Source organism: Bradyrhizobium shewense (assembly GCF_900094605.1).
Taxonomy (GTDB): Bacteria; Pseudomonadota; Alphaproteobacteria; order Rhizobiales; family Xanthobacteraceae; genus Bradyrhizobium; species Bradyrhizobium shewense.
The window spans coordinates 1-82,710 of sequence record NZ_FMAI01000031.1 but is presented as its reverse complement, the minus strand read 5'-3'; the positions used below and the strand labels follow the sequence as shown (position 1 = coordinate 82,710).

The 82,710-nt window shown below is 58.3% G+C and carries 61 protein-coding genes, 8 pseudogenes and 2 riboswitches; of the genes and pseudogenes, 36 read left to right on the top strand and 33 right to left on the bottom strand.

Translation table 11 applies throughout. The features are described from left to right. The 4 genes and pseudogenes from groEL to GA0061098_RS44285 form a co-directional block, all read right to left on the bottom strand. Positions 1 to 851 (bottom strand): chaperonin GroEL (gene groEL / locus GA0061098_RS36805; protein ID WP_129591038.1); only part of this gene is annotated, 851 nt, incomplete at its 3' end. Between the two features lie 84 nt (positions 852 to 935). Beyond that, entirely contained in the window at positions 936 to 1,250 is a 315-nt protein-coding gene (locus GA0061098_RS36800; protein ID WP_091966245.1) for a co-chaperone GroES, read from the bottom strand. Positions 1,251 to 1,351: 101 nt separating this feature from the next. Further along, positions 1,352 to 1,459, bottom strand: a pseudogene (locus tag GA0061098_RS46510) (co-chaperone GroES); the annotation flags it as partial. Between the two features lie 1,060 nt (positions 1,460 to 2,519). Further along, positions 2,520 to 2,941, bottom strand: a pseudogene (locus tag GA0061098_RS44285) (IS66 family transposase); the annotation flags it as partial. Positions 2,942 to 3,435: 494 nt separating this feature from the next. Between GA0061098_RS44285 and GA0061098_RS36785 the strand changes: the two are divergent. Continuing rightward, complete coding sequence (locus tag GA0061098_RS36785) at positions 3,436 to 4,083, top strand: FkbM family methyltransferase (protein WP_091966251.1); 648 nt, start codon at positions 3,436 to 3,438, stop codon at positions 4,081 to 4,083. Positions 4,084 to 4,783: 700 nt separating this feature from the next. On the opposite strand, the gene GA0061098_RS36775 is transcribed toward GA0061098_RS36785, so the two are convergent. Beyond that, complete coding sequence (locus tag GA0061098_RS36775; RefSeq protein WP_091966242.1) at positions 4,784 to 5,140, bottom strand: hypothetical protein; 357 nt, start codon at positions 5,138 to 5,140, stop codon at positions 4,784 to 4,786. Between the two features lie 751 nt (positions 5,141 to 5,891). Then, positions 5,892 to 6,101 carry a hypothetical protein gene (locus tag GA0061098_RS44280; RefSeq protein ID WP_129591035.1) on the bottom strand — a complete coding sequence of 70 codons (210 nt, stop codon included), beginning with the start codon at positions 6,099 to 6,101 and terminating at the stop codon, positions 5,892 to 5,894. Between the two features lie 438 nt (positions 6,102 to 6,539). On the opposite strand from GA0061098_RS44280, the gene GA0061098_RS36765 reads away from it, so the two are divergent. From GA0061098_RS36765 to GA0061098_RS45375, 4 genes are all read left to right on the top strand, one after another. Then, the gene (locus tag GA0061098_RS36765) at positions 6,540 to 6,797 is read left to right on the top strand and encodes a hypothetical protein (protein WP_091966241.1); all 258 of its coding nucleotides are present in this window, start codon (positions 6,540 to 6,542) and stop codon (positions 6,795 to 6,797) included. Positions 6,798 to 7,283: 486 nt separating this feature from the next. Beyond that, positions 7,284 to 8,108, top strand: a complete 825-nt coding sequence (locus GA0061098_RS46505; protein ID WP_347337554.1) for an outer membrane protein — start codon at positions 7,284 to 7,286, stop codon at positions 8,106 to 8,108. Positions 8,109 to 8,321: 213 nt separating this feature from the next. Continuing rightward, positions 8,322 to 8,993, top strand: coding sequence for a hypothetical protein (locus GA0061098_RS46500; protein ID WP_245323832.1), 672 nt, complete (start codon positions 8,322 to 8,324; stop codon positions 8,991 to 8,993). A gap of 1,093 nt (positions 8,994 to 10,086) precedes the next feature. After that, a complete protein-coding gene (locus GA0061098_RS45375) occupies positions 10,087 to 10,254 on the top strand; it encodes a hypothetical protein (RefSeq protein WP_165637835.1) in 168 nt (55 codons plus the stop codon). A gap of 654 nt (positions 10,255 to 10,908) precedes the next feature. On the opposite strand, the gene GA0061098_RS36755 is transcribed toward GA0061098_RS45375, so the two are convergent. Continuing rightward, a complete protein-coding gene (locus tag GA0061098_RS36755) occupies positions 10,909 to 12,231 on the bottom strand; it encodes an acyl-CoA dehydrogenase family protein (RefSeq protein ID WP_245323830.1) in 1,323 nt (440 codons plus the stop codon). A 616-nt stretch (positions 12,232 to 12,847) separates the two neighbouring features. On the opposite strand from GA0061098_RS36755, the pseudogene GA0061098_RS46495 reads away from it, so the two are divergent. Continuing rightward, a pseudogene (locus tag GA0061098_RS46495) lies at positions 12,848 to 13,024 on the top strand (8-amino-7-oxononanoate synthase); the annotation flags it as partial. A 265-nt stretch (positions 13,025 to 13,289) separates the two neighbouring features. Here the strand turns inward: GA0061098_RS46495 and GA0061098_RS36750 are convergent. The 3 genes from GA0061098_RS36750 to GA0061098_RS36735 form a co-directional block, all read right to left on the bottom strand. Continuing rightward, positions 13,290 to 14,024 (bottom strand): carbonic anhydrase, encoded by a 735-nt coding sequence (locus GA0061098_RS36750; protein ID WP_091966240.1) that lies wholly within the window; start codon positions 14,022 to 14,024, stop codon positions 13,290 to 13,292. Between the two features lie 10 nt (positions 14,025 to 14,034). Beyond that, positions 14,035 to 14,745 carry a thermonuclease family protein gene (locus GA0061098_RS36745; protein ID WP_245323829.1) on the bottom strand — a complete coding sequence of 237 codons (711 nt, stop codon included), beginning with the start codon at positions 14,743 to 14,745 and terminating at the stop codon, positions 14,035 to 14,037. A 1,832-nt stretch (positions 14,746 to 16,577) separates the two neighbouring features. Further along, entirely contained in the window at positions 16,578 to 17,384 is an 807-nt protein-coding gene (locus GA0061098_RS36735; protein WP_091966237.1) for a nodulate formation efficiency C protein, read from the bottom strand. A gap of 1,003 nt (positions 17,385 to 18,387) precedes the next feature. Next, positions 18,388 to 18,590, top strand: a riboswitch (cobalamin riboswitch). Between the two features lie 103 nt (positions 18,591 to 18,693). Here GA0061098_RS36735 and metE point away from each other — a divergent pair. After that, positions 18,694 to 21,039 carry a 5-methyltetrahydropteroyltriglutamate--homocysteine S-methyltransferase gene (gene metE / locus GA0061098_RS36730; RefSeq protein WP_091966236.1) on the top strand — a complete coding sequence of 782 codons (2,346 nt, stop codon included), beginning with the start codon at positions 18,694 to 18,696 and terminating at the stop codon, positions 21,037 to 21,039. A gap of 1,003 nt (positions 21,040 to 22,042) precedes the next feature. Here the strand turns inward: metE and GA0061098_RS36725 are convergent. The 5 genes and pseudogenes from GA0061098_RS36725 to GA0061098_RS46480 form a co-directional block, all read right to left on the bottom strand. Next, positions 22,043 to 22,642: a hemerythrin domain-containing protein gene (locus GA0061098_RS36725; RefSeq protein ID WP_091966235.1), complete on the bottom strand. Its 600-nt coding sequence runs from the start codon at positions 22,640 to 22,642 to the stop codon at positions 22,043 to 22,045. Positions 22,643 to 23,872: 1,230 nt separating this feature from the next. Continuing rightward, positions 23,873 to 24,478, bottom strand: coding sequence for a response regulator FixJ (gene fixJ / locus GA0061098_RS36720; protein WP_091966234.1), 606 nt, complete (start codon positions 24,476 to 24,478; stop codon positions 23,873 to 23,875). Beyond that, on the bottom strand, positions 24,444 to 24,830 hold the full coding sequence (locus tag GA0061098_RS47535) for an ATP-binding protein (RefSeq protein ID WP_430649289.1): 387 nt from the start codon (positions 24,828 to 24,830) through the stop codon (positions 24,444 to 24,446). The genes fixJ and GA0061098_RS47535 overlap by 35 nt, the downstream gene beginning before the upstream one ends. A gap of 29 nt (positions 24,831 to 24,859) precedes the next feature. Then, a complete protein-coding gene (locus GA0061098_RS46485; RefSeq protein WP_245323841.1) occupies positions 24,860 to 25,168 on the bottom strand; it encodes a sensor histidine kinase in 309 nt (102 codons plus the stop codon). A gap of 80 nt (positions 25,169 to 25,248) precedes the next feature. After that, positions 25,249 to 25,470: pseudogene (locus GA0061098_RS46480) on the bottom strand (PAS domain S-box protein); the annotation flags it as partial. 285 nt (positions 25,471 to 25,755) lie between these two features. Here GA0061098_RS46480 and GA0061098_RS45370 point away from each other — a divergent pair. Further along, positions 25,756 to 26,013 carry a hypothetical protein gene (locus GA0061098_RS45370; protein ID WP_165637834.1) on the top strand — a complete coding sequence of 86 codons (258 nt, stop codon included), beginning with the start codon at positions 25,756 to 25,758 and terminating at the stop codon, positions 26,011 to 26,013. Here the strand turns inward: GA0061098_RS45370 and GA0061098_RS36705 are convergent. Both GA0061098_RS36705 and GA0061098_RS36700 read right to left on the bottom strand, forming a co-directional pair. Continuing rightward, positions 25,998 to 26,318: a hypothetical protein gene (locus GA0061098_RS36705; protein ID WP_129591034.1), complete on the bottom strand. Its 321-nt coding sequence runs from the start codon at positions 26,316 to 26,318 to the stop codon at positions 25,998 to 26,000. The genes GA0061098_RS45370 and GA0061098_RS36705 overlap by 16 nt on opposite strands. Positions 26,319 to 26,471: 153 nt before the next feature. Beyond that, positions 26,472 to 26,972 carry a hypothetical protein gene (locus tag GA0061098_RS36700; RefSeq protein ID WP_129591033.1) on the bottom strand — a complete coding sequence of 167 codons (501 nt, stop codon included), beginning with the start codon at positions 26,970 to 26,972 and terminating at the stop codon, positions 26,472 to 26,474. A gap of 689 nt (positions 26,973 to 27,661) precedes the next feature. Between GA0061098_RS36700 and GA0061098_RS36695 the strand changes: the two genes are divergently transcribed. The 4 genes from GA0061098_RS36695 to GA0061098_RS36680 all read left to right on the top strand — a co-directional run bounded on the left by GA0061098_RS36695 (position 27,662) and on the right by GA0061098_RS36680 (position 31,449). Next, a complete protein-coding gene (locus GA0061098_RS36695; RefSeq protein WP_091966230.1) occupies positions 27,662 to 27,889 on the top strand; it encodes a hypothetical protein in 228 nt (75 codons plus the stop codon). 732 nt (positions 27,890 to 28,621) lie between these two features. After that, positions 28,622 to 29,077, top strand: a complete 456-nt coding sequence (locus GA0061098_RS44260; RefSeq protein ID WP_129591032.1) for a hypothetical protein — start codon at positions 28,622 to 28,624, stop codon at positions 29,075 to 29,077. A gap of 1,121 nt (positions 29,078 to 30,198) precedes the next feature. Then, positions 30,199 to 30,510, top strand: a complete 312-nt coding sequence (locus GA0061098_RS36685) for a hypothetical protein (protein ID WP_245323825.1) — start codon at positions 30,199 to 30,201, stop codon at positions 30,508 to 30,510. A 753-nt stretch (positions 30,511 to 31,263) separates the two neighbouring features. Continuing rightward, the gene (locus GA0061098_RS36680) at positions 31,264 to 31,449 is read left to right on the top strand and encodes a hypothetical protein (protein ID WP_091966228.1); all 186 of its coding nucleotides are present in this window, start codon (positions 31,264 to 31,266) and stop codon (positions 31,447 to 31,449) included. 749 nt (positions 31,450 to 32,198) lie between these two features. On the opposite strand, the gene GA0061098_RS36675 is transcribed toward GA0061098_RS36680, so the two are convergent. Then, entirely contained in the window at positions 32,199 to 32,546 is a 348-nt protein-coding gene (locus GA0061098_RS36675) for a hypothetical protein (RefSeq protein WP_091966227.1), read from the bottom strand. 864 nt (positions 32,547 to 33,410) lie between these two features. Here GA0061098_RS36675 and noeE point away from each other — a divergent pair. From noeE to GA0061098_RS36630, 9 genes are all read left to right on the top strand, one after another. Beyond that, positions 33,411 to 34,511: a nodulation protein NoeE gene (gene noeE / locus GA0061098_RS36670; RefSeq protein WP_091966226.1), complete on the top strand. Its 1,101-nt coding sequence runs from the start codon at positions 33,411 to 33,413 to the stop codon at positions 34,509 to 34,511. A gap of 219 nt (positions 34,512 to 34,730) precedes the next feature. After that, a complete protein-coding gene (cysD, locus tag GA0061098_RS36665; protein ID WP_283808028.1) occupies positions 34,731 to 35,687 on the top strand; it encodes a sulfate adenylyltransferase subunit CysD in 957 nt (318 codons plus the stop codon). Then, a complete protein-coding gene (gene cysN / locus GA0061098_RS36660; RefSeq protein ID WP_091966224.1) occupies positions 35,687 to 37,570 on the top strand; it encodes a sulfate adenylyltransferase subunit CysN in 1,884 nt (627 codons plus the stop codon). Before cysD ends, cysN begins: the two co-directional genes overlap by 1 nt. Before the next feature lie 2,139 nt (positions 37,571 to 39,709). Continuing rightward, positions 39,710 to 42,121: a 2-aminoethylphosphonate--pyruvate transaminase gene (locus GA0061098_RS36655; RefSeq protein ID WP_245323823.1), complete on the top strand. Its 2,412-nt coding sequence runs from the start codon at positions 39,710 to 39,712 to the stop codon at positions 42,119 to 42,121. A 31-nt stretch (positions 42,122 to 42,152) separates the two neighbouring features. Continuing rightward, positions 42,153 to 43,211: a dhydrorhizobitoxine desaturase gene (gene rtxC / locus GA0061098_RS36650; RefSeq protein ID WP_091966222.1), complete on the top strand. Its 1,059-nt coding sequence runs from the start codon at positions 42,153 to 42,155 to the stop codon at positions 43,209 to 43,211. A 26-nt stretch (positions 43,212 to 43,237) separates the two neighbouring features. Continuing rightward, positions 43,238 to 44,023, top strand: coding sequence for a gamma-glutamyl-gamma-aminobutyrate hydrolase family protein (locus tag GA0061098_RS36645; RefSeq protein ID WP_245323821.1), 786 nt, complete (start codon positions 43,238 to 43,240; stop codon positions 44,021 to 44,023). Positions 44,024 to 44,152: 129 nt separating this feature from the next. Beyond that, positions 44,153 to 45,055 carry a DMT family transporter gene (locus GA0061098_RS36640; RefSeq protein ID WP_091966249.1) on the top strand — a complete coding sequence of 301 codons (903 nt, stop codon included), beginning with the start codon at positions 44,153 to 44,155 and terminating at the stop codon, positions 45,053 to 45,055. Continuing rightward, positions 45,052 to 46,338 (top strand): ATP-grasp domain-containing protein, encoded by a 1,287-nt coding sequence (locus tag GA0061098_RS36635; RefSeq protein ID WP_091966220.1) that lies wholly within the window; start codon positions 45,052 to 45,054, stop codon positions 46,336 to 46,338. Before GA0061098_RS36640 ends, GA0061098_RS36635 begins: the two co-directional genes overlap by 4 nt. After that, positions 46,338 to 47,675, top strand: coding sequence for a glutamine synthetase (locus tag GA0061098_RS36630; RefSeq protein ID WP_091966219.1), 1,338 nt, complete (start codon positions 46,338 to 46,340; stop codon positions 47,673 to 47,675). The genes GA0061098_RS36635 and GA0061098_RS36630 overlap by 1 nt, the downstream gene beginning before the upstream one ends. Before the next feature lie 628 nt (positions 47,676 to 48,303). On the opposite strand, the gene GA0061098_RS47090 is transcribed toward GA0061098_RS36630, so the two are convergent. Both GA0061098_RS47090 and GA0061098_RS47085 read right to left on the bottom strand, forming a co-directional pair. Continuing rightward, positions 48,304 to 48,522: an IS1096 element passenger TnpR family protein gene (locus GA0061098_RS47090; protein ID WP_283808027.1), complete on the bottom strand. Its 219-nt coding sequence runs from the start codon at positions 48,520 to 48,522 to the stop codon at positions 48,304 to 48,306. 7 nt (positions 48,523 to 48,529) lie between these two features. Beyond that, a complete protein-coding gene (locus tag GA0061098_RS47085; RefSeq protein ID WP_283808025.1) occupies positions 48,530 to 48,748 on the bottom strand; it encodes a plasmid pRiA4b ORF-3 family protein in 219 nt (72 codons plus the stop codon). A 155-nt stretch (positions 48,749 to 48,903) separates the two neighbouring features. Between GA0061098_RS47085 and GA0061098_RS46470 the strand changes: the two genes are divergently transcribed. Together GA0061098_RS46470 and GA0061098_RS36615 are read left to right on the top strand one after the other, a co-directional pair. Continuing rightward, positions 48,904 to 49,434, top strand: a complete 531-nt coding sequence (locus GA0061098_RS46470) for a hypothetical protein (RefSeq protein ID WP_245323819.1) — start codon at positions 48,904 to 48,906, stop codon at positions 49,432 to 49,434. A gap of 288 nt (positions 49,435 to 49,722) precedes the next feature. Next, positions 49,723 to 51,972 (top strand): hypothetical protein, encoded by a 2,250-nt coding sequence (locus GA0061098_RS36615; protein ID WP_091966218.1) that lies wholly within the window; start codon positions 49,723 to 49,725, stop codon positions 51,970 to 51,972. A 128-nt stretch (positions 51,973 to 52,100) separates the two neighbouring features. Here GA0061098_RS36615 and GA0061098_RS36610 read toward each other — a convergent pair. From GA0061098_RS36610 to GA0061098_RS36580, 7 genes and pseudogenes are all read right to left on the bottom strand, one after another. Continuing rightward, positions 52,101 to 53,444, bottom strand: a pseudogene (locus tag GA0061098_RS36610) (IS5 family transposase). A gap of 397 nt (positions 53,445 to 53,841) precedes the next feature. Next, positions 53,842 to 54,584: pseudogene (locus GA0061098_RS36605) on the bottom strand (IS5 family transposase). Between the two features lie 195 nt (positions 54,585 to 54,779). Beyond that, on the bottom strand, positions 54,780 to 56,222 hold the full coding sequence (locus GA0061098_RS36600; protein WP_091966217.1) for a PepSY domain-containing protein: 1,443 nt from the start codon (positions 56,220 to 56,222) through the stop codon (positions 54,780 to 54,782). Between the two features lie 2 nt (positions 56,223 to 56,224). Continuing rightward, positions 56,225 to 58,495, bottom strand: coding sequence for a TonB-dependent receptor (locus GA0061098_RS36595; RefSeq protein ID WP_091966216.1), 2,271 nt, complete (start codon positions 58,493 to 58,495; stop codon positions 56,225 to 56,227). 108 nt (positions 58,496 to 58,603) lie between these two features. Further along, a riboswitch (cobalamin riboswitch) is annotated at positions 58,604 to 58,799 on the bottom strand. Between the two features lie 278 nt (positions 58,800 to 59,077). After that, positions 59,078 to 59,281: a DUF6894 family protein gene (locus GA0061098_RS47530; RefSeq protein WP_430649288.1), complete on the bottom strand. Its 204-nt coding sequence runs from the start codon at positions 59,279 to 59,281 to the stop codon at positions 59,078 to 59,080. A gap of 12 nt (positions 59,282 to 59,293) precedes the next feature. After that, complete coding sequence (locus tag GA0061098_RS36585) at positions 59,294 to 59,692, bottom strand: response regulator (protein ID WP_091966248.1); 399 nt, start codon at positions 59,690 to 59,692, stop codon at positions 59,294 to 59,296. 125 nt (positions 59,693 to 59,817) lie between these two features. Continuing rightward, entirely contained in the window at positions 59,818 to 60,117 is a 300-nt protein-coding gene (locus GA0061098_RS36580) for a hypothetical protein (protein ID WP_091966178.1), read from the bottom strand. 233 nt (positions 60,118 to 60,350) lie between these two features. On the opposite strand from GA0061098_RS36580, the pseudogene GA0061098_RS36575 reads away from it, so the two are divergent. Beyond that, positions 60,351 to 61,381: pseudogene (locus GA0061098_RS36575) on the top strand (IS110 family RNA-guided transposase). A gap of 2,786 nt (positions 61,382 to 64,167) precedes the next feature. Beyond that, on the top strand, positions 64,168 to 64,548 hold the full coding sequence (locus tag GA0061098_RS36565) for a hypothetical protein (protein ID WP_245323817.1): 381 nt from the start codon (positions 64,168 to 64,170) through the stop codon (positions 64,546 to 64,548). Positions 64,549 to 64,637: 89 nt separating this feature from the next. Here the strand turns inward: GA0061098_RS36565 and GA0061098_RS36560 are convergent, their stop codons facing one another. The 4 genes from GA0061098_RS36560 to GA0061098_RS36545 all read right to left on the bottom strand — a co-directional run bounded on the left by GA0061098_RS36560 (position 64,638) and on the right by GA0061098_RS36545 (position 67,868). Continuing rightward, positions 64,638 to 65,234: an anthranilate synthase component II gene (locus GA0061098_RS36560; RefSeq protein WP_165637831.1), complete on the bottom strand. Its 597-nt coding sequence runs from the start codon at positions 65,232 to 65,234 to the stop codon at positions 64,638 to 64,640. After that, complete coding sequence (gene pabB, locus GA0061098_RS36555) at positions 65,231 to 66,625, bottom strand: aminodeoxychorismate synthase component I (RefSeq protein WP_165637830.1); 1,395 nt, start codon at positions 66,623 to 66,625, stop codon at positions 65,231 to 65,233. Before pabB ends, GA0061098_RS36560 begins: the two co-directional genes overlap by 4 nt. 153 nt (positions 66,626 to 66,778) lie before the next feature. After that, positions 66,779 to 67,096, bottom strand: a complete 318-nt coding sequence (locus GA0061098_RS36550) for a Dabb family protein (protein ID WP_091966212.1) — start codon at positions 67,094 to 67,096, stop codon at positions 66,779 to 66,781. A gap of 136 nt (positions 67,097 to 67,232) precedes the next feature. Beyond that, positions 67,233 to 67,868 carry a GntR family transcriptional regulator gene (locus tag GA0061098_RS36545; RefSeq protein WP_091966211.1) on the bottom strand — a complete coding sequence of 212 codons (636 nt, stop codon included), beginning with the start codon at positions 67,866 to 67,868 and terminating at the stop codon, positions 67,233 to 67,235. 114 nt (positions 67,869 to 67,982) lie between these two features. Between GA0061098_RS36545 and bioB the strand changes: the two genes are divergently transcribed. The 7 genes and pseudogenes from bioB to panC all read left to right on the top strand — a co-directional run bounded on the left by bioB (position 67,983) and on the right by panC (position 75,520). Next, on the top strand, positions 67,983 to 68,978 hold the full coding sequence (bioB, locus tag GA0061098_RS36540) for a biotin synthase BioB (RefSeq protein ID WP_091966210.1): 996 nt from the start codon (positions 67,983 to 67,985) through the stop codon (positions 68,976 to 68,978). Positions 68,979 to 69,028: 50 nt separating this feature from the next. Then, the gene (gene panD / locus GA0061098_RS36535; RefSeq protein WP_091966209.1) at positions 69,029 to 69,382 is read left to right on the top strand and encodes an aspartate 1-decarboxylase; all 354 of its coding nucleotides are present in this window, start codon (positions 69,029 to 69,031) and stop codon (positions 69,380 to 69,382) included. A 64-nt stretch (positions 69,383 to 69,446) separates the two neighbouring features. Further along, complete coding sequence (locus GA0061098_RS36530) at positions 69,447 to 70,598, top strand: 8-amino-7-oxononanoate synthase (RefSeq protein ID WP_091966208.1); 1,152 nt, start codon at positions 69,447 to 69,449, stop codon at positions 70,596 to 70,598. After that, entirely contained in the window at positions 70,598 to 71,233 is a 636-nt protein-coding gene (gene bioD / locus GA0061098_RS36525) for a dethiobiotin synthase (protein WP_091966207.1), read from the top strand. The genes GA0061098_RS36530 and bioD overlap by 1 nt, the downstream gene beginning before the upstream one ends. Next, the gene (locus tag GA0061098_RS36520; RefSeq protein WP_091966206.1) at positions 71,230 to 72,495 is read left to right on the top strand and encodes an adenosylmethionine--8-amino-7-oxononanoate transaminase; all 1,266 of its coding nucleotides are present in this window, start codon (positions 71,230 to 71,232) and stop codon (positions 72,493 to 72,495) included. Before bioD ends, GA0061098_RS36520 begins: the two co-directional genes overlap by 4 nt. A 1,288-nt stretch (positions 72,496 to 73,783) precedes the next feature. Next, the gene (gene panB / locus GA0061098_RS36505; RefSeq protein ID WP_091966204.1) at positions 73,784 to 74,656 is read left to right on the top strand and encodes a 3-methyl-2-oxobutanoate hydroxymethyltransferase; all 873 of its coding nucleotides are present in this window, start codon (positions 73,784 to 73,786) and stop codon (positions 74,654 to 74,656) included. A gap of 13 nt (positions 74,657 to 74,669) precedes the next feature. Next, positions 74,670 to 75,520: pseudogene (gene panC / locus GA0061098_RS36500) on the top strand (pantoate--beta-alanine ligase). 240 nt (positions 75,521 to 75,760) lie between these two features. On the opposite strand, the gene GA0061098_RS36490 reads toward panC, so the two are convergent. Beyond that, positions 75,761 to 75,964, bottom strand: coding sequence for a hypothetical protein (locus GA0061098_RS36490; RefSeq protein WP_091966246.1), 204 nt, complete (start codon positions 75,962 to 75,964; stop codon positions 75,761 to 75,763). Between the two features lie 1,245 nt (positions 75,965 to 77,209). On the opposite strand from GA0061098_RS36490, the gene GA0061098_RS45365 reads away from it, so the two are divergent. Next, a complete protein-coding gene (locus GA0061098_RS45365; RefSeq protein WP_165637829.1) occupies positions 77,210 to 77,413 on the top strand; it encodes a hypothetical protein in 204 nt (67 codons plus the stop codon). Positions 77,414 to 77,817: 404 nt separating this feature from the next. Here the strand turns inward: GA0061098_RS45365 and GA0061098_RS36475 are convergent, their stop codons facing one another. Further along, positions 77,818 to 78,021 carry a hypothetical protein gene (locus tag GA0061098_RS36475; RefSeq protein ID WP_091966203.1) on the bottom strand — a complete coding sequence of 68 codons (204 nt, stop codon included), beginning with the start codon at positions 78,019 to 78,021 and terminating at the stop codon, positions 77,818 to 77,820. A 397-nt stretch (positions 78,022 to 78,418) separates the two neighbouring features. On the opposite strand from GA0061098_RS36475, the gene GA0061098_RS36470 reads away from it, so the two are divergent. The 3 genes from GA0061098_RS36470 to GA0061098_RS36455 all read left to right on the top strand — a co-directional run. After that, positions 78,419 to 78,628: a hypothetical protein gene (locus GA0061098_RS36470; RefSeq protein ID WP_091966202.1), complete on the top strand. Its 210-nt coding sequence runs from the start codon at positions 78,419 to 78,421 to the stop codon at positions 78,626 to 78,628. Between the two features lie 805 nt (positions 78,629 to 79,433). Continuing rightward, the gene (locus GA0061098_RS36465; RefSeq protein WP_091966201.1) at positions 79,434 to 79,820 is read left to right on the top strand and encodes an ectoine synthase; all 387 of its coding nucleotides are present in this window, start codon (positions 79,434 to 79,436) and stop codon (positions 79,818 to 79,820) included. Between the two features lie 590 nt (positions 79,821 to 80,410). Further along, a partial coding sequence (locus GA0061098_RS36455) for a non-ribosomal peptide synthetase (protein ID WP_245323815.1) occupies positions 80,411 to 82,710 on the top strand: 2,300 nt, incomplete at its 3' end.

Sequence of the window (82,710 nt, the reverse complement as noted above, 5' to 3'; positions counted from 1 at the left end):
CGATCGCCGAAGCCCGGAGCCTTGACGGCCGCGACCTTCAGGCCGCCGCGCAGGCGGTTCACGACCAGGGTCGCGAGGGCTTCGCCTTCGACGTCCTCGGCGACGATCACCAGCGGCTTGCCGGTCTGCACCACGGCCTCGAGCAGCGGCAGCAGCTCGTTCAGCGAGGAGAGCTTCTTCTCGTTGATGAGGATGTAGGCGTCGTCCATCTCGACGCGCATCTTGTCGGCGTTGGTGACGAAGTAGGGCGAGATGTAGCCGCGGTCGAACTGCATGCCCTCGACGACGTCGAGCTCGGTCTCGAGCGACTTGGCTTCCTCGACGGTGATGACACCCTCGTTGCCGACCTTCTTCACGGCGTCGGCGAGGAACTTGCCGATCTCCTGGTCGCCGTTCGCCGAAATGGTGCCGACCTGGGCGATCTCCTCATTCGAGGTGACCTTCTTGGAGTTCTTCTGGAGATCCGCAACCACGGCTTCCACCGCGAGGTCGATACCGCGCTTCAAGTCCATCGGGTTCATACCGGCGGCAACCGACTTGGCGCCTTCGCGGACAATCGCGGCGGCTAGGACGGTCGCAGTGGTGGTGCCGTCGCCGGCAGCATCCGCCGCCTTCGAAGCTACTTCGCGCACCATTTGGGCGCCCATGTTCTCGAACTTGTCGTCGAGCTCGATGTCCTTGGCGACGGCAACGCCGTCCTTGGTGATGCGAGGCGCGCCGAACGACTTGTCGAGCACGACGTTGCGACCCTTCGGACCGAGCGTGACCTGCACGGCATTGGCGAGGATGTCGACGCCGCGCAGCATGCGGTCCCGCGCGTCTACTCCGAATTTGACTTCTTTGGCTGACATAAAGAATTCCCTCAGTTCTTATTTTCTCATCCTTCAGCGCGCCCAAGCGGGCGCTCGTCAGGGTGGAGCTGTGCGAGCGCTGGGTTAGGCGGCTTTCTTGTTGGAAAACACATCGGTGAGAACGCCCATGATGTCGCTCTCCTTCATGATCAACAGCTCCTCGCTGTCGATTTTGACTTCGGTGCCCGACCATTTGCCGAACAGCACGCGGTCCCCGACCTCGATGTCGATCGGAATCAGCTTGCCGGTCTCATCGCGGCCGCCCGGGCCAATTGCAACGACTTCGCCCTGCGAGGGCTTTTCCTTGGCTGTGTCGGGAATGATAATGCCACCAGCGGTCTTCTCCTCGGCGTTGATGCGCTTGACCACGACGCGGTCGTGAAGCGGACGGAAATTCATACAAGACTCCTGAGCGTTTTGAACAAGTTGGAGGATAGTCACAATGTGACAAGCCCAATTATAGCAAGGGTCAGGCCAATAATGAGCTGAACGATCCATGCCTGCAGCTTTTGCTTGGCTGTGTCGGGAATGATAACGCCGCAAGCTGTCTTCTCATCAGCGTCGATGCACTTGACCACGACGCGGTCGTGAAGCGGACGAAAATTCATACAAGTCTCCTGAGCTCAAGTTGGAGATAGTCACATTGTGACAAGTCCAATTATAGCAAGAGTCAGGCCAAAAATGAGCTGAACGATCGATGCCTGCAGTTCTGCTGAATCGTTGCCTGACCTGCGCGTGACTTTGTCCGGAAGCAAACGCCCCTCAGGTACACAGCCCGCCAAGTTGTTGCGAAAATGACATTGCGTTTCGTCGAAACACCCGGTTGAGCCCAGGGTTCCTCAACATTAACGGCACTTGCACCTATCGAAGTGCCGCGTATTTCGACGGCGCTGGCCGGGCTGCACATGGTTGCTTCGTCTGACAGCAGAATCTAGGAGCCGGCGCCGGGAAAACGTGCGGCGCACAAGATTCATCGAAGAGCGGGCTCGAACAATATGAGGTCCTCGCACAATAACAAACTATGCCAACATCCGAGCGGGGGCGTTCAAGAATTGTTCTGCACCGACCTCGATCAGGCCATTGGACGCTGCGGTACGAACACAGCAGCGGCCGGCCATGAGCAAGGCGCAGGGAGTCACGTATCATCGGCACGGCAATCCGCCGCTGTCGCCGACCACGCGTTCGAGCGAGTCGCGCTTCTGCGCGCTCGGCGGGGACGACGGCCAATCCGCGTTCGTCGCGTCGTCTCGTCGAAGATCGTCGTCTTAGACGGGGGCCGGATCGTTGCGGAGGGCAGGCATACCGATCTGCTGGCTGAAATCGCTTATGCGCGCTTGTGGCAGACGCAAGCCGGCGGGAGCTAAAGTTGCAGATGATGGCTCATCGCAAAATTGGGCGGAATCGTTAGCTGAAGAGCTTGTCCTCTCAAACTGACCCTGCTGATCGACGTTCGTAAGTGTATACCACGGTCGGGTCCCATTTATATTGATGGAGCGAGATCGGCAGCTCAACAACGATCCACGCCCGATGACCGACCTGGCAAGCATCGGGAGAGCGTACGCGACCTCAACCTTATGGCATGTGAAATCTCGAGGTGAAGACATGCGGGCCCGTGTACGGCGGCACTCCATAGCGGGTTGGTAGTGCGCCAGCGCCAAACTGAGGCCGTCAGGCGGCGTGGTCGGTTGGCATAAGCGCGTCGATTTCGTTCCTCGGTGAGCCGTTGGCCATACGCGGAAGTATGTGAATTTAGGCGAATGGATCGACATTGTTCATTTCCGTTGTTTGCGGCAGGTTTCGGATGGCTGCCAAGGTTTGTCGCCGCCGTCGCTGCCCGCGAAGAGCCTTTTTTAAATTGTTGTAGCTGATGGCGCGTTCGACGATGGTGGAGTCGAGCTCAATGCGGCCACCGGTGGGAAGCGTTCGAAGATGGCGCGCCGAGAGACGGCATAGCGGATCGCCTCGGCCAGCTTTGATTTGCCAGAGATCCGACGCAAGGTCTGCTGCCAGAAGTCGAAGAGATCCCGCGACGACCGCTGTGCAGTGTTTTGCTTGCACGCAGTAACGCGTGTGTCGGTGCTTCGGCCTCGTACGTTCTTCCGAAGAGCAGGTGATTCCGAGGACCGAGTGGTTCACACATTGCGTCAGCGAATCTGGGATGGCAGCGGTCAGTCGGCAGAGCACATCTTGCCTGTCGCAACTGTGATCGAGGTGATGGCTATTGCTGCGCACGAGAGATCTGTCTGGCGCGCACGCTTTAGAGAGAATAGCCGACGACTGACATTCGCACGAAGCCGATCTTTCTGCCGCTCCGAAAGGCGGACCGGAGACGACGATCTAGCTCGCAGTTGGCGCGTCTCCCGAGACCGAGCGGCAATTTGCATTGTAGGGCAGTCGCTGCAGGCCCCGGTCCGACAGGCTTCCCTTTTGGTGTTGATGGCCTCCAAAGAACTGTAATGGATCAAGGGGCTGACGGGTATATGAATTTATACATTGATATACGTTGTGCCGGCGCGTCTAGCGTGTGATTGCGGCGTCAAAGACGGAATTCATCCGATCTCAGCGCCCAATGGAAAAAGCAACTGTGTCGTCTGCCGAAGTACACCAGCACATTATTTCACTTCTCCAGAAGCCGAATCCCGTCATCCTCGATATCGGCTGCAATGACGGGACCGATACGCAACAGTTTCTCAACCTCTGCCCGCAAGCTCAGCTCTACTGCTTTGAGCCGGACCCCAGAGCGATCGCGCGCTTCAAGAAGAAGTTGGGCCCATCCCTTTCTAGGGTGAAGCTGCTTGAAATCGCGATCAGTGATCGAAACGGGATGATCGACTTCCATCCAAGCAATGCAGATGGTGATGCGAAGGAATGGGACCTCTCCGGCTCAATACGCCGCCCGAAGAATCATCTTACTGAGTATGATTGGGTTCGGTTCGATCGCCCTGTCTCGGTTGAAACGCGGCGGCTGGACGACTGGTGCAGCGAAGCCAAGCTGAATACGATCGATTTCATCTGGATGGATGTCCAGGGAGCCGAAGCCGACGTTATCGCCGGCGGCATGCAGACCTTGAGCAACACGCGCTTCGTCTACACGGAATATAGTGACCGCGAGCTCTATGAAGGGCAGTTGTCCCTGCAAGCTATTCTTGACCTGTTGCCATCATTCGAAGTGGCGTCCCACTATCCCCGCGCGGTGGAGGGTGATGTATTGCTCAAAAATACGCGCTTCTAGTGGCGACGCATATCGACCGCCTCATTCATCGCTGGGAAAACCCGACCAACGCGCTTAGCCGCCCAAAGCTGCACAACGGGTGATCATTTGAGCAGATATCGGTGGCCGGACGGGCGCTCCGGTTTCCGAGTTGCCATTACAGACCCGGCGCACGACGCCCGCGTCCCGGGCGAGTGGTGGGTTTCTAACACTGTCAGCCGGCGCTCCAAGCATTGAATCGTCTGAACGGCTGCCGTATGGCCTGGTCGTCTAGGAAGCTGCTGCACTGCTTCGAACAAATGCCAAAGCCATTGCATCAGTTCTCGTGATTCCTTGAGAAGGGCGGATTTCAGCGCGCGCTTGGCGTCGCTATTGTTGTGTCAATGGGAAGCGAGCTGAAGTATGTGTTCGTTCCAGAACAAAATCGCCGCGAGGCGTCCAGCATAACTGCGGCAGCCGATTATCTCCGGCAGGGCATCCTGGGCGCGGCGTAGAAGGCGGCGGCAATCATCAGCGGCGCGCCGGATCGGATCAAGATCGTCATCGCAATCGCGGTTACTTGCCTGCTCATTTGCCGCAGGCGGAGTTGATCATCGAATCTCCGAGCACGCTCTCCCTGTGTGGCTGCAGCGCGCTGACGAAGATCGGGGAGGACGTCAGTAAACGCCGCGACGTAATCCCGGCGCAATGGCGCGAAGTTTCTCCTGGCCGCGCCGGCCGATCACCCGCAATTCCAGATCGGCCCGATCGGCGTCCGCGTCCAGCACGGCCCGAAGCTGCCTCCATTGTAGCGGCCGCCGCGGAAGCCGGGTTGGCCGAAATGATGCCACTCGCCGTCCCAAGCGTAATACTGAGGAACCGGGTCAATATACCAGTGGCGTCGGTCGGCGCGCGAGAGCCGGCGCATCAAGTCCTTCTGCTTGTAGAGCGGAATGCTGTTGCTCAGCGGCTGGCGATAGCCGGGCAGAAAGCCGTAGGCTTGCCTGGCCGGCGTGGGCCCCTTTTTAATTGGCGCAGCGTTCGCGATGACCGGCAGCGGCAGGATGATAGTAGCAGTTAAACACACAAGGCGAGACATGGATCGACAATAGTCGGTCGGTGGCGCCCAGGCCATTCAAATTTGGGTGCAAAGTGATACGTAATCTCGCGCAGAAGTGTTCTCTTAGCTGATCACGCCCTTCCTGATCAGAAAGCACGCATATCCCCTGCTGTCACCCACCTGCACGAGGCCGAAGTCCGAAGCCGCCGCGCGAGAAAATACGGACGCGAGATCTTGCCGGGACTGATGGCGCGGCCGACCGAGTGCTCGATTCTCGCCAGCACCGTGCGCTGCGTCCGGGCACGCGGTCGCAGATCGTCGACAGGTATCATCACGCGCACGGATCCACGAAATCGTCGAGAGGATAGAGCGTTAGGATGGCGCCGGGAACGGTCCTCTCCATGACTCATGCCCGGCCAGCTGGATCAGGCGCTCCAGAGTCGCCGCGGCGATGCGGGTGGCCGGATGGTGGCGTGGACGACCACGAGGTCGCCGCGACGCCCATGGGGCCGAGCAGCCAGAGCAGCTCGGGCGCTAGGATCGGATCGATCGATTTCAGCATGTGACAAACCATTCTCCCAATTGATCGCCTACGTCTGTCTCTGTCTCCCTAACCCTTCGCAATTCATCAGACACGGCGGGCCAGAACACTCCATACCGCCGGTCGTCGGTCGCAAAAAAAGCCCGGCCTCTTTTCGATGGCCGGGCCTAAGTCAGTCGCCGACAGAGGGAGAGCTGCCGACGGTCATTTGCGGGAAAACGTTCACCGCAAATTCTAATTGCGAAAGGATCAATGATCGAAGAAATCTGGCGTCGTGTCTTTTTTATCAGACGACATTGATGGAATGCGGCTCAAGACTGGCTCGCACAAAACACGAAGGCTGTATTCTCCTTTGTCCTGAGGATCGTCAAAGTCATGCAGATTAAATGAGAGGCGTCGAACAGAGGCGATCCGCGGCCGTTCGAACGGCGTCACCGTGCCGGCCGCAGAGCGCAGCAACCCAACATTCCCCGAGGCTGGGACGGAGTACGTTGCTGTTCGCATGCGAGCACTCGGAGCCGTTCGCGCGATCCCGCAGGCGGCGATTGGGGCACCTGCTCCGCCATCTGCTGTACACACCACCAACCGCATTGATATCATCGTCTCACCGACGGCAGCAGACAGCGGCCGATCCGAGTTGCCGGGCATCCCCGTCAGCTATTTCGAAATGTTACAATCTGACGCCACGTGCGATTCAAGCTCTTTGAGCTGAACCGCTTGAAATTCAAACCGCCGACCTCTCACAGGCAGCTGAGGGATCCGCCAGCGGTCGACGTGCGTGTCGCATTCTGTTTTTGAATAGGCTTCGTCTCGTCCAGAAGATCACGAAGATTCCAGTCTCGCCGGGCGTCGCGCCAGTGAAGCCAATTCGCCTGCGGCGAAGCGATCGGTGAAGATTTGGCGGATAGCGTCGCAGCAGAAGCGGCGAGCGATCACCAGAAGCTCTACATGCGACCCGAGGGGGAAGATCGATCGCGCGCCGTCAATGGGGAGGGCTATGAACGCGTCGGGAAACTGTTCCGCACGAAGGACATAGACGAGACTTCCGGGCGCTCGGGCCACAACAACAGCCTTATCCTCTTCGTAGTACGCAATCTCTACAACGAACCCACGCGCAACCAGTGGAGCGCTGGAGTGGCTGCTGCATGGCGCTAATTATTCCCCCATCAAAACGCCAGGCATTACCCAAACTGTATCAATGTAAGTCAGAGCCGATTCTGCAGACAGAATCACACACCGGCTTGCGCTCGCTTTGGCCGGCGGAGGAGTCTTCCTCGCTGCGGGGTGGCGGCGACGGCCCCCTCGAGGTCCACCGCTTTCCGCAAAGAGCACCTCCTGTTTCTTGACGAAGGGCATGTCGTTGCTTCCCGGCCACTAAGTGACAAACCTCAAACGATTCTCCGCGCGTCAGTACTTCGATACAATGTCAAGGCGATGCAACTATCGGCTTTGATGGGGAGGGATGCCGAAACCCACCTGTCTTGTCGCGAATAGGACAGTGCGATCGAAAAAGCGCAGGGAATGCGCCTTGCGGCCGCTGGCATTACTCCTGCACCCCACCGTGACGCGGCGCCAGCGAACTCGGATCATTCGCGTTTGCAAGATGGGTGCGACGTGAGGTGATATGCGATTCAAACTTCCTTGTTGTGTAGCCGGAACAGCCGCGCTCGTTGCAAGCGCCGCCGCTCATTCGGCCGATCTCGGAGTCACAGTAAAGGCGCCGGCAGCAATAGGAGCTGGACCGGCGGATACGTTCGGGGCCACTTCGGCGGGGGCTACGGCCGGACATCGTTCACTGACCCCTATGGCCCTTCGATCTATGGTGACGTGGTCGACACCCCGGTGTTCGTGGCCGGAGGTCAAATTGGCTACAATTGGCAGAGGGAGCGCTGGGTTTTTGGCTTCGAAGTAGATGGCAGTGGCGCAATCTCCAACGGTACAAACACCTGTCTTGCCGCCTCCGGCATGATCGTGAGCGCAAACTGCAAAGCAGGTCCGGATGTCTTTGCGACCGGCACGGGTCGGCTGGGTTACACCTTTGGCCCGCAGCACCGCACGCTAGCCTATCTCAAGTTAGGTGTCGCGTGGCAACACAATCGCGGCGATATCGTCAATAACCACGAACCTGACGAGGTGCCAAAGAATGCCACACGTTTCGCCGACGGTCGTCTCGGTGGCACAATCGGCGCAGGCATCGAGCAAGCGCTCACGCCGGAATGGTCCATCAAATTCGAGTACGACTATCTGAGGTTCGGCGGACCAAGTCTGGCGACCCCTCCAACCACACAACATCCGCTCCCCTCGGTGGTCCCAGCCAATGTCAGTAGCCTGTCCAGCGGCTATCACATCGGCAAGATTGGTCTGAACTACGATGCCGGCCCGGGGACGCCGGAATGGTCCGATCTAGCGCTCTACGCGACAAAGCCGAGCGTTAACGCCCCGCCGATTGCTCTAGCGCAAGATTGATCGGTGGAAAGCGGTACAAGGGTTTGGCTGAGCCGAGAAAGATTTCAATGGGATCATCCCTATGACCCCTATAACGATCCAAGCAGCCTTTTGTCGAGGCTCACCTATCACAAGCTGGACGGGATTTCTGGTGAGTTGTTTGAACGTATCGAGAACGCCTAGGGGATCTTCCTGAAAGGAAATATCGGATTCGGACTTTTCGGCCATGGAAGCATGAACGACGAAGATTGGGCGATTGACCCAGATGGAGTCCCCACAGCTTATTATCTGACTGGGTCTCGCGAGGCAAATGGGCGGTTCACATACTACACGGCCGATGCTGGATACGACTTTTTGCGCGGCAGCAGCTACAAGGCCGGCGCGTTTGTGGGCTGGACCTATTACGGCCAGAAATCTGACTCCATAGGCTGCATTCAGTTAGCATTGCCCTACTATCCATGCTTCGGAGGCAGCGAGAACGACAACAGGACCGTGCATAAAAGGACGGTGGGTAGCGAAGACGCCAATTGGAATGCGCTTCGTATCGGCCTCACCGCTGAGTCTGTGCTGCTCGATCGTTGGCGCCTAAGCGCGGAGGTTGCTTACCTCCCGTGGACGGATTTCCACGGGCGCGACAACCACCTTTACCGCGAGACGACGACGTTCCTTGATCAGCGCGGGAGCGGTGGTGGTGGTGTGCAGTTAGAAGGCGTCTTGTCCTATTTTATCACGGACACCTTCAGCGTCGGCGTGGGCGCCCGATATTGGGCGAGGTGGACTTCAAGAGGGAGCGAGGACTTCGGCAGCGGCCGCAATGGATTCGGTACCTTTCATTCAGCTAATGATGCGAGGTATAGCATGGAACGATGGGGCACGTTCCTGCAGGCCTCCTACAAGTTTGACTGAACGTGCTGAGCGTCCCGCCGAGAGGACTCTATATAGAGGGGCCTGCACTTCCTCGTCGGCATTGAGGATGATGGGGCCGACGCCGTCAGAGCCACATGAGGCGGGACGCGCAATTCGCGCGTGCCGCTTTCTGCCGGCCCCCTGATCCTAGCGCATACGGATTGGTTCGCAATCCGGCAAACGCTGTGAAATATACGCGCGACCGCCAGCGCACCGTAACATCTGCTTGATGCTAACGCGCTAGTTGGAGTGAGAAGAACAATTCTGATTAATCAAAATAAGCATTCAGTTTCACGCATTGGGTTAGCTCAGTCGACGATGTCGCACATTCCATCGAAATTCGTGAATGAGGCGGGGCCAGACTGGACTCACGACACCGGCAGCTCCGTTCGGACCGGCACCTGAATGGTGATGCGAACGTAAGGCGGAATCGCAGCTGTTCACGGACAAAGCATGTGCCTCCTGCCATAACGGAATCAATATTGGAGGACGGGAGCTTTTCCCCTCGGTGTGATCGAAAGGCCGATATTTGCTATCCTGCGGCCGACAAGGCGCGGTTCGCGGTTATCAAGGCCCCAGCGGACCATTACGTGTTCCGCGGTTGCCCCCTTACGCAACGTTGCCTTGCGCTCCTCATTCCATTCGGGTCAGATTGGACTCTCAAGGAAGCCGTAGGAATAAGCGCAAAGTTCAGCTCGGCGTACAACTCACCGAGAAGGAGAACAACGATATTGTTGCGTTTCTTAATTCTCTGAGCTGCAGCGGCTGCTGCGTTTTGCAACGGCCGTGAGCCCGATCGCTCAGGCTCATCGACGTGATTTCTGGGCATCGCGACGCTCTGTGTCGCGGCTGACAAAAGCACTGGTGAAGGCGCAGAAAAGGCAAGAGTCCGCGATTGATCGTGAGCTGTAACGGAGATCACATGACGACGGTCATCACAAATCGGCTCGCCCGAAAGCAGATGCTCATTAGGCAACTTGAGTCTACCGAGGACGTTGTGCAAGCGCGACAAGATCGAGCGTCAACTTGAGCAAATAAACATTGCGCTTGATCTTCTTGATCCACCTAAGCAGGCTCGCAAGTGAGGACGCCCATGTCAACGACCAAGCGTTTTGTTGTAGAGCTTCTGATCTTGCAGCAAAGACTTGCGCTGCATCGGGTTCGCCGCGCCTCAGTTGTCCCAATCAATTTTCCTAACCGGCGAATGCTGTTCGCCCTCCCTGAAAACTCAGCCATGTTCCCGCGAACCTCCTCCGAATGAGTGGACACCTCTAATAGGCTCGGAGGGCCTGGAGGTGTCGAATGCCAGCACGTCAGCGTCGATCGTCCGCAGAGGACCACAGGCGCCAGGCCGTTGGATTGCCGGTATCGAGCGGTCAATCGATCGGAACGGTGGCCAACTAACTCGGTCAGCGCGACTCGGCGCTGCGACGCTAGGTGGATAAGCTCCGGCAGGGGCCGGCATCGGCAGGGTGGCGCCCCACCACGCAGACGACGCTGATGTCGGCGGACCAGGCTTCGGCGATCGCCGCCTACGCCAGGAGAACGAACGGCTGCGCATGGAGCGCGACATTACAGAAAGTCGGGCTTGAAGCTTCGTGAGTTGAACTGCGAGCCGTTCCGCTGAAATGCAAGTGGATCGTGCTCGACACGACAATGATCGAGGCGGGGGCGTAGAGACCTATAAGAGCGCTCGTTATGTTTGTGACGGGGAAGGCTGATCCACGGATATGAAATGGTGTTTTTGAGAAGCGCTTGACTGCAAGGTCCTTTCTCTCTCTCTCTCTCTCTCCCTCTCTCTCTCTTGTCCGTTAAACAAGGCCGGCAGGCTGCTAGGTCCTGCAGTGCAGACAGCATCATATCGCAGGTCCGGCAATCCGTTGCTGCGAGGCGTGCGGAACGTGGATGAACCACTTCATGGAAATCCCGGCTGTGCTGCACTTCCGAGCAGGAGACGGCCGGCGCTCTGGAGCGTTCCCTCGTTTAAAGCTGCGTGCTGGGCAACCACGAAGCTGTCGCACATGGCGCGCGCCAGATTGCTGGTGGTATAGAGCGACGCACTTCCAGCGAGACCGCTCGCAATGTTGCAGACCTCAGCGCTCTGCCGCGCGGCGTTCGTCGCGGCGAGTCGCATCAGCGTCGCCGTGCTCGGGTTTACCGTATCCTTGAGCGCTTCCTTCCACAGCTCCTCGGTGGCCTCATAGAAGAAGGAACGGGCGGAACGCAGCATGGCTTCGGCTCTGGCCATCTCCAGTTGGACATAGCCGCGCTCTGCCATCACGGGCGCTCCTGTGATTGAGGCGCGGCTTCCGGCCATCGCGATCACCTCGTCTAGCGCGGAGCGCGCAATACCGATGCCGACAATCGCATGCGCCTGCGCGGCGAAAGTCACGGACGGATAGCGATAGACCGGCGCGTCGAGTGTCGGCGGACCGCCGCGGATCAAGGTCCATTCCTCCGGCACAATGACATCGTTGACAACGACGTCGTGGCTGCCGGTGCCTTGCAGGCCGACGACGTCCCAATTGGGGCGGATTGTCACCTTCTCGGCCGGCATCACGGCTACACGCGCAAGGCCACCGGTCGGATCGTCTTCCACAGTGATGCCAACGCCTATCAGATCCGCGCCCGGTGAGCCGCTGGCGAATGGCCACACGCCGTTCACAACAAATCCGTCGGTGCTTCGCCTGGCGGGCTGGAGCGGGAAAAGCGCACCTGCCAACACGACGTCAGGTCCGTTCGCGTATACCTTGCGAAGCGTGTCGTCCGGAAGAGCAGCGAGGTAGCGAGCCCCATCGCCGAAGCTGGCGACCCAACCAGCGGACCCGTCGGCTTCGGAAATGCGCTCGATCAGGCGACAAAAATCGGCCGGCGTTCGCTCGTCGCCGCCGAATCGCTTGGCGGCCAAAGCCCGATAGACGCCAACGCGCTTAAAGCCCTCGATGATCTCGTCTGGAATCTTCTGCGCGCGGGCGAACTCGTTTCGACGCGCGCGGATATCGACCAGTAGCGACGACAGATTATCCCAGGTCGCAGCCGTAGCGTCGGTTTCTGTAGTGATCTTCTCTGGTGGAGCGTTCATAACTGTCCTCGGTGTCTTGAACCGATCGACGCCGCGATTCATTGATTTGGATTGCGCGCGCATGGCGAAGCCGGCCGGATTGATACCCAGTCGGAAGGGATCGAAACTGTCGCAGTTGATATCGACTGTGATGCGATTACAGGCGGTTGCCCACATCCCGAACGGATTGACTCAAAGAAAAGGTGTTGAGGGCCGGGAAGGCTGACGGAGATATGGCTGTTGATGCTGCCATTGAGGCTGAACCGGCAAAGCAACCGATATGCGGCGGCGAGATCGATCCGCCTCTGCTGCACTTCGACGGCTGACGGCAGCGCTCGTTTTGTCATGTCTTCTCCAACGGACGATTTGTCACACTTGGGCCCGGCCGGCTCGAACCACGTTGTGAATTCCTGACTTGGCAACCGCGAGGTCTACGAAGCCTGCGGCTCTTTTCCATGTCCCCAGCAATCGACGTGCCATCAATCATGGTCGGCCGGCCGTGTCTGAATCGAGCGAGATCACGTGGCTCGTTCCGCGCCGGCAGGATGCTCGCGCCTCCCTTGTCTGATTCCAGGCACAAGACGTCATCAACCGAACACGGCGGAAGTAAAGCGACTGAAGTGGACCTCGACCGCGAACCAGTCGGGGGCGGCTTTCCTGCTGGAGCCTCCGATCTCCTGACATTACCAACAGCGCAATTTACCGTGCTCGTGACTGTGGGTGAGCTGTTGGTTAAAGGCGGACATCAGACGGCCGGTATTCAACAAACGTGACGGCGGCGTCCGGGGCTGCCGGTGATCTGCTCGTTCTCGGTTCGCTCGCGCACGCCAGGATTCCGGAAGGCGCGCGAGCGGGCCGAGCCGAGTGTCGAATAAGCGCCCATAATGATTTACAATCGGTTGAAGATACGATTAGCGAATGGCGCGCCAAGGGCGAAATGGGCCGCATTTGGATCGTGGTGGAAACCCTAGCGTATCAACGTGCAGGCATGAATAGTGTTGACCGCGGTAGGAGTGCTTCTTGGTGCTGGCCTCGGGTTGCCAATATGAGCACGTAGAATGCAAGGAGAATCAAGAGGCCGCGCATACCGAAGGTCTTCCCGAAGCTATGACAATTGTGGAGCGGATTGTATTCGGTGCATTTGATGCAGCCGATGCACGAGTGGATTGCGCGGAACTCGATCGAAGCCCTTATCTGGCGGCAAACGACTGGCCGGCCGCGCGAAGGTGCCAGCGTCAGCTCAGCAAATCGACTCTGCCGGAGTCGAGTCGATACAGGCCCCCGACAACCTTCAGTCTGTTCTGCTCAACTGCCGCGTTCAGAATCGGCCCCGTCGATTTGAGTTTGTTGACATTATCGATCACATTTTGTCGGGTGGCTTCGGCGAACGTGTCACCGGGTTTCTGTCGAAATACTTTTGCCGCAGGCGCAAGCGCGGCGACGATGGATGAAATGTGCCCCGGCGGAGGCTTATCGCCGTGGAGCGACTTGATCGTGGCGTCTATCGCACCGCAATGATCGTGGCCAAGTACCAGGATCACCGGCGTGTTCAGCACGGCGACCGCATATTCCATACTGGCGAGCGTGTCATCGTTGGCGAAGTTGCCGGCGAGGCGGCAGACAAACAGATCACCAAGTCCGCTGCCGAAGACAAGTTCAGGCGCCACGCGAGAATCGGCGCAGCTCAGAACAGCGGCATATGGATTTTGCCCATCCACCAAAACCGGGCGTTCGCGCTTGAAATCGTGGCCTGGTGACACACCCCGGACATAGCGATCGTTCCCTTCCATCAGCCGCTTCAGAGCGGCCTCCGGCGAGAGCAGGTTATCTGGCTTGGGCGTCGCTTTTGCTTCCTTCGCATCGACAATGTTGTTGCCAAGCCGCAGGCAAACCGCCGAAATAGCGAACAGCAACAGCGAGCGGCGCGAAGGCGCGATCTTGGTCAGATAGGGAGAATGGCCTGCCTGCATGCATCTCACCTCATCGCGCGGCTTTACGCCACCCGGTGGCTTCGGCTTCCGCTTCGCTGCAGAGCCAGCGTTCACCGGGCTTCTTCGACATGTCGATTTGTTCGTAACTGAGTTGCCCGGGCAGGTGATAAATGCGCTCGCCGTTGCGGTCCACGGTGCCTTTTATCAGACACTCGGACGAGGGTGGGTCCGATAGCAGCGCGGAGCCGAGTAGGAGTTCCTGAGCGTCGATCGGAACCGAGCTCGCGCCGATGATGATCGTCCCCTTGTTGCGGCGACGCCAGTCCCAGGGCGCGATGAACGCCCCCGACCACAGCCCCGCATAGGCTTTGCTTGCCACAACCTCATAGACAACGTAGGTATGAGTAGAAGGACCCGACGATAGTGCCCAGCCGGAGCGTACCATCCAAGCGTTCACGTCCTCGCCTTCTATAGAGCAACTGCCGCGTGACCTGCCGTATTCATCAACTCCTGTGGTATGACAATCCCACGTTCGTCCGTTCGAATGCTTGATCAGCTCGTCGCGAGCAGCCACGCCGCAAGCCCATTTCCGACCGTGGGCGTCGAGGCAAATCTGGTCGGTCTCAGGAGCTTCGATGCCTGAGAGCCGAAGCTTGGTTTGCTCGATCTCGATCGTATTGCCATCGAGGATGCCCGGAGGGCCGCTGAGCTTGGCCGCGCAGACCGGAGATGTGATGACAGCGAACAGTGCGACCATCATTACGCGGTGTTTCATCCCGACAATACCTCTCGTTCTTGATCCATGTTCACGCACGATCCGGCGCCGCCACATTCGACTGCTTAAACGCTATGTCCCTTATTCGGCCGGCATCTTTCGACGTTCGCTCTAAGAATGTGTGGCCGTCATTTCCAAGCTACGACCTGACGCTGCGTGAGGTTCAAGCGATTTCTTCCGGTGGAAGTGTTGCGGTATCCTCCGAGCCTCGCCGGTCTCTCTCACTGAGAGCGCACTGCACCCTCTCGACCTGAGGAGCAGATCCCCATCGCTCGGCCGCGAACTCGGTATGCGGGAGAAAGCCGAACCTCGGAACGCTGTTTCTCACGCGCTTGAAGAACAAAAGTCGCCCGTGAATCTTGACGATCGAGTGGAAGTCAGGCGGGGAGGAGCAACCTGGCTTATGCTTTGTGGCAACCACCATTGGCAAGGCTGCCGATGGTTCAGCGAGGGCGCTGACATTTCGCCGTAAATTCTTGTGAGGAAAAGACTGATGTTCGAAAGAAATCGGGTCTCGCTTTCTCTGAGATCTGGACAAAGGCGGCCACGGAGTTCAGCTCAACGCACGCTGCGTAGAATGAACCGGTGTCGTTTGCGCAAACCGCGCAAAACCCGAAGCCCTCTTGCGGAGAGTGAGCCGGGGTGGTCGTTGATGCCAATTGCATTGTGGCTTTTCGCACGTCTGCGCTGCACCATAATCGTTCGTGGTGCCGCCGCCGCGTTCGTCCAAGGACCGGATTGTCATGACCCAGGCGGCGCGACTGGCGGCCGCTCTCTCGTAGTACGCTTCACCGCGATCACATGGACAGTTACGCAGCAAGCCCGGCGTGAGGGCGTGCGTTTGCGCCAGGGAAATTTGGAGCGACAACATCCATGGCTTCGTCGTATACGCACCGGGCGAGGGGGTAAGGCGCCCGCGTGTTCCGAGGATCGCGAGTGCCATTCGGCGCGAGGACTCAATCCACAAGATGGTTGCCCCATCGCGGCACTCGGGCAGTAGGTCTGGTGCGGTTTGACCGACTCAAGCTACAATTCACTCTCAACGACCTCACTACACAATGGGAATGAAATGGTTGCAGCTCCCCGGGAATCGCCGGTCTCTTCTTACGCGCTTGAAGTGGATGGCCGACTCAGAGCCGAATTCGCAACCAGAGACGGCGCCAGGGCAGGCGGAGCAGAACTAAAGAAGCGTTTTCCCATGCTGCAAATCCGGATATATGACGCGCAGACGAATGCTCGCGAGGAAATCTAGCGCCGGCTCAGTTCGGTCCTCGATGCCTCGCGCACGGCTCCGGGGCTCCTCGCCGGGGGGCACTCGGCAAAAGGCCGGTGCTCAGGGGGGCGTGCCGGCCCACTAACACTGCCCCATTACCGTCTTAACGCGTTTCGTCGCAGCACTCGGTCCCGCGTGCCGCCTCGGCGTCGGGATGCTCACGCTCTTGCCAGTGCCAGTGCCAGTGCCAGTCACGGGATGCGCGGCGCGCACGCAGGATCGGGCTTGGGCCCGAGGCATCTACAGGCCCGGTCCCTTGAAGAGTGGCATGGCGAGCGGGTTCCCTCGCGGATTGGTGTCCTCCCACTGCGTCGGGGCGCCGGGGGCCAGATCTCGCCAGCTGGCACGCGCCGCTGACCTCGATCTCCTCGCAGAATGAGTCGGAGGTAATCGTGCTGCCCGATTTTTTCCTGACGCCTGAAGGGTGCGTCGCGACTGTTGCTAGAGCGTAAACACCGACATTTTAGAGCTGATATGTCTTGCAATTGCTCTGAGGCGTTCGGCGGTAAGGAGCTGCGGCGCGATCTTGCTCTGCGTGGCAATTTTAACGAGGGCTTTCGCTCCCCTCTAACTCTTCCCGTTCCCTCGGCTCCATGCGAGCGAACCAGGAGCCAGGAGGAAAGGCCGCGATACGCTTGGCAAAGGAGGATTGCGGCTCCCAATCTTGCCCTTCGCTCTTCTCGAAAGTGATGACCCCGTTGTGTGTAAAAAAACGGGGCCCTGGAATATTACAGTTCACTACAAGCAAAACGCGCCACAGATCACCTTTCTCGGTCGGCTTGTCATTCTGCTTCGGCAAGTAGTCCACTCCAACAGGTTCAAGGATAGTGCAGCGGCCCTGCCGCAGAAGATCGCCGAGCCGGCCTTGCGTGGTCGTCACAAAGTTGAAGTTGCTCGGATCATGCAGAAAGCGAAGATTTGCGTCCCTTTCGCCATCCTTGACTTCACTGGCGATCAACGAGAGCGCCAGGGCGCGCCAGCCCAATTCCATCGGCTTTGCATAGGTCGACGCAAGTTGAATCGTGCCGTCGAGCGCGATCTTCCAGGTGATAACGTACTGTTCGTCTGATGTATCATCCCGGTGCCTGGTCCACGAAAAGAAAACATAGTCATTTTGGTCAAGTTCAGCGACGCCCCACATTCGAGGGACGAACTGTGCCACCTTCGAGACGTTGGATATAATTTGTTCTATTGTCTCGCCGTCTTGCGCTCGCCACGTTGACTTGAATCGTTCGATAAGGGGGCTCTCGTTCGCGCGAACACTGTTGCTCGTCGCAGCCAGCCCGGCCAGGCAGATCAGGGATTGACCGAGACAAAACCACAACGCGCGTCTTCCGGACATTGTCCTCATAACTGTCGGCCTATCTGGTTTTCATCCACACGTCATTCCAAAGCGGGCAAGCTTGTTATGCGCCAGCGCAAGAAGTTAGCGGCGACGCGACGGGGAGACCGATGGTGTCCGTGCGAGCAGGCGCTCCCCTCAATGTCACGCGCCGCTAACTTCGCTGCCGGCGACAGCCTCAAGTTGCTGTGCTGGACATACCCAGCAGGAGGAGACTGGGCATGCCGAGGACTTGCATTCTTCGTGCCAGGTAATACACGGCAATTCGCACCGCTTTTGTGTCCTCTTTGTCGACTTTCCGACTGGCCCACGTCTGGATGTTTCCGTTCAGCACTATCAGCGCGGCTTATGCATCCTCGTCACGCACCGGATATTCGACGGCGCGGCGGAACGCCTCGGTGGCAAGTTCCTGATGAGAATTGGGAGCACGTCTGCCGCCATTGAACCGTTTGGTTCGGTATCGTTGCCAGAATGTGGCCTTCGATCTCTGCCATGCGTTTGGGCATTTGTGGCCAATGGGCCATGGTGCGTTTGGCGCTCCTTTCGACATGCGGCGCTCCGGAAGTTGAGAACAGCCTCAGTCAGGTGCGCTTTGCACTCGATGGCCAACGACGCGAAGCCGATCTCCACCGCCGAGCATTCGGAGTCTGGCTGGACCGCAAATCAACGTGCGGGCCGGGTATGTTTTCGCCAGCTTGGACCTATCAACACGGATCCTGTTGGCCGAGGAGGTGGCTGGATGGTGGACGTGCTCAAAGAACCGCTGGGAAGCCAGGACTCGCAACAGATGCGTTCTGCTCGAGGCAGCAGTCCGGACCGTGCAAGCTGCATGGTCCCTTCCACGGATCTGGCGTGCGGCCCGCGGGCAGCTGCGATGGTCATTCCCATATCGCTGATTGGAGAGCGCATCTACATCATCTCAACGATAGAGATGCACGGTCATTCGCATAGCAGATGTCGCAGCTTCAGCTTGAGACATAATCTAAGAGGTTGACGGAAGACTTCGCTTGCCGATAATCCAAGTCGTCGAGGTTCTCCGGTTTCCATTTGATCCGGAGCTAAGAGGGAAGCCGGTGACAATGCCGGCGCTGCCCCCGCAACTGTGAGCGGTAAGCCGCTGTCCAACGATGTCACTGAAGCCTGCGCGGCTTCGGGAAGGCCGGACAGAAGCGATGACCCGCGAGCCAGGAGACCTGCCCCGACAATATATTCGTCCACGGGCGGGGTGTCCCGGTGGTGCGCCGAGCAGCCGTCGCACCGCGCGACTTCCCCTGCCTGCGTCCGCCATGGCCCTTGCCCCCAACATGGGGTTAACGCTATGTCTCTTCTCTCCCTTCCGGTTGCCACGCTCGGAACGCCACGCATCGGTCCAAGGCGCGAGCTCAAACTCGCTCTAGAAAGCTACTGGGCCGGAAAAAGCAGCGAACAGCAGTTGCTCGAGGACGCAGCTGGTCTGCGTGCCGCGAACTGGGCTCGTCAGAAATCTATCGGCGTCACGGTCATTCCATCGAACGATTTCTCGCTGTATGACCAGGTGCTCGACACAAGTGTCATGGTTGGCGCCATCCCGGAGATCTACGCTCCGAAAGCCGAATCCGTTTCGCTCAAGACGTACTTCGCCATGGCCCGCGGATCACAATGCGACGATCAGGATGCGAGTTGCGGCCACGGACCGCGCGGATTTGGCGCACCCGCGCAGGAGATGACCAAGTGGTTCGACACCAACTACCACTACATGGTCCCCGAGTTTCACAAGGGACAGACTTTCAGGCTATGCTCTCGCAAGCCGATTGAGGAGTATGAGGAAGCCAAGGCCCTTGGCTTTCAGACCCGCCCTGTCCTGATCGGACCGGTCACATTCCTAAAGCTCGGCAAGAGCCCCGATCCTGCGTTCCAGCCACTCTCACTACTGGATGAACTGATACCGGCCTATATCGAGGTTCTGCAGGAATTGGCCAAACGTGGGGCAAATTGGGTTCAGTTCGACGAGCCCTGCCTGGTTCTTGATCTGGATGAGAGGGCGCGACAATCTTTGCGACATGCCTATGACCGGCTCGCCAAGGAGGGGCCGGCCATCAAGATCTTAGTCGCGAGCTATTTCGGCGATCTCGGGGACAATCTGGACACCGCCTTGAGGCTGCCAGTCGCCGGACTGCACCTCGATCTGGTTCGAGCGCCACAGTTGTTGGACCAGATCATCGCTGGCCGCCGAAGTGATCTCGTCATGTCGCTCGGTGTCGTCGACGGCCGGAATGTATGGCGGTCGAATTTGTCGTCGCTGTGCCAGCGGCTCGAACCCGCGATTGCGAAGCTCGGCAAGGATCGTGTACAGATTGCCCCATCCTGCTCGCTGCTTCATGTGCCGGTCGATGTTGAACTCGAAACCGGGCTCGCTTCCGACGTTAAGAGCTGGCTTGCTTTCGCGGTCCAGAAGATGCGGGAGCTTGCGGTCCTGGGGCGGGCACTCGCAGGCGACCGGAATGTTGCGCCAGCTCTTGCCGATTCGGAATGTGCCGCGACTGTCCGCCGGACTTCGCCGAAAATCCGTGATGCCAATGTCGCTGTCCGGATGAAAGCGATCGATCAGACCAAGCGTCGGCGCGCGAGCCCATTTGCCCGTCGTGCCGAGATCCAAAGCAATCGTTTCGGACTACCGGCTTTTCCTACCACGACGATCGGATCGTTTCCGCAGACCACAGAGGTCCGGAATGCCCGTGCGGCGCATGCGCGAGGCGCTATGAGCGACGAGCAATACGACAGGTTCCTCAAGGAGGAGACGGCGCGCGCCGTACGCTGGCAGGAGGACATCGGTCTCGACGTCCTCGTGCACGGCGAGTTTGAACGCAATGACATGGTGCAGTACTTCGGCGAGCAACTCGCCGGCTTCGCATTTACCAGGAATGGATGGGTGCAGTCCTACGGATCGCGCTGCGTCAGGCCGCCGATCCTATTTGGCGATGTAGTGCGGTCGAAGCCTATCACCGTGGACTGGTGGCGCTACGCGCAATCACTAACGAGGAAGCCGATGAAGGCGATGTTAACCGGACCGGTGACGATCTTGAACTGGTCCTTTGTTCGCGATGATATTCCCAGAAGCGAGGTCTGCCGCCAGATTGGGCTCGCGATCCGAGACGAAGTCCGCGATCTCGAGAATGCTGGTGCGACCATGATCCAGATCGACGAAGCTGCACTTCGCGAAGGATTGCCGTTGCGTCGATCGGATTGGACGGCCTATCTCGACTGGGCCGTGGATTGCTTCCGCATCTGCTCATCCGGCGTCGCTGATCAAACGCAAATTCATACACATATGTGCTACTCGCAGTTCAACGACATCATCGGTGCGATCGCTGCAATGGACGCAGATGTCATCTCGATCGAGACTTCGCGCTCGAAAATGGAACTACTCGACGCGTTCAGGAACTACGAATATCCAAATCAGATCGGGCCGGGCGTGTACGACATCCACTCTCCACGCGTTCCCGAGGCGGGCGAAATGAAGGAGCTGATGGCGTTAGCTCGGGCCCGGCTGCATGATTCGCAGCTCTGGGTCAATCCGGACTGCGGCCTAAAGACGCGCAAATGGGAGGAGGTTCGGCCGGCGCTAGCGAACATGGTCGCTGCCGCCCGCCAACTGCGCGCTGCATTCGATCCGCGAGGCCGTTGATCCGGGCTTGGGTCTCTTCTCGACAAAGCTGATCCTCTTGCGGTCACTTGCGCTCTCGATAATCGATGGAACCTTGGGAGCACAAAAAAAGCCCGGCCCCCGCTTAGCGGGCCGGGCGAAAGTCTGGGAGGAGCGACGCTGACGCATCGCGCGGACTTCCATCGGCGGAAGAGAGGACAACCGCCGGTTCGATCACGGCAAGGACATTCGCCGAAAATCTGAGCCTAGTTGAAGCACAAGCTCAGCGTAGCTCAATTATGCCGTGGTATGCGACCGTATAGCCTGAAGTGTATAAATATACACCAAGGTTTGTCGCTCAAGAGCGCGTCGGCTACGATTACGACAGCAACGAGGGGAGGCGGTGATGCCGGGCGGTGACCGCAGAGCACGAGCCGCAAACTCGGTGCGCTTTCCTGCCTAGAAACCTTATGCTCAATCAGGGCGACGATGGCACGGTGCCGATAGGTTGCTCCTCAGCCGTGAGCGTGGTCCTGCCCTCAACATAGGCCAGTTAAGTGATGGCGATCTCGGATCCGACACGACTCGGATCGGCGCAGAGTAAGAGCGGACGTCCAGCGCCTTGCCGTTCGTGCTGAACATACCCGGGCGAGCAGTGCCTCGCAGTTGGCGTGCAGTGGGTCGAACCGGCTGTGGTCGGATCATTCAGCTGGGAAGGAGTGGAAGTGCTTCGCCGCACCCGCGCGGCCGCAATCGTCCGTCCTACGGGTCGGCGGACATGAGAGGCATCCGCTTCGCGCGATGTCACTGCGCAACTGCCAAACCTGCGACGGTCACACTGTGGAACGTGCCGGAACCAGAGCTCAGGAAGGCTCGGCCATGGCGTTTGCACGGTGGTCGAGGAAGCGATCATAGTGCGCAGAAGCCATTTTGGCGGTACGGCAGCCTACGCGTCCGCGAATACCCCCATTTCGACAGGATGAGCATGAGGTCTAATTCCTGCTGTAAAACGGCAGCGATCAATACGGCCCCTCTCGGCGCCGTCTCAGGGATTGCCGGCCTTGATGGACGATAACGCGACCGAGCTCCGTTCGGCCTCAGCTTCTTGCTCCAATTTCAGAATATGCGCTCTTAGCGCATCGGAAGTGGCTGCCGCTGTCTCGCTGAACAGCGGATCTCCATGATCGGTGACGGCGGAAGCGATTTCGGTCCATTCCTGTCCCGAGAGAGCCTTCAGTGCGGCCGGAAAGAAATCTCGTTCTTCCCACATCATGTGGCGCCGCTCGCGTACTATAAAGTCGCGTATGATATTGCCAACGTCTTGCCGAGCGAGCTCACGATCCGTGAGGATGGCGTCAATAGCTCGCGCGAAGCGGTGCAAACGGTCGACGACTTCTTGGTGTTCAAGCGCGAGATCGCCGACGATTGCAGCTGTATCCGGATCGCAAGCCTTGAGCTTGGAAAAAATCAAGTCTTCCTGTGGATGATGGTACACCTCGGGGTAAACTTCGAAATAGCTGATAATCGCGCGAATGACCTCATAATCGGGACGGATCCCTTTCTCAAAAATCTCCAATTCGCGTTGGAGAGCGGCCAGAAGCAAATCAATGTTGCGATGCTCTCGAAGCAAAAGATCGATGATCATTGCGGTGGTCCTGGAGGCACAATTTAGGCCGGAAGCGTTTCTGCCACTTGCAAGATCGCCCAAGCCGAGTTCGGTGTCGTTTGCGCTGCAATTTTCCGCGCTGTTCGACGCAAAAGAGTAGCGCGCTTGAATTTGAGCTGGCGTAACTCAACTTAGCCGAAGTGTTGAGGTTGCCCACGCAAGACGCTCGTCGGATAGCAGCTGGTCTCGGTAACACTGGCGGCCTGGGCGTGCATGGCGGACCCTGTCTTGCGAACGTCGATGGGACGCAGATTGGCTGATCCTGACGAACTGGAAAATTTGGATGTTTTCCCTAGGTAGAAGTCCCTAAGTATTTACACGTAAGTGCCACGAGCGGGACGTCGTGAATGGGGGCGGCGCGGTCCCTTGTTTGCTCAAACATGTTCAAATCGGATTAGAAAGCTGCATGCTGGCTTCGGCGGCCGCGTCCAACAGTCGTAAGCGCACGGCCGCACCCGTAAAGAGCTCCAGCCAGCCGAAAAGTTGTCGTCCACCGCCACTTTCGGCTCGCCGCAGGAAGACGTGTTCGGGGACCTTGGCTCTGATCCCCATCAGCATCGGTCGGCCGCGGAGGTGACGAGGCGGATATTGACAGCATCCCGATCGATGTACGCTGGCCGACGTGGTCGACGCGCTTGATGATCATGCGATCCGCTGTCGTAGCCCCCTTAATGGTGTGTGACGATGGTTAGGGCGGCGCGCCTCGGCCGGAACCGCACTCAGCGCGCGCTGGTATGCCGGCGTTCCATGCCCGCAGTGCCGCTTCGGCTTGCTCCAACGCACGCGACCGTTTGATTTCGAAGACCGAAGTGACCGTCGCCCAGCCGGGCGCAATGAGCGAATGATGGTCCTCTCGTTAGCCGATTGCCACAGCGTCAAGATGCGCATTTGTGCTCAATGCGATGGAAGTCGAACCGTCACGGCAGCCCGCACAGGGAGCTCCGTTCGCGGATGGACCAGTTATTGCCGAACTATGCCGTTCTCCGGGGTGACAGACCTGCTTTCCATCGGAGCACAAATGTGGGCCCACGTAATTGATCTGCTTCATGTGCCATCGTGATTCAAGAAACCAGCAGCGTGTGTTGCATCGGTAGCCGTCACCGAAAACATGATCGGCTCGGCGCGGTACGCCTGAAAACCCTCCGTTTCGCCGTCTGGCCTGCGCAGCTTGGATGCATGAATAGGCCATTCGCGCCATTTGCGCTGGTGCTAGAGTCCCGCAGTAATGGCGATCCGCATCAACTCAGACATGCTGCGGGCATTGGTCTTGGCCATGAGGTTTGCACGGTAAACCTCGACTGTCCGGGGACTGATGCCGAGATCATGGGCGATAACCTTGTTAATCTTGCCGGCTAATAGTCCCTGCAGGACGTCACGCTCGCGCGACGAGAGGCCGGCGAGGCGGGCTTCCGCCTGCAGTTTCGCTGCGTCATCGGCTGGTTTCGTTGGCCGCGCTTCCAAAGCACTATTGATCGCACGCAATAGCACGTCCTCCACGAACGGCTTCTCGATGAAGTCGACTGCACCCGCTTTCATCGCTTCGACTGCGAGCGATACGTCGCCATGACCAGTTATCAAAACCACGGGGCAGTTGACGCGATTGGCCTTCACTTTACTGACTAGTTCGAGACCGCTCATACCAGGCATACGGATGTCTGACACAATGCAATCAACTGGACCGCTCGCGACGTCATTAAGAAACGCGGTCGCCGTCTCATAGGTTGCTACGTAGAAACCATTTACATCAAGAAGAAACGCGAGCGAATCCCGCATTGCGGCGTCATCGTCGATCACAAGAATGCGCCGCCCAATCATGTCTCTTCACTAAGCTCCGCAAATGGCGCGGTGAACTGAAGGATCGTGCTACCACCCGGATTCGCTTGCGCGACGATATGGCCGCCATGTGACTCGATGATCGTCCGGCAGATTGATAGCCCCACACACATGCCATGCCTTTTAATCGTGACAAAGGGCTGGAACAGTCGGTCGGCGATATCAGCGCTGATGCCGGGGCCCTTATCAGCAACGTAAACCTGTCAACGTTGGCAGCTTCGCGGCGCGGGCAGGAAGCCATGGCCTCGATTGCATTGCGTATCAGGTCCAGCGCGACCTTCTGGATCTGGATCTGGATCTTGTCGACGATCATGTCGCGGTCGCTGCGGGTCATCACGCGTACCCCTCGCTCCTTGGGGCCGACTAGGCCAGAGCCGCAGCTTGTTCAAGGAGCGTGAGCGGACTCTCCACAGTGTGCTCGCCCCTGGCAACGAATTCCCGCAGGCGCTTGATGATATCGTTGGCGCGTAGAGCCTCTTGGGCGGCGTGTTCGAGTGCATCACCGATGCAGTTGGCGTCCGGTTCGTCGGGTGCCAGCAGCGCCTTTGTTCGCGCACGTAGCTTGTAATTGCGGAGAGCGGCCGGTTGATCCTCATGGGAAATAGACGATGCCATCTCACCAATGGCGGTCGGCCGCGACACGTGCACGAGTTCAGATGGCAGATCTTGCAACCGCCGTTCCTGCGCCCGCTCTTAGTGAGGTTTCGAATGAAGCCGGTGAAGAGCCGTTCGGCGCGCGCTATGGCCTCACCGACGGAGGTCGAGCCGTCGCTCCGTTCGCCGACCACGATGCGGCCGATGCCGATGATGGGCCGCTCGCCGTTGGCCACATAACGTTCGATGTAGCGCTCGTGCTCGGCGCGGTAGAGCTGCGGCATCAACCTCGACACATTCAATCCGACCACGTCGTCCGGAGCACAACCAAATAAACGCACTGCCGGGCGAATGATGCCCTTCTCGTCAATCACGATCATGGCGCACGCGGGAGCGACGTTCGCCCGGCCGCGGCCGCGACGAAAGCGGCAAAACGAGGACTGGAAGGTAGATGTTCGTGAACGTGAGGTCCTGAAGATATGGATTTAGCGCCGTGCACAACACGAGAGCCAGCGCGGCGGCTGCCGCGGCAGTGCCATAGCCTTACCAGACGTGGTCCGACATGTTTCCTGGTAGACCCTCTCATTCGATCCACTCTACATTGTTTCCCACGAGAGGCCACCGGAGCAGAACGCGCCTCAACTCACACCAATCTATTGTGCAGGATGGCCGCCGCTATCTGGCCATATGCGCCAGTGCGTCGGCTGCACGGCTACGTGTTCTCCGTTCTTGGCCTTGATCCAGCCGCCGAAGGTCCGGCGGCAAGGAAAGACCACCCGGTGAATGGTATTACCCTCGATTACGGCAATCTCCAGATCCCGATCAAAGGGCGGCGCCGTTTCGAGCCGCTCCCAGGTCAGGTCGCCAGTAGATCTTGGACGGTGTTCATCGCTGCTGGCCGACAAATTCAGGCAACCTTCTGAACAACGGACCAGATGGCTTGGACCGCCGCGCGAGCAGGCTCAGCCCAATATTGCCCAGGCGGCGTGGCGGCCGGGGTTTTATCGGCCGTGGCGCCGTTGAACCTATCGTGCCGGGACATGATCGGCTCGCCAACCGAAATACTAGGATTGGCGCTGCGAAACAACTCCCGGGCTTCGGTCGAATCGACCTGGATCAGCTCAAGTCCTCGGCGGTTGGTATTAACCGCCGTTCTGCAGAAGTTGAACTGAACTGCCGCTCCCGCAATCTGGCCCGCGGCGGGACGAATGTCCCCGTGGTCTGTCATCTCGAACATCCTTCGTTGGTGGGAAATCTCCCAGTCCCACGGCGTCAGCGTGGGGCATTGGGTTGTGATGACGTCAGCCGCGCCCTTGTGAGCGGGGCGGCATCCCCGAGAACCGGAAGACGCCGTAACTCGCTTGGCTCCATTCGGACGGGTCTAGCTGCGCTCGGCGTCGATCATCGCGCCCGTCCGCGGATCGATGAAGTGGACGCCTTCGTAGGCGGCGCAGGTTATTGTGTGCAGGTCATCGGCACGCGGCTCGGGTACGTCCGGCAGCAGTCTTTGAACTCGGTCGCCGGTATCTGGACATGAAAAGATGATGGGGCGCCAAGTCTTTTTGTCTGCCATGTGTGTGACCTTGGACGGGAAGCTCACTTCTATCAGTAGGCAGCCGCCGTAGTATTTGATACAGGTCAAAAAGAGCTGATGCGCATCCAGAATGGCCGACCTCGAGCGGCTGCTGCTGCCGCACAGGCCCGCGTTGGCAGGCGACATGTCCCAAGTCGGGCGATCCGCCAGGACCTCGCGCTGGTCCGCCGCAACACGCCAGCGTGTAGCGGGGTTGATTTTGAGGCGCACCGCTCGCGAATGGGCCACGACAGCATTTGTCCTCAATGCTGCGATAGCCGGCAAGCAGATGGTCAATTGATCGCTCACCTCGCATTATCCGTGGCCTTGCCGGGCGGATCCCAGCCATAGGCATTGGCGCTGAAGTCCTGAACCCTGGGCTCATCGAAACGTTGGCTGCGACAAGCGTGATCATCGGCTTTGCTGTCGCGGCCGCAGGGCCGGTTCGCCTCATTGGCCCACGATCACGTACGCGTAGGTCTCGCAATCGATAGTCCCGCCCGCCGGCGCGCGTCAGAAATGGCTCTGCCCGGTGATTGGCGCAATGACTTGCGTTTGCGGCAATACCTCGTGAGACCATCAAGTATCGCGTGTAAAGTTCGCGGCCTCTCAAGTCTCCATATTGCCAGCGGTTGAGTATGGGATCGATAGAGATCGATAGCCGGCATCTCGGGCGTGACGGCGCACGCGGCTCTCAATCGTCTCTTCAGACATTCCTCGATTCGTCGGCGGCTCAATTTTGTCAGTCCAGGGCATGAGCAGACCAGAAGGCGTTATCCCTCGGCCCAAAACACAGAGTGCGATCCGCCAAGCTGGACAAATAGAGGTCGCGTGGTCTGCGGCACAACAGGAGCGCTCGAGCCGCGCTGCCAAAGTTTCAGCCTTATCTCGATGGAGGAGCGGACAACCTCTTGGGGATGCTGCTTGAGGCAGATCAAATACTCTTGTGGCGTGAATGGCAGAATGGTGGATAAGTAAGCCCACAAGAAGAGGATGCCATGCCTTCATTTAATGTTCGGTTCATTAAGACCGTTTGTGACGATACCGGACACGAACATCGTGCCTGTCAGGCAGCGTTCAAGGTCGATGCCGCCTCGCTGAGTGCTGCTGCACAGCAGGCGGAGAGCGATTTCTGCAAGCAAAAGAGTGTTCGCGATTGGACAGTCTTCGCCGATGTGATAGAGCTTCGAAGCCCGCCTGCATTGCCGCCGGCATGGGCTGGTTAGCTTGACTTTGGCGGGGGAAGTCTGCGAATTGAATTGTGGGTCAATCTGTAATCTAAGCGTGATCCCGGACAGGATCGCGTCGACCGTCGATTCGAGAACAACTGGTGATGCTGGCGTTAAATCGGCCAGCGCCCTGTTGTCTCACGACACCTAGCGGACCTCGCTGGAGAGTTTGCCGCCTGCCGCTCAACTGGCTCTGCAGCGCTCCGTCAAGCGTTGTACCGGCAGGGCTATCCGGAAGGATCCGCTCCCACAACTGGTCTTGTTTGATTCAGGTCAAGCACAAGTCTGCCTCTGGCAACCATGGCTGTTTCAAAGGGTATGCGTGGTTGGCCAATCTGCACAAATTAATGCCCTTCACGGTTAAGGCATCTGCTCAGCCGTTTGCGCGCAAGCCTGTCCCGGACGTCCGAACCGGGCTTACTTGAGCCCGCAGCACATCGATGCGATCGTACCTGACCTTAATCTGTGCGCATTTGTCCTTCAAACCAGCGCGCTGTCCTGAACATTTAAGCGAGCTCCTCGCACTTGCCGGTTTTTCCGAGAATGCGTTTGCTGCCGCTATGGAGACGTATTGCGCGATCTGCAGCGGGTGAGTGGCCCATGTCAGACCAAAGTCCGCTGCGCCGCCGACCTCGAGAGGCAAAACCATGCAAGTCCGCTCAAAGACTGCCCGAATGAACAGACCCTGCGCGCTCGGCCGTGAGATATCCTCCCGCTACGCTTTCGCGATTGATTGCGCTCAACAATTCCTCGCCGAAGATCTTGCTTCCTGAGCATGCCCGCATTCAAAGAGGGCCGACACAGGACAAGCCTCATTGCCGCCTCGAAATCCACGACATGGGTGAAGCAGTCCTTATGTCTGTACCGCTGTTTCTGCCTACGTTTTCTACTTTGCCGCAGCGACGGGAACACGATCCGGCGTTTACCTTCTGCGTATTGCTCGCTTTCGCCGCCAGCCTGGCCGCCGCCTCAACGGCCGGCGCGACTACCGCAGGCGGAGATGATAGGTCTGCCGAACTACAACTCGGTCCGATCAAATTCGCCTCGGTAACGGCGATGTGGCCGCTGGATAAAGTAAATGCAGTCTCAAAGGGCGCGGCGTATTGCATGAAGACGCGCGACACAAATGGTGGGTGCGCTCCACCTGCTCGGGCGCATATTCCTGACACGGGGCAATATTCCTAAAACGCGGATGGTCATTATCGTGTCGATCTGACGAAGGCTGATCCATATCGACCTCATGTCGGCCAATGGTCAGATGTCAAGGGCACAAGTTGGACCGAGGAGCGTAGCACTTTGTGACTGGCGAATCTCGCGTTCGCGCTATGAACGCCATGTCTGTATTCCGTGACCAGTGGGCGGTAAGTTGGGATGTGAACACGTTCACGTCCGGCGGCACCATCGTGCCCGCGACGTTCCTCACGTACATTGAAACAGCAGCACCCGAGTAGGATTTGATCGCGCGGACAGGAATAAACTCACAACAAAAGAAGATTGCCACGCCCAGACAATGCTCAATCAACTCCGTTCGAGCGGCAAAAGTCCGTCGCATTACAGATCAGGCCTCTGTCTACTGAAGGACAATTCAGTTCATCGGCTGGTTATCGGTCCCACGGTTGCCTGCAAGGCTTACTACCTTATCGAGAACGAGGCCCCGATAAGGGGATCTGTTCGCGACAATAAGGCGTGCGAAGGCTCCTGTATTCTCGGCAATGCGGAGCACGTGAAGGAGAAGCGGGATTGCGCCATGCCGCTCAAGTGCGGGCGAAATCCGGAGAAAGCTCGCGTAGAGTCTTAAAGCGCAACTGTTGCTTCGATGTCACCAAATGTATGAACAGGCGATCTACGCTCGTGTCAAACGAGGGACGACATGTTCGATATTTATTTGAACGGAAGACGCGATCTTTTGGTCGTTCCGCGAGGGTTTGCGATTCCTGCGGAGGTGGCCGGCAGTTGGAAGCGAAAGAAGCGTGCGGTGCGTTCAGTGAGCGATGTCATTCGCCTAGATGTGCAACAGCGCGGTTACCACCGACGTAATTTGATCTCAAATCGGTCGAAGACGGCAATCGAGACCTCGTCACACGCGTAGCCAACGCGGCTGTCTCCGCTGACCCATTCTTCAAAACACTCTGGGCAGGATGTCGCCGATGCCGTCGAGAACCTTGCTTACCGCATCGGCGGCAGGTGGGTATCCTGCTTCATTAGGCTTATGGCGCAAGGTTTCTTTTGAAAAGCGGCGCACGGCGCTGCGGCTTCCCTCAGGATAAGTATTATGGAGCTTTTCCTCGACTCGATGGCGTGGGCGCGTGAGTTTTCAGCTGTCCATACTGAAGATACTTGCCGGCCAGCCGCACGGACGGGCGAGCATCGAAGTCGTTAAACAGCATTTGGCTATCTATTACAGCAGCGGCCCAGAGTGGCCGGCGCGTATGAAGCGCATCGCGAGCCGCGCGCCCCAACTCGATATTTTTGGCCAAAGGCTGATCGAGCGAGAGGCCGGGTGCTGGATTATCACCGACGAGGGAAGGAAGACTCTTGAAGGGCTCGAACTGCTAGATCTGGGCGCTATGCAGGGTCAGGTTGGGCGGGAGATCGCGCGCGAACCCGAAGATGAGTAGCCGCCCCTGATGTCTTCGCAGCTACGAACGAGCACGCGCAGAAAGCGCTCCCCGGCAAGCGATTGAGCCCGCGCAAGGGCTATCGGCGTGACGGCTTGCCGCTCAAGCCGTTGCTGATGGCCACGCGTACCCCGATTAGATCGCCCAAGTTCAGTTTGGACATAATGCAGTGCCTATTGGTACTGTGAAGTGTTTCAACGCGACCAAGGGACGATGTGTCTTCATCCAACCTAAGGAATGGAGGAGCTGATGTCTTCGTGCACTCCGACGCGTTGAGCGGAGCCCGGACGACCGACACGAAGACGGGACCGATCTAGTATCGAGCAAGCCCCAAGCGGTCTCTGGCGTTTAGATAACGAGCGCGCTAATCGTCATAAGGTGACCATAGCAGAGACCGCCCGATGTCTCACCAATCGACGCCCTTCTATTCGAAGCTAAGCACGCAGACTAACATGGCTTTCGGAAGACAAGGCGTCTGGACTAGTGCAGCTGTGGAATTGTAAACTTCGTACAGACTCTGTGTTGAGAGGCTTCGTTATAATTGAATGACAGGGCCTCGATGTTTGGTCGCTCTAGCCTTAATACAAATCACGAACCTCCCCAAGATGCAGCTGTTCAGGTTCATCGCGATTGGCCATTCCAGAAGATGACCGAGCTAACACCCCGCGCGAGTTCCGATGACTGTCCTTTTTTTTTACTGTCGTCGCTGCGAAAAAACTATGTTAGAAGCGCTCTTCTCAAAGGAGCATCATCGTGAAAAAAGCAACCAAGAAACGCGTTAAGCGGCGCGAGTGGACGAAGGCAGATATCAAAGAGCTCAAAGTCCATTCGAAGGCTCGGACCCCGGTCATAAAGATAGCAAAAATGACTAAACGCAGCGCCGGCGCGCTACGCCAGAAGGCCTTAAATCTCGGAATCGGACTCGGACATCAGCGTTAATTTTGAGCAACGCTGCGTAATGGTGCGGTAGGGCGGCTCGCGGGCCGCCCTCTTTGGTCATAGAAATTTTGTCGCACATTAGCTTTGCCGATCCGCGCTGAAAGAGTTTTTCACGCATGTGCTGGATGCCTTCAACGTCGCGAAATGCGCTCCAGCGCCTCCTCATCTTTGATCAAGAGACTTGGAAGGGGGGCGACGGCCGCTTGCGATGTATGATCGCGAGTGAAGACATAGCCTTGTCTCGAAGATAGAACCCGGAAACACTCGGTCCCGGAACGCATGCGATGGGCCACAACGCCCAGTCCTGGACGCGTTAGCTTCGAGAAGCTGACCAGTCTCAGGCGAACTCCCCGTAAGGGGGAATCTAGCATCCGTTCGGGCAGCAGCTTCTTCAGCTTCGCCGAGGCAGTCTTGGCTGCGCTGGCCCGAACACATCGGCTGATCGCCTTAGCCAAATGGAAAGAACCTCGCGAATGGGCATCCTCGAGGCTCATGCCAGACTAAAATTTGGGCGTAAGCGGACCGTGCCGGGCCTGTTGGCTAGCTTGAGCTCCGAGACGATATGGCGCCCTCAACAGCAACTGAAAAAGCGCTCTGTTAGCTTGATAGATCGCGGCGGAGCGGATACGTCCTGAACCCGTCATCACCTGCGCGCCCTCGGCGTTGTGCACGGACCACAACCACCTTCGACCGCGCTGCTTCAAGACATATTCGAAGGATGGGAGACTCATGGTCAGCGAGCTCCATTTCTAAGTCGGGCGTTTGGTCTTCTGAATGCCAGAGCGGGCCCTTTCCAGGCGATGCCTCACTGTAGCAGGCTTGGCAGTGCGCTCGCTTGATCGGTCAACGCCGCTTTCATCAAAAGCGAGCTCATCCTGCGCTGCCTGTCGTGGCGCCAAAGTCGCGAGATGCAGCGTTTTGGCCGTCAGCGACATCTGCTGGATCCGGGCATCCTTTGCGGAGGAGTTATGCCGCATCAAGCCGTTTTTCTCTAGCAGCTTTGAGTGGGTCGTCACGAAGGAAGGGGCGACGTGCATCAATCGTGACACTAGATTGACCGGTACACCCTTTTCTCTGCCCAAATAGGTCACCACCATCAGGATCGTCCACCGTGGCAGTGATGCCCACCACAATGGTAGGAAATCTGGCAAGTTCTGTGAGACACGCATGGATTGATCTGCTCTCCCACATGAACGGCCGGACAATCTCGTCTCCGTCAGTATAGATGCGTCCAAGCGCGCTTGCTGGATCAGGTAAATCCGGTGCATCTTATGTGCCAGGTTCCGTTCTTTACAACCTGCTAGCGCCGATTAGGGGAGCGCCAGTGCTGCAAGAGCAGGTAAATCAAACAGTTGGTATAGTTCGGACGGATGGGCTTGCGAACAACAGGCGGGCCGGAGCTATGCCTCAGTGTCTTGACGGACCAACGACAGCATTCAGGGCAAAGTTGCGTCAGGATCGATACGCGTCTTCAAGATAGCTGCGCTCCGCCAAGTGAGATGTCCGCGATGTAGTCTGCTCTTTACCGCGCTTGCCGAGCTGTCCGCTCTTGTATGCCGAACATCAGCGAGGTGCACGTCGCATTTACGGCTTCAATGCCCCAGCAACGGGCACTTATGACTACACGTCATAACCTTCCATGTACCGCGGGCGGTCTTCGGCAAACGTCCGTATAGTTCTTCCCAACCTTCCCATATCGCGATCAACCTTCGTGCAATTGAGGTGGCGCTTGACTTCGTGTCAATTGTCGAGAGATCGAGGAGGCAATTGCAGTTATGCTTCCGTGATCCCGCCCATCGATCAAAACTGAACGGTTCTCAAGTCATGAGTGGCAGACAAAATTGTTGTCGTTTTGACGCTTTGTACGCATGCGGTTGCTCATGTGATCGCGCGGCTGGCTTTTTTCGCTCAATCGAGCGAGCGCCGACAGGGTTTACTTTTCAAGCACGAGGGTCTGAACGATGAGCGGACGTTTTGGCCATTCGCCTGCGGTGTGCTTTCTCCTCGGTCTTCCGCGATCCGGGACGACACTCCTGGCGCACTTGCTCCAGCACCATCCAGACATCGTGGCTCCGCCTGAACCCTGGCTGATGTTGGCGCTTGAAGCATTTGGCAGGGTGGATCAGCGTCACCCGGCGGGCAGCTCACTGATCAAGGCCGCTACCTCCGAATTCCTGGGGCGGATAGATCGCACGATCGTCAGCCGCGCTTTTGCCGATGCAGCATACGATCAGTATCTGGCAGAAGCGGGCAAGCGCATCATCATAGACAAGACACCACGCTATTGGACGGTGCTTGAGTTTCTTGAATCTGTCTATCCAGAAGCGCCACATATCCTTCTGATGCGCAATCCGTATGCCATCGCCGCTTCACTGAAATCGACGTGGGGCATCCCACTGCGGACAGAAAGCTCGCATTCGGTTAGCGTATCCAGTCTCGCCGATCTCATGCTCCGTCTGCCCGACGTCATCATAACTTCACTCGCCGATTTGGTTCTGGGCCTGCCCAAGCTCGCCGCGCACCGCACTCGCCCGCAGACACAGTTCGTGCAATACGAACTGCTCGTGACGCATCCGGACGAGGAAATCCGGCGTCTGTTGACGGGGCTCGGCTGTGACCCAGTGGCCGTCGCATCGGCTGAATTGAGACAAGCAGATTATCTTCGATCCAGCAGCTTTGGGGATCGAAAAATCCTGGAACGGAACGCCGTCGACGACAGCTCTGTCAAGTCATGGCAATCTCAATTGAGCGTCGAAGAGATGCAAACCGTGACTGATTTGGTCGGCGCTGAGCTTTTGCTAGAACTCGGATATGAGCAGGAACTGCTGCATGCACAGAAAGCCGGAGTGGTGGATAGGGGAGGTGAGGTAACCGAACTCTATCGTCGGATATTCCGAACTTGGTGGGATTTGCGAAGTACCATGGTCGGAGCACTATCCGGCCCCTCTCAAATTGGAGAGCCGGTCCACACTGCTTGGAATGTTTCGGATAACCGCGACGCGGCTATCGAGATGTTGCGAGGCGAGGTCGCGCGGCTTGAGCAGATCCTCAATATCTCGTAGGGCGATCTGAATGCTTGCGATCAAAACACGCTGGTTGATTTAGCCAAGATCCTTAACCCGCACGAGCTGATCTCCCGATCAGGTGTGACGCCGGTGCCGGTCGCACCAGCGGGGAATGCGATATGTTGCCGCGTCTGCAAGTCTGCTGTCCAATTGGGCTTGACCTCATGGACGAGCCTGCCTCTTGGCCGGCCGTTTCCGCCGCGGATATTCCCCACTCTGGGCTGGAGCCATAGAACGGCGAAGAACAGAGATCCTGCATCGAAAAGAAGATATATGCTGCCGAAACATCTGCGCCGTCTCGAAGCTGAATCGATTGAAATCATGCGTGATGTGGTCGCCGAGTTCAAAAGGCCGGTCATGCTTTACTCGATCGGAAAAGACTCAAGCGTGATGCTGCACATTGCGATCAAGGCGTTCTATCCGGCAAAATTGCCTTTCCCCCTGCTCCACGTCGACACGACCTGGAAGTTCCGCGAGATGATCAGCTTTCGAGACGCGACAGCCAAGCGGCTCGGCCTCGACCTGATCGTCCATATCAACAAGGAGGGCATCGCGCGCGGGATCAATCCGATCGATTCCGGCTCCACGCTCCATACCCAGGTGATGAAGACAGACGCGCTGAAGCAGGCGCTCGACCTCCACGGATTTGATGCCGCCTTTGGTGGAGCCCGGCGTGATGAGGAAAAGAGTCGCGCAAAAGAGCGGATACTCTCCTTCCGTTCGGCCGGACACGTATGGGACCCCCGTAACCAGCGGCCGGAGCTTTGGAGCCTGTTCAACACACGGATCCGCCAGGGCGAAACCATGCGCGTGTTTGCGATGTCAAACTGGACCGAGCTCGATGTGTGGGAATACATCATGCTTGAGAAGATTCCGGTCGTTCCGCTCTACTTCGCAAAACAAAGACCGACAGTGCGTCGAAATGGTGCGTCGATCATGATCGACGACTCGCGATTGCAGCTTAACTGCGACGAGACGCCGGAAATGCGGATGATCCGCTTTCGAACGCTCGGATGTTATCCTTTGAGCGGGGCTATTGAATCCGATGCGATGGCGATCGAAGACATCGTCGCAGAAATGCGGACTGCGACTGTGTCAGAGCGCCAGGGACGCCTGATTGATACCGATGAAGCCGCTTCAATGGAGAAGAAGAAGCGGGAAGGCTACTTTTGATGTTTGTAAAGCCGACAACGGAAGCGGTCGCGGCCAGGACAAAGGATCAGCTGCGATTCATCACGTGTGGCTCGGTGGACGACGGCAAATCGACGCTGATCGGCCGATTACTGCACGACAGCAAGATGATCTACCACGATCAGCTCACGGTGCTGGAACGCGACAGCATCAAGCACGGTAGCACCGGAAATGACATCGATTTCGCGTTGCTCGTGGACGGGCTCGAGGCCGAGCGGGAGCAGGGCATCACGATCGACATCGCCTACCGCTTCTTCACGACGCCGCGGCGCTCCTTCATGGTGGCCGACACTCCCGGCCACGAGCAGTATACCCGCAATATGGCTACCGGCGCCTCGCATGCCCAGCTCGCCATCATCCTGATCGATGCCCGCAAAGGCGTGATGGTTCAGACCCGCCGCCACTCCTTTATCTGTTCGCTGCTCGGTATTCGTCATGTCGTGCTGGCGGTGAACAAGATCGATCTTGTCGCATACAACAAAGAGTGCTTCGATCGGATTGCCCGTGACTATCTGGCCTTTGCCGCCGGTCTCGGCTTCAACTCGATCGTTCCGATCCCGATCTCGGCCCGCTACGGCGACAACGTTGTGGACCGCTCCGCTCATGCCAACTGGTATCATGGTCCCTGCCTGCTCGAGCATTTGGAGAGCATTGACATCCCGTCCGGCACCGCAGGCCAGGCTTTCCGCTTTCCGGTCCAATGGGTGAACCGCCCAAACCCGGATTTTCGGGGCTATGCCGGGACGGTGGCTTCCGGGAGGATCTCGGCAGGAGACGAGATCGTTGTCGCCGCGTCGGGACGGACCACGCGGATCAAGCGGATCGTGACCCACGATGGCGACCTTGTCGGCGCCGAAGCCGGCGATGCGGTTACCATTACACTGGAAGATGAAATCGATATCGGCCGTGGCGACATTCTGTCCCGACCGGACGACCGACCGAAGGTCGCCGACCAGTTCGCCGCTTATGTGATCTGGATGGACCAGGAGCCGCTCGCTCCCGGACGCAATTACGTGCTGCGGATTGGATCACAGACGATTACCGGCAGCATTACCGCAATTAGGCATCGGATCGACGTCAACACTTGTGAGCATCTGGCCGCCGGGATGCTTTCCCTCAACGAGATCGCCTTCTGCGATGTTGCGACCACAATGCCCGCAGTATTCGATCCTTACGACCTCAATCGAAAGACCGGATCATTTATCTTCATCGATCGTTACACGAATCGTACGGTCGGGGCCGGCATGATCGCCTTTCCGCTACGGCGGGACACCAATATTGCTAGGCAAGCGCTATCCGTGGACAGGAGGGAGCGCGCCGCGCTCAAGAATCAGAAGCCTTGCGTCATCTGGTTCACTGGCCTGTCTGGCGCGGGAAAGACGACGATTGCCAACCTGGTTGACCAAAGGCTGTGTAGCATGTCGCGGCATACCATGCTGCTGGATGGCGACAACCTCCGGGGCGGATTAAACGCGGACCTCGGCTTCTCGGAGACGGACCGCGTGGAGAACATTCGGCGCGTCGGTGAAGTTGCCAAGCTGATGGCGGACAGCGGCTTGATCGTGATCTGCTCGTTCATCTCGCCCTCTAGGGCCGAACGGGACAGGGTGCGCGGCCTGGTTGGCAAGGAAGAGTTCATAGAAGTCTTTGTCGATACGCCGATCGAGGAATGCGCTCGGCGAGACCCAAAAGGCCTGTATTCAAAGGTGAAATCCGGCAAGATCAAGGACTTCACCGGGATCGACTCGTGCTACGAAGCACCAACAACACCGGAGATTCATCTCAGGACCATGGAGCAGACCCTAGAGCATTCAGCGGAAGCGGTAGTGGATGTCTTGATGGCGCGCTCAATTATTGATGGTTAGATGTCCCTCGCATCGCACCGTCGATTCGCAGCAATATCCTGCTGACCCGGCCAAGGCGATTCGGCTCAGGCGGGCCTGCGATCGGACTTTTCGCTCTAAAGAACAAAATTATTGCACCCATCTCGACTGCCCGCTTCCGGTTAAGTGCCCGAAGTGGATGGTCAATTCAAGAACGAGTACGCGAGCAGAGACGGAGATGGGCGGGAGCGGAGGAGCTCAAGAAGCGCCGTTCCATGCTCCAGATCAGAATCTACGACGCGATGACAAGGGCCAGAGAGGAAGTCCGACTCCCAGTAGGTTGAGTTTCGCTTAGCGCTTCTTGCTACGCGTGCGGCCAGCGACACGCCGAGCTCCCATAAAGCCAAGCCAGGCAGCGTCTCGGCCGGCTTCAATCTTTCGCGCAGTATCGCAACTGTGCCAGCTTTCGGGAAGCTTGCTTCCTTTTGGCCCGCCGCTCGTCGACCGATCCGGCCCGTTACGTCCCGCGCCATCGCATCTCGAGACAAAGCAGCCGCGAACCCTAGCCATTCTGCGCTGCGCTACGGGCCGCCGCCATGCTTCCGGTTCTGCTCCGTTCCGCCTGCCGCCGTTGATCGCCCATGAAGCCGGGGATGGGCGCGGCCGAAAAGGCAAGGGAGTTCATCCATGGCAAGCGACAAGGACGATGTCTTGATGATCCGCTCTGGTCAACCGTCAAGCTATTCGACCGCGTGGTGACCGCGTCGAACGCGAGCTCGCCATCAACGAGCAGGCGCTGCAGAGGAGCCAACGCGAGCAGAAGGGCTCGGAGTGCGATCCGTCCAACCAGAGCGCCTCGCAGCCGAGGTACTTGCGCTTATTGAGTGCCGCGACGCGATGGAACTCCGGCTCACCTTGGGCCTCACGCGCGTCGACGACGGCACGCTCACAAAGCCGATGATTGATCCGTAAGACGTTCTCGCGGCGAAGCGGCGTACAGAACCGAGAGATGCTACCAGCCTAGCGATTACTCGCAGAGAGGACACGTGCCACTCATCTGGAGTCGGCTCGACGTAGAACTAGCAAAGCAGGATGACATGTTCTGCTTCACGGCGACTAGCCGAAAGGTGTCGAACTGACCGTTGCTAAAAGGGCCAGCGATCCAAGGTCGCTCAATTATCTTCAAGCCGGGCTCGACCACAGCCTGCCAAGGCCGCTCATTCAAGCGCAACGACGTGATGCCGCCAGTCATCTGCGACGAGGGCGTGCACTTTCCAGGCACCATCCAGGGGGATCTCGCCGGCACGGCGGAGAAGCACATACTCCATCTTGGGGGTATGGCGAGGATCGTACGTGAACGGGAAGATTGGGCCATCACTTACCTGCAGGTATCCCCTTGCAGGCGGAATGCCGACGGTCCTGATGTCGAACTCTCAAGTTATCTACTTCGCTGTGAATCTCCGCACTTTGCTGCCTACGTCGGCTTGTCACCGCCAGATGGGAGTACGGTCAGGAAAAATTCACGCGAGAAAAATCCCCGGACAGGGTTGAAACGCCCCTTACGTCAAGTTGTACGATCTCGAAATGGACAAGGACAGTCATCGGCGTCCGAAACCCTCCAACGAGCGACAGAGTGCGAATGCATCAAGTCTCAAGTCCACACATCAGCCTCCCGCTGCCGACGACGATCATCAAGTGTGCCGTGGCTTGATCTGCATCCGGGCGCCATGACATCCGACTGCATCGTTTTCCTAACGTAGCAGGTTCACCTGCTTCGCGACGCAAGAAGTCAACGGCGCTCAAGCCTGCGCATGTGTGATGGTTGGAATGAGAGCGCGCGTCGGCGCCACTTGCGTTCGAGGGCGCGCTCCCAAGACCGATTTCTAGGAGGTGTGAATGGCATCGGTGATGAGCTTTATGAGGAATCGCTCCGCATCTGCGATGAGTTATGAGGGTGCCATCCGGCAGGTCTTTCGGGCGCCGACCTGAAACGCGCCCCGCGATTTATCGCGCTTGCCCCGAAGCTGTTGACCCGAGGAGTCGACGCTCGCCACAGGCTCCCTGGTGGCTGGGCGTTCTCCAGATCCATATAACTACAACTTGAGGAGGAATGGTTTGACAAGACAGCGCTCTTTGCTGACGCCTGGTCCATTGTCGTTATCGCTGGCAGTTAGGAGCCAGATGCAGCTTGATCTCGCATCGCGCGATTGCGAGTTCAAGGAAGTGACCGCCTGCATGAGGCGGCTGATGCTCAGCTTGCTGGGAAATGCTGAATACTATTCGGTGGTGCCTATCCAGGGAGGCGGCTCTTTTGCAATGGAAGCCGCTCTCTCTTCATTTGTGTCTCGAGCCGACAGGCCGCTCGTTTGCATAAACGGCATCTATGGCGAGCGCATTCTACGAATTTTGCGGCTGTGGGGCGTCGAAGCACTGAAGCTTGTCAAGCGAGCGACCGATCCTTTGGATCCTGAAGAAATTGGCGAGCATCTGAGCCAAAATCCTGGCGTCACGCACCTATGTTTCGTCCATTGTGAGACGACAACCGGAATCGTCAATCCGCTGGACGCGATCGTGGAGGAGGCGAGGCGACGTGGCGTCAAGACTATCGTCGATGGGATGAGTTCTTTCGGCGCCCTTAATATCGATCTGAGCCAGCGTGGAGCTGACGTCCTGGTCACCTCGAGCAACAAGTGCATAGAAGGGCCGCCGGGAGTAGCGTTTGTCATCGCGTCTCGCGAGCTGCTGGAGAATGCGGTTCAAGAACCGAGGTCGTTTGTGCTCGACGTGAGAGATCAATGGCTCTCGCTCGAGCGCACCGGTGAGTGGCGCTCGACCCCTCCCACCCACATCGTTCAGGCAACGACAAAGGCCTTGGAGATTCTGCACGAGGAGGGCATTGATGCCAGGCGCTGCAGGTATGAGAAGGTCAGGAACGATCTCGTCAAAGAACTCGAAGGACTGGTGTCTCCACTGCTGTCCACAGAGTTGCAGTCGCCGGTCTGCGTCGCGTTCGGTACGCCGTCCGGAATGGTGGACCAAGCAGGATTCGATGGGCTGTATCGCCACTTGGCGGCCCACAACCTTTACATCTACTCGAAGCTGCATCTTCCGACGCGGAGTTTCCGCGTCGGTTGCATCGGGGAAATCCAATCCAGCTGGATCGAGCAGTTGGGCTGCGCTTTTCGTACATATTTCCGGTCCGGTCAGGCTCAGTCAGCGGCGCCGATGTCGGCTCAAGAGACATGCGGGGCTCGCATAAGGACGCCGGCGCAAGCGGCTCGGGACCCGCAGCTGCCGTTTTCGGCCGAGACTGCTGTTCTGCATGCGGGCTATCGACGTGACGTAGCGACGAAAGCCGTCGCAGTGCCGATTTACCAGAACACAGCTTATGAACTCGATGGCGATCTAAACCACATTGCCGACGTCTACAACGTCAAGGCCGATGGGTTCACCTACACAAGGATCATCAATCCAACGACCCGCGCGCTGGAAAGGCGCTACGCCGCCGTCGATATGGGACGCGACTCGCTCGCCGTTGCGTCAGGTCAGGCAGCGACGTTCCTTGCTATCGTCAACCTGTCAAGTGGCGAAGTGGGGGACAATGTCGTCGCCTCTCCGTATCTATATGGCAATACCTGGAACCTGCTCCACAACACATTAAAGCGTCTTGGGATCAGCGTGAGGACGGCCGATCCTCGAAGGCCCGAGACGTTCGAACGTGCCATTGATGATCGCACGATATGCCTGTTCGGAGAGGTGATTTCGAATCCTTGCCTGATTCCGCTCCCCGTCAAACAGCTGGCCGACATCGGCCGAAAGTACGGCGTGCCTTTGGTCGTGGACAATACGACGACGCCACTGGTATGCCGGCCGTCAGATCTCGGCGCTGCTATTACGACGTACTCCGCAACGAAATATATATGCGGCCACGGCACGACGCTCGGTGGACTGATCGTTGACAACGGCGAGTTTAGCTACCGGGGAGCCTCTCGCTTTCCCTTGTTCAACCGTCCCGACGATGCGCATGGCGGAATTGTTTGGCATAACGCGGTGCGCGATGTCGACGATCTTGGAAAGAGCGAATTTCTTCTCAAGGCTCGCATGACTTGGTTGCGCGATACCGGCGCGGCTATCGCCCCGTTTGCGAGCTTTCAACTGATCCAAGGGCTTGAAACGCTGCCACTTCGCATGAAGCAGCACTGCGCGAATGCCAGGATCGTGGCCGACGTTCTCAAGGAGCATCCTAAAGTGCGCCGTGTCTTCTACCCGGGGCTCTTTGAAGGCGCCGATCGCGAAACCGTTGAACAGACACTCAATGCTGCATACGGACACGGGGCGATGGTTATGTTCGAAGTGGAAGACGAACAAGCCGGGCGCAAGTTCATCCAGAACGTCGACTTGATGTATCACGTTTCGAATGTAGGCGATGCCCGCACACTCGTGACCCATCCTGTCTCGACGACCCACACCACCGTCCCGCGGGAAAAGCGCGAAGCCGCCGGCATATTTGGCGGCTCGATCCGGCTTTGCGTCGGCATCGAAGATGTCAACGACATACTGCGCGATCTGGACAAGGCGCTTTCCGCAATCTGACAACCTGCAAGGCGATCAGGAGGAGGTTCTCATGAATCAGGCAGACGCTTGGAAATTGAGGTCATCACGCTATGAGGCCGTTCAATTCAGCCGAGAGATCAATAGGCAGCTCTCCGAGCTGAGACCCGACAACATAACGGGAGCCGCTTATATTGCCAAAGATTACGCTGTCATCACAGCGTGCACGCTGGCGACTGTGTCCGTCTCATGGTGGCTCTACCCGCTGGCCGTCCTTCTAATTGGTGCCTATCAGCGGGGATTGACAACCATCGCTCATGATGCGGCTCACCGCACGCTCGCGAAGAACATGACCTGGAACTACGTCCTGGGAATTCTGTTCGCTTCCTATCCCTTGTTCCAGCGCCACTGGGCCTACCGGATCTCACACGTCTATTTGCATCATCCCTATCTCGGAGACCCGGACAAGGATCCAGACCTGAAGTTCTTCCTGGCCAGCGGGGTTTACGACGTGCAGCCTCCGGAGCGGTACGCTTTCAATATGATCTGGAAGCCGATCTTCGGCGGCGCGACAGTAGCGTATCTAAAATATCTTTGGACCAATCGATTTTCGATCACAGAGGTCGAGGACCAGAGTCGCTCAGGCATACTTATCGACAAGTATGGCTTCTATCTCTTCTGGATCAGCATCCTGGCCGGGTCATATGCTGTTGGGCTGCTCCATATCGTCGTCCTGTTTTGGATCGTGCCCTATCTCACCACGTTCCAGGTCCTCGGCTGGTTTATCGAGCTAGCCGAGCACTCACCTATGTGCGAAACCGAGACGCAGAACGTCTATCTCACCAGGAATCGGAAAGGAAATTTCTTCGAGCGAGCCATCCTCGGGCAGAATCTGGATGAGTACCACCTTGAGCATCACCTTTCGCCGGGTATCCCGTTTTGGCTGTTGCGCAAAGCTCAGAAAATCCGAATGCAGGATCCCAACTATGCGAAGGTTGCCGCGACCTGGGGCGGGCTCTTTGTCAAGGGACCTAAAGGTCAGCCTAGCGTCATAGCTCAGTTAAAAGAGCGAAATCGACGCTTGTATGAGCAGTCCGTTGCCGAGATGCGCGCGCGAGGGCAGGTCGCGTGACGCTACGGCCAGAGAGTACCCGAGCCGTGGTCGGCGTCACTTCGAACCGCCTTCTGGTCGACGCTGTGCATCGCGACTGGTTGCGGCGCAAGTACTTGCAGGCACTCCATCGTGATGCGGGAGTGGCTTGCGTCATATTGCCGACGGTCGACGCCGAAGATGCGAGGGAGGAGCTCGCCCCGGCGATCATGCGCCGGCTCGATGGCTTGGTGTTGACAGGTGATGAATCGAACGTCGACCCCGTCGTCCTGAGAGCGCCTGCGTCCTTGACGGAGGCTGATCGGCAGGACGTTGAGGTTGGGATCCTTGACCATCCGCGGGACAGGCTCTCTGCCCTAACTATAGAGAGCGCCATCGCGCTCGGAATGCCTATTCTGGGCATCTGTCGTGGGCTTCAGGAACTCAACGTCTATTTCGGCGGCACGCTCCGCTCATCCCTTGCGGAGTGGAGGCCGCAAAGTGGCGCGATGCATGCCGAGAAGCCAGATCGTCCAAGAGACCGTCAGTACGACGCCGCGCACAGCGTCAGGATATGTTCCGATGGCGCGCTCTTTCCAATCGCGCGGACGATCGAAGCGCAAGTCAACTCGCTGCACAATCAAGGCATCGAGGCGCTTGCCCCGGCGCTGAGGCGGGAGGCGTGGGCGCCTGACGGTTTGGTCGAGGCGGCTTCGGTCATTGGCGCCCCGACACTGCAAATCGGTGTGCAATGGCACCCCGAATGGCACGTCTCAACCGATCTCCTCAGCAAGCAACTGTTCAAGGCATTTGGAGAGGCGTGTGTTGGGTACTACCGAACTAAGAAGAACTAGAGGCGGGTTGTGACATTTCAATTCAAACGTGGTCCGTGCAGGTCGAAAGGACAGTCGCTCGGAGCCGATGCACGTGTCCGGTCTTGCGAGGGCCGTGCGCCCCCTCGCGGGCACAGGATGACTGGGCGATTGACGAATCGCTTCGCTCTGGGAGTTTTCTTTGTGGCGCTTTATGTCGTCGTGAGCGCGGCAGGCGAGGTATATGCGGCGTCGTATTTTCAGCAAGCGGATGTGTTCGTCGCGCTCCTGCTGTCCTTCGCTGTTGTTTGTCTGATGTTCAATCTCCTGGCTCGCCATGAGCGAGGCGAGGCAACGGTGGCGAAATCGTCGCTCCTGGTCTTCGTCGCGCTCAATGTCGTGACAGCAATCAGCTGGATCGGCCTGTTTATCGGACTGAAATACGCTGAACCTGCGATCGTCGTCGCCTTCATGGTGGCGCTGGGGCCCACCGCAACAGTGTGGTTAAACGCACTGATCAGGCGCAAGGGTGCCCCTCCAGCATCCGATATCGTCGTGAGCGTTACGATCGCAACGATCGGGAGTTACATGATTTGGATCTCGGCCAGCGGCAACGCAGGCGTGGAGTGGGGGGCTCGATCGTCCTTTGGCATCCTCTTGGCCATCGTGGCCGGCCTATCGCTGGCGCTTACAAATATACTTGTCAAACTGCTGTTCGACCGTGGGTTTTCTGGCCGACAGGTTCTGGCGCATCGCTTTTATGGAACGATTCTCTTGCTGCTGGGACTGGTCGACCATTCATCTATCGTGCCTGAGATCTCGCAGCATTGGTTCGCGATCGCAACAATTGGGCTGTCGACGATCCTTGTTCCTTTGCTCTTGATCCAGCAGGGCATTCGCCGCGTAGAGCCCTTCACCGTCAACATGGTCCTGTCCACCGCCCCTATCATCACCTTCCTGTTCCAGTACTTCGATTCTCGCATCGCGCCTTCGTCACATACGTTCATTGGAAATGTTCTCATTACGGCTGTTGCTGTCGGCAACATCTACTTGCAGTATCGGAGATCCGCATGAAAGAACGGAATTGTGTAATCGTAGACGCATACTCTACCGGCCGATACCTACCGGAAGAGTTCAAGCGCTATGGAATTGAAACGGTGCATGTGATGTCGGCTGCACATATTCCGCCCATATTCCAATCGCATTTCAATGCGGATCTGTATGGTGAAGTCATTCGTCCCAGCGAGCGCATGGGGTATGACGACATCGTTGAATATCATCTTCAGGCTCTCCATGGCCGGAAATTGGAGTTCGTTATCGCGGGCTGCGAGACCGGAGTTGAACTCGCCGATTCTTTGTCGGAGCGGCTGGGCTTACCATCAAATGGGACCGCGCTATCCGCTGCTCGGCGTGACAAAGCGCGATTGTCTTGCGCGCTGACCTCTGCAGGCGTGCGATCGATCAGACAAGTCGTGTCCGACAGTCCTGCAGAGATCGCGAGCTGGAAGCGTGAAGCGAAGTTCGATCAGATCGTGATCAAGCCTCTGAACAGTACGGGTACCGAGGATGTATTCTTTTGCTCAACAGATGCTGATATTCAGCGGGCTCTAAGCGCAATTCTCGGGAAGACGAACCGTGTCGGAACGTTGAATCGTTTTGCCCTTGGACAAGAAAAGATAAACGGCCAGCAATACACCGTAAATGCCGTCTCGATCGACGGGGAAGCCTTCGTTACGGAGGCCTGGACCTATGACACGGTTCCTATTGAGAGGGCATCATCGGTCTGCTCACTTGAGAGATTGTTGGAGGGCAGCGAACCAATTGTTCAGGAACTGTCCGACTACTTGGTGCGTGCGTTGCAGGCACTACAGATCGTCGACGGACCGGCTCATGCTGAGATCATCGTCGATCATCGGGGACCGGTTCTGGTGGACTTCGGAGCAAGGCTTCAAGGGACCATGTCGGCAAAAGCACGAACGATGGCGTTGGGGCACAACCATATGACCCTGACGGCCTGGCGCTACGCAGAGCCCAAGGGCTTTGGTGAATATATGAGGCTGCGCGGGCCCTACAAGCGGCAGGCTCACGCACTTTGCGTCTCGCTGATCTCAGATATGGGCGGTGTCGTTGCCGGTTACCCGGGACTCGAAGCAATCCGCAAGCTCCCGAGCTTCACAGATGCCATTGCATTCGTTCCGATTGGTCAAGAGCTAGTTCCCACGATCGACTTGGTGTCAACACCAGGCATCGTTTATCTCGTGAATAGCGACTTGACTCAGCTTGAGAATGACTATCGCAAGTTGCGAGCAATGCGGATGGACCAGGTGTTCGATTTAGTGCTGCAGGATCGCGACTAATGCCAACTGATCCCAGGTTGACCGGAGCGAATTCAGCCCGCGCGGCGATGGTCGGCGTAAGCGACTTCGATGGCGTTCTGCGAGGCAAACACGTCTTAGGTGAAGATCTCTCGGATGGAGATAAAGTTATCAAGTTCTCTGAAGCGGTACTGGCGTGGGATTGTACGGACCGGGTCATTCCGGCCAGTTTCACGCAAAAGCCGCTATCAGCGTTCGGAGATGCTGACCTGCGTATTCTGTCAGGCACCGGCCGTTCGGTGTCTCATCTCGGCGATCAATATCTCTACCTCGCGGAGTTCACGGGCGCACATGAGAACATCTGCCCGCGCGGTATTCTGCGTAAGGTCCTGCGAAGGGCTGCTGAACACGGATACGACTGCACCGCCGGGTTCGAGTTTGAATTCATGCTGTTTAAGGAGAACGCAGACACGATTGAAGAAAAGCCGTTCGGCGAATGGGCTCCTTTAACCCGTGGCCCGTTCGGCTACTCGATTGCGCGCTCTGTCGCACAACACGAGCTGTTCGATGAGATCTTGGCGCTTTGTGAGAAGGCTAGAATACCTCTCAGCGGACTGCACTTTGAAACGGGACCTGGCGTGGTCGAAGCGTCACTTCGTCATTGTGATGCGCTGGAAGCTGCCGATCGAGCAACCATATTCAAGTCGATGATAAAGGCCTGGGCGCAAAAGCGAGGCATGATGGCTACATTTATGGCCAAGGTTTCCGAGGAATGGCCCGGCCAGTCCGGGCATATTCACATTTCGATGTCCTCGGATAGTCAGAATGCGTTTTACGACAGTGATGCGTTCGGCAACGTCTCGAAGCTTATGAGGAAATTCATCGCCGGACAACTAGAATACATGAATGAGTTCTGTGTGCTCGCTGCGCCGAACTTCAACAGCTACAAGAGATTGGTACCTGGCTGCTGGGCACCAATCTGTCCAAGCTGGGGAGTTGACAACCGCTCCTGCGCGGTTCGCGCCATTCCAGGAGAGCCATCTGCCCATCGCCTGGAGTATAGGCTGCCTGGGGCAGACCTGAACCCATATCTCGCGCTCGCATGTGCGATTGGTTCGGGAATATTGGGTGTCGAGACAGGTCCGGCACTACCGGCTTCGATCGTCGGTGACGCAAGCGCGGAAATGTGTCGTCCGTCCGCGAGACTGCCTCAAAGCCTATCAGAGGCAACTTCTCGATTTGCAGAGTCTGCAGCGGCAAGTGATGTCTTCGGAGAAAGGTTTGTTGAAGCGTTTTCTTGCTCGCGCCGTTGGGAGTGGGAAGCCGTTCAACATCGGGTCACCGACTTTGAACGTCGGAGATACTTCGAGATCATTTAGCTTGAGCTCTTCGACAGTTCTGAACTTCATCCCTCTGGCGGTGCCGGCCGCAATATTACGGCCGCCTGTTCCGCTGATGTTGGACTTCATAGAGAGCAAATGGGCGTTACTCGTTAAGTGAGGACCTCGGGAACGCTGAGGAGGTCTGCTGTTATCTGCTTTGTGGCAGCAACCACGATTGCTCCGTTGGGATGCTAGGTTGTCTAACGTCCGGTCCTTCTCGTGAGCTTTACATCGGCAAGCAGATGGTGGAGCTCAAGCATGCGCCCGGTTCGGCAACTATCCCTCGCAAGCGGTCGAGCAGGTGCCGTGGTGCGCGCGCTTGCCTGGGTTGGTCCCAAAACGGCGAGACAAGCGCTGCGGTCCGTCAGCCAGAAACTCACTCCGGCTGAAGTGAGCGAGCTGAAGTTCCTCGCCTCTTCATTGCCGACTTGGCTTGCCAGACCAGTAAGCGGACTGTAAGCGTAGCTCTGCGGCCCTTTTGATGATTGACGCTTGACATCTATGTGAGCCGCGTGCCGCGACGCCGCGGCTTCCAGATTTTGGACAATGCGTTGACGGCGACCTCGAGCATCTTCCGGTCGACGACGTTGGGATCGAACTGTGCAGGCCCCAAAAGCGCATATTTTCATGTTCCAGATGAGTAGGGTCGCCGCTGGCATCGAGGTATTCGGCATAGCCGGGCACACCCCCTTGAGCAGGAGGGAAGTCCCTTTATCGTCGCGGTGTCGAACCATTTTTCGAGTTTGATCACTTGGTCTCTGCTGTCACCGAAGTCATAGAGATAATGGATCGTCTTCGCGCCGGTCTCCTGAACGATATTGGAGAGCCGCGTCTTGCGATGCATCGATGGGCTAAGGGCCAAAATCTCCATCGGGATCAGGGATACCCCGACGTCCTTCGCCGGCCAGGAACTCGAAGAGATGGCTGTTCGTCCAGCCAAACGCCGCCTGCAGCGTCAGATGCAGCCGATCAAGGCGCAGCGTGAGCGGCACGACAAGGCATCGCGTCACCTCCGGTTTCACATCCTTGAGGGTCACCTTGATCCGGACCGCGGTCGTGTTCAGGCTCATGCCGCCAGCCTCGGATCATGCGCATGCATCGTGTCCCAAGCTGTCCAAGGCGGCCAGGAGATGCAGTCCATTGATTGGAAACAACCTTGACAGCGCTTTCGATACGTCAGCGATGAGTTCAGCATTGAAGATTGTAGCGGTGGGAGCCAGTTTCTTTGGGTAGCGCTTTCGAAAATCGCAGCGATGATTGCCTCAAAGCAGTTTGGGCCGGCGGGGACCTGACAACGCTCTTGCCGATGTTTCTGCTGATGCCCTCCGGCGGTATCCTTCTCGTCTTCGGATATGCACTGGGATACATGCATCTCGAAAATATCTGCAATCATCGCGATATCGGTGGAGCAAGTTTGGTGGTGGAACCGATTCTCACGCTTCTGCTGTTTCGAGACGGGCCAACGGTAGGTTCGCCGATATCGGATTGGCACTCGGTGTGCTTGGCACGCTCACTGCGCTATTTTTATGAGCGTATTCCAAGTGCGCTTAACTGGGCAGCATCCTCGGCGAGGTCCTATTCTGAAAAGGACTTGCGCAACGTAGGTTCTGCTCACTCGAACGCGAGAAGAAGAGGTTGTCTTGATGGAACGTTCTACATCGAGCCAGATCTACGCATTGTTGGATCCGAAACTCTTTGGTCGAACAATAGCATCGCCTCCCGGTTAGGAAGAGCTTTGCTGCTGCCGAAAGTCTGAGTTCGCCATGCTCGACGGCTTTCGGTATTCGGGAGCAGGGGTATTCTGGCAGCGCGCATTTCCATACCGGTCACGGCGAGGCAACGGAATGCGGACAGGCGCTACAATCGACTATCTCGCACCTTATGGGTCATACACTATTGCTGCCTCAGCACCACAACAGCTTCCGTGAAATTGGAACTCGGACGGCGGGGTTGTGCATCCGGAGAGCATCCTTCGTCAGCCAACCGTCAGCCAGACGGCCTATCCAGGGGCGCTGAGCATTGTTGACCGTATGGGAGATGGAACATGACGGGCATTGGCCGACCTGGTGAACCGCACGTTGGGGCTGCAGGAGCCGACAGCACGTCGGGATCGAGCAGTGCGCGTTCGGAGCCAAATTTTGTCCCTGCGGAAGGCCACCTAGTTTTCAACTCCGTCGTGGAGCGGATGCGCTCAGCGCCTGGAATGGCGACGCTCGCGAGCCTGCCCTCAGGTTCGGGTGTGGCAGTCCCCATCTCTTCAAGCGGTGAGGGGATCAACGCAGCGAAACAAAATATGGACCGCCTGCTTGAGGAACTTGATGCTTGCCACAGTGCTGCCATGGGCGCTCAGACCTCGTCTGAGGCGCAAGAGCTGATCGATCAGGTTGTCAAAGCAAGCGCAGCAGTTCTGGACTACTACGCGAGCCTGTCTCCAGATGTGGCGCGCAGCATTCTGTCCGACGATCAGGCTTGCCGAGTTCGTGACCGGACTCTGGATGCGGGGAACGAATGCAACGCGCTGGCCGCGCCGACTATCTACGCCTTGGAGCAGAGTAGGGAGAATGCGGGAAAGATACTCGAGCGGATGCGCCAATCCAATGCTCCGCCCGACCAACTGATCCGAGTGGCTTCTAGTGCGGCGAAACACTATTTGGCTTGCACGGAGTGGTGGGAAAAGAAGGCATTGCGCTCTGAACGGATGCAGTCCGTCTGCGCAGCCACTGCCAACTTGCCAAGTGCAACGGCCGAAATGCGACAGGCCGAACAGGCGACACTACGGCTGCATACCGGCTGGGCACTGAATACGAGGTGCGTGCATCTGCAATCGCAAGTCCTTCTCGCGCGGGTCATGATTGAGTCGCACGCGAGCACGCTCGACCCGGCCGTCAGGCAAATCCTCTTGGGTGAGAACGGTCGGGCGCGTCTACTCGGAACCTTCATGGGCGATGTTGTTCCGGCATTCCTCTCAACGGGCGACGCTGTTCTGAACAGCAAAGGACAAGCTCTCGACGCAGACCACTGCGCCGTTCTGGAAGGGGTCATGGAGCGGCTATCGGAATTTGCGTCGGCGTTGCCCAACATGGTTGCCGAGCTAAGGAATAAGGGAGCAGGTCCCGAGCTTCCGTTGGATCTGTTGGATCAGATCGTGGAAGGATCGTGGGTCACTGCCCATGAGGTCATGCGCCTGCTAGCAGTGCAGCCGAAGACACCAGCCATCATTGCACCGCCAACGGAGGCTGGCCTTGCGTTACCTGCCGACGCTGCCGGCAACGACCCGGCGGCCGAAGGCAGTCCAGCGCGAAGGAAAGGGAAGGGCAAGCGCAGGCAGGCCGGAGGTGCGGGGAGTTCGGCAGCCGGGCAGCCCGAGCCGCAGCTCGCTAGGCCCGACGCCGACACGACGCGAACCACCAAGGTTATTGTGCTCTCGGATCTGGGCACGAAGAAACTCGCGAGCGCGGAGGAAGCGCATACGAGGATGTCATCGTCGGCGAGGGAACACTTGGCAATATGGCAGGCTCCGCCATCGAAGGAGACAGTGAAGCGCCTGCTCGCACGATTGGACGAACTCTTGCAATTCGATCTGCGCAGTGAGCAAAGAGCCATTTCGCAAGCGCGCCACATGAAGCCCGAAGATGCCGACCACGTCGTGGACACCGTGGTTGAGCGGCTGCAGAGCCAATCTGCGGAGATTGAGGCCTGTGTAGCCGCGCTGGACGAACCTCGCCGACGTGGCCTACTCACGCCTATGCAAGTGCCCGAAGTGCACGACAAAATAGTCCGCCTCAAGGCGATGTTGTCGGAGGTTCAGGGGCAGGCACATGCTTTGAAGGCGCGAAAGGCTTCGATCGAGATCGATTGCATGAAGACCTACGCGTTTCCCTCGCAGAAGTACCTCGAGCGGTTGCAGGCGGCCGAGGAGTTTGCTCCCTTGGAGTCACCGCGCGCGTTGAAGGGTGAGCCAGGAACGCTGTTCGAGATCAAGCTGCAGCCTACGCCACTGCGCAATGGTACGGTGAATCCGATGTGGGTGCACATCCATACGAAGCGGCCGGTCTATGCGTGGCAGTTAACGACATTGGATGACGCCGAGTTCGCCGCTTGCCACGTGAAATCCAACGAACAGCGCGGCTACAATCGCCTCTGGCAGAACGCTCGAGCTGCAACGGGTCACGAAGACGTCGTGATCCATCGCGGCAAGCTCACGCCTGCGTTCTGCAAGTCCTTGTTAGGTTCCGCTTTTAGCGGCTATCCAGGGTATCCTTTTGCCGGAACGGAGCGCGCGGCGCGCAGGTGACTCGATACGAGACTAGCTAAGCGACTCGATAGAGCGCCGCTTGTGGTGCGGCATCGGTCTTCTTCGCATCCGGATCCTGTGGCCGAATGAACCGCACCTTGGGGCTCCGCAGGCTCCAACTCCCTGAGTTAAGAAGCCGGATTGAGCTGTGTTGGAGAGGCCAGCGTTCGCCATTAGCAACTCCAGGAAGAGGCCCAAGAGTTCTCTGAGCCAGGCGAGGATGCGGCGGAAGTTGTGGCCGACGGCTGAGAAGACGACGTTGGCGGCGTCGCCGGCGCGGCCTAGAGGTAGCAGCGGCCAAGGTCGCCTTCGGCCTTCATGTGCCCGATGATGGGCTCGATGGCAGAGCGACGGCGCAGCTCGAGCTTGATGACACCGAAGACGCCGCGCTTCTGGCCGGAGATGAAGCGCGACGGGGATTTTGCGCATTGTGGCCGCGGTACCCCTTGTCGACATAGGCCCGCTCGATCGGACAGCCGGTGAGCGTCTCGGTGGCTCGATGACGTCCCGCAGGGGGGGCCCATCATACGGATTGTCGGGCATTGCGCTCGCGTGCAGCACGAACAGGCCGCCGGGAGCGCGGCGATTGTTGGTGACGACGGAAGCCTTCACGCCGAACTCGTAATGCGCGGCGGCCTTGGCTTTGCCGATGCACTCCACCTCCGGAGCATGGAAGGAATAAAGCTTCCAGCCGCGCTGGCGCTGCTGCTGCGAACGAATCTGCGCGGCCCGGCCGAGTGGAAGGGCGAAGGCCTCCTCCAGTGCCGCTGGCCCTCGATGTTGCGACGAATGTCGCGAATGATCCGGCCGAGCCTGCTACGCAGGATGCGCAACTATCGGTGATGCCGCCTGAACTGTTTGGCGTGAGCGTAGCGGGAAGCCATCATCGCGGCGGCCTTGGCCACGCGAGCATAGAATTACCGGAGCCTGACCCCGTGCCTTCTCGCCAGGCGATTGAGGTCCTTGATGGCCGCATGCAGCAGCTCGGCATCGGTCGGAAAGGTGATGGCCTTCGGCTGCACCGTGGTATCGGCCGCGACGCGCTTGAGGTCCTGGCTGCGTAACGCGCCGGCCTCGTGCGCCACCCGCAGGCTCTCGGCCAGTAGCAGCTCCAGCTTGTCGCCGAGCCGCTTGCGCCAATGGCTCAGGTCCGAGTGCTCGTGCGTGAAAGCGTGCTGGAAGAACTCTTCGCCGGTGAAGAACTGGAAATACGAGTCGTGAACCCAGCGCTCGCAAACCCCCTCATCGGACAGCCCATAAGTGTGCTTGAGCAGCAAGAGCCCGATCATGAAGCGGGTCGCGATCCCGGGCCGGCCGTTCTCGCTGTAAAGCGGAGCGATCTCGCCGTCGATCCAGTCCCAATCGATCTTGCCGGCCAGCAGAACCAGCTCGTGCTTCATGTTGATGATCTGGTCCAGCCGCGCCCGGAACAGATCGTTCGATCCCGTCGTCTTGTGCTTCTTCGGCCGCATCGTCCCCTCCGATGCACCACAGAATCATGGTTCGCAAAGAAGGGAAATCCAAAAACGAAATCGCAAAGGTTTGGCGGTCTTGAGCTCCAAATCCTTGCAATCTCAAGCGCCCCCGCAGCCGAAAAACAGACTCCCGCTCAATCGCTTAAACCCTTGTTCACGAACGACTAGGTAATCCTAGCAATGAACAGCACCATTTCCAATCGCATTAATGACTTCTTCAAGAGGGAAGGCAAAGTCGAGTTGCTCAGAGGACGGGCCGAAGAGGTCCGTGATACGCGACGCTGTAGCCGAGCCGCGGAGCCACGCAGGACGCGAGGCGCAGCATCAATGGGGGCAGCGCGACCAGACGACGGCTCCGCCGGCCAAGAACGAGGATGGCGTAGATCGGTGCTGACTAGGGCGCGGACTCATTAGCACGCAGCCAAATGCGGATTGATGTGAGTTTGACGAACGCCAGATAGTTGGCTGCCAGTTTGTCGTGTCGGGTCGCGACCCGCCGACATTGCTTGATCTTGTTGAAGAACCGTTCGATCAAGTTGCGCGCGATACAGATGCGGCTGAAGCAGATAGGGTCTTTGCGGCTCCGTTTCGGCGGAATGTTCGCCCATGCGCCTTGCTTGCGGGCAAGCTCCCTGATCCAGTCCGCTCGTATCCACGATCTGCGAGCAACATCGTTTGTGGAAACAAGGCGCTGAGGAGAACCGAACACAGCCGATTGCCGTGCGCCTCGCCCGGCGTCAGAGCGAGATGGACCGGCAGGCCGTTGGTGTCCACCACCGCGCGTGAATCTTGCTCGTCAGGCCCCCTCGCGAGCGCCCCATATCTTGATGATCGTTGTCGGCGATGCAGGCTCCGTGCTGGTGCACGCGGACGGCTGAGGTGTCGATCATTTGCACGGCCGCGTCACGACCGGCGGCCAGTGCATCCATGATCCGCCGCCACCGAACGAAGCGATTGTAACAAGGGTGCGGGGACCGTAGTTTTCCGGCAGATCGCGCCAAGGCGCGCACCTGAACGCAGGACCCAAAAGATGCCATTGATCACACGACGGTCGTTTACGCGCCGAACGCCGCGTGGCATGTTCGGCAGCATCGGTTTGATGGCGGTCCACTCATAGTCGCTGAGCTCGTAGCGCATGATTCGAGGCTCCGGTTTCGGAGCTTGAATCACTTCTCGGGCAACGTCATCAACCCGCAACGCTCCGTGACCGCGCCGTTAATGCTCTGAATTTACTTCCGCTTTCGGCGGCTTAGCGGACTTGGCCGGACTTGCTACTGGCTCGATCCCGTCGCGAATGACCCGAAGCGGACATTATCAACGTCTTAATTCGCTTCAACGGCGCAGATAACGCCAGCCGACCACGACACCGCTCAACGAGACGATGGTGCCGAGGATCGACAGCAGCCACACCACGATGTCCCAGGCCGGACGATACATCAGCAGCAGTCGAAAATCGAAACTGTGCAGCGCGTTGAACAGCCAGCGATATGTGCGACGGCTACCGTCCACGCGGCCGACGATGTCGCCCGTGACCGGGCTGATGTGAAACCATGTTTTCGCGTCATCATCAAACACCGCGCGCAACACCGGCAATTCGCGGTCGTGATGACGTGCATACCAATAGGAATCGTATTCGCCCAGGGCGAGCTGCTCCACGAGGCGAGCTCGGGGTAGCAATTTCGTTGCGGCGGTCCAAAGCCGATCCTGCGGGAGTGGCGTAATTTGGCCCGACGTCACATCCAGCGGCTTCTGAGCGCCATCGCGCGATGCGGCGATCATCATCGGGCTGCCGTCGAGCCAGACAAAGCGCGCTTCGACTGCGGCTGATTGCGGCCTCGGCAGCTTCGTCGCAATGGTCGGCGCATCATGGCCGGCATAGCGTTGCAGCACCTCGGACGTCGTGTTGCGGCCTGCGAAATATTCGCCGGGATTGAGCGACAGCCAACCCGAGAATGTCCAGGTCAGCACGAAGATGCCCGCGATCAGGCCGGTGACGTGGTGCCACGCCATCCAGCCACGATACGGGGTGATCCTCCCGCTGGCATAGCGCCGCTTCAATCGGACGCGAAGGATGCCGATCCAGATGCCGGTGACGCCGATGATCAGGCAGATTCCGGAGATCCACAGCACCACCAGGCGCCACAACGGTCCGTCTTTGCGCAAGACCGTCGGATAGATCCAGTGCGGGATCGCGCCGAGCCAGTTCCAGACGCGTTCGGTATGGTTGGTGTCGAGCGCGATCTGGCCGGAGCGCGAGGAGACATAGAGCTTGGTACCGGCATCGTCGCCGAGCGCAATGAGGTAAAGCGGTCGCAGCGGATCGTAACGGGCCGTGACGCTCCATTGGTCGCGATCGATGATGTCTTCGAGGCGCGGCGATCGGTTCGCCGGATGAATTTGCGCGACCGCGAGCGCCTGCCGCTCGGAAACACCAGTGATGACGCGGCCATCGGCCGGCGAGATTGCCTGCCGCTTGCCGTCCCAGCCGGTGATCCGATACACGGGCTCGTCGGCCAACATCGAAAGCCGGAGGTCGCGCGGATAGCGCGTCGCGCCTGCCGCCTTCATCGCGTCGTCAGGCGACAGCGCCACCTTCTCCCATTGGACATCAGGGAGCGCTGCCAGCCTTTCCTTGTCGGAGAGGCCGGGAAAAGCCACGTACATCATCACCACGCCGGAGATGAACCACATGGCGAAGAACAGGCAGGTGACGATGCCGACCCAGCGATGGCCGATATACAGCCACCGCCGGAGTGTGCGTTTCAGGGCCCGCATGCTCAGAACTTCACGTTGACCGCAAGCTGCGCCGTGCGCGGCATGCCGAGTAGCCACTGCGTGGTGCCGCCCGACGTCGTGTAGACCTCGTCGAAGAGATTGTAGATGCGGAACGACACGGTGGTGTTGAGGTCGGGCTTCCACTGCACACCGGCATTGACAATGTTGTAGGCCGGGCGCGTCACCGTGTTGGCGTTGTCCGCATAGGTCTTGCCAACGATCTGCACGCCTGCGTTGGCTGACCAGTTCGGTGCGAAGGCCCAGGTCGCCCAGATGTTGGAGACGTTCTGCGGCACATTGACCGGTACGTTGCCGGCATAGTTGACGCTTCCGCCGCCGACCGCCTGCACGAAGTCATCGTATCTCGCACGCAGGAAGGCGGTATTGGCATCGATGCGCCAGCCATGATCGAGCAGAAAACCCACTGACGCTTCGACGCCGCGCGATGATTGCTGGCCGACCTGGACGGTCAGAGACGGGACGTTGGGATCGCGCGCCAGAAGGTTGTTCTTCACGATCTCATAGCCGGCCAAGGTCCATTCGCCGCGGCCGCCCCAGAACGATTGCTTGACGCCGATCTCGATCTGTCGGCCGGTGGCGAGGTCGAAGTTCTTGTTTGCGGAGGACAGTGAGATGAGCCCTCCGACCGGATCGACTGCGGTGGAATACTGGCCATAGAAAGCGAGATCCCTGACCGGCGTGTAGACCGCACCCGCGCGCCAGGTTGTCGAGGAGAACGACTTTTCGAAGCTGTTGGCGGGCGTGACATAGTCGGTGCGCGTGATCGTGGGCTCATCCTGACGGATGCCGGCAATCAAGGACAGCTGCTCGGTGACCGACAGCCTGTTCTCGGCAAACAGCGCGTACTGGTTGGTCACGCTGCCGTAGCCGGGAACTGTGGCGTTCGGGCTGTTGAATACGCCCGGAGCGAAATTGAACGGGTTGACGGACGACGAGCCACCGTAGGGCGAATTGTTGGTGTGGGTAAAGTTGATGCTGTTGACGTCGAAGCCTGCGAGGAACTCATTGGCCATGCCAAGGACATGCCCGCGAAATTTCGCATCCATGCGATTGCCGACCTGCTGTTGATCGTGAAAAATCTCGATATAGCTGCTTCGGTTGATCAGGCCGGTGACGGGATTGTAGGCGTAGCTTTCGACGTCCTTCCAGTGTCGCTTGGAGTTCAAATAGTAGAGTGAGTTCTGAATCGAGATTCCGTCGGCGACTTGCCATTCGGTCTTCACCTGATTCCAGCTGTCCTGGTACCGGATATGGCTGTCGCTGACGTTGTAATTCTTGAAGCGTAGCGCTTCATCGAGCCTGCCGTTGATCAGCGGCGTGCCGAAGTAGCGTGACGGCTTGCGATCACCGTAATCTGTAGACAGCGTCCAGGTGACGTCTTCGTTCTGCTTGACCTGGACCACGGCATGAAGGGCGACATTCGAGGTGTCGTCGCGGTCGACCCAGCCGTCGGACATGTTGCCGGAGGCGGTGATCCGGTAGGCGACGTCCTTGCTGACCGGACCGCCACTGTCCACGGCAATTCGCCGCGTCATGTTGCTGTCCAGCGAGATCTCGGCTTGGTTGCGAGGAACCCACAACGGCAGTTTCGAAACGACGTTGATGGCGCCGCCCACCGCACCTGCGCCATACATCACCGACGCAGGGCCGCGCAACACCTCGATGCGCTCGGTCGACCAGGTGTCGAACGGAAAGGTCATGGTCCCGGCGCCGATATAGAGCTGGGTGCCGTCGTACAACGTCATGACGGACCCGAGGCCAGTGAAGCCGCGGGTGTTGAAGGAGACGCCGCCATTGCCGGGGGCAGGGCTCGCCGTGAAGCCGGTGGCGTTCTGCGTCACCGCCTCGAGGATGTTCTGCTGGCCGCGTTCGGAGATGGTCTCGGCGGAGATCACCTCCACGCTGGCCGGCGTCTGCAGCCGCGTCAGGCCCAGCCGGCTGCCGGCCGTGCTGGCGCCGGTGAGGTTGAGCGTCGGTGCGGCGAAAACGGGACCCGTCAGGCTGGCAGCGGGTTTATTGGCGTTGGCAGCCGCGTTGCGTTGCTGGTGTGAACGCACGGAGCGCGCGGTCGCGCCGCGTCGGGTGCTGCGCGCATTCGGGGTTGCCGTATGCTGCACCACCACGGGGTCGAGCGTCTGGGTCGAACTTCCGGATTGTGCCCAGCCATCGGTCGACAAGGCGAAGCAGGAGAATGCAACTGAACTGAACAACGCGCGGCGATGCCGCGGGGCGAAGATTGTATGGGAGGGCATCAATGGACTCGCGATAACGTGGCACGTCACCGCGAACGCAGCTTGGCCGCTGCCTCAAGAAAAAAGGCAACTCAACACTCACCAGGACACCCCGCCCAATGTGCTCGCGTGTGACCACGACTGACGGCAGGTCTCCTGGCTCGCGGGTCGTTGCCTGTCGCCGCCTTCCCAAGCCCGCAGGCTCAGTGGCAATTTGGCGAAGGCTCACCGCTTACAGTTGCGGGGGCAGCCACGGCGTTGGGGGATCCCCGCACCGTATTCCCTATTGATCTCCCGAAGGAGAACCGTCGCAGTCACCCTAGTTATATTTGCAAAGGGCTGTCAACTAGCCCTCTGGCTGCGGCGGAAAGCGGCGCGGTGGTCCAGATCGCCGTACCGAGCGCGGATTGCCGCAGCCCTTGAGCCGGCGGCGTTCCAACGTCGGCTTTTCGTCTGTCTGGATGTTGGCGGGTTAAGCCCGGTTACGGCCCGTGGCTGACCCTAGCCCGAAGCGCAGCGAAGTCTGCTTCCTGACAGCGTTGTACTCGGCAAGCCGTCGCCGGTTCGTAACGGCATGTTACGGAATGGCAATCGGGAATGATGTTAAAGGCTCAGATAATAAGCGCTGGCGCTATCGTTCCGACTCACGACCACCCATGTATTTTCTCTCAAATGGGGTCGGCTACTTGCTACTTCTTCAGCAAGTCTTTGTGCCGCACGGAAGGCATCTATTTCGTGCTCAAAGACGAGGCCGCCGGGATCACTGACGTTTTCTGAACCGCAAAGGCCGAAGAAGAATCGCACCATCCGAGTACCAAGCTAGCCGGAGGGTCCGTCTGGTGCTTTGGGACTCAAGCAGCCGTTGAGGAGGTGGGAAACTGCCGTCACGAGCTGCGCGGGTGCGAACGGTTTCCGAAGCATTATGCTGTTGGGAACGCCCTGTACCAGCCACTCGTCAGCGGCCACGCCGGACATATAGACCACGGGGAAGCTCGGATCGACCTCACGGGCTGCGCGCGCTACCTCCCAGCCGTTGAACCTTCCCAGCAGATTGATGTCAGTCACGAGGCCGCGGTATGTAACGAGCCCCCCTTTAAGGAGGGTCACGGCTTCCTCGCCGGTACTTGTGACAGCTGTCTCGAAGCCCCCCTCGTTCAGCGCATCCTCAACAAGGCTCTGGATCGCGTCGTCATCCTCGATGACAAGGATGGATGGCATTTCCGTCAAGGCTTCCCCCACTACGCACACTTTCGCAGGATGTTACAAAGTGCACAGAAGCAAAAGGTTCCCTGTCCGGGAAAATTTGGCATGCGAGATGTTTGGCAGGCGCGATGTGTGTCGGATTAAGCCGGAGATTTCGTCGCCTTAGACTTTTGGCGAAGGAAGCTGACCTCCAATTCCTCGCCATTCACTCGCTCAAGCTGGCATCGGCGATAGGCAAGTCCCGTCGAGGAGAGCAGAAGAAAAAACTCCTTCAAGGCCAGCCCCTCAATCGTCGCTTCAACTTGAAGGGTAGCGCCGACTTCAGACACATCTTTGAGGCTACACGAGCGACGCCAGGTGCCATCGATCGCCATCATTTGCGCTGGCAAGCGGTGCTCAAAGGTGACCCGTCGGCTTTCTTGTTCTTTGTCTTGACGCATGGGCAATCCGTTGCCTCGCAAGGTAGGAAGAAGCAACTAAGAAGTCGTAACCACGGTCGGGAAAATTCGGCAAGTCGGTTCTAAGGCGAGTCCAGGCCAGAGAAACCAAAGATGAAGATGAGCTTGCCGCGTGGACGGTCTGCTTCTGATGCTGTGGACGGCTCCTCCACCGGCACGAGAGTCCCAAGGAGTGGGTGCCGATTTGAGGCTCCCACGATTCGGAGGAGCAGCCTATGCATTCAATTTCGACGATTGGCCTTGATATTGCGAAGTCGGTCTTCCAAATGCACGGCGTTGATGCAGCCGGCCAAGTGATCGTACGCCGTCAGTTGAGGCGCCGCCACGTCTTGGAGTTTTTCCAGAAGTTGCCGCCATGCCTAGTGGGAATCAGGCTTGCGCATCGTCGCACCATTGGTCGCGCGAGCTGCAGGCGTTGGGGCACACGGTTCGATTGATGCCTCCGGCCTATGTGAAGCCCTACGTCAAGCGGCAGAAGAACGACGCGATGGACGCGGAGGCGATCTGTGAAGCGGTGACGAGACCCAACATGCGGTTCGTCCCGACCAAGACAGTCGAGCAACAGAGCTGTCTAATGCTTCACCGAGCGCGGCACCTCTTCATCCGCCAGCAGACCGCGGTCATCAACTCGATCCGTGCCTATCTTGCCGAGTTCGGGATTGTCGCCCCTGTTGGGCGGCGAGGCGTCGAGCAATTGCTGGAAGTCGTCGCCGATAAAGCCGAAGACCGAGTCCCGGAGGTCGCCCGGATCTGCCTTGTTGCTCTTGGCGGTCAATTGCGCGCGCTCAAGGCCCAGATCCTTGAGTTTGACCGCCGCATCATCGCCTGGCATCGATCAAATGCGACGAGCAAACGGCTGGATGCGATCCCGGGCGTCGGGCCGGCGCTGGCAACAGCGCTGGTTGCCAGTATTGCTGATCCCAAGGCCTTTCGATCGGGGCGGGACTTCTCAGCATGGGTTGGGCTCGTACCAAAGCAGAACTCGAGCGGGGGCAAGGACAAGCTCGGCAGCATCAGCAAGCAGGGCGATCGTTATTTGCGTAGCTTGTTCACGGCCGGCGCGCTCGCCGTAATCCGCTACGCCAAGATCCATGGCACCGATCATCGGCCATGGCTCACGCGATTGTGGACCCGGCGGCCCACCAAGGTCGCGGCCATCGCGCTTGCCAACAAGCTCGCCAGGATGGCCTGGGCGATGATGGCGAAGAACGAACGCTACCAGGAGCCGGCCGCGCTGGCGGCCTAAACGAGATCGCAGACATCGCCGGCGTGACGTAACGGTTGGGAGGGCGAACAGCACGTAATGCAGTGCCGGTCGATCCGGCGATCAGGACAACCCACTTGGGCCAGAGCATCATCGAATGCGTGCTTTTGACCGGGACCTGATCCGCGGAGGGCATTATGGCCAGCGGTCACGTGAACCGCACTAACAGGCCGAACACATGGCTGCTCCGACCAATACTGCGACGTGAAGATTCTCCTTGCCAACCCGGAGCCGTCCACACATGGCCCATCGCGACATTTGGCTGCGCTGCAAACTTTGGTTGCTATCAGTGCTTAGCGGACTCTGGCAACCCGTCCGCTTGGCAGATTTATAGGTTCACTGCCTAGTACGCGCTTCGCGCGCCGCTCTGAATTCGGCGCCCGAGAAGAGGTCCCAATCACCTTGGGTCCATTAATTTCATGAGAGAGCGAGGTGCTGCGCTCGGGGCGATGCGAAAAGGATTGCCCTCAAGCCGCACGACCTCATCGCGCAGAACCGTCCTCGGGATATCGTGCGGAATGCGAGTGTACAAAGCATCTAACACTGATCTTGTTAAATCATGATTATCGAGAATTAGTGGGAGGTGTTTTGCGGCCGACCTAAGTTTGGCAGTTCGTCTAGGAACTGCCGAGTGCATCCTCCAGAATAGCCTTAAGACGCGCGGCTCCCTTTACCAGCTCGCGATCCAGGTCCGCTTTGATGGCTACGGCATAATCGTTGCCGAACTCTACGGCGTGGCCCGAATCGTTGTGGTCCAGCGTTCCTGCGGGCAGGAGCTGATAGGCTCTTATACCCAGGGCGTGCGTATCGTTCGTGCAAGCAGCAACTCGTGCTTCATCGTAGGGCGGGGGGTCGACTGTCGGCAGCGGATCGGCATCCAGCGCATCAGTTTACCCCCCCACGAATACGCCTGGAGATCGACCAGAGAGTCCTCACACATGCTGAATGTCGGCGCGCGCGTATATGACTTGCCGTCGGATCGCTTCGCGTGCAAGATAACATGCAGTTTGTTACCGGCTTGATTGCCGTTGTGTTCGCTTGCGTGCTTTCGAGGATGCAAGTTCCCTGGTCGCGTTCATCCTTGCAATCAAGAGCGATGTCATATGTCGGCCGCTCGATGTCGATGTCGACGAAATGCCAGCGATAGGTGTCCTTTCCTTCCGGCGTTGAATTTATAGTCGTCCGCCCAGTTTGAGATGGGGGCCAGCCAAGTGTGCCGATCGGCTCCTTGAGCTTGGGCCTGCGCTGCCGGACTTAAGTGCCGCTACGCCAGCTCCGCAATGACAGAACGACGTAGCGTCCCCACGGGCGGGAGATGCGCTGCCTACAGCAGCGGTGCAGATCGCAAGTATGTGTCTGAGTGGTTGCCTAATATTGATGAAGTGCGTCAAGTCGTTTGCCGACAGAGGCAGGTGCCTGGGTTACGGCACGTCGACCGGGGGCATGGATGCCGTCGGGCGTGGCACGAAGCCATTTTGGTGCCGGTCACGTGCCGCCAACATGATCGTAAAAGCCGCGAGGAGGATTAGGAGAACCCGCATGCAACAAGCATTACTCGAGACGATATATCGCAATTATGAAACGGCTCACATCCCGTGCCTTGGAGGAGAGGGGAGGCTCTTACGGGGCATCCCACCCACACAGCCTATTGGCCAGCAAACACGTCACAAATTTTGATACTCGTTCGTTCTCGCCGGTAGCCGCCGAACAGCGGGACGATTGCGCTCAAAAAATGCATTTTCCCCTGCAGACCGCAGGAATAGTGCAGCGAATTTGAGTAGTAATCCGTTGATTGGCTATTCAACGCGAAGGCAGCCGCCCCCTCGTGCTGCTTCCGGGCGCCATGAAGGACGGCTCATGCGCAATCATGACATTGTGTCCGGCAGCCTGTTGGCACTGACCGCCGCGGGCCTTGCGCTGCTTTGCTCTAGCCTGCTCGCATTTGCGTTCATTTAGATCCCGCTGTCGACCTTTGTGGCGCTGGGATCCCTGCGAGACCTCAAGCAAGACGGTACGCAGCCGGACAGGGGCGCTGGGATGGTTTTCCACGTATGGAGGTCCGGCGGTTGCAGATGATCTGCTCAGGCATCCGTAGGGATCCGCTTCCTCGAATCGCCTCGTTTTCGCATGTAGTGCCCGTCTTTCTGAGCGGCCGACCTGATCTCCTGGCTGGGCTTCGTGCAGTTGCCCACTAACAACGTAAGTCCCCCTCCATCGAACGATATAGTTAGTCTTATGGTTGCGCTCGCATCAGGCGTTTTTTGCTTGGATTGCGCAGCATTTTTGCGCCAGATCAATCTTCGGCGCGACAACTATCGATCTTCGAACAATCAGGCACAGGAGCGCTGGAACCTAGCAAATCCCCGACGCGCACAGCCTTCGGTGGGGCGGCCCCTAAAGAGCAAGCAGGTATGAATGTGCTTCACGGGTAATCCCCTCTACCGGCTCTCATTATTTACCTCACCACCTGCAGCGCAATGCGGAGCTCGTAAAAACCCTGATGCGATCAAGCCCCGGCTTTGGGGACAACATTGCTGAAAACGGTGCAGCGGGGTTGCGGCCCGCGGTAGCTCTTGACCATCTTCTGCGATCGCGGCAACGAGAACACCCAAAGCAGATCGAGAGGATGAGAGCGGGGTGTGGCTGTGACGGATCAATCCCAAGCATCGGAGTTGCCGCCGGTCCTGCAGAGACCGTCGAAAGGCTTTCGGTGGATCTTTGCTCTTCTAGCCGTATTGCTCGTTCTTTGCGCCGGAGGAGCCTATTTTTTGACGAATATCGAAACGTTCGCCGAGGCGCTGCCGGCGCGTGAAGTCATGCCTCCCACGCTTGGCTTGTCGCCTGAGGATAGAGACGTCCTTTTAGGGATCCAATCAGGGCAGCAGAAGACAGCCGCTGAAATTGCCGAGCTCAATCGCAACGTCGATGCGCAGCAAGCCGAGCTAAAGCGGATCTCGGATCAGATCGCAGCCCTGACCCAGAGAATCGAGGAGCTGCAGAATCCGGCGCTTGTTGCTTCTCCTCCTATTGCTTCCCCGCCGCCCGTGCGCACGACATCCAAGCCGGCCAAGAGAGACGTCCGGCCCTCGAAACCGCAAGGTCCGGTTTCTGTCGGAGGCGCGCAGCTGACTGGCACGGAACAGCGCTGATTACCACAAAATGCCTGCCATATGACGCTGCGCCTTCCAACCACGCCGGAAACCAACGGTCCACCATCTTGATAGGCAGGCCGAGCCTCTCATTGCTCCGCTTGGTTTCGGAAATCCTCTGCGAGCCGCAAGAAGTTCACAAGCAGGACGTGCCCCTGTGAGGTAAGTATCGACTCGGGATGGAACTGGACCCCATAGGTGGGATAATAGCAGTGCGTGAGGGCCATGATCTCGCCTTCTTCCGAACGCGCTGTCACTCTGAGGTTCTGCGCACATGACTGATCAAGCTCGGCGATAAGAGAATGGTAGCATCCGACGTCAAGCGGGGTTGGCAGCCCCTTGAATAACCCTCGGCCGTCATGCGCCACGTATGAGCGCCGACCGTGCATGGGCCGATGCGCGCGCGCCACCCGTCCCCCGAAAACGCTCGCAATACACTGATGTCCAAGGCAGATGCCGAGAATTGGTACGCGTCCTGAAAGTTCGCGAACCACTGCTGTCGATATTCCTGCCTCAGTTGGGGTGCAGGGGCCGGGCGATATGACCACCGCGCGCGGCTTGAGACCAACGAGCTCGCTGATGCTGATGGCGTCGTTTCGGATCACTTCCGTTGCTTCACTGAGCTTGTGGAAATAGCGGGCAATGTTGAACACGAAGGAATCGTAATTATCGATGATGACAATCAAAATGCACCAGCTGGTTCAGAACCAAATGCATCAAAGATTCGCTCTGCCTTGGCGAGCGTTTCCTCGTATTCGGCCTCGGGCTCCGACAGGGCCGTTATACCGCTGCCCGCATGAAACACAGCCAGGTCGCCGTCGATCGTGACAGTGCGGATCGCAATGCTTGTATCCATGTGCCCGTTGAAGCCGATGAAGCCGATCGCCCCACAATAGACCTCTCGCGCTATGCGCTCGATTTCTGTAATAATTTCCATCGACCGCAGCTTTGGAGCTCCCGTAATGGAGCCGCCGGGAAAGCAAGCACGGAGCAGGCTAACGGCGTCTTCCTCTCCGGCAAGTTTCCCCGTAACGATCGACACGAGATGGTGCACCGAGGCATAGGACTCGAGATTGCACAGGGCCGGAACCTCGACGGAATGCGCAGTGCAAACGCGTGACAGATCGTTACGCAAAAGGTCGACAATCATCGTGTTCTCGGCGTGATCCTTTTCGGAAGCGAGGAGAACAGCCGCACGGCGGTGGTCTTCCTTGGAATCAGGCGAACGCGCGATCGTGCCCTTGATGGGGCGTGTCTCGACTTGTCGCCCCTCAAGCTTCAGGAATCGTTCCGGCGAACTTGATGCGATGGTCAGCTTTCCCCATCGCAGCAGGGCCGCAAAAGGCGCTGGATTCAATGATCGTAGCTGGCAATAGAAGGCGAGCGGATCAAACGAGGTCGACAGGCGGGTGCTGAAACGCTGCGCAATATTCGCCTGGAACACGTCACCCGCCAGGATCAAGTCGATCACGCGTTGTACCGCCGTAATGTAGCTCTCGCGGCTGAAGTTCGAGCGCCATGCGCCCGCTTTGCTGGGACAACCATTCTGCGGCGCGTTGGGACCGGCAAGCAATGCTGCAAACTCGTCGGCTCGACGACGCGCTCGTTCGCTCCGTCGTGCGCGATCCTGCTCCGGCCATCCGGTCGAGACGATCCAGCATTTATTATCCCGGTGGTCGAAGCTGATGATCACGTCATAAAATTGCAGGATGGATTGGGGCAAACCCAGACCGGCAATTGCCGGCGCAGACAATCGCTCCAATGTCCTGTTCATGTCGTAGGCAAGGTAGCCTGCCGCTCCTCCCTGGAACGGCGGGAGATCGGGACGATGCTCTTGCCGGTACTTCGCGAGTAGCGTGCGAAGGACCTTCCATGGATCGGCCTCGAGTGTCAGTCCGTTCCAACTGGCTTGGCCGTTCGCGACCCTATAGGTGCTGAACGGGTCGCACGTTAGATATGAGTAGCGCCCAAGCAGCTCGTGCCTTGCTGCGCTATCGAGAAACGTGAGATGGGATCGACGCCCAAGACGTCGCATCGCTGTGACAGGTTCAACCCAATGCACCTCGCGAACGTACATCGGGTTATCGGTCACCGGCGGCTGACGTCGTGAAAGTGCCGTTCCATCTATTGCCCCACCCGATGAGAACGACGCTCGTCTGCGATGGGCCGAACTTGAGGCCCATTGCCAAGTTAACTCGGCGGTGGATTTTTTGCTGCGACAGCACCTGGATCATCCTGCCGTGGAGGCGAAAGGGGTATCTATTGATACATTGTAGTCGGCCGCGAACCGCAGCTCGCGGAGCGGTCGGACCCGTTTAATCGACTCCTGGTAGAGATCGTGCGCTTTGTACGCTGCGAGCTCCGCCTCGCTGTCGAACTCACCATAAACCACGATGTCGATATCGTTGCCGAGTTGATCGGACTTGCGGTTGCGGGCAACCTCAAGCCGGCGCGTATGTGGTATCGTGGTGAGAAGCGAAAGACCTTCGATGATCTGGTCGATGTGCGCCTCGTCCTTGGCGCTGAAGAAGACGATGTGACGAATCATGGCTGTCCGTGGAGATGTCGCTAGCGGGTGCGATAACTATCTGGGAATAGAGCCCGTTGCAAACGAGGCTAGTCGCTTGGCGCATGATCGTCACTTGCGACCGTCGGCGATCCGCAATGAAGCTTGCCAGATTTGCTCAGGACGCCGCAAGGGCAAGGCGCTCAATGGTTTGAATGTGCCGCGCAAGCAGGTTACAGGCTTGATCGACGTTGCGCGTTCGCAAGGCTTGCAGAATCAGGCGGTGATCTTGATTGGAACGCGGTCGCCAGCCCACCGATCGCGCCATCGCGAACACCAATCGAGAATTGGCAAGCTGCAGTCCATCGAGGCTCGCGAGCAGACGCGGCATTCCGCACGGCGCGACCAAGGCTTGGTGAAAGGCGCGGTTGGCCATCTCAAACTCCTCGATCGTCTTTGCATTGTCTCCTTCGATCAAGGCGAGCTCGATCTTATCCAAGTGAGCTGTTGTGAGCCTTGGCCCTGAATGGCGCAATGCCACCACTTCGAGCGCGGCGCGCATTTCGGCGATCTCCTTCACTGAACGGGTATCGAGCGGGGCAACCCGAACACCGCGCCGCGGCACGGCGACAACAAGATGTTGTGCCTGCAGCTGCCAAAAGGCCTCGCGCACGGGGACGTGGCTGGAATTGAATTCTCGTGCCACGTGATCCTGACGGAGTGGCGCGCCTGGCTCTAAGGCACCGCTGATAATGCGCTCAGCGATTGAGTCCGCGATGCGCGCGACCGTCGTCATGTTGTCAGTAGTGATCATAGATTATCTACCGCAATAACCGGTGCATTTGCGAAGGAGCTCAATTAGCATCTCTTCGAAAGCGATGACTATAGATAATTCACGCGATTATCTACAATTGGGCGGGATTGAGTTATGGATGCTGCTGCGCAAGTCCAACCGAAGGAAGCAAGCAACGCGGCGCAGGTTCGTAATAATTGGAACGTCGACGAGGCTAAGGCCCTCTACGACCTTCCTTTTGCCGACCTGATGCTTCATGCGCAGCGCGCTCATCGCAACAATTTCGATCCAAACCACGTCGAAACTGCGAGCCTGCTCAGCATCAAGACCGGCGGCTGTCCGGAGGACTGCGGCTACTGTTCGCAAAGCGCGCATTACGAGACCGGCCTGAAAACGACCCGTCTGATGCGTTGGGCCGATGTGGTTGCGACCGCGCAGCGCGCGAAGGATGCCGGCGCCACGCGCTTCTGCATGGCCGCGGCCTGGCGCACGCCAAAAGATCGCGATCTTGATTCCGTCTGCGACATGGTCAACGCGGTCAAAGGACTCGGCATGGAAACGTGCGTCACGCTCGGCATGCTGACACCGAAGCAGGCCGCGCGCCTCGCCGAGGCCGGCCTTGACTTTTACAATCACAATGTCGACACATCGCCCGAGTTTTACAGCAAGATCATCACCACCCGCAGCCTGCAGGACCGCATCGATACGTTGGCGCATGTGCGCGATGCCGGCATCAAGATCTGCTGCGGCGGGATTATCGGCATGGGCGAGCGCGTCGAGGACCGCCTAGGTATGCTCGTGCTGCTCGCCAATCTTCCCAACCATCCCGAAAGCGTGCCGATCAACCTGTGGAACGAGATCGAGGGCGTGCCGGTGGAAGACACCGCGGAGCCTCCCGATCCGATCGCGTTGGTCCGGCTCCTGGCGACCGCGCGGATCATGATGCCGAGGAGTGTGGTTCGCCTGTCCGCTGGGCGGCAATACATGACCGATGAATTGCAGGCGCTTTGCTTCTTGGCCGGCGCAAATTCAATTTTCATTGGCGACGTGCTCTTGACCACCAAAAACCCGAAAGTTGATCGCGACGCGGATCTGCTGGCTCGGCTCGGCATCACGTCCGGGCTCGCCTGAGGAAAGCAGTGCGCGCAATATGTTGCCCCTACATCCCGCCTAGGTGAGAAATGCAGATAACTTTGATGAAGGGCAAAATCCATCGCGCCTCAGTGACTGAAGCTGATCTGCATTATGAAGGCTCGATCTCGATAGATCGAACGCTCCTGGAGGCAGCAGGAATGATGATCAACGAGCGCGTCGAAATCTACAATGTCGAAACAGGAACGCGCTTTGCCACCTACGTTATCGAAGCGCCGCCGAGGTCTGGCACGATAAGCCTGAACGGTGCGGCCGCACGACTGGCGATGCCCGGAGACAAGATCATTATCGTTGCATATGGCTCATTCGAGGAGGCCGAAGCAAAGATATTCAAGCCACGCCTTGTGCGTGTGGACGGAGACAATCGCATCCTGGCAAGTTGAACCTAACGGGTCTTAAACGGCCAACGTATTTTTGCGCGATTTGATGCGATCCTTGGAGTGGTGAATGCGGTCAATCCAAACAGCTAGACTTAGTCCCTACGTCGCAGCGTTGAATGCCTTGAACGAAGATAAGCGGCTGCGCTGCCTCAAGCCGCGCGTGGGGATCGATTTCGCATCGAACGACTATCTGGCGCTCGGGAGCGCCCCGCGCATCAAAAAGGCGATGGTCGCCGCGCTCGAGGCGGGCACTCCGGTTGGAGCCGGAGGGTCGCGGCTTCTGCGCGGCAATTGCGAGGAGCATGAACGGCTCGAAATGGAAGCGGCTCAGTTCTTTGGCGCGGAGGCAGTGCTTTTTTTTGGAAGCGGCTACATCGCAAATTTTGCCCTCCTGACAACGCTGCCGCAGCGCGGCGATCTGCTCGTTCTCGATTCGCTCGTGCACGCCAGTATTCATGAGGGGGCGCGGGCCGGCCGCGCAGAGTGTCGAATTCACGCGCACAATGATCCCCAGTCAGTCGAAGACGCAATTCGCGACTGGCGAACCAAAGGTGGAGCGGGCCGCGTCTGGATTGTGGCCGAAAGTCTCTACAGTATGGATGGCGACTTCGCTCCACTCGAAGAGCTGGTGGCAATCGCCGATCGCCAAGACGCGTTTCTGATCGTGGATGAGGCTCATGCCACAGGCGCTTACGGGCATCAGGGACGAGGGCTCACGGCCCCTTATGACAGGCGCGAAAATCTCATTGTCGTTCATACCTGCGGCAAAGCGCTCGGTGTGGCGGGTGCACTTGTTGCGGCCTCCGGCATCTTGCGCGATTTCATGGTCAACCGCTGCCGTCCGTTTATTTTTGCCACCGCCCCATCACCATTGATGGCCGTTGCCGTTCGAGAGGCACTCCTCATCCTGCAGAAAGAGCCGGAGCGGCAGCAACGGCTGGCCAAACTCGTTGCGTTCGCGCATCGGCAGATCACCTCGCTTGGTTTGCGCACTCCATCGACCTCTCAGATCGTGCCGTACATCGTAGGTGACAATGCTCATGCAATGCGACTTGCCTCTGCTCTGCAGGCGCGCGGCTTCGATATCCGCGGAATTCGGCCGCCAACCGTCCCTGCAGGCACCGCCCGCTTGCGAATTTCGTTGACACTCAATGTTGGGGAAGCGGACGTGCGCGCAATGCTCGATGCGCTGGTTGAGGTGACGAGGGGCTCGTTTTGATGAATAAGCGGATCGTCGTGACTGGTACGGACACCGGGGTCGGCAAAACGGTATTTTCCGCAGGGCTCGCCGGCCTTCTCGGCGCGAATTACTGGAAGCCGGTCCAGGCTGGAGTTGAACAAGAGACCGACTCCGAGTGCGTCCGCCGCCTCGGCGGCCTCTCGTCCGATCGGATTGTCCCGGAGCTCTATCGACTTCGGACGCCTGCGTCGCCCCATTACTCCGCGGAAATCGACGGCGTTCGCGTAGATACAGAGACGCTTCGACTGCCGGACAGCGGCGAGCGGCAACTCGTGATCGAGGGCGCCGGCGGACTCATGGTGCCGCTGACAGCGCGCACTCTCTACATCGACATCTTCGAGCGCTGGCAGCTTCCCGTCGTGCTTTGCGCAAGGACGGGACTGGGCACAATCAATCACTCCCTGCTATCCATAGAGGCTCTGCGGAAGCGTCAGATTCGAATCCTTGGAATTGCGTTCATTGGCGAAAGAAACGCCGAAACTGAAAGCGCGATTTGCGAGATCGGGAGAGTGCGTTGGTTGGGGCGGCTCCCGTGGCTTGTACCCCTCACGGACGATAGGCTACAGGCCGCTTTCAAACACTCCTTTGTTAGCAGCGATTTCCTGAACCTATGAAGATAGCCAAGAGATCGCCGATCTGGCACCCGTTCACGCAGCATGCTCTACAGCGCGACATGACGAAGGTGCTGCGGGGAGAGGGGGCTTATCTCTATACCGAAGATGGCCGGCGCCTTATCGATGCAATCTCCTCCTGGTGGGTCGTGACCCACGGCCATTGCCATCCACGCATCGTGAACGCGATCCGAGAACAAGCAGGCAAGCTCAACCAGGTCATCTTCGCCGGATACACTCACGACCCGGCTGAGCAAGTTGCGACGGAACTATTGAAGGTCACCTCCCCGGCGCTCAAGCATGTGTTCTTCTCCGATAGCGGATCCACCAGCGTCGAAGTCGCGCTGAAAATGGCGCTCGGCTACTGGCACAATACCGGAAGACAGCGAACCCAAATTGTTGTGATGCAGCACTCATACCATGGCGACACGATCGGGGCGATGTCGGTAGGTAGCCGAGGCGTCTTCAATGTGGCCTACGGGGCGCTGATGTTCGAGGTGACCTCGATTCCGTTCCCGGCGAGAGATCGTGAGCAAATAGCGCTCGATGCGCTTGAAACCGCCTGTCGAAACGAACATCCCGCTGCCTTTATCGTGGAGCCCCTGATATTGGGCGCCGGTGGAATGCTGATGTATTCTCCCTCGGTGCTAAGAGAGATGAAGCGGATCTGCGAAGCCTTCGACGTCCTGTTTATTGCGGACGAGGTCATGACCGGCTGGGGCCGGACGGGTACCTTGTTTGCGTGTGAGCAGGCCGATGTCACGCCCGATATTGCCTGCTATTCGAAAGGCCTCACGGCTGGGGCGCTGCCGCTCGCCGTCACACTCTGTCGTGGCGATATTTTCGATGCGCATTATTCTGAAGATCGCACGCGTACGTTTTTTCATTCGAGCTCATATACGGCCAATCCAGTGGCCTGTGCCGCGGCCAAGGCTAATCTGGAGCTATGGCAGGATCAGGAATATCGCCGGCGGCTGGCATGCTTAGCCAGCATGCAAGAACAGGCACTCGCGCCATTCCGCGCCGATTCACGGTTCGCAAACGTCCGACGCACAGGAACAGTCACAGCGCTTGAACTCAACACGAGCGATGCCGGCTATCTGGCGGACATCGGGCTGAAGCTTTTGGCTTTCTTCCAAGCGCGGAATCTGCTGTTGCGCCCACTCGGTAACACGATCTACGTGATGCCACCTTACTGCGTTACGGCGGCCGACCTTGATGAAATCTATGCTGCTATCCGTGACGCTGCTGACTTGCTGATGTGAGATGCATGGGACTGTGCAACCGTCCGCGGTGACAGGATCTTGCAAGGCGAAAGTGTCCGTATTGCTGCCGCTTGATAGTGCACGAGGATGCAACACCCACGGCTCGCAGGCTGATCGTGCTTTAAGCACTTTGCTTTAGGCGCTCCCGCTCCAATTGCCGCAGCAATCCTGCGGGTGAGCCAAGAAAGGCGCAGCATTTGGCCGAAATGTCGGGCGAATTGCGTTAATTACGATTAGAGAAATCCATTATCTTGAGCAAATTCTCGGCGAGGCATTCTGCGGAAAGTACTGCTTCGCGAGGCAGCCGCACATCAGAGTCAAGGCTCTTGATGGCTGCAAGAACCAGGGAGACGGGCCGCCGGGCGACGACCGCACCTTTGGTGCGCGCGTGGTGCTGTGCTCAGAGGGCAGCGGGGCTTCCCAAGTAAATGTCTGACAGGAGGCGAGAATGCACATTGGCATCCGTAATTCCCTCGACCATTCAGCCACATGCTGCGCGATATGCGGCGGAAAGTTTGGGCTGATCCGCCATTACTGCTGGCGAACGGCCCTTTGCTCCAAGAAATGCGTCAACCGCTTCAAGGCGCGGCGGGAGGCCGATCAGAAATGGCTTCGATGGCGGCGAGCGGCTTAGGAATGGACTGAGTTGTGCCGGTACGGCCCTGGTCAGAGAATTCGAGTGGCCCTCTAGAGCGCGTGGAAATCAAGTGACAGAAACATCGGCAAAAATAATCGACTTCAGGACCTACAGGGCCAGCAGGCTGGCTCGGTCTGAGCGCCTTCGCGACGACATTTACTCGACCACGATTCTCGATGCGCTTACAGCGGCCTGTCACGCTTGGACGTTCCTGGCCTACCATCCGTTTGCTTTGCTCGCTGCGCCAGCGCCGAAGCAGGAATCTCACGAGTATCCCTAGGGCGGCAGACACGGAGATGTGCCCTGAAGACGAAGTCCTACTGCGTGCATCTGCAGCTCGGTCCGGTCGAGCCATCACCGTTTTAGAGTCTGCAATCAGCTCAGAAAGCGCGTGCAGATGGTGGCTCGTCGCGAGCGCCGCTCCTCGATCGAAGCTTCGGCTGGCATAGTCGCTGAAACTGTAGGGGAAGACGAGCCATCGGGTGGTGAAATCGCGATGAGGAAGGTCTTGCCTCATGGTTGCGCGACCATTGGACTATTTTTGCGTTGTTCTCCAGTTTCAGAGAACTGGGATCTCCATCCTCCATGCCATTGACAGGTTTCTCCCGCCTTCTCTAGGAAGCGCCGACGTGTGTAGGGAGCGAATCCAATATGAACCACAGTTCAGAGCAGCCTCTAGAGCGTGTCACGATTCCGGCACTACAGCAGTGGAAGGATAACGGACGGCGTGTCGTGATGACTACCGCCTACGATGCGGTTGCGGCGCGCATCGCGGATCCCATTGTCGACATCATCCTGGTCGGCGATAGCGTTGGAAACGTCTGCCTGGGATTCGACAACACGTTGCCCGTCAGCGTGGCCATGATGAATCATCACCTAGAGGCTGTTGCGCGCACGAGGCCTCATGCCCTGCTTGTGGCCGATATGCCCTTTCTGAGCTTTCATGTCGGTTCTGAGGATACGATTCGCAATGCAGGAGGTTTTCTGCAGCGCGGCGCCGATGCTGTGAAACTCGAGGGTGGTGCCAAACGCATCGAGATGGTACGCGCCTTGGTCGATTGCGAAATTCCTGTGATGGGACATCTCGGGCTGACCCCGCAGAGCGTCAACGTCATGGGTGGATTCAAGGTGCAGGGAAGGACAACGGATACCGCCTTGCGGCTGCTCGATGACGCGCACCGCCTGCAGGAAGCCGGCTGCTTCGCGCTGGTCCTGGAGGGCATTCCTGCCGAGCTCGCAGCGCGAGCAACCGAAGTTCTCACGATACCCACCATCGGGATCGGAGCAGGGCCCAATTGCTCGGGCCAAGTGCTCGTGTTTCATGATGTCTTGGGGCTCACCGAAGGCCATCGCCCCAAATTCGTTCGTGCCTATACAAATGGATTCCAGCTGTTCCAGGAGGCGCTGTCGCGCTGGGCTGCCGATATCCGCAAAGGTGCATTCCCGGGCTCAGAGGAGTGCTATCGGCTTCCCGATCAGCTTCGGCATGCCATCGCCGACTGGGTGCCCTCCAATTCAACCTGAATCAAGGTAAGAAATGCAAGTCATTACGAAGGTCGCTGAGCTGCGTCGCGCCCTTGCAGACGTTCGCAATGCCGATAAGCGCATCGGATTCGTTCCGACAATGGGATACCTGCACGACGGCCACCTAGCCCTGATCTCGGCTAGCCGGGGACACTGCGACGTCACTGTCGTTAGCATCTTCGTCAACCAACTCAGTTCGGCCCTAATGAGGATCTCAGCAGGTACCCTCGCGACTTCGCGCGCGATGAAGCATTGTGCCGCAGGGCGGGGGTCTCCATCATCTTCGCGCCAAGTGCAGAGGAGATCTATCCGGCTCAATTTGAGAGCTTTGTCGAGCCGGGCGAACTCGCAAAACCGCTCTGCGGAGCTTTCAGGCCTGGACATTTTCGTGGTGTAGCGACTGTCGTCTGCAAGCTATTGAACATGGCGCAGCCGGACGTCACGTACTTTGGACAGAAGGATTTTCAGCAATGCGCTGTGATACGGCGCATGACGGTTGATCTGAATCTTCCGATCGAGATTGTCACTGTGCCAACCGTGAGGGAGCCAGATGGGCTGGCAATGAGCAGTCGCAACCGTTATCTCAGCCCGGAAGAACGTGGTCGGAGCCTTGCGATCAGCCGTGGCTTGTTCGCCGCAGCGCAAGAGTTTGCCTCAGGGGAGCGCGACGCGGCAACGCTGATTGCGCTTGCAAAAAAGCATTTGGAAAGGGTCGATCGACTGCAGTACCTTGAGCTTGTCGACACTGGGACCCTAAGGATTGCCGAGAGCCCTCTGCGCTATCCGGCGGTGCTCTGTGTCGCAGCGTATGTCGGCTCGACTCGGTTGATCGACAACGTAGTCCTGTCCTGGTCGCCATCATAGCCAGATCCGCAAGTGATTGCGCTGAGAACCAGTCGAACCGGATGGGTTGGCCCTGAAATCCTCAACATCCTGGAAGAACTCTCGAAGGCGATCCGGAACTGCCCTTTGCGTGCTGAACAACTGCCCCACGCTCGAGCTCATGATGTCGGTCGGGGATTGGCTCTGCCGCTGACGGGGTGGAGCGAGGCTGGGCAGCTCCCGCGCTGCCGAGAGCAGCCAAGTGCGAGTTCGCTTTCCGTATTATGAGTTCGGCGGCTCGCTCAAGCGCTCCGGGACATTCCGACCGCTTTGCGCGCTCTGTACGACGTAGCGCAAAACAATTTCAGAAAGTCGTACAACCAGCTGTTTGAGGCGCGCAATCTCCTGCTTGCAGCGCTCCAGCTCGTGCTGTTCGTCTGTCATCAAAGATGTTGTGCGGCGAGGGCTGCTGCCGAGATGATTCATGTAGCTTCCTTTCCAATTCGACAAACACTGCGCATAATCTGAACAGCCCAGTCGCTTCTCTCCCTGAACGAGGCGCCTCGGCGTCGGATCGGAGCGTTTCACACGCAGCCCGCGGTGCGCTGGTTGCTGGGTCCCTCCCTGCAAAGGGCTTACGCCGACGCCATCTCGCTCGTCGCTCATGCTCAGTTGCAGTAATGGCCCCCAACAATGTGGCCGCGGAATAAGCCGCCCTCCGGCTGCATGTGATTGCTCTGGGCGGAGACTGTAACAAAAATGGCAATATCGATTAATGCAACGAGCCGCGCTCTCGCGCTCAAATCCTGCATTACGGCAGCGCCCGCGATGAATTTTCACGCGACGTTCGCGTGTCGGTGCTGGGGTCCTTCAGCTACACCAGGCTTCTGTGTCCAAAACGCAAGTCGCTATCGAGATCATCCACCTGCAAGCGTTCATTGCCGGAGGTTCGCTCAAAGTCGTGTGCTGCCAATACGTGCGATTATGGATCAATAACCACGCGCCCATGACCATGAAATTACTTCACGATTGCGCGGACGACCTCGCGAAGTTCCCTCGAGAGAGGCCGGGGCAGCGGGCCAAGGGGCACCGAGCGCGTGCGCCGGTGGCCCGATTCCGTCGCCAGACGTGGGGCGGGCGCTGGTTTTTGACGCAAAGATATGCTTCACCGCAAGAATTCAGGTCCCTCTACAGTGCAGGGTGCGAAGTGCTTGGGTTTGGAGCCGATAAGTGCGTCTTGTGAAACGACATCGGAGCAGGGCAGTGGCAAGCGATTTCTACCAACTCCATCGGGGCAGGTATGCCGAAGCATTGGTTGGACGCAGCAGGCGCGATAAACGGCAAATCCTCTAGCCGCAATTGACCCTGATGAGGCTCGCCAGCGAACTAGCACCGTCCGTGCATTGGCCTGCCGCTTCCGCCCAGTCAGTCCGGCGCGATAGATGGCCGAGCATGCCTTACATAATCGCAGAGCGTGATCGCAGGGCGTCGCATTGGCCTCCGAGCTCTAGCAAGCTTGTCTGTTAAGCCGAGACGACCGACGAGAAAACAAAAGCAGGCCGATCAAGCGAGCTGCCGGAATGGATCAGCGATCGTAGAGGTGCTGGACATTGCGTCGCGCTGGAAATCGGCTGGCCGGCAGTCGCGGAAGGCTCGTACGATCCGATTTACTTGCGTTGCGGGCCAGCAAATGCCCATTATCTTCCTCGATGGTATGAGGGAGCTCTCCCAATGCTGGACGGTCCCACGACTGCGCTTCTGCGCACGATCCTGGATGAGGTTTGCGAGAGCGTCTCACCGTATGACGTCGGCGTCCGCGCCTACGTTGCCTCCAAAATCCTGGAGGCCGCCGCCAACAGAGGTGAGACGCGCCCCGATCTGCTTAAACAGATCGGTCAGGAAGCTCTTTCCAGAGCACCAACGATGTGGCGATAAATCTAGGACATAGTTTGTCATTGAGGTGAATTTCCAAGTCACAATGCTGAAGATTCTGGCCTGCTATCCAGGTTCGCGCGCGCCCTCGCGTCGCCTGCGGCATAGCGTTCCGCCAGCTCGCAGAGGTGTATCGTGATCGCAAATCGATGGCGGCCTAACCTCATCCAAGACGCGGCGTTATCCGATGTGGATCGGTTGTTCGCGTTGCTCGCTGCGAGGCCGATCGTTGAAACCAGAGAGCAGCTCGCACAACAGGCAGCGCATCCAAGCCTTGGCGCACGCACCCTTGCGCGCCACGATGACGGTTAGGCATCCGCTAATAACCTTCGTCCGGAAACGAGGGCGAACTCAGTGTACGGCGCAGGAGGGCCGTCAACTCACGCGAGCCGGTGCGCCGTTGCTGTTTACTCCTGCGCGAGCGCCGCAAGTGCCCTTTCGATCACTGTGATGTCTTGCCTGACCTGAGCGATCGCTGGCTTCGGATCAACTCCAGTGACGCAGTTCAACTGCTGCAGTAGCTCCCGCCGATGCGCCAGAAGGTTCTCCAGCGCGCCGCGGTTGTTTAGTTTCACATAGCCGTCCACAATCAATCCAATCGAAAGAGACATCGAAACTCTCAAACGAAGCTGTTCTCAACGAAGATGCGTATAGCACATCGGCAAACGATGTTGAGCTCGTCGGGAGAGAATACTGACGGGCGAGCTTGTTGGCGACAAGCGTCCGGCGCCGGGGGGCGTGACCGACTATTCCTTGCGCCTTACAAGCGTCCAGCTCTGTTTGAGCGACTAGCCGAGCAGAAAGACGGCATATGGTGAGCCAAAAACGCTGCGGATCGTCGCGATGGAAATGCTAGCCAAGGCGAAGGAATAATATCACGAACTGCCATGGTCCTTATCCGCCTGCCGAACGGGTTCCGAGGTGCGATGACAGGCGGCGCGTTGATCGACGACATGCTCGCCTGAATATCTCTTCGTAGAGATTGCGACGACCTCAGGAGCGTCCAGGATGCTCGATGAATATTTGGCCCGCATTCGTGCTCACCGTAACAACATCCACCGCTATCGTCGCCTGCTGAAGTCGAACCTGTCGGATGTCGAACGTCAGTTCATTGAAAGACGCCTGACCGAAGAGCAGACCGCGCTCTTGTCTCTTTCGGCCGAGACCTTTCCGCTCGCGTTTAGCCTTCCGAAGGGGACGGACATGTCGGTAAGCTAGGCCCCGAGCCGCGAACGACGCGCGCATTCGGGACCACGCGATTTCTCGCCGACGGCGTCATCATGAGCTCGCGACCCGGCAAATAATCGATGATATCCGCCCGCTGTTGGCCTAGCCCCAGGACCTGATCTGCTGACCTGCACGTGAGTTCATCCGGGTCGGGTATCAGGTGCTCAATCTGTATCGGCATTTGCCCATAGCGGATCTGAAAGCCGCACTGGTCGAACGGTTCTCGCTCGCGGACCTGTTTGTATTCGGCCATATCTCGGCAGTTTGTTAGATTAGCTACACGCCCAGCTAAATCGTTCTCACTCGCTGGCCAGCTGAGACAGCCACGACTTCATCTTTCATCGGTCTGCGACCACGGCATGAGATTTGCTCTACTAGCTGAGACGCTACGGAACCGTGTTCGCGGCGAGAGGCACAGCAAGGAAGGAAACGACTTGCCAAATCTGCGACTGGAGACAGTTTATGTCGCCGGGAATATCTCCAGCAGCATTCTGAGGAATACAAAGGTAAGCGGCGGCACCACGCGAAAGGTGGAACATCACGTTGGTGCGCACCGATCTGGCTCGACTGCGAAATACCTTCGCGCCGATATTTTCACTAGCCGCCGTCGGGCAAATGGCAAGCCTTTGGCTTGTAGCCGATCCCATAGGGCTACTGCACAGGCTCTCGGCGACCGACGGTTGGTTGTTTCGACGAAGACTGCAGTCGGCCGCACGACAGGGAAGTCGCAGTTTCGGGGCAGAACAACGGCCTCCAGCTTTTGGATCGATCACGTCAACCTGCACCGGGCAAATCTATGATTGTGCGTAGCCTGCACGACGTCGAAGCAACCGATCACTTCGTCGATTGGGGCAATGGTACTAGCCACCGCCTTCTGACGGATAAGGACGGCATGGGTTTTAGCATCTGCCACACCGTGGTGCGCGCTAACACTGTTTCGCTTCTGCAATACCGGCATCATCTCGAGGCCTGCTACTGCATCGGCGGAGAGGGCGAGGTCGAGGACATGGACGGCAATGTCTTTCCCATTCGCAAGGGTGACATGTATGTGCTTGACAAGCATGACAAGCATTTCCTGCGCGGGGGACGAAACAACGACATGATCCTCGTTAGCATCTTCAACCCGCCCCTCACCGGAACCGAGCGCCACAAGCTCGACGACCCGGCGGGCTCCACATATTGAGGGATGCGAAGAAACGCCAATCCAACATGACTGCCGCTAATTGCGAGAACAGTTAGTCGAGCGATCCAGCACTGCCTCGTACCGCACGCGCGGACCTCAGAAAAAGTCTTTGTGCCGGTGTTCCGAAATGCGCACGCGATGCGCTTCGGCTGAGCTGACGAATTATTTTGGCATTTCTGTCCATTTTCCTCTGTCCGGAAGACCAGGCGAGCGGAGGCCTGTGCCGATTGATAGCGCGCTGAGTTGTACGATGTCTGGCGACGCTGTTGGACAGCTGACATAGCACTGCTGTGGCTATCGCATTGATTGCACTCGATTTCGCCTTTGGCACGAGACATGCGTAATCCTCTAAAGAGCGCCATAGAGGAGAAGTCGTTCGATGAGAACGCTTACCAAAAACTCTGACGCGGTTGAGTGGCAGCTGCGATACTGTCGGGCACGATATTTAGTGATGCGGAAGATTGGCAGGAAGATTGAGTGATCTGCTTCGGCGAAGGATTTCGCCACATCAATGCAGATCAGCCTAAGCCCCAAACAGATCCGAACCGATGTGAGCGATTTGCGTGAATCAAGGAAGCCGCCTTCCGATCTTGAGCGATGAACAGGTGCAGAGCATATCTGCCGCACATGAACTGCTGGCGCGTGGGGAGGGGTTTTGGCGACGGCGGCTCGAGCAGTTTAGAATATTGCATCCTCCTTTCGTGTCGTCGTCCGTGGCTGCGGCGCCTTCCCGATGGCAGTCGAGTTCGTGGTTCAGCCCAAGCGCTTTGGCTAAACTTTCCCCACAAGATCGATCGGAATATCTGGTAACGGCTTGGCTGATCTATCTCGCTCGGATGACGGGGGAAAAAGAGTTTCAACTGGGATGGAAGCCTGCATGGGGCGGATTGCAAACTGGCTGCAAACTCGTAGAGGTGTTGATCGCCTCCGTCGTGCCGATGGATATTTGCATTGAGCTTGTTCATGATTTTGAAGAAGTGCGCAAAACCGTAGCAGCCGAAGTCGCTCAGCTGAGGACGCACGCTAGCTTTGCCCGAGATCTTATCGCGCGCTCCCCGACATTGCGAGGAGTGGAGGCGCTACGGGCACGCCAGCCTTGGCCGATCGGCATTGCAATCACGAAAGAGAGCTGTTCCGTCGCCGACGATCTGTCGACGAGTCACAAGGCTGGCCAAACCTTATGCGGCGATTTGCTGACCTTTGAGGTTCGCGCTCTGGATGCGAGCTTCCGTTGGCATTTTGATGCCGCTCGATTACCGCCCAAGCAGATCGACCGCATGACGCAGCATTTGCAAGCTTTGTTACGCGGCGTGATGGACGATGCGGGGCAGCCTGTCGGCCGAATCGGCATTCTGCCGACTGACGAGCGCGCGTATCTACTGGAGGATTTGAATCGGACGGCGGCGCCTTGTTCGTATGAGCGATGTATCCATGAGCTGTTCGAGGCGCAGGTGCAAAAGGCGCCGGAAGCGGTGGCGGTGGTCCATGAGAAGGAGAGACTGAGCTATGGCGAACTCAATGCGCGGGCCAACCGGCTGGCGCATCATCTGATCGAGCGCGGGGTCGAGCCGGACCAGCCGGTGGCGATCTGCCTGGAACGCAGCCTAGCGATGGTGGTTGGTCTGTTGGCGATCCTGAAGGCTGGCGGCGCCTATCTGCCGCTAGATCCGGCTTATCCGTCAGCGCGGCTGCGGCAGATTGTCGACGATGCAAAACCGAAACTGCTGCTTTGCGATGTCGCCGGTCGAACCGCAATGGGCGCCGAGGCCTTGGCCGATGTGACGGTGCTCGATCTGGAGACGGCGATCCCGCCTTGGGCCGAGCGGCCGGCTTCGAACCCGGACCCGGGCACGCTTGGCCTGACCTCGCGCCATCTCGCTTATGTCATCTATACCTCCGGCTCAACAGGAATCCCCAAGGGCGTTGAAATGTCCCATGGCGCGCTTGTGAATTCGCTTGCGGGGATTGGCACGTCAAAGCTGCGCACACTTCAATTCGCGACCCTGAACTTCGATGTGTCCTGTCAGGAATTGTTCATTTGTTGGAAGGACGGCGGAGTGCTTGTGCTCCTGCGGGAAGAGACCCGGCGGCGCTTCTCCGACCTATTGGAATTTGTAGAGCGGGAGGCGATCGAGCGGCTTTTCCTCCCGTTCGTGGCATTGAATCATTTTGCGGAAGTCTGGCGCACGCAGCGCGTGCAGCTACCCTCTTTAAGAGAGCTTTATACAGCCGGCGAGCGATTGCAGGCAACTCCACTGCTTAGGGCGTTCTTCGAAGCACACCCGAACGCGAGATTGATCAATCAATATGGGTCCACGGAAATCAGCGTCATTTCCGAGCACCACCTTGCAGCTGATCCGTCATGTTGGCCCCAACTGCCTCACGTCGGGCGTCCAATCGCCGACACGCGGGTGTACCTGCTGGATGGCCATGGCGCGCCGGTGCCGTTCGGCGCGGTGGGCGAGCTTTACATTGGCGGGGCGGGGGTGGCACGGGGCTACCTGAACCGCCCTGAGCTGACAGCCGAGCGGTTCATCGCCAGTCCCTTTGTCGAGGGCGATCGGCTGTACCGGACCGGCGACCTTGCACGTTATCTGCCGGACGGCAATCTTGAGTTCCTGGGCCGTAACGACGATCAGGTGAAGATCCGCGGCTATCGCATCGAGCCGGGCGAGATCGTAGCAAAGCTTTGCGAGCACGCCTGGGTGCGCGAGGCGGTGGTGGTGGCGCGCCAGAACGGCCCCAGTGACAAGCATCTGATCGCCTATGTCGTCTGCGCGCCCGAGGCCGGCTCGGACGAGGGCGACGGAAGCGGGTTTGCGGGCGCCTTGCGGGCGCACTTAAGTGCGCGGCTGCCGGACTACATGGTGCCGAGTGGGTTCGTGCAGCT

What these genes read in the sequence shown, in the direction of transcription:
- GA0061098_RS36800 (WP_091966245.1), bottom strand. Translation starts at nt 1,250, where the DNA reads ATGAATTTCCGTCCGCTTCACGACCGCGTCGTGGTCAAGCGCATCAAC.
- GA0061098_RS36775 (WP_091966242.1), bottom strand. Translation starts at nt 5,140, where the DNA reads ATGTCTCGCCTTGTGTGTTTAACTGCTACTATCATCCTGCCGCTGCCG.
- GA0061098_RS46500 (WP_245323832.1), top strand. Translation starts at nt 8,322, where the DNA reads ATGAACGACGAAGATTGGGCGATTGACCCAGATGGAGTCCCCACAGCT.
- GA0061098_RS45375 (WP_165637835.1), top strand. Translation starts at nt 10,087, where the DNA reads ATGTCAACGACCAAGCGTTTTGTTGTAGAGCTTCTGATCTTGCAGCAA.
- GA0061098_RS36755 (WP_245323830.1), bottom strand. Translation starts at nt 12,231, where the DNA reads ATGTGGGCAACCGCCTGTAATCGCATCACAGTCGATATCAACTGCGAC.
- GA0061098_RS36750 (WP_091966240.1), bottom strand. Translation starts at nt 14,024, where the DNA reads ATGCAGGCAGGCCATTCTCCCTATCTGACCAAGATCGCGCCTTCGCGC.
- GA0061098_RS36745 (WP_245323829.1), bottom strand. Translation starts at nt 14,745, where the DNA reads ATGATGGTCGCACTGTTCGCTGTCATCACATCTCCGGTCTGCGCGGCC.
- GA0061098_RS36735 (WP_091966237.1), bottom strand. Translation starts at nt 17,384, where the DNA reads ATGAGGACAATGTCCGGAAGACGCGCGTTGTGGTTTTGTCTCGGTCAA.
- metE (WP_091966236.1), top strand. Translation starts at nt 18,694, where the DNA reads ATGTCTCTTCTCTCCCTTCCGGTTGCCACGCTCGGAACGCCACGCATC.
- GA0061098_RS36725 (WP_091966235.1), bottom strand. Translation starts at nt 22,642, where the DNA reads ATGATCATCGATCTTTTGCTTCGAGAGCATCGCAACATTGATTTGCTT.
- fixJ (WP_091966234.1), bottom strand. Translation starts at nt 24,478, where the DNA reads ATGATTGGGCGGCGCATTCTTGTGATCGACGATGACGCCGCAATGCGG.
- GA0061098_RS47535 (WP_430649289.1), bottom strand. Translation starts at nt 24,830, where the DNA reads ATGACCCGCAGCGACCGCGACATGATCGTCGACAAGATCCAGATCCAG.
- GA0061098_RS45370 (WP_165637834.1), top strand. Translation starts at nt 25,756, where the DNA reads ATGGCCGCCGCTATCTGGCCATATGCGCCAGTGCGTCGGCTGCACGGC.
- GA0061098_RS36705 (WP_129591034.1), bottom strand. Translation starts at nt 26,318, where the DNA reads ATGACAGACCACGGGGACATTCGTCCCGCCGCGGGCCAGATTGCGGGA.
- GA0061098_RS36695 (WP_091966230.1), top strand. Translation starts at nt 27,662, where the DNA reads ATGCCTTCATTTAATGTTCGGTTCATTAAGACCGTTTGTGACGATACC.
- GA0061098_RS36675 (WP_091966227.1), bottom strand. Translation starts at nt 32,546, where the DNA reads ATGGTGGTGACCTATTTGGGCAGAGAAAAGGGTGTACCGGTCAATCTA.
- noeE (WP_091966226.1), top strand. Translation starts at nt 33,411, where the DNA reads ATGAGCGGACGTTTTGGCCATTCGCCTGCGGTGTGCTTTCTCCTCGGT.
- cysN (WP_091966224.1), top strand. Translation starts at nt 35,687, where the DNA reads ATGTTTGTAAAGCCGACAACGGAAGCGGTCGCGGCCAGGACAAAGGAT.
- GA0061098_RS36655 (WP_245323823.1), top strand. Translation starts at nt 39,710, where the DNA reads ATGCAGCTTGATCTCGCATCGCGCGATTGCGAGTTCAAGGAAGTGACC.
- rtxC (WP_091966222.1), top strand. Translation starts at nt 42,153, where the DNA reads ATGAATCAGGCAGACGCTTGGAAATTGAGGTCATCACGCTATGAGGCC.
- GA0061098_RS36635 (WP_091966220.1), top strand. Translation starts at nt 45,052, where the DNA reads ATGAAAGAACGGAATTGTGTAATCGTAGACGCATACTCTACCGGCCGA.
- GA0061098_RS36630 (WP_091966219.1), top strand. Translation starts at nt 46,338, where the DNA reads ATGCCAACTGATCCCAGGTTGACCGGAGCGAATTCAGCCCGCGCGGCG.
- GA0061098_RS47090 (WP_283808027.1), bottom strand. Translation starts at nt 48,522, where the DNA reads ATGCATCGCAAGACGCGGCTCTCCAATATCGTTCAGGAGACCGGCGCG.
- GA0061098_RS47085 (WP_283808025.1), bottom strand. Translation starts at nt 48,748, where the DNA reads ATGAGCCTGAACACGACCGCGGTCCGGATCAAGGTGACCCTCAAGGAT.
- GA0061098_RS36615 (WP_091966218.1), top strand. Translation starts at nt 49,723, where the DNA reads ATGACGGGCATTGGCCGACCTGGTGAACCGCACGTTGGGGCTGCAGGA.
- GA0061098_RS36600 (WP_091966217.1), bottom strand. Translation starts at nt 56,222, where the DNA reads ATGCGGGCCCTGAAACGCACACTCCGGCGGTGGCTGTATATCGGCCAT.
- GA0061098_RS36595 (WP_091966216.1), bottom strand. Translation starts at nt 58,495, where the DNA reads ATGCCCTCCCATACAATCTTCGCCCCGCGGCATCGCCGCGCGTTGTTC.
- GA0061098_RS47530 (WP_430649288.1), bottom strand. Translation starts at nt 59,281, where the DNA reads ATGGTGCGATTCTTCTTCGGCCTTTGCGGTTCAGAAAACGTCAGTGAT.
- GA0061098_RS36585 (WP_091966248.1), bottom strand. Translation starts at nt 59,692, where the DNA reads ATGCCATCCATCCTTGTCATCGAGGATGACGACGCGATCCAGAGCCTT.
- GA0061098_RS36580 (WP_091966178.1), bottom strand. Translation starts at nt 60,117, where the DNA reads ATGCGTCAAGACAAAGAACAAGAAAGCCGACGGGTCACCTTTGAGCAC.
- pabB (WP_165637830.1), bottom strand. Translation starts at nt 66,625, where the DNA reads ATGTACGTTCGCGAGGTGCATTGGGTTGAACCTGTCACAGCGATGCGA.
- GA0061098_RS36550 (WP_091966212.1), bottom strand. Translation starts at nt 67,096, where the DNA reads ATGATTCGTCACATCGTCTTCTTCAGCGCCAAGGACGAGGCGCACATC.
- GA0061098_RS36545 (WP_091966211.1), bottom strand. Translation starts at nt 67,868, where the DNA reads ATGATCACTACTGACAACATGACGACGGTCGCGCGCATCGCGGACTCA.
- bioB (WP_091966210.1), top strand. Translation starts at nt 67,983, where the DNA reads ATGGATGCTGCTGCGCAAGTCCAACCGAAGGAAGCAAGCAACGCGGCG.
- panD (WP_091966209.1), top strand. Translation starts at nt 69,029, where the DNA reads ATGCAGATAACTTTGATGAAGGGCAAAATCCATCGCGCCTCAGTGACT.
- GA0061098_RS36530 (WP_091966208.1), top strand. Translation starts at nt 69,447, where the DNA reads ATGCGGTCAATCCAAACAGCTAGACTTAGTCCCTACGTCGCAGCGTTG.
- bioD (WP_091966207.1), top strand. Translation starts at nt 70,598, where the DNA reads ATGAATAAGCGGATCGTCGTGACTGGTACGGACACCGGGGTCGGCAAA.
- GA0061098_RS36520 (WP_091966206.1), top strand. Translation starts at nt 71,230, where the DNA reads ATGAAGATAGCCAAGAGATCGCCGATCTGGCACCCGTTCACGCAGCAT.
- panB (WP_091966204.1), top strand. Translation starts at nt 73,784, where the DNA reads ATGAACCACAGTTCAGAGCAGCCTCTAGAGCGTGTCACGATTCCGGCA.
- GA0061098_RS36490 (WP_091966246.1), bottom strand. Translation starts at nt 75,964, where the DNA reads ATGAATCATCTCGGCAGCAGCCCTCGCCGCACAACATCTTTGATGACA.
- GA0061098_RS45365 (WP_165637829.1), top strand. Translation starts at nt 77,210, where the DNA reads ATGCTGGACGGTCCCACGACTGCGCTTCTGCGCACGATCCTGGATGAG.
- GA0061098_RS36475 (WP_091966203.1), bottom strand. Translation starts at nt 78,021, where the DNA reads ATGTCTCTTTCGATTGGATTGATTGTGGACGGCTATGTGAAACTAAAC.
- GA0061098_RS36470 (WP_091966202.1), top strand. Translation starts at nt 78,419, where the DNA reads ATGCTCGATGAATATTTGGCCCGCATTCGTGCTCACCGTAACAACATC.
- GA0061098_RS36465 (WP_091966201.1), top strand. Translation starts at nt 79,434, where the DNA reads ATGATTGTGCGTAGCCTGCACGACGTCGAAGCAACCGATCACTTCGTC.